The organism is Pseudomonadota bacterium, assembly GCA_027620075.1.
Lineage (GTDB): Bacteria > Pseudomonadota > Alphaproteobacteria > Rickettsiales > UBA6187 > 1-14-0-20-39-49.
Genome location: JAQCEY010000001.1, coordinates 287346 through 402688 on the forward strand (window position 1 = coordinate 287346; position 115343 = coordinate 402688).

The window sequence follows — 115343 nt, forward strand, 5'->3', positions numbered from 1 at the left end:
GAATATAATGACTAATGTTGCAGTTGTTGGTTCGCAATGGGGTGACGAGGGAAAAGGAAAAATAGTTGATTGGCTTTCAAACAGAGCCGATGTTGTGGTTCGTTTTCAAGGCGGACATAATGCGGGTCACACTTTAGTTATAGACGGTGTCGTCTATAAACTTAGTCTTTTGCCGTCCGGAATCGTACGTAAGGGGAAAATATCGGTTATCGGTAACGGAGTTGTAATTGATCCTTATGCTCTCATCAAAGAGATAAATAACGTTTCGGAAAAAGGTGTAGAAGTAACCCCTAAGAATTTGATTATTGCTGAAAACGCAGCTTTAATACTAAGTGTACACAGACAAATTGACAATATCGCCGAGGAAAAACGAGGCTCAGGCAAGATTGGAACTACCGGAAGGGGTATAGGACCGGCATATGAGGATAAGATAGGTCGCAGAGCCATAAGGGTTTGTGATTTAGCCGATAAGGAGCAGTTGTCGAAACGTATTGATTCCCTTTTAGAACACCATAACGCATTGCGTAGAGGGCTGGGTGCCGATGAAGTCAAAAAAGACGACATTATGAAGGAACTGCTAGATATAGCAGATGAGATACTACCTTATGCCAAGCCTGTTTGGAAAGTTCTTGATGAATACAAGAATAAGGGTAAAAAAATACTATTTGAAGGTGCGCAAGGCATCATGCTTGACGTTGATCACGGAACATATCCGTTTGTAACGTCATCATCTACTGCGGCAGGTCGTGCATATGGCGGTTCGGGTTTCGGAATGGGCGGAATCGGATATGTACTGGGAATTGCAAAGGCATACACTACCCGTGTGGGTTCCGGTCCCTTCCCTACCGAGCTTAATAATGAAATAGGTCAGCTAATCGGCGAAAGAGGGCGTGAATTTGGAACTGTTACGGGCAGAAAAAGAAGTTGCGGCTGGTTTGATGCGGTTTTAGTAAGACAGGCTATCAAAATTTCAGGCATAACGGGAATAGCACTGACAAAACTTGATATCTTAGACGGTTTTAAAGAAATAAAGATATGTATCGGCTACAAATACAAAGGTGAACATCTTGATTATCTTCCGGCCGCTCAGAATATTCAGGCACAGGTTGAACCTGTTTATGAAACTATTGAAGGCTGGAGCGAAAGTACGGCAGGAGCTAGATCATTTAAAGAGCTTCCCGCCAATGCCGTAAAATATGTCCGCCGTATCGAAGAGCTTATAGGAACGCCCGTAGCTATTTTATCCACAAGTCCGGAACGTGACGATACTATTTTGATGAAAGATCCTTTCCAGTAGCGATAAAACTTTACATTAATGAATTAATATTCTATTAACGATTGCACTTGGTTAAATAGTTAACCATATTAACTTTGAATTTACTTTTCGCCTCGTGTTATTAAATTCAAATTTACTATATTACTAACCGGAGAATAGTATCTATGCTTGCGTGTAGAACTTTTGCACAAAATGCTGCGAAAATTTTAAAATCACCGCTTTCTAATAGTGAAGCCGTGCGTTATGTTACCGGCACTACAAATGTCAAAGGTATAGATTACACAAACCCTTTAGCCTCCGTACTTGAAGGACCTCCGTTAGATCAACGACTGGAATTAAAAAATAATCAAATAGTCGTTAGCTCCGTAGTAAAGCCGGAAGAGCAATTCGAACAAGGTTTGCCCTATAATTCGCAGGAATTACGGGAAGATTATAATAAATTTTACGAAATTGCCACTCCGCAAATTACATCACTTTTTACGGAAAATAACACGTCAAAGCGCGTTAAAGATACCTTAAATAACTTCCATAGACATGTTATGGAACAAGAAAATAAAGAAAAAAACGGCGAAGGTAAACACGTGGAAAGGTTAAACTCAAAAAATGATGCCTTATCAAGGTGACAATCTGCTTCGACCTTCACAAACTGTCGTCATAGCTTTACACTTTGATAAAAATAGTGTATAAAAAACTAAAAAATAAAGATAAACTAATAAAAAGGAGATATATTATGGGAGCATCAGGTTCAAAAATAATTCAAAAAACTACTGAAAAAGCAGCAAAATCACAAATCAGTGAACAAGCAGTAAAAAAAGGCGTGAAGTACTTCAAAGAAGAGGCCGACGCTATGTGGGAAATATCTAAAAAAGCATCTTTACCTAATCAAGACACTGTTATTGAAAAAATATTACAAGAAAATAAAAAAGACGAAATAGAATTTGCTAAATTGTTCCCTAAAAAAGAAAATGCGTTAGAACGTGCCAATCGTGATTTAAGTGATTTATACGCACCGTTTGCAGATAAAGTTGAAGCGGAAACTCGTGGCAGAGGCGGGAAATAATAAATAAAACATTAAAGGCAGGTGGCTTTTTACTCACCTGCCTTTATAACTAACAGCATGGCATACTTACACCTGAAACTTTTTCTTCAGAACAATCAAAAACTCCGTAATGAACAGAAAAGTCACCTATTAGTTCAAAATGTTCGGCATATCTGGTTTCAGCCAGCATTTTAAAGGTATTTCCGCATATCGGATAAGGAAGCCCTGTTTTAAATTCATGGTGGTCATCTAATACAAAGCTATGCGGCATATCTTTTATAGTACCTTTATAAAAAGCAACCTGTCCGTAATTTTCGCATATATCTTCAAAATCACATTTAAAGGCTCGGACTGTAATTGATGAAAAATTAATATTACCGGCTTTCTCAACAATTTCAGCATCATCAATATTTATCGGTGATTTTCCGACAACCCTAAAATCATGACAATTCACAGATTGCATCATGCGGCGGAAGTCTTCTGTGTATAAAGCCCCTCCCAGACATTCGCCCAGCATCACCTTATCTTCTTTTAGCTCCCGAGGAACTCTCCTATCTGCAAAAACATCGGAAAAATATAACTCTCCACCCGTTTTCAGCACACGGAAAACTTCTTTAAACACCGCTTCTTTATTTGAAGAAAGGTTAATTACACAGTTTGATACTACCACATCTACGGATTCATTATCCAAGAATGACAAATCTTCGATAAAGCCTTTTTTAAATAACACGTTAGGTTCTTCATATCCGAACTTATCCATATGGTATCCCATATGTTTATTGGCAACACTTAACTGCTCATCGGTCATATCAATACCGATTATGCGTCCGTTAGAGCCTACTATCTGCGATAATATATAACAGTCCCTGCCCGTTCCGCACCCTAAGTCCAGAACTATTTTATCTTCAAGTAACGGAGGTATCGGAGAGCCGCAACCATAGAATTTAGATACAACTTCCTCATGTACATTACGTAAATAAGGTAAAAGATTTTTAGGCATAGCATCAATAGGGCAACATGCGTTAGTCTTCAAATCTTTGCTGCTAGCAAGCGTTTGCCCGTAATATTCCTGAACGTCCTCTTTAATTTTATCAATAGCCGCCATAATTATCTCCTGCCTGTTAGCTTACAACAAAAACTTAATCTATTATTTTTGATTAGTCAAAAGAATCGGGGGGAATGTTCGATAAATTGCTTCCCACACAAATTAAACGATAACATTAACAATAGCCCGATTATTTAATCTACTTAATCTTCAAATGATTGCGGATTGCAAGACCGATAAGGAATAGCAAGCCGATGGATAGAAGCGTTTGCAAGCCTGATGAAAGAACGTAAATAATATATAGCATATCCACATTTCCCGTGCCATATGCGGCAAATAAACTTTCCATAACAGAATCATAGTTTTTCTTACTTGACGGCAGGAATAATACCGTATGACGAAGTGATAAATAAATACCTTCTTCTATGTAAAAGCTATCCATAAGGTTTTCCCTTTTGAACTTTCCTGCAAGAAAAGGGTAGAAATATACCATTGATAAAAATAACGCTAACAACCCTTTTAATGGCTTTACGATACTATTTCCACATTCGCATATTGTGTCATATAAATGAATGAACTTATGTGTACGCCAGTCAGAATCAAATGTTTTTTTAGATTTTCTTTTTGCTGCCTCGGCTCTGGATAGCAACTCTTTACGGAAAAAGAAGGTTTCCCAATCATGTAAATGCGAATCATTCATTAATCTTTTTAACTGGCTATAGCTAAGTGTGTCGCCTACGGGGTTTGAACTTCCTTTTATATCAGGCAAGGTAACATCATAAAAATTAAAGACTCCTGTAATACTTACACCGGAAACTTTTGGAACTTTTTCAAATATTGCATTTTGAAAATTACAATCGCTTTCAAAATTAGTTTTATGTATAGATAAAAAGTCAATTTTTGCAGAACTAAAATCAGCATCTGACGAAAAATTCGCAGAACTAAAATCGGCATATGAACAAAAACTCGCAGAACTAAAATAGGCATATGACGGAAAACTCGCAGAACTAAAATCGGCATATGAACAAAAACTCGCAGAACTAAAATCGGCATATGACGAAAAACTCGCATAACTAAAAGAGGCAGCTGACGAAAAACTCGCAGAACTAAAATCGGCATATGACAAAAAACTCGCAGAACGAAAATCACATTTAGCAGGAAATATATATAGTGAAAAATCCGCTTCTTCATTCCAATCGGTTTTTAAAAAATCAATATTGTCATGAACTGACGGAAGTTCCAAATCATCTATGCCCGAAGATGATATCATTTCTTGTTCAATTTCATTTTTTTCCCGAATGGTCAGTACTTTGTATTCTTTAAATTTTTCTAAAGCTTCGATTTTTTCTTCTTGAATGCTAATTAATCCATCTTCTTTATGCAAATGGGAGGATTTCTCAATCTTCGCCAACTTTTCCTTAGCTTCCGCAATCAACTTATCAATCCGCCCGTCATCTTTGCCGTTTTTGTCAAAAAAAGCCTCTCTTGCCCAACGGTTCCATACTTCCCTGCCCTGTTTATATAGCCAATAATGCGGTTTGGTTTGTACCGGAACTAAGTCAGGCTTTTTGCTATCACATACCGCTTCACTTGAACAGCTCATTAAGAATCCCTTTCAAATTTGTTTTTTATAGATAAATTTAGCAGGAAGGAAAGCCATGAAAAGAAGAGAATTTCTTTCTTGAGGTAAACCTAGCTAAATTATTATCTTCAATGCTAAGTAGCTCTTTGAAGGCTTGCTCGGTATCGTTGCAGTAGTCGTCAGGAGCACCGGTCATGGATTCTTTTGTGGCGATATTCGCTATTTTTGTAACGAAGCTACTTAACTTAGACTCGTAAGCATCGCCGTAAATTCTTTTAAAATATGACTTTATTACATTACCGCCTTTAGACAGCTTGTCATTATATTTATTCATGAATTTGTTGTATTCTTTCTGTTTTTCACATGATAATGCCGCCACCATCATGCTGCTTTGAATTGCCTTAAAGTCGAGTGCTTCAATTTCATTATTGTTTGCACAATTAGCGTATGATTGATACGGTAGGCTTGATAAAACAAGTATGGCTACAAATTTTTTCATATAATTAATCAAGAGTTAGTTATTTTTTTGACGACTTATTCTCTACAATTGTATTTGTAATTTCACAGACGGCACTTATTAAACGATACATCAATTCAATATCTTCATCAATAATAGGGTCTTCATCTATCGGATTCGGTTCAAATAAATCATGAGGATGCGGTATAGTCAGCAAAACTTTGTCACCATAAAAACTGCAGGCTATATCATTATTAAGTGATTCCATCTCACTTGTTCCGTACAAAGGATCTTCTTTATATATATCGGATAGCTTAGCTGTCTTAACTTCCGAAACTTCATCTACGGCTTTTTCCCACCATAAAGGCTGATTTTTGTTACCCTGTTCTGCGGACTCGTTCATGAGTTGCTCGTAAAAAAGCTGAAGTTTGTCATCGGAATGTGTTATTTGTGCTTCTAAGCCTACTATATATTCAGACAAGCTTATGAATGACTTTAATAATTTCTCACATATAATCTTGTTAGCTTCTTTTTCATCAGTTGTGTACATCTCGAAACGGTCTTCCATATTTTTTACTGGAGGTTCGAGCCTTTTATAGCCTTTAAATTTTTTCTTAATGTAATCCAGATGCTTTTTATGGTCTGCAAAAAGCACGGTATTGCCTTTAAACGGCCCTCTTAGGACTAAATTAGGGTTGCATACGTCAAGAACGATTACAAGACCTTTAAATACGGCTATATTCTTCTCATCAGAGCGTTTTACAAGGGATATTTCAGCTATGTCTATTTTTGTATTATTAAATACACCGGTTATCCTGTCTTCAGTGGCATATCCTGTATGTTCAGGTATTATCATAGAGTTGTGTAAATACTGAAAAGGCAGTGTGTGGTCTCTTTTAAATTCAAAATCTCCAAAGAATTTTAGTAATTCACTAAATATTTCTTCTTTAGCGTCTTTTTTTCGATCATTTTTGTAATTATTTAAGTCTGAGCTTATAAATGATAGTATTTTATTTAAAATATATTTTTTCTTATGAGAGAGCAGGTTGTGTTTTTCTATAATAGGTCTAACATTAGCCTCAACATGCTCATAGTATTTATGTTTATTTAGCTCCATATTGTCACCTGTTATCCATATTAATAATATAATAATATAATAATATAATAATATAATAATATAATAATATAATAATATAATACTATCCTACATTTTTATAATTCTTTTGTAAAAAGAATTTATCGCTCTATATTTGATAAATATGAAGTTGGTTTTATTATTTATACTATTAATGGTTACCGGTTGCACTTCTGTCGCCTCCTCAACGGCAGCATTGATGGTTGCACTTCATTCGCAAAAGCAAGAGAGAGACACAAGGCGCTATAAGGGGATTGATAGGTGTTTCATCTCCGATAGACCGAGTCCGTTAGAGGTCGGTTATAATTTGTTTAATGGAATTTTTCCAAGTGAAGATTATCAGATAATATTAAACCCTGAGCTAAAGGGAGGTAATAATTATTCTGATAATGATTTATCTTACGCTTATTTTTATATAGCCTATAAGATGATGGATTCAAGAGCATGGGATTATATGGAGCTTGTAAAGCCTCAATTGGCTGAGGGTCGTTCAAAGGAAGTTGAGGATTTTATTGACGGCAAGTACCTGCAATCATACCTGACTAAATGCTTTGATGTTCCTGATAAATATAAAATTAGATTGAAAGACAGGGAGCTTATTAAAAGCAGGTAAATTTACGCAGCTTTGCCGTTTAAGCGTGCCGTGGCTTTTTCATTTCCGATTAAAGGAAGTATCATTTTTAATTCAGGGCCGTTATCACGAGCCGTCAGGGCTTTGCGTATAGGCATGAACAAATCTTTTCCCTTTCTGCCGGTGGCTTCTTTAACCCTTGATGTCCATTCGTTCCATGTATTTTCGTCCCATTTGCCATCAGGTAGCAGCTCGCTTGCTTTTTTTGCAAAGTCGGCATCATCAATTATAGGTGTTAACTGCTTTTTACAGATTTCCCACCATTGTTGAATTTCTGATAACTTATTCAGGTTAGCCTTAACCGATTCAAAGAATTCCTCATCAATGCCGCTCATTTCCACGCGGTCTTTTACATCATTGAAAGAGAATTTATGAATAATCTTTGGATTAAGCCTTTCTAGCTCGATATATTCATATATTGCAGCATTTTTTGTGAATCTTTTAATGTCGAAATTGTCTATTATTTCCTGCATTGATGTTCTTGGCTCAACGGGGTCTGAAGTCCCTAATCTAGCAAGGAAGCTATTTATGGTCAGCACTTCAATACCTTCTTCACGCATAGCTGCTATGTCATATCCGCCTTCACGTTTAGATATCTTACCGTCCTTGGCTTTCATTAACGCACTATGTGCAAATGTAGGGATTTTTCCGCCTATAGCTTCAAAGAGCTGAATTTGAATCGCCGTGTTGCTAACATGGTCTTCGCCACGTACAACATGAGTAATAGCGAAATCCACATCATCAATGGCAGAAGGCAGCATATATGTAGGATTGCCGTTAGCCCTTATCAGAACAGGATCGGAAAGGTTTTTAGCTTCAAAAGTAATAGTGCCTTTTATTTCATCTTCCCATGATATGGTTTTGGTGTCGTCCAGCCTGAAACGCCAATGCGGTTGGATTCCCTGTTTTTCAAAATCCGCTTTTTGCTGATCCGTAAGTTTTAGGGCGGCTCTGTCATAAATCGGAGGCAACCCCCTGTTTATCAACATCTTGCGTTTTATTTCAAGCTCTTCCGCCGATTCATAGCAAGGATATAGCAGGTCGTCTGAAATAAGTTTTTGTTTGATTTCTTCGTATCTTGCAAGCCTGTCTGACTGCCTTGCGAAAATATCCCAATCCAGACCGAGCCATTTTAATTCGCTTTGTATTGCGGTTGCATATTCTTCCTTAGAGCGTTCGGTGTCCGTATCATCAAGCCTTAGCATGAATTTACCGTTATTCTGACGTGCTATCAAATAGCAAAGAAGTGCGGTTCTCACATTTCCGATGTGAATTAAGCCCGTAGGAGAAGGTGCGAATCTTGTAATAACTGTCATAGCAGGGGCTTATATTATATTTTAATAATATTTTCCAGCTTTATTTTCAACTAAATGGTTGCCAAGGATTGATATAAATATTAGTTTTTCTATCTTGAGTTAACTTTTATTAAATTTGTTTTGGTATTTAAGTTAAATAGTAGTATAATAATCAACTGCATTTAAAAAATTATGAGGTGTTACAGTGGGAGCTGAAAAAAAAGAAAAAGTAAATTCGTCTGAAAAAGTTGAACTGCCGAAAGGTTATAAACCTTCGGAGAAAGAGGAATATATGAACCCTTTACAGCTTGAATATTTCAGACAGAAATTATTGTCGTGGAAAGCCGAACTTCTTGATGAATCAAGGGAAACTCTGGATCACCTAAAAGAAGAAAACTGGCAGGAGCCTGATGTAAACGACAGGGCTTCGGTTGAAACCGAAACCTCTCTGGAACTTCGGACACGTGACCGTTACCGCAAGCTTATTGATAAAATTGATGCCGCTATCCGCCGTATTGACCAAGGAGAGTACGGTTACTGTCAGGAAACAGGTGATGAGATAGGCTTAAAGCGTCTCGATGCCCGTCCGATAGCCACTTTAACTATTGAAGCTCAGGAACGCCACGAAAATTATGAGCGCACTCACATCGATGAGAAAGACGACGTTTAGTTTTTTCACATTGTCATATGCCGACTTATTCGGCGTATCCAAAGTGCATATCCGCCGTTAGATTCCGGCGATTTACAACAGTCATACTCAACTATGTAAGCCTCGTGCCGGATTATAACCTTGGATAATATAGTTAATATAGTCAAGCCGTAGAAGTTTTTTAGAAACACAATAAACTGCTTTAAGAGCTATCTTTTTATAACATTTTTAGCCCACCCATGTAAAAATTCCGGATTTTCTCCCAGACCGGTTTCGTTAGCATCAGGTGTGTATAATAAAGATACCGCTTCAATAGCTCCATCGGATGCCCGTATGTTAATCGCTTTTGTATGCAATGTGTTGGGCTTAAAGCGGTCATCCCCCTCTTTTACACTGATAGGAATTAAAAAGTGTCTGGTTTTTGACTCCTGAACTACTTTCAAGGTGAAATCACAGCCTCCTTTCGGACAATAATTGAGTTGATTTGCCTTTTTTCTTTGCTTTATATCCGTAGGGTCAAAAGTGTATAAAAGATTACCTCTATAAGGCCCTATAGGCGGGTAGACCATATTATACCTTTTATCTGCAACCGTAGCCGATACAATGACGCTTATTACGTCGGCATATATTTCCAACGGATATTCAATGCCTATCTCCCCCTTAACCTGCGTTGAATAAATTCCGTCTGCGTTATTCCATTTATAATAATTACCGTCCTCCCCTAAAATAACCAGATTATCCTCAAGATACTTTTGCATCTGATGGACGGAATAATCAGAAAAGTGCCTTAACATAAAACCGTCTTCCTGATCTCCCGAGCCACCTCCCTCCATCGGTTCTCTTTTATAGCGTCCGACTTCTTCCGGTGTCGATTTACCGTATTGCACGGTAGGAGGTATAAATTTCATGCTGGTCAGATCATAACCCCATACAGGTCCCACATGAACCATATCTTTAGCTTTTATAATTTTAGTATTCTGAGCTTCAATACCATACATTTCTCCCCGATATGGAAAGTTTTTTTTATCTTGCCAGTTTAACAGACCAAGCGAATAACCAAGCGAAACAAATAGATTATCATGATCGGCAATTTTTCCGCCCCCCATAAAATCATCTGCGGCATAACCTTTCGGCTCAACACCTATCATGTTCATATACATAACCGACAAATGCTTATTTCCGTTAGCTTCGGCTAATGCCTGAAGCAAATTAATTGCAATTGCATTCCAGTCATCGAAAACTTCACCGGTCTTCTTCCCGTACTCATCAAGTGAGGAAACTTTTATGTGGGGGGTTTTATTTTTTGGTTGTGCAGGTATTACAACGCCCGGAAACCTAACATTTCTAACACGTTCAATGGCTAGAGAGGATATCGGTAATTTTCCCGCTATTTCTACAAACACTCCATCGGCATAATCCTTACTTAGTTCACGTCCTCTATCAAAGAAATGGACATCAAACATTTGTAAGAACAAAGGATTCGGAGCACCTACTTTAATTTTTTTAGTATATACGGCATCACCGGCAGTAACGGTGATTTCCATACCGGGTTGCACCCACTCTTTAGGAAGAATTCCTGTAAAACTATCCTCGTAGCGGTGAAATACTTTGCCCAAAGATGCCGGCAAGCTCTCCGAATGAGGCAACATTCTCGAACCGTTTAATTCAAATTCATTACTCGTACCGTCATTATGAGTAACTTTCGCAATTACCTTAGGTGAGCTAATATTTTGCTCGGAAACGACATGTGCCTTTATAAGTGTCGGACGGTTACTCGTTAATGTAAAATAAGGATATTCAGGCTCACTTATATGAGTTTGCCCCAAATAAACCGCATCTATTCTGACTACCGATGCAAAAGCACCTTCACCACCCGATAACAGCAGAACGCTTAAGGTTAAAAAGCACCGACCCCTTAAAATAAACTTTAAAATCATGATTTATATATCTATTACCTATAAAAAACCTTTCTTTAACTATAACATATGAATTATCAAAAAAGAACTATTTTATTATCCTAATAAACAAGGAGTGTTCGATATAGATATATATTTTGTCATAATGAATTTATTTCAGCATCTTCTTTATCGTGCCGGAGACGCATCAAAAAAGCTCGGCATTACACAAAATTAAAGATTTCAGTGCAGCTTTTACAAAAACCGAGTTCATCGAACTATCTCCGATAAACCTGAGAGGAGTGTTAAAATAAACGGTCTTGATTTTATAAAAAAAATGTTTATTTTAACTTTTGCGGGACCGGGCCCCTCTGGCGATGTATCCATACATCGTGATGTCGGACCGCACCGGGAGAAACCTTGGTGCAGGTTCATGAATTAAAACGCACCTAAATTTTTCTCCCACAGGTTAATAACATTTAACATAAAGGAGAGGAATTATGCCCTTATTAACATCACCCGTTGACGGATCACCAATGCACCAAATCAGGCGTTTCGGTATAGAGCTTGACGTATGCCCGACAAGTGGCGGAGTATGGCTTGACAAAGGAGAGCTGGAAAAGCTTATGGCACTTATTAAAGAGGCTGCCGAAGAAGAAGCCGGAGCGTTTTCTTCCCGTCGCAAACCCGAAGAACGTTATGAAGAGCCGCGTTACCGAGATGAAGAATATCGTAAGCCGCATTATAAAGAACAAGATGATTATCATTATAAAGGCAAACATAAGAAAAAGGGTGCGTTACATCAAATGATGGAAATATTCGATTTCTAATTTCAGGAATATATAAAATGGATTATCTTTTAATCATCGGCGGTTTGGCTCTGCTTTTTGCAGGTGGCGAGGCACTTGTAAGAGGTAGTGTTGCAATCTCGGAGCGGCTTGGCATTTCGGCTATATTAATCGGTGTGGTGGTAGTCGGTTTCGGCACTTCCACACCGGAACTAATGGTATCTATTAAGGCATCTCTTGCCGGTCAGCCTGATATTGCACTCGGTAACGTTGTAGGTAGTAACATTGCCAATGTGCTACTTATTCTGGGAATATCGGCAATTATCTGTCCCGTTATCTGCGATGCTAAGGCTATCAGGCGTGATGCACTGGCGGTTTCGGGCGTTAGTGTCTTACTGTTTGCATTAACATTTACAGGTAGCATTTCTGCCATAACAGGTGCTATTATGATAGCACTTCTGATTATTTATATAATTTACTCCTACAAATCGGAGATGCGAGATAAAAAGGCTTTAAAGGCGACTGCCCCCGATACCGTGCATGAGCATGAAGCACAGGAATTCAGTAATAAATTAGGTCTGGGCGTTTCTTTGCTCATGAGCGTTGTGGGGATTATAATGTTGGTATTGGGTGCGGATTTTCTGGTTGAAGGAGCAAGCAATATTGCCCGTCAGGCAGGCATTCCCGAAGCGGTAATCGGTCTGACACTGGTTGCAGTGGGTACGTCTTTACCTGAACTTGCAACAGCTATCTCTGCCGCCGTCAAGAAAAATTCGGACGTTATTATAGGCAACGTGCTGGGCAGCAACTTATTCAACATACTGAGCATACTCGGAATTACGGCTATAATAAAGCCTGTTCCTCTGGGCGGACAGATAGCAAGCTTTGATGTACCGCTTAATCTTGGAATTGCCCTGCTTGCATTGTTGATTATCTATTTCGTGCGTAGAATTTCAAGACTAACGGGAGCCGTATTCCTTGTGTCCTATGTTATTTATATAGTATGGCTTTATACAAGTTAGTAGTGGTTGTTATTCCACCACATTTCGGTATTGCTGCTGCAACTTCCGATCATGCGGAAGGAAGCATAGCAATTTGATTATATTGCTCCACCGATATAGGGGAAGCCTCTACAACTTTGGTTGCCGCTTCATTAGCTTTTTTCGTGATTTCGGCTATTTTTGCCGGACTATCACCGGCTTGTTGTGCTTCTGCCTGATAGTTTTGTTGAACTGCCACAACTTTTTGCTGTACTTTTACAAATTCTTTCATCAGACCATCAGATACCTTGATTGACTCCGCCTGTTGCTGTCCATAAGCAGGAGGCGGGGTCTGTTGTGAAAATGCCGGTGCTGCAAATGCAAGCGATACGGCGGCAACTGTTGCCGTTAGATAATCGGTTTTACGAGTCATACTCATATCTCCTTTTTAAGTTAAACATGAGTAAGCCATGCAAACATATCAAAACCGCTCCGTCAATACCCAGACCATAAAAATTTAGATATGTTTACCATGCTCGCCGTATCTTTGAAGGTTGACTATTTAAGCACAAGCCCTATGCTTCAACCGCTTTTAAGGTTTTTCCTAACGGCTTATTAACGGTCGAGCGATTAGACTACAAAACTGTCGTTTAGACGAGTCGCACTTAAGGCGAAAGCTAGAAAACAAGCCGGTTCTAGCCAAGCACTAAAAGAGGCTTAAAACGTCCGTGGAACCAATACGGAAAATTTGGTATATATACGCACCCGTAGCTCAGCCGGATAGAGCGCTACCTTCCGACGGTAGAGGTCGCAGGTTCGACTCCTGTCGGGTGCACCATTTGCTATATCTTTCTGCCTTATAGAGAAATAGCCACTATGTGTTTAACTATATAGATATAGCGATTAATTTATGACCCTATTCGGCTTGAAAACAGTAGCATGGTTTGACATTTGGTCAATTGAGCATTTCCTTTCCGGTATTACCGTTTTATTCGCTGCCAGATATATTTCTCATCGTTTTGTATTTTCTAACAAACAAATTGAAGAGGGGTTAGAACTCAAATTTTACATAAGCTATATATTATGTTTATGCTACATGTGGGAAGCGGTAGAGTTTTATCTTGAGGCAGGCTATACAAACATAGACGGGATTACTTATTGGTTTCAAGGTGTAGAGTTTTGGGGAAATAGATTAATAACCGACCCTTTATTATCGGTTGTCGGTGCAATACTTGGATTTCGCTTTCCTATTCTTGCATGGCCTGCTAGAATATTGTGCATATTATGGCTCTTGATACATGTGTTTTATTTTCCACACTCTATGTATTTGCATGAGTTAATGAGTATTAATTAGTTTCTTTCATACGCCGGCTTGACCGGCGTATCCACACGCAATCGCATGGATTCGCCGATTAAATCGGCGAATGACAACAACAAAGAAACCGCTATATACTGCCAATATCTTAACAGGTGGCAAATGTACGATTCCACCAACTAATAATCACTAAAAACACCATCTAACATAAAATTATGTTTTAGCGGTCCTGCCCCTCTGCCTAATCCTTCTGCTGATTTTATAGCCTCCAGTAGATACTCTTTTGCCGATGCTACGCTAAATTTAATTGTTTTGCCTTTCGCAATACCGCATGCAATAGCTGAAGCCAACGTACACCCCGTACCGTGAGTGTTATTTGTATATATTCTCTCTGCAGTGAAAATATGCTTATCTCCGTATTTTGTACGAAAAACATCGGAAATATATCTTGAATTTGAATGCCCGCCTTTTATTAACGCCGATTTAGCACCCATACTTATTATACGTTGAGCTGCAAAGTCCATATCATCGGTGTTATCTATCCTTCTGCCTGTTAGTATTTCCGCCTCAGGTATATTTGGCGTAACTATAGTTGCCTTAGGGATTATCTTTTCTTTCATAATATCGACCGCTTTGCGGCTGTCTAATAACGAATCTCCGCTTGTGGCCACCATAACAGGATCAACAACCAGAGGGATTTGCGGATACAGGCGAGCCACTTCCGCCACAACCTCGGCATTACCTGCACTATAGAGCATTCCGGTTTTTATGGCATCGGCTCCGATATCCGATAAAACTGCGTCTATCTGTTTTTTTACAAACACAGAATCAACACCGACGACACCTAAAACTCCCTGAGTATTTTGAGCCGTTATAGCGGTTATAGCGGTCATAGCGTAGCCACCCAGCATCGTGACAGTTTTTATATCTGCCTGAATTCCCGCTCCTCCGCCCGAATCAGAACCGGCAATTATTAATACACGACCTTGCATATCATTCCCCGACAGCAATTTTTATTGCATCAACAACTTTATCTACTGCCTGATTAACTATAACCCTGTCTTTACCTTCCGCCATTACACGTATCAAAGGCTCAGTACCGGATTTCCTTATCAATATCCTGCCGTCACCATTAATCAACTTTTCCGAATCCTCTATCGACCTTTTCACATCATCATTATCTAACGGGTCTTTATCCTTATAGCGGACGTTTTTGAGCAATTGCGGATACGGCTCGAACACATTACAAACCTGACTAGCCGGCTTATTCTGCTCCACCATGACCGCCAAAACCTGTAGGGCGGCAACCAGACCGTCACCTGTAGTGACATGATCACGCATAATTATATGACCGCTTTGCTCTCCACCTACATTATATCCGTTCTCACGCATGAACTTGGCAACGTAACGGTCACCGACCTGCGTACGCTTTAAATGCAAATCTATTGATTCTAAATATTTTTCAAGCCCCAGATTTGACATTGAGGTAGCCACTATTCCACCCCCGTCTAAGGTTCCCAAGTCCTTTTGATGCTTGGCTATCAATGCCATAATCTGGTCACCGTCGATTATTTTGCCCTTCTCATCACACACCACAAGCCTATCAGCGTCACCGTCCAACGCAATTCCGATATCAGCCTTCTGTTTAACAACCTCACGGCAAAGAGCCTCAGGAGATGTAGAACCGCATTTATCATTAATATTAAAACCGTTAGGGGACACACCTAAAGGTATCACTTCCGCCTCCAACTCCCATAACACCGTAGGAGATATCTTGTATGACGCACCGTTGGCACAATCTACAACGACCTTTAATCCGCTTAAATTATACCTCTTAGGGAAAGTCGCCTTGGCAAACTCAATATAACGCCCCTGTGCATCATCAAGACGCTTAGCTCTTCCCAACAAATCGGGAGCTGCAAGTTTTATATCCGTAATACCCTGCAATCTTTTTTCAATTTCAACCTCTACTTCATCAGATAGCTTTAACCCTATCTTATCAAACAATTTTATTCCGTTATCATGATAAGGATTATGCGAAGCCGATATCATAACCCCAAGGTCAGCCCTCAAAGAACGTGTAAGCATTGCCACGGCAGGAGTAGGAACAGGCCCGACCAAAACAACGTCCATACCTGCCGATACAAATCCCGAAGCCAACGCAGGTTCTATCATATATCCAGACAGCCTTGTATCCTTTCCTATTACCACCTTGTGCCTGTGTTCACCGTCTTTAAAATATGAACCGGCAGCCTGCCCCAATCTGAGAGCAACATCCGGAGTCATAACACCACTATTAGACGTTCCCCTGATACCGTCCGTTCCAAAAAACTTTCTTTCCACTAATCTTATTCTCCACTTTTAAAATAGCATTTAGCTTTATAGCACTTAAACTACTATATATGAAGCACAAAATTACACTGTGGGTGTGGGGTTATGTATAAACTTACTACTGTATAACAAGACATGAAACATTACGGCTACGCAACATACTGCATATATTATCTGCGTTGAACTCATCAAAATAAGGGCCTAACTTTAATTTAACCGCACCGGATTTATTACGCTTATATTGTTTTATACCATCTATACTATACTTGGTACTTTTTAGTATGTCGTCATGGTCTTCTTTTAGAAACATTAGATAGTATTCAGCTTTGTAGCTATTAGAAAACGCTCCCAGATTTACCCAGTAAGGCTTTTGAATATCAGCAGATCGGTCAGTATATAATTTCTTAACCTTTGGCTCTACTGCCTTCCTTGCATAAGCAATATCTTCAGAATGCTCGTTCATGCCATAAGCATCGCCTGAATAATTATCGTCTATTATATATATATTATCCGATTTTTCCATCGGAGAGCCTGACGAGTAACACTGCAAACCGCTAGAAATTATATTATGGCATAGCATATTAGCTTTTGCATAGCTTTCTATAGCTCCTACATTTAGCCTTACCTTTCTGTCATACGGGCTATCTCCGCCCAATAGCTTAACTTGCAGGTTTTTAAGCCCCTCATCATACTTAAACATACGGTCGGCATAGTCATATGCGGTAGCTCTATTAGGAAAAGGGTATATTTCCAACCATATTCCTTTTTTTGAAATATCTTTAGGAGCTATATAATTGTTAGTCTTTTTATCATTTAACCATGGCAAATCGTCACTTTCCCTTACCAGAACCGCCTCTGAAACTTCCTCTTTGTTATTATGGCTTTTTTGCAGGTCGTTATAGAAACTGCTATAATCATGCTGTTTTTCGGCGTTTGAATTTACCGAGTAAGAAAAATCCTCTTTCCTTACCATGTTGTTATTTTTTATCGGCTCAACATTTTTTTCTACAACGCCCCTGTCTGCAACAGCCCTATCTTCCAACCAAGGCAACCGCTCATCTACATTATCAGCATACATATCAATAGGTTCTTGATAATTTTGTTCCACCGCAGGAGGCTGATAGTTTTGCTGCGTCTGCCCTACTTTAGTTTCCCCCGGATTTCTCTCATTTTTCCACAATTGCTTTTGATAATTACTTTCGTAATGACCTGCATATTGCTTTTCTTCGTACTCACCACCAGAAGCATCACTAGCCCCCCCCTGAATATCGGAGTCATTTGATTGCATCACGGATTCCATATTATTTTCTTCATAAGGTGCAACGAACAATTCATTAGTTTGCTCATATTTTTTAACCTTTTTCACGTCATCAGCTTTTGCTACAGGTTTTTGCTCAACAGTAACATTTGAAGCGTGATTTTTATACAAATAAGAATGAGGCGATTGATTGTCATTTAACTCGTAAGGCTCAACATTTTCTTTATTCATGTTAGGCATAGTATCTATAGGAGCGTCAGTACTTACCGATTCAGGTTCATTATTGCCGTCTTTAACACTGCTTTTACCCTCTCCCCCGCTCAAAGAGGTGTTAGTTTGCATATAATCCTGTTTTATAGGAACTATCCTAAAATAATTTGTTTGAATACCGGTATCGGAATCTACGGAGTTATTTTGTTTTTGAACCTGCCTGCTATCAGGCTTAGTTGCTTTCGTCATAGGAGCTTGTTCTCTTGAGCTTCTTACAACAAAACAGTCAATTTTTCTTTGCTGCATTTCACTACATTTTTTTGAAGCCGCCTCCTTCTCCTGAAACGAACCTACCCTTAAACGGAAAAAGCTTTGACCGCTATTATCATTTACACTCAATATAGTCGGCTCAAGATTAGATAGAATATCAATATGTTTGTTTTTCAAGTTTTTCCATATGTAATCCGCCTGTCCTTTTTCCGAAAAAGCACCTATCTGGATAGTATATCTATCCGCAAAATATCCGACAGGGATAATTTGCTTTGAAGCCCCTGAATTTTCAGTAGGTTTGGTTTTAGGTGTGTTTACGGTGTTAGAATATGGTGAGGTGAATATCGGTTGATTTTCAGCTTGTTGCGGCTGCGAAATTATCGTTTCCCTTTCACCTTCCGTTTCCGAATATGGAGAAGCAACCGTTGAAAACGGCGACTCCTTATCACCAAACCCCCAAGCACCATCGTCTTTATCAACTAAAGTCTTCAAATTTTGAACCGGGCTTATATTTTCATCAGTAGCTTTTGTATCATTTTCACTTGTGCTTTGAGTTTGCCGAACTTCGCTTGTATCATACACGTCTTTTTGAGCATCTGTGTTGTAAGCTGTTTTGACTGTTGATTCTCTTTGGAAGTAATCCATTGTAGAAGATATCATTTGAGATGCTTTGCCATACCCTCTTTTTTTAGCTATTGCCACAGAGGCATCTTTTTGCTCTTCGGATATATCGCTGAACTTGTCGCTTGACAAAATGACTTTTAAAACAGACTCATTACCTGAAATTGCAGCTTGTACAATAGATGAGTTGCCCATATTATTCTTAGCATTAAGGTCGGCTCCTTCAGATATCAGTATTTCCGTAGTCTCGGGGCTTTTAGCCATAATAGACCTCATTAAAGGGGTCCATTTCTGATTATCAACCGCATCAATACCGGCATCATAATGCAACAACATTTTCACCATTTTTGCATTACCGCTTCTGCTTGCCATGTGCAAAGCAGTATCCCCGCCGATATCGGCAGCATTAACGTATGCACCGCTTTTTATTAGAAGTTCCGCAACATCTAAGTGTCCCTTAAAGGCAGCCCGCATTAAGGCGGTTACTCCGAAATCACCTTCGCTATCGGGCTTAGCTCCCGAATTTAATAAACGTCTTACTTCTTGAATATCACCGTTGTCTGCGGCATCAACCAGAGAGTTATTAAAACTCGAACTATCGGCTACTGCATTCCAACTAAATGTCAGGAATAATATGATAAACAGAGATAATACTCTCAATACAACTCCCCCCACCAGAGTACTTAGTAATTAAAATCTTTTTAACAACTGATACATTTTAACAATTGTAATAGTAGCAAACAACTAAACAAAAATCAACATATTGTATAAAAAATATTTCACTAATGAAAATAACAAATATCTGTTTATTAACACTTTTTTAACTTTTTTGTAGTATGGAGGCCGGAGTCGGAATCGAACCGACGAATAGAGGATTTGCAGTCCCCGGCATTACCACTTTGCTATCCGGCCAAGGATGCCATGAATTACCCCAAGAGCTTATATTTCACGGCTAGTTTTAAGTCAAGAATAATATAAGGATTTATGATTTGCACGTTAATATCCGACTACAAAGCTGTTAATTTTTTAACCATCAATCTTAGGATTATCAACAGAATCATTATCGCAATAGGTTGAAAGATATTTCACAAGCTTTTTAATTCTTTTATATCTTACATAATAATAGACGGCTCTGCCCTGACGACTTGATGCTATCAATTTAGCATCGGCAAGACTGCTAAGGTGGAACGATAAAGTTGCTCCCGGAATATTAAGAATCTTCCCTATCTCACCGGCAGGCATTCCTTTCTCCCCTTTTTCCATTAAAAGATTGTAAATTGCTAATCTTGAATCATGACCCAATGCTATAAACGACTTTACAATATTCGATGTTTTCATAACTATAATAACGTCCGGCTTGTGTTTAGGATTGAATTGCACTAGTCTAAATGACTAATAAACTTCTATACTATTAGAATACTCACCGCCCATTGTAAAGAAATTTTATAAAATTAATTTTATATTTAAACTTATCACTTGATTATTGAGTTAATTTAAAAGAGAATACTTGTGTTGTGTAAATCTAACTGTACAAGAGGTACTATCGTGTCAAGTAAACTACGGATTCTGTTCTTTATAATAGTCAGTGCAGGATTAATTACGTTCGTTATATCATTTAACTCAAATAATCCGCGTGCGGTAAATTCTGAAAAGGGCGTTAGCGAGGAAGACGTTAACAGGCTAATCGGCGAATATATAAAGAATAACCCTCAGGAAATTCTGGACTCCCTGACTCAATACCAGATAACCAAGCAACGTGAGGAAGAAGAGAATGCGGCTAAAAATGTCATTGATAAGCTTGACGAACTGCAAAACAACCCTCTTGATCCGGTAGTGGGAAATCCCGAAGGTGATGTTACTATAGTTGAGTTTTTTGACTATACTTGCGGCTATTGTAAAAAAATAACGCCTTATATAGCCGAAATAATTAAGGAAGACCCGAATGTAAAAGTGGTATTTAAAGAGATACCTATTTTAGGTCCTAACGCTATAATAGCAGCTAAAGCCTCTATAGCGGTATATCAGCTAGCTCCCGAAAAATATTTCGACTTCCACACAAAACTTATGTCAAAACGCATAACAAGCACGGCTTCCGTACTTGAAGAGGCTACAGCTTTAGGAATTGACGCTAAACAAGTTGAAGAAAGAATGGAAAGCGATGAAGTTATCAATATCATATTAAAAAGCAAGGAACTTGCCGAATCTATCGGTGTAAGAGGAACTCCTGCGATAGTTATCGGAGAAACCTTATTCCCCGGAGCTATTGACCTTGCAACATTTAAAAAACAAATAGCAGAAGAACGTGCTAAAAAGAAATAAGATATAAACAAAACTTTCTAAAAAAGGGTATTGTTTCAATACCCTTTTTTATTTACGCTAGGAAGTTGAGTTCATGTAATTTACTAAAAAATAAAGATTCTACATCAAAGTAGATGCATATGACTGTAGCTTCAGACTAGGCTTCTTCGGTTCAACGACTTTATATTCCAATCCGTTACGCTCTGCGTATTTTATGGCATCTTCTTTTGAATCGAACTTTAACTTCACCTGCCTCTTAGTATCGGCATTACCTGTCCACCCCATAACCGGATCAATATACCTTGTATCCTTGCTTTCATGTTCAAGACACCATTTTTTCAAACTTCCTTTACCCGACTGCATAGCGTTTTTTGCAGGTATATATATTTTTACCGACATATGATTTATCCTGTAATTTATTATGACCGAAACTAATACAATAATATTTCAAAAACATCAACACTAACCGTAAGCAACCGTAAAATTGCACAAACTAACAAAAATAAAACCTATAATAAAAAATATCGCATAGACAATGCTATAAAAAATCTTTATAAATTTACATATAAAATTTATAGATACGGGAGCAAAAATGTCTATAAAAGCATCAGATATTAAAAAAATGGACTTTGAAACTGCGGCTACCGAGTTGGAAAAAATTGTCGATAATTTTGAAAGCGGCAATATAAGTCTGGAAAAATCAATTGAGCAATACGCAACAGCCGCACAGCTAAAAGCCCAGTGCGATAAAAAACTATCCGAAGCAAAGCTGAAAGTGGAAAAAGTAACCTCAAGCGACTCCGATAGTATAAAAACATCGTCATTTGACATAGGTTAGGCGAGCTTACCGCCACACATACAAAAAATCTTTATTTATTACCCCTTTAGCATACATTATTCGTGCTACATTTCACTTATTTTTGACAATGGGTTAGTTATGTCATTACCCGAATTTGCGAAGCAAATTATAGGGTAATCTCATTTAAATTTATTGAACACTCCCTATTACGAGCAGTCCTTTATACAAAAAATATACTTACACCGCTTTTTTTATTGATTAATTTATTAGTATAAAATATCATTACAGTTGGGTCTTGATAACACATTATAAAACAATAACAATTACAACTACGCATCTACAAGAGTGGAAATGTTACAATTTGTTAAATTAAGGAACCTTTAAAGATGGTGGACAAAGATCAAAAGCCGACAGCATCAGGAACAGAAATACCTGAAAAAATAGACCTTTTACAAATAGCGAAAGCAGCCCAAAAAACATTATACAAGCCGGTTTCGGATAGCCTTGATAAATACAAGCCGCAACAGACAGATTCAACAAATCAGCAACAGCAACAATCCAATATAGGCTATGATCTCTTACGTGACTTTCTGGCAATCGGTGTCACTCAACCGGCTATATCTTATATCACACTGGCACGCAATGAATTAAATAACAAGCCGCATAAAAACCCTCAGGAGGTACTAACGGAACGCTACCGACACTGGAGCCGCAACCCTGTACATAACAGCTTTATGTCAACAAACGGTTTTGGGGTTTTTCAAAGAAGGACTACCTCATTTGTAGCTGTAAACGGAGCAATAGACAAAGCTTTACCTCCGAGCGGTGATAGCGACACAAGCACTGCATATGCGGAAGCTTTTAAAAGAAGTGCCGCAAAAGCAGGACTGGAAACCATTGTAAATGTTTATAGCGAGGCATCTAATCTTAAAGATTACTACGGTTCAAAACAAGGCGTGCCTAGCGTAATTAAAAGTATTGCACCGGGTTCTTTAGCAAGAAATCTTACGATTATGGGGGGCTATGAGGGAGCAAAACTGGCTTCTAAACTACAATCATACAATCCGACGGAAGCTGCCGTTGCAGGCGGATTATTCGGACTGGCCACAGGTTTTGCGGCAGGCATAATCGACAACAAAATCACTTTCAAACAGGTTGCCGAAATGGCAAAATCAGAATCTTTAAAAAGCACCGAAACATCAGTATTAAAACCTAACCCACGCAGTGCCTTGGCGGCAGGTTTACTTAGATCCGTTCAAGCAGGACTTACAACGGGAGCCTTAACACTCGGCTATGCGATAATGAATGAGATTAAAAAAACCATGCAGGAAAAAGATGCTAACGGTAATACGATGCAATTTTCACAAAAGGATTTTGAAGCTGTCAAAACAGTCGCACTTGAAACCACGAGCGGCATCAAAAAGAACGTGCAAGGCATGTTGAGCAGAGTCACAGATAGTGATGATAGAATGCATTATCAAATAAAACGAACTGAAAACAACGAAGCAGAACCACAACAACGCAAGTCTTTTGCCGAATCTGCCGCCAAGCCGATATCTACATCACATGCGGATAAGTTTGTAAAATCAAAAATACAGGAAGCACTTGAAAGGGATACACCTCCTAAAGACTCAGGTCTTGGCAGATAGGCAAGTTAAATAAATAATTCTTTAGTATGCCTTGCGATAATCAATTCTTCGTTGGTTGGAATAACATAAACTTTTATGTCGCTATCGTCACAACTTATGCATAGGTCGTTTAAGGCATTACTTTTGTTATTTATTTTTATTCCCAACCACCCTAAATAATTACATATTTTTTCTCTTATTAAGGAGCTATTCTCGCCTACCCCTGCCGTGAATATAACTGCGTCCACCCCTCCTATAACAGGAATTAAACCTGACAGGCTTCTGGCAGCGATTATACAAAACATATCTATTGCGAACTTTGCCCGCTCATCATCGCTTTCAAGCAAATCACGCATATCATTTCCTAAGCCGGAAACCCCTTTTAAACCCGACTCTTTGTATAATAAGCTCTTAATTTGATTTAACTGCATTTTACATTCCTCAGCTAAATAAAGTATTATTCCCGGATCAATATTCCCTGCCCTTGTTCCCATCATAAGCCCGTCTAAAGCGGTAAACCCCATCGTAGTTACCTTGCTAATTTTGTTGCTTACCGCACACATGCTTGCACCATTGCCAAGATGGGCGATAATTATTTTACCATTAGCATTATCTTTCAAATTAACATCTAATGTAGAACATATATATTCATACGAAAGACCATGAAATCCATAGCGAATAATCCCTTCATTAAAATATTTTTCAGGCAGAGGATATGACTTTATTATATCTTCCTGCGTATCATGAAATGCTGTGTCAAAACACGCTATTTGTTTTATATTCGGATATATAGCGGTAAACACCTCTATAGCCTCAATATTATGCGGCTGGTGCAATGGTGCAAGTGGTATTATTTTTTTTAGCTCGCTTATAACGCTATTGTCAATAACTATCGGCTTTAAGAACTTAGTTCCGCCATGTACCACACGGTGTCCGATAGCCACGATATTTATTTTATCCGCTTTACTTTCTATCCATTTTATCAATTGCGATATAGCAAAATGATGCCCATGCTCTTTTAAAGATGATTGCAACACTATATCACCATCACCGTTTTTTATCCTCATATTAGGAACATTCTGCAAATCCTCAATCAATATCGAATATAAAAGCTTCAAGTCACCTAACGTATATATAGCGAATTTAATAGATGAAGAACCTGCATTGATTGTAATTATATTATCGTCCATAACCGCTCCTGATATTAGCAAAAACTACTTATAATTATGATATTACGCAATTAAATATATTTAATCTTATTCTTGCTTGATTTTATAGAAAAAGAGTTTTAGTTTAAGCACCAATTTTAACGGTTTTCAAATATTATGAAGATTTTTTATGTCAAAAAAGACTAACGGTAATGCAAGTAAAAGACCGCTATCACCTCATTTGACTATATATAAGCCGCAGATAACCTCGGTGCTTTCAATAAGTCACCGCTTGACAGGTTTAGGTTTATTCGTAGGTGCTTTATTACTGGCATGGTGGATAGTTTTTAACGTATATGGTACTTGTGACTGTGTTAACCCTATTATTTTCTCTACCGTTGGGCGTGTATTTCTAATTTTATGGACACTAGCGTTATATTATCACCTACTAAACGGTATCCGTCACTTATTCTGGGATATGGGGAAGGGTTTTGAAATAAAAACCGTGAATAAATCAGGAATTTTTGTTTTGCTGGGAGCTTTTGGTCTGACAATAGCTAGCTGGGTATATGTAACATTATAAATTTAAGGTTTTTTAAATGGATTTACGTACTCCTTTAGGAAGGGTTAAGGGTTTGGGTTCTGCAAAAAGCGGCTCACATCACTGGTGGATGCAGCGCGTTACAGCTTTAGCACTAATACCCCTTGTAATATGGTTCATATTGAATGTCATTAAAGCAAGCACCGGTGCAGATAGATTCATTGATATATTTGCCAATCCTTTCAATGCAATAGGAATGGTATTATTTATATGCGTAGCATTATATCACGGAGCTATGGGATTTCGAGTTATCGTGGAGGATTATGTTCATTGCGGTTGCGGCAAGAACTTCCTGATTATCGGAGCTAATTTTTTTACAGCGGTAACGGCAGTGGCGGCAGTTCTTGCAGTTATTACTTTCCATACCGGGGAAGCAAAAACCGTAAAGCCGGCAGGCAAAGAAAACTGCCCTTACGGCAGCCATCAAAAAGCAGATGGCACGAAATATGAAAATTGTGATAAACATAAGCGTTAATAGGGTTAATTATGGCAAATAAAGCCTATGAAATAGTTGAGCATGAATATGATGTAGTGGTAGTCGGTGCAGGCGGTGCAGGGCTTCGTGCAACATTCGGCATGGCACAGGCAGGACTTTCTACGGCATGCCTAAGCAAGGTATTCCCGACTCGCAGCCATACGGTTGCTGCACAAGGCGGAATAAGTGCGGCTCTCGGTAATATGGGTGACGATGACTGGCGTTGGCATATGTATGACACTGTAAAAGGTTCCGACTGGTTAGGCGATCAGGACGCAATCGAATATATGTGTAAAGAAGCTCCGGCAGCTATCTTAGAGCTTGAACAATACGGCGTACCGTTTTCACGTACAAATGAAGGTAAGATTTATCAAAGACCGTTCGGTGGAATGACCACTCATTACGGCGAGGGCAAAGCGGCACAAAGAACATGTGCTGCGGCTGACCGTACAGGTCATGCGATACTTCATACATTATACACACAGGCACTGCGTCATAACGCAAAATTCTTTATTGAATATTTCGCCCTTGATTTGATTATGGACGAAGAAGGCGTTTGCCGTGGTGTTATGGCATGGAACTTAGATGACGGAAAAATACACCGCTTTAGAGCTCAACTGGTTGTTTTGGCTACGGGCGGATATGGACGTGCGTATTTTTCATGCACATCTGCACACACATGCACAGGTGACGGCGGCGGAATGGTTGCACGTGCAGGATTGCCGTTACAAGATATGGAATTCGTACAATTCCACCCTACTGGAATTTACGGTGCAGGCTGTTTAATAACCGAAGGTGTAAGGGGTGAAGGCGGATATCTTGTAAACTCCGAAGGTGAACGCTTCATGGAGCGTTACGCACCATCGGCAAAAGATTTGGCTTCTCGTGACGTTGTGAGCCGTGCAATGACTATTGAAATTCGTGAAAAACGTGGCGTAGGTGACAAAAAAGATCATATATACTTACATCTTGACCATTTAGAAGATGAAGTTATTCATAAGAAACTTCCGGGTATCGCAGAAAGTGCAAGAATATTTGCAGGTGTTGACGTTACAAAACAGCCTATCCCTGTTCTGCCTACGGTTCACTATAATATGGGCGGTATTCCGACCAACTATAAATGTGAGGTGGTAACTACAAGAGGCAAGGATAAAGAGGCTGTGATTCCGGGGCTTATGGCAATCGGTGAGGCAGGCTGTGTATCGGTGCATGGTGCAAACCGCTTGGGTTCTAATTCACTTCTTGATCTGGTAGTGTTCGGTCGTGCGGCGGCACTGCAAGCAAAGGAAATCATAAAACCGGGTCAGTCACATAAGGTTTTACCTGAAAATGCAGGTGATAATGCCATAGCACGCCTTGACAAGATAAGGCATTCAAAAGGCAAAATGTCCACCGCTAAAATACGTGACAACATGCAGGTGACAATGCAGGATCATGCGGCGGTTTTCCGTGAAGAAACCAGCCTGCAAGAAGGTCTTGATAAAATAACGAATGTATATGAAAGCTATAGCGATATAGGTATATCCGACCGTGGCATGACATGGAATAGCGAATTGGTAGAAGCATTGGAGCTTGATAACTTACGCTCACAGGCAGTTGTTACCCTAGCATGTGCGTTAAACAGAAAAGAAAGCCGTGGAGCTCACGCCCGTGAGGATTACCCTGACAGGGACGACAAAAACTGGCATAAACATTCTACTGCATGGATAAGTGACAAGGGTAAAGTAAAAATTGATTACAGACCGGTTCACATGAACACATTAAGTAACGAAGTTCAGGTTGTACCGCTTAAGAAGAGGGTGTATTAGATGGTTGAATTTGCATTGCCGAGAAACTCGAAAATTTCAAAGGGTAAATATGTAAAAGCACCTGAGGGGGCTACTAATATCCGTAAGGTAAAAGTTTATCGTTGGGATCCTGAAAATCTTGATGACAATGGCGAGCCTAAGAACCCTACCATTGATACTTACGAAGTAGACCTTGATAGTTGCGGTCCTATGGTGCTTGACGCACTTCTAAAAATTAAGAACGAAACGGATAGCACCCTGACCTTACGCCGCTCTTGCCGTGAAGGAATTTGCGGTAGTTGTGCAATGAATATTGACGGCACTAATACACTAGCATGTACAAAAGGTTGTGACGAGATAAAGGGCGATATCAATATTTATCCGCTTCCGCATATGCCGGTTATAAAAGACTTGGTTCCCGATCTGACGAATTTTTATGCTCAATATGAATCAATTGAGCCTTGGTTGAAAACCGACTCCCCTGCCCCGTCTAATTCCGAGAGGCTGCAATCACCCGAAGACAGGGATAAGCTTGACGGACTATATGAGTGTATATTATGTGCATGTTGCTCGGCAAGTTGCCCTAGCTATTGGTGGAATTCCGACAAATACTTAGGGCCGGCCGTTCTAATGCAGGCTTACCGCTGGATTATCGACAGCCGTGACGAATATACGGGCGAACGCCTTGATGCACTGGAAGACCCGTTCAAGCTTTATCGCTGCCATACTATCATGAATTGTGCCAATACATGTCCTAAAGGATTAAATCCGGGCAAGGCTATAGCAGAAATTAAGAAAATGATGGTTGAACGACAAGGATAGTCAAAGACTATTGTACCTAAAGATTGAATTGTGAAGTCTGAGTTTTTTCAGGTTTTACTCTCTATTTCTTAGTTTTTGTCTTGCTTTCCCTTGCGTCTATTTGCTCTGCAAGCATAAGGAATTGCGAACCTGCATCTTTATTATCGCCAATATAACTCCACCCAGATGCCTTGAGTTATACCACATTAACACAGAAAGACTGAATACCCCCAAACGTGCCAGCAATGAGGTTGCGTGAACCCACATTTTTTGCTCACGGCTGAGTTTTTCCGTATCTTCTATCACAGGTATAAAACGAGGGATAAACCCGAAAAAGTAAACTACCGATATCGCTTTAACCGTTGCCGTATAAGAAAATGCAACGGCAGAAGTTGCGAATGTAACAAAAGCACTTACGGTTACCAACCCTAAAAGTAAGTGGGCAACAAGTCCGAAACCGCTTATAGCACTCGGCAGGTCATGGCTTATCATTTGCGGGTTATTTGAAAGTATCACAAGTGCGGCAATAAATAATACCGGTAATGCGTAAAGAGGATAACGCCCTTTTGATATCAGAGAATTATGCTTTCTTAAAAACCTCATCGGATTAAATAACACCGTGAATTTTGCAGCCTCAGGCTCTATCTGAATATCTTTGAACTCATCATCACTTTGCATCTCATCGGCAAATTGTTCACTTGCTTTAAAGAAAGCTTTTGCATCAGCTTTAATCCTTGAGTAAATAGAAGTAATTTTTTCCTTAAAATTATAATTACCCGATACCGTTTTTCTAACTCCGGCAGTAAAATTATTATTAGCCGTTTTACCGGCAATATTTTCTATTTTTGCAGTACCGTCATAAAAAGGCTTGGTAAGAGGGTGTTTGGGTGCGTTATCTTTATCAAAAAGTTTTCTCTTTGCTATCCTGTCCAACAACACGTCTATGTCATACCGTGTAAGGCTAAGACCGAACCTGTCATTAGTATTTACAAGTAACGTATCGTATTTATCACCGCCAAATGAAAATAATGCGTTCAAGGCGTGATATTCCCATTCCTTTAATTTGAATATAACATCTTCTCCCAGTTCCAGATGATATTCACCCGAACCTTTAGCTCGCAAAAGCGATAGTTTTTTACCGCCTATATCTTTGACGATAACCGGCGGAATTATAAAAACCTGACGCTCTTCACTTTGTATATCCGATTGGTTTCTCATTATAACCTCTTATCAAAACGCTTTTTTCTTATTTCCGAGGAACACCTCGCACCCGCCACGCGGATTATTTACATAACGCTCTTCTTTAAACGACCATACTTTAGGACCGAACAAATTCCCCGTACCGACAAATAAACCATATGGTGTTGACGCAAAAGTCCTTATTCCTATATTGTAAGGGTTTGACATACCGTTATTTGTTACACGTACCCAGTTTTCTCCATCGAAGCTTCTATATACACCACAACCTGCATTATTCCTAAGGATAAATTCATTCCCCAGATTATTCATTACGTTACAAAATTCCTGCGGCCACCCTTCACGCTTTGCATATGGAAGCGTTACACTCCAGTCAAACGTAGAAAGATACAACCAGCCGTCATGCTCACACATACGCCAGAAATATCCTGCAAACCAGTTATCAAAACCCTCTGCCCAGCCGGACAAAGGTTTTTTGTAGCCGTCGGGGGTATCACGCTCAGTCCCCACTATCAAATCCCAACTGCCATCGGTATTTATCCTTATTAATTCCGATGCCGCAGGCCCTACCTTATTTTGCGTATCAACACCGCCGCCTTGTATTGCACTGCCTACATATAACGCCCCTTTAAAAGGCATCATACTGCAAGCTATCTGATTTTCTTCTCCTCTGTAAGCACCTTTTTCAATTACCTTTTCCCATCTATACGGCTTTTCGCCTTCCATATCGGAACGCCACACCTGAAATCCTTCCAGATTAAAAGTACCTACATACAGATATTCACCAAAAGAAACCATTTCAAAAACGGTTTTATTTTCCGCATCACCAAAACCAAAATCACTGGCAGGAACCCAATTACCGTTGGCAGGGTCTGCACTTTCATACACTATTGAATGTGAAGCAACATTCGGATTACCGCCTCTTGAACCTGAAGGCGTAGTATAAAGCTTGTCTTTATGCTCTACCATCGTCCTGATAGCTGTTACAGGCAACCCCATCAAACCGGGTTCACATGTAACCTCATAATTAATCCCGTCTTCACTCCTTAGTATCAAAGGCCCGGGACCCGCCGCAGGAGACCATGTAGTAACATATAATGCGTCTTTAAACACCACCATGCCGCGATGCCCTAAAGACTCAGGTATTATTTTTCCGTTACTTCCCATGATATCAGGCGATCTATAAACTTTTTTCCAGCTTTTATTCTTCGGGTTATAACGCCATATCTCTGAATTAAGCCCAAGGTCAAAAGGGTCTTTAGGACACTCGATAGGCCATGGATCCATACCGATAGGCAACCTTTTTCTCATCAGGGCAAAATTACCTCTGGTAGTGCCTACATATAGGTTTCCCTTGAACCAAGCCATAGAATGAGCATAGGCATTTGTGCCGTCACCAAAACCCTGCTTGGCGATAAGCTCAAAATCCTCCTCACTTAGTCCCGGCCATACGCCTGCTCTGTTAGCATCTGTGCGTTGACCTATATGTTCCTGCAAAAAATATCTCCAAATTGTTTTATAGCATCTTTGTCATTCCACGAATTTGTTTAGTAAAACAAATTATAGTGGAATCCACATTCTAAAAAGTTAGGAAACTTTTTAGATATTGAAAAGTTTTCCTAAACTTTTCAAATTGGATCTCACGGTAAAAAATTTTACTAAATTTTTTCCGTAGGATGACATAATTAGTAAAAAATCAAAACTCACAAAACCTTTTTCGAGCCGTCTTCCGAGTATGAAATATAGTTTAAGCACTCGTAATTATTAATCAAATCATCTAAACCTTCTTTTTCCCAAAAAGCCTCACAAAGCTCCATAACCATTTTAGGCGATGCCTTCGGGAAGAAATGTCCCGCACCTTTAATTGAAACAAAATCCTTATCCGACCAAAGTGTGTTCAGGTAATTAGCCGTAGCCATTGAATGGGAGTTTTCTCCATAAATCGCTAAAACCGGACATTTTATTTTATATAAATTATTAGCCGATAAATTATCGTTACCTGTCAATTCATCTAATGCTTTTGTGTTTTCCATCAAATCCAGCCATTTTTCGGCGGTTCTAGGACTGTTACCTTCGAATATCCTTTGCACCCACGGATATAATTTTTCAGGTATCGGAGTACCCGTTTTTTTAAATCGGGCAACTTCCGTCATCAAATGATAACCAAAATAATGGTGTTTCGTATCAATATTTATGCCGCTTTCCTTTAAGGCCACCTGCAATGCGTTCGCAGCACTCCAGCCGTTGCTTTTGGCTAAGGCACGTCCTATATTAATCTGGGTATCCATCAAAACCAGCGACGAAACCGTTTGAGGATTCTCATACACATAATTCATAGCGACAACGCCGCCAAAACTATGTGCCACAAAATGTGCTTTATCAATGCCCAAACTATCTAGCAGCTCTTTTAAATCCATTGACAAATTTTGAGCCGTATATCCGCTATCGGTCAAACCTGACCTTCCGTGACCGCGAAGGTCAAATAACGTAACACGAAACTTATCTGAAAACTGTTGTGCATAATCACCCAGCCAGAAAGCCATATTGGACGCAAGCCCATGCACCATTACAATATCTTCCGGCTTCCCCTCGCCCTTATATGCTAGTTGGGTACAATTTATTTTAGTTTCGTTAATATTTAAAACCGGCATAATTCCTTAATGTCTTATAATTAAATCCCCTCTCCCCGTGGGAGAGGGTTAGTGTGAGGGATTAAAAAATAACTACTCCGCATACCCAAGTGCAGATAGCTGTGCCAACAAAGACTGCTTTTCCTCAGGCGACATATCCTTAGTCGCAGAGTTAACAGGAGGCAATGTTTCAGCACCTATCCGGATAGGATTCTCTTTTAAATACTCTTCGGTAAATACCGATGTCGGAACCTGTCCTTCAAAATCAGACGGAACAGGCAAGCCGACGCTATATAATAACGTAGCGGCAACATCAACGATATTACGGTCTTCTATAACAACGCCTTTTTTAATACCCGGTCCATAAGCAATAAACACGCCCTCAGGGTGGTGCGTACCGATAGGTTGGCTAAGTTTTTGTACTACAGGCAACTCATCTCTTGTAGATACGAATCCATGGTCACGCAATGTAAGCAACAGGTCGGGAGCCTCGCCCATGGCAAGCCCCGGAAAAGCCTCTTCCCTAACGGTTATATCGGTAATAATACGCTCACCCGTATCTTTATCTACAAGCTGTTCTAAGTCATAGATAAGTTTTTCACGCACTTCTTTATATTCTTCAGGTTTCACTCCGGTCTCACCTGCCGTACGTGCTATACGTATATTTATACCGTTACTTGAAGAAGTTTTGCAGTAAGCTATACTTTTACTAACATCGACAGTTGAAAGGAAATCGCTCTTGGTCGGGTCCGGGTTATCTTTATATTTTAAGTAACCTTTTTCCTTTAAATATGAGTTAATTCTAACTGCTTCATACTGAGTGGTAAAACCGTGGTCAGATGCCATAAACACCTGAGTATCCTCCCCCGCAGTCTCTATCAGGTCTTTTAGGTAGCCGTCAAGCAGTGAGAAATATTTTAATGAAATCTCACGCATTTCATCATAATAAGCATCAGGCTCGGCAGGCTCTAAGCCCGGAGCGATAAACCTCCATATCTGATGCTGTAATTTATCCGTACCGTCAAACATCACCGCCATAAGGTCGGTATTCTCATTTTGCAATACGTATTTGGCAACGTTAAACCACTGTTCTTCTCTCGGCAGGTGGTAGATTACCCAATTCTTACGCTCTTCGTCAGTCAGGTGTTGCACTGATTTTTCTTCTCTTTCAAAATCCCATGCCAATTCTTTAGGGTCAAATCCCGGAAGATTTTCCTTCAAACTGGTATAAAAATCTTTAGGCTGAGTGTTTCTTCTCAAGTGCTTCCACGGAATAAATCCGGGAAGGATAACACCGTTAATATCTCTTGGAGGAGGTGCGGTAAAAGGAAGGTTAAGTGCCGCAACCCTTTTGCCCTGACGTGATGCTATAGACCATATCATTTCAACCTGACAGTCGGTAGCACTATATAATTCGGTATATAATTCTCCGCCCACTTCCGTAGTTTTCAAAAAGTCGTATAGACCGTGGTTACCCGGACTTCTGCCCGTCATCAAAGACACCCACGCAGGAGGTGTTAGCGGATTAGGGGTAGAAAGCAACTTTCCTCTTGCACCTTGTTTAAATATTTGTGCCATAAATGGCATTACAGGATTATCACCGGACGTTAGTTCATTTAATATTGTGAATGTTGAACCGTCCATTCCTAAAAATAGTGTTTTGGTCATGCTACGTTACTCTCCTGTGTATTTTGTGTATTTGAATTTAATGTTTTCAAAACGAAAACAATTATCTGTCCTAAGCTTAGATCATCTACGAACTTATCGTCCTGAACCACAAGCTCCTGAAATTTGAACTCTACATGGTTATAATGCTCGGCTATTGCCGCAAATAGCTGCATAGTATCCGATGAATCGAAACCGATATCTTCCTTAATCTTTGTATTTTTACTTACCTCCACATCGTCCAGTCCCCAATCATCTACAAATTCCTCGACTAGTCCGATAACCACTTGTTCTACTGTTTTAGTCACAATCGACCTCCTTACTTATTATCCTATATGTTGTTGTAATTCATAATCTTCTTCGCATTCATCAACTGAAACGAAACACTCATCATTACCTGCCTGAATCGTCAATTGCGGTGCATCGATAATGAAATATTCATCGTCTTGACACCACCAACCGTCAACATAATATTGACCGTTTGTATCGGCATACACTTCTATATCGCTTGGATATAACAATTCACCGGTTTGCTGATATATATGATAGCGTACGGCTTCTTTTACACACGCCCTTTGAAATATCCAAGAGCGTTTTGTAGCAATATCTACATTCAAACCGTTCCACTGCTCACGCTCCTGAATGTTCAATATGCAATATGCATATGCACGCAATAATACTCCGCTTGACTGGGTACAAAAACTATTCGGCAGATATTCCAAATGCCAGTTTATACTTGCGTCATCTGACTCAACAGGATTGCCAAGCCACCCCTCAAGAGGACTTGTACGGCATGTATAGAAGTTATAAGGCACATCAAAGAATATATTTTGCAAGCCTTTTACCCTTATGACAGGGTTGCCGCTTGCGTCATTACATTCAATATCCCAAATACCGTCCGCACCCGTTGCGTCCGACTCTTTTCTTATAGCCCCGTTTCTAAGTCCCTCAATATCCTGCGGACACTGTGAATAAAACTCCATACGTTCGACTTTTGAAGGGAAATTATTAAAATCCGGCCCTACTTTATTTGCTACCCAAAATGCCGTTAGCTGGTTTAGTGAATCCATCAAAGCAGGATTCAATACCATCTTAGGGGTTTCTCCGTCCCTGAAAAATCCATTCAGGCTTGCAGTGGAAAGCTCCGCCTCGATTGCGTTATCATTCCACTTGTCAACATAACGTATAGTCTGGAATATAGAACCGTGGAACATTCCGCAACCATACATCTCATATTCACCCGACCATCTGTACGGCTCTTGTTTTGCTTCAAAATCAGGCAATGCCTCACATATATAATCGGCAGTTTCACCAAAGTAATAATTAGCATTCATTACCTTGCTGCCGTTATTATAAAGCTCTGCAAAATATCCGTTTTCTTTTCCTTGCAGCTTATTAACCCTTATCTCAAGATTAACTTCACCGCTATCTAAAGCTATCCAGTTGAATGTACGTATGTCTTCGATAACCCTTAAATCGATACTACCCGCCAAAGCCGAGCAGCCCTGAGCCATAATCTCCAAAGATACCATCAAAGGCACACAAGGAAGTCCGAAAAGGTTAGGATCAACATCAGATACCGCACCTGATAAAGTGTGGTCTTGCAAAAACTTATCTTCAAAAGCTGATAGATAACATGAACCTATAAATTTATCTGCCGTAAGCTCTTTAATCTCGCTTATAAAAGGTCTGTGTTCGGCGTAAATATCTTCACCCGAAGCAATCGGGGCTTGTTGCAAAATTTGATTTACAGGAGTAATTTTTTGGAAAAATTCTCTTAGCTCGTCAGTAGCTTTCAAGCGTGGCAGATTACTATCTAGGAATATACCTTTTAGCTTTTCTTTTTCCAACTTACTAAAGTCTAATAGCTGAACTTCCCTGTCGGCAAAAAGCTTTTCTACGTTGAATTTATCATTAACAAATAACAAGGCTGCCAAATTCAGGAATTGGAACAATCCGGGTTTGCTCTCAATATTACTTGAGGAAATCACACATTCCTTATCCGTCTTATTTTTCCTTAAAATCTGCTCCGCAAATGCGGCAAGTTTGCTAGACGGACCAACCTCAATAAAGTAACGCACTCCGTCTTCATACATTTTTTCAACAGTATCGACAAAACGCACTTTCTTTATCCATTGAGCCGCCGCAAGGCTTTGTGCCTCCTTAGGGTCTTTAGGGAACAAATCGGCAGATGCACATGAATATAGAGGAATTTCAGGGCAAACCAGATTGTTATCCTCATAATATTTATGGAAAGAATCTTTCATCGGAGCAAATGCTTCGGTATGATACCCCCTATCAAACGGAAGCTTTTCACATATAGCACCTTCTTTTATCAGAACTTTTGCAAGCTCGTCTATATCTTCTACACTACCATATACTATAGTTTGCGTAGGGCAGTTTTCCATTGCAATTACAACCTTAGTTCCCTCAAGATGCTTTTGGATTTTCTCCTGACTGATAAGAGCAATTGCCATCAGAACACCACGCTCAATTCCGCCTTCTTCTTCAATTATGCGGTAAAACCTGTTTACCTCCCTTACCAGCTCGGCAAGTTCTTTTCTGTTCCTCCAAGGTATAGCCCTAGATGCTACCAACGCTCCTGATTCACCGCTGCTATGCCCTACCATAACATCAGGCTCTACATCAAAATGCCTGATAAGGTCGAACATCGCCTGACCACCGACAAAAACAGCTTCCGAACCGATATCCATATCATGGATACGCTTTTCTACATATGCTTTACGCTGTTCCGTCAGCTCACTTTGTACAGGGAACACTATATCGGTACGCCTTGAGCCGGGTGTTTCATCATATAAACCGTGCCAAAAACCAAACCACTTCCTTACAGGTTCAAAATGCATCGCCAAATCCGACAACATATTAATATATTGCGAACCTTCACCGGGGAACATGAAACCAACCTTACCCTCTACAGGTCGGTTGCTATACACAACACCATTTTTACCCGCAAAAGGAGCGTCACCCTTATCAAGCTTTTTCTTTGCGTTATCAATTTTTTTGCTAAGCTCGCCCAAGTCACCCGCCATAATAGCAAGGCGGCAACTACCCTTATTATTTAAAGCCTTATCAAGAACTGTAAATGCAACATCTTCAATTAAAACATCATCTCTTTTAGATATAAAATTCTGCACTTCCTCAAGCTGTGTTTGTATCTGCGAGGCATTTTTCCCCTTAAATACAAATAACTCGAATTCCCAAGCTGAACACTTCTTCGGTCGGTTTGAGTTAGCAGGAGCTTCCTCCAAAATCGCATGAGCATTAACACCGCCAAAACCAAATGAGTTAATGGCAGCACGGCAAGGCTCATCATCTTTGCTTATCCAAGGCTTCGCCTCCGTGTTAACATATAAAGCGGTATCACTAATACCAAGCTCAGGATTAACTTCATTACACAAAGTAGGCGGCAATATCTTATGATAAAGTGCAAGGCTAGTTTTTATGAAACTTGCCGCACCCGCCGCAGGGATACAGTGGCTAATCATTGATTTTACAGAACCGACTGCAATATTTCCCTGTTCACCCAAACGCTCACCGAAAATCTGCTTTAACGAACTTATCTCGGTTTTATCACCCAGTGCTATTCCCGTCCCATGTGCCTCAATCAGCCCTATAGTACTTGGGTCTATACCGCTATCTTCATAAGCACGGCTCATGGCAAGAGCCTCACCTTCGGCGCTTGGTGCAAGCAGACCATGCCCCCTGCCGTCACTTGACTGCCCTACCCCATGCACAACAGAATATATGCGGTCGCCATCTTCTAATGCATCAGATAATCTTTTCAAAACAATAACACCGGCTCCCTCACCAAGCAACGTACCGTCACTATCTTTTGAAAACGGGGTTAACATGCCTTTTTTGCTTAACGCATCAAGTAGGGTAAAAATAATATCAACCTCAGCAGGCAATGCGGCATTAATCCCCCCTGCCAGCATCATACGACTTCTTCCGCTTCTAAGCTCCTCAATCGCAGCTCCTATAGATAAAAGCGAAGATGCACAAGCGGCATCTAAAATATAGTTAGGGCCTGTAAAATTAAGCCTGTTTGCAATACGCCCCGTCATGGCGTTGGGAACCATAGCAGGACATGTATCGGCATTAAATCTCGGTAACTGAGCCGATAATAATTTATATAACTGCTTGCTTTGTTCATCTGTCATTGACGGTAGAACAAGCTTTAATATTTCAATTGTCTGGTCTACGGCTACATAATGCTGTGCCCCGTTTACCTGACCACGGTGTAAGTATGTACTATGCCCCAATATGATTCCCGTATCACGGTGGTTATAATCGGGGTGTAAATATTGCTCTCCTGCATCTTCCAAAGCCCTTTTAGCAACCTGTAAGGCTATGAACTGGTCAGGTTCGCCACCATCTACCGCCGTGGGCATAACTCCGAACTCGGCAGGGTTGAACCTATACAAATCTTTTAAATATCCACCCTTAGAAGTTGATATATAACCGTTATCAAGATAGTGGTCGGCATGCCATATATCAAGCGGCTCACCAACGGCGTTTACTTTATTTAAGATATTTTGCCAATAGACTTTCATATTTGGAGCTTTGGGGAAAATACACTCCATACCGATTACTGCTATCAGCTCTTTTGACTCTTTAATTTTATTTGAATTTTTATTCATATATTTTTATATCCTGAATTACTCTCTCAATTCCCTTTATCTCTTGTCATCACCGAATTGTTCAGGGATAACATTTTATTTAAAAAATCAAGCCACCAACTTATCCTTCTTCACGCCTACTTTATGGTTTTTGCTAACTACATGCTGCATCGACTCTATATTGAGCAATAACCTGCCTTCCGAATCGGTAAAATACACATCTACCGTAATCGATTCAGAGTTTTCATTTGTTACTACATAATTCATGGTTACTTTTTCAGGCAATGAATCTGCATAACGAATAATCCGCCCGAACTTCATCGGTAGAGCAAATAAACCACGGCGAACCGCCATCCACAATACGCTCATATGTGCAGCCGCATCAATTACGGCAGGGTCGAATAACCACCCTTTATCCGTAGAGTTACCAAGCAATTTGCTTTGAGATGTAGTACGCACAACGCATTTTGCCCCCTGTTCGGAAAACTCATCAATGGATTCTATAACCTGAAATGTCTTTCCGTGGAACAGCCAGTCTTTATAAGCCTCATCGGTAGAAAAAGACTTGCTGTCACGCCAGATTATTTCAGGCGATTCTTCAACCGACTCCGATAATACGGGCGACAAAACTATAGTAGCTCCATAATGCGGCAAAGACTTGCCTTCGCCTGCTACAATTTTAGCATTCACAATAGAATGACCGTCCATACCGTGAGATTTCATAGTCATTTTCACGATTAGCGGATAATCTTCTTTATTTACGAATACGCCCTTGAACAACTGTGCATCTTTTATTTCAGATATCTGCCAGCCTTCTCCATATGCTTTTTTTACAGCCTCAGCCATTATTTCCATAGCCACCGCCATAGGTAAAACTGGGTCTTCATCGATTATATGATCTTGCAAATATGGCTGATTTTTGTTTAAGATAATTTCGATAGAGCTGTCATCTTGTGATATCTCGTTTACTTCCGCTTTGCCTAATATATCGGCATTATTATCTGCTAACTGAAACTTTCCTATACGTGCCTCGGACTCCTCCCATGGAGCTTCACCGCAAATGATTTCAGGCTCATCGCTTGCCTTAGAATTAGCCACCTGATAGCGAAATAATATACGCCCAAGCTCAGCAGTCACAAGATATACACCGAACTTACGGAACTTTGCTTCTGTCGCCTCAGTTACCATACCGGCACCGAATTTGGTCTTACCCCAAGGTCCCCAGCATAACGCACTGACCTTAACTTTATTGTTCCAGTTTTTTTGCAACTGGCTGCAAATACGGTTCATAAGCTCATTAGCCGTTGCGTAATTACTTTGCCCACTATTTCCATAACGCCCCGCAACCGAGCTAAACACTGTAAAAAACTTCAACTTTGACTCATCAACGAATTTTTGCAAAAGCAACATACCGATAACTTTAGTATTCACTACACGTGACCAGCTATCGGATTCAATATCGGCAAGGAATTTATCTTCAATAATTCCTGCACCGTGGACTATGCCGTCTATTTTGCCGTATTTCTTATAAAGCGATTCAAACATTTGCTGCATAGCCTGCTCATCGGTAACATCTACCGCATAATACTCAACTTCGGCTCCGCTGTTTTTAAAGTCTTCAATATTGTCTATAATTTCCCTTGCAGCTAATACCGAACTTGCTTTTTTGCGTGCCTCACCTAGCCCCAACGACTCGTTTTTCACAAAATGTCTGGCAAGAGACTTCTCATCGGTAAGTGCTGCAACCTGTGCATCATCACGCATTATTTTATCATTACTCGGCAACGGGCTACGCCCTGTCAATATAAGAGTATTTCCGCTTTTTGCCACCTCACGCAATACCTCGGCAGTCACTCCCCTTGCACCACCTGTTGCAAGAACAACCAAACCCGTATCGCTGATTTCATCTGCCAAATCGTCCATCGGGGTATAAACCGTCCTGAAAATAGTCCTTACACCTTTTGGATAACCGACCTCAAGGCGACCGCCGCAAAGTTCAAGCTCGGCAAATATATTATCGGCTATGGCTTTAGCTTTTTGGCTAGAATCAACGTCAACTATCCTACCCCTGATATTCTCACGCTCTTTGCATAAAGACTTAATCATTCCGACAGCTCCGCCTTGCAAGCTCAAACCTTTCTCGCAAGTTTTCTCACGCCCGAACAATCCGCCCAAAGAACTGACCGATAATATATGTGCGTCATTTTTAATTTTTGAGTTAAACTGCTTAACCAATAAGAACAGCGTTTTTTCATTAGCAAATATCTGTTCTTGCCACTGCTCTTTTGAAGAATCAGACTGCAATGTCTTAGAACCTATCGGCAATAAATGTACTATTCCTGCAACCGCATCAATATCAGCATCGTTTTCCGCACACCAGTTCCAAAGCTCCCCCTCATCTTTAAGGGCGATACTCGGAACAATAACAGCCTTAGAGCCTTGCCCCTCTATCAGTTTTGCAAGCTCTTTAGAAACTTTCAGGCTGTCTTGCGTAATTAAAAAAGTACCCGCAGTCAGACCTCTTGCAGCATTTGCAGGGATAGCCTCCCTTTGTGCAGAGACCTTAGCACGGGATTTGTCAAGCCGAGGCGAGTAGCTAGAAACATCAGAAGTTTCAGCTATATTCTCGCTCACCTCGGCAAACTTAAAATTTACGGCAGAAGCTCCTCCTGCTTTTTGCAAGATATCTAGCATATTTTGCAATGTAGTAGCCGTGTTCAGCTTGGTTCTGCCTTCTTCACCAAGACCGTTCTTATAAGCATCAGGTAAAGCGTCCAAAACTCCGCCAACGATATCAACACGCTTAATCGAATCAACACCAAGGTCTGCCTCTAAGTTCTGGTTGAACTCTATCATATCGGCTTCATAACCTGTTTTTTCAGTTACTATATTAAGCATGATATCACTGATAGCATTTGCATCTAAAGCAGCACCTTTGGAAGCTGAAACATTAACCGCTTTGGGGCTGTTATTATTAGCCGCCGCAGAAGTTAGAACTTCCAACATAACATCTAAAGTTGTAGCAGTATTTAACTTTGTACGCCCTTCATCACCAAGAGCATTTTTATATGACTCAGGCAAAGAATCTAAAACTCCGCCCACAATATCAACACGCTTAATCGAATCAACACCAAGGTCTGCCTCTAAGTTCTGATTGAACTCTATCATATCTGCTTCGTAACCTGTTTTTTCAGTTACGATATTTAAGATGATATCTTTTATATTATCATAACCCAACTGTGCAGATTCACTAACAGCCGCTATCGGAGCAGGAGCTGATTTTACCGCAGTTGCTACGGCAGCAGGTCTTGCAGCGGGTGCGGCAAAAGAAGCTACATTCCTAGGAGCCGCATTTTTAATAGGCAATGTTGCCACATTTCTTGCAGAACCTGCATTTATAGGTCTAGGTGCTACAGGACGGCGTTGTTGTTGCGGCAACGATTGAGATTGCTGTCCCGAGCCTATATCCACACCAAGTTCTGCAAGTGCAACGTCACGTGCGTTGTCCAGCTGCTGCGACACAAGGTCAAAATATGCCTGTGTCACGGAACCGTTAAAGTTTTTGTCCCTCATATTAATCCTCTGTTTGGTTTGAGTTTTTATTATATTTTTATGAATAAATTTTCTATTAGGAGTGCCTGTAATTTCCGATACAGAATCGTTTTTCAAGTCTTGCGTCGCTACGGGAGCGGTATAATTTTCTACAGCTTTACGCTGTTTGAATTCTTCTACCGTAATGCCTACCTGCTTAACAGGCTCACCAAATTTTCTAGCCCTGCTTCCGTTTAGCAACCAAGCATGTTTGGGAGTTACAGGAGTACGTTTTGCCGTGGCAATTTTATCAATTGTTATATCAAGACAATCACGCCCTTCAAATAATTTAGCGATATTTACATCAACACCACTTACGATTAACTGCCCTAACGCATGCAGCATTGTGCTTATACCGCCGCCATTATCGTCAATAGCTATAGATGTGTGGTTCTTATCACCCAATATATGTCCTACTAATTTTGAAAGTACGTTTTTAGGACCAAGCTCAAGGAAAACCCTAGCACCGTCATTATACATATTTTCAATCTGGGCAACGAACTCAACAGAACCGGTAAGATGTCCGGTCATTGCCTTTTTAGCATTTGTATGTGGTTTTGCCGTGTTATTTGAATAAACCGCAATATCCGTATTTTCTTTCCAGTTTATCTCATTTATCACTTTTTCCAAAGACAAGCGGGCAGGCTCAACAAAGCTTGAGTGGAACGCAGCAGACACAGGCAAAGCGACGCTTTTACAACCACTTGCAGAAAGTTTTTCACAAGCCAGTTTAATTCCTTCTTTAGAACCTGATATTATTATCTGTTTAGGAGAATTATGATTAGCAACCACAACGCCATCAATATCTTTGATGATAGCCTCAACGTCTTTTCTATCAGCCCTTACCGCTGCCATAGTGCCAAGCTCTAATCCTGCTTCTTTTGCCTTATCAACTATCAGGCGACCTCGTGCTTCCGATATTTTCATCAAATCTGCAAAACTGATCTGCCCTGACGCATATAAAGCAACGAACTCACCATAGCTATGCCCTGCCAGCATATCGGCATTAATACCGAATCCTTTAGCCAATTGCCACAGACCCGACTCAACAGCACCAAGTGCAGGCTGGGCAATATCCGTACCGGTCAAAGCTTTTTCAGCAGCTTTTTTTGCAGCATCATCATAAGTTCCGTGCGGATAAATAAAGTCACTCAGGTTTTTGTCAAAACGCTTTTCAAAAGCCTCATTTAAACATTTATCGGCATCTGATAAAACATCTGTAACCACAGGGAAGTTATACGCTAACTCACGTATCATACCCGTATATTGCGACCCCTGACCGGAAAATAGAACCGCTAATTTCCCCTGCTCTTTGCCTTCCGAATAATAAGCACCCTTGGTCAGCTTATCACCGGTTGCAATATGCGAAATTGCATTTTGCAGGCTCTCACCTAATTTTTCAAAACTATCGGCAACTATAGAAATCACCGCCCCAGAAGTCCCCTCTCCCTCTGGGAGAGGGTTAGGGAGAGGGCTAACAAAAGACTTAGCACAAGCCTTTGCAAAATCCCTCAAATAAATATCAGGGTTTGAATTAATAGCGGCTTGTGCTTTTTCTAAAGCTGAAATTAAAGATTCTTTCGAATCACCGCTAAATACAAACAACTCACTTTCCCATTTATCGCAAACGGCTTTGTTCAGCCAACTGCGATATTCACCCGTATATTCTTCTAAAACAGCGTGGAAATTAGTTCCACCGAACCCGAATGCACTAACGGCGGCACGACGTGGATTTTTGCCGTCATTTACCCAAGGAGTCGCCTCATCTATTAAATAGAACGGCATATCATCTTCTAAAAACGCATGATTAGGCTTGCTCACCCCTCTATGTGGGGGCAGAGTTTTATAATATAAGGCAAGAGCTGCTTTTGCCATACCCGCAACACCTGCGGTAGCTTTTGTATGCCCTATCATAGTCTTTACAGACCCGACAACGGCACTTTTCGGCTTGCCTCCGGCATTTTTAAGCAAAGTGCTTGTACTTTTCAACTCGGAAGTATCTCCGGCCACAGTCCCTGTTCCGTGCGCCTCAAATAATTTTACGGTATTTGGCGAGAATCCTGCTTTTTCATAGGCACGGTTCATAGCCTGCAACTGTCCTTCGGGGAGCGGTGCGCTCAAACCTTTTGCCTTACCGTCACTGCCGCCGCCTATAGCTTTAATTACCGAATATATCCTGTCGCCATCACGCTGTGCATCTTCTAAGCGTTTTAATACCATCATCACTATTCCTTCAGAGATAACGATACCGTCTGAAGACTCATCAAATGTACGGCAACGCCCCGTCGGTGATAATGCTTGAGTCTGGCTAAAGCACATATAACCGAACGCACCCTGCACCGTATCCGAGCCACCAGTTAATGCAACATCACAGTTACCGCTTTGCAGCTCGTTAATAGATTGATAAACGGCACTTAGCGAAGAAGCACAAGCCGCATCTGTAGTAAAATTAACACCACCCAAATTAAGACGGTTAGATATCCTTCCGGCAACAACATTAATCAATATGCCTGCAAAAGTATCCTCCGACCATTGCGGCAAACTTTCATCAAGTTCCTTTGGCAACTCGCCTAAAAATCTAGGCAATTCCGAACGCATGCCATATTGCATACCCACATCACCCGCACCGCCGCTTGCACCGATAATAACCGCAGTACGCTTACGAAGCTCGGCATCTTCTTCATCAAAACCTGCATCAACCAAAGCTGCCTTAGCGACTTCTAAAGTCATAAGCTGCATAGGGTCAACCGACTCTATTGATTTTGGAGTGATACCGTATTTCATGGGGTCAAAAACCATGTCTTCCATGAAACCACCCCACTTGGAGTAAACTTTATCCTTAGCATGGCGGTCTTCATTAAAATAATGGTTATAGTCCCAACGTGTCGTAGGAACCTCAACTATCGAATCCACTTTATTCAGAATATTCTGCCAGTATTCACCGGTATTTTTTGCCCCCGGTAACGCAACCTCTATTCCCACTATCGCAATATCAGATTGTTTTTCTTTAGCTTTTTTCTCCACCTTAGCAGAAACGGTCTTCTTAGATATTAGCTCGGCAGCCCCTTGTGTAACCTGATTATGCAACTTCTCAACTTTAGTAACGCTATTTCTAAGCGGAACGACCTGACCCAGCATATACATGCCCTCTTTTTGCTGGTCTTTAACGCTTACGTCTTCAAGCTCGTCACCCTTACGCACCTTACCTTTAGAAGCGACTCGTAAAGTACCAAGTATCAGCCTATCCAGATTCTCACGAATCTCATCGGCTTTTAGTTCTGCGTTTTGTTTATAATTCTTTTTCTTTTCAAAAAACGATTTTGCAAAAGGGGTATATGCACAACGACTTGCATGACCTGCACCGGATTCAAGATTTACCGTATGCTCACATTCAATTACAGTTTTTTGGAACCGCTCTACAATTCCGCCGCCTGAAACTATTTCTTCGGTGAACAAATAAGCACTACCCATTATTATACCGAGCTTAACACCCCTTTGAGCAAGCGGAGCAAGCATAACCTGCAACATTGCAGACGAAAACTCATCATGAATACCGCCTGCAAACAGGCATTGCACTTCTTCACCTTTGATATTTTGCTCAACCAGAACCGTTTGCAGCCTGTCAATCATGGTACTCCACAAAGTGAAGCTGCTAAGGGGACCAATATGACCACCGCACTCACGCCCCTCGAATATAAACCTTCTTGCACCGCCTTTGAGGAAATTTTCCAATAAGTTCGCAGACGGCAAATGCAAGAATGACGGAATACCCTGTTTTTCCATCTCAACCGCCTGATCGGGACGACCACCTGCAATAATTGCGTAATTAGGCTTGAACGGCAAAGCGGCATTAATCTGCTCTTTTAGCATTTGCGGCTTTACAAAGCCAAGCAGTCCTATTCCCCAAGGTTTATTGCCTAATTTTTCTTTAGTTTCCTGTAGAAGTGCTTTGATTTTTTCAGGACTCATCAAGGCAAATGCCAGCATCGGCAAAGCACCGCCTTCGGCGATTGAATTGGCAAAATCCGCAGTATCAGAAACACGAGTCATCGGTCCTTGAACTATCGGGTATTTAATGCCTAAATCTTGTGCTAAAGGGCTATTTTCCGCTAAAGGAGCGTTATTTTTTATACTATCTGCATATGAAGAAACAGCAAAATTAATAGCTTTAATAAGCTTTGCAACAGTGCCGTATTGTTTTCGGTAGCTTTCGGCAAAACATATATCGTGACCGAAAGGCAAAATACCGTTTAACGGATTTTCGTAATTAATTTCATATTTTTCAACCAGCTCAACAAGCTCTTTATGCGACTTATCCTCACCTTCTTCAATAAATCCCTTAGCCTCTTTTAACTGAGGGCGGTTCAGGATTCTGAAATAACTTCCACACTCACCGTTACCTACCGCTACTGTTTCACTTCCCGATAACGGGGCTATTATTCTTTGTAAATTTTGTTGCACGGGACTATCATTTAGCAAAAGAACCTGATTATCTAACACTCCGCCCGCAACTCCCATAGCGGCACATGCGGCAGCCACATGCGGAGTTACTCCGCCCCTTACAAATATAGGCAGCTTTGTTTTACCGATAAATTTCTGTAAAAGGATAAAACAACTTTCCTCACCGACAAAACCGCCACTTTCATTACCTTTTACAACAATCCCATCGGCATTTTTCTCTACATATGACGACAGTTCAAAAGAAGTATATTCAACAAATATCTTGGTATCTTTATTTAAAGCCCTTATTGCCTTAATATACTTTTCAGCGTCATTACAACCGATGATTACATATTTTAAGCTTGAATCAAGATAAGGTTTTAAGCTTTCAACTACATTTTTATCAAACCTACCCAAGTGTATCCCGCAATAACCTTTAGCACCTATTTCAGGATCATTTATCTTATTAAGGCACGAAAAAATATTATCAATATCTTTATCCAAGCTTGCATCGATTATTCCGACCTCCCCACATCTTGTAGCTGAGATTGCTATTGATGCATCAGTAAATTGCGAAGGAGAGTACACAAAAGTTTTATAACCGGAAGTTGACACGAAAAAACCCATTTTAATTGCACACTTAGAGAAAATCTTCAATTAATATATTAACAATTCAATTGTTAATATATTTAAACTAAAACCCTTTGAACGTGCTTTATAATACACAAAAACACAAATTGCAACAGTAAACAAAAATACTTAACATACTAAAACAACTAGACTTTCTAGGTTAAAAATGCATAAATTTACAATTCTAAATTTAATAAAGATTTGTAATATATGCATAAATCCAAACCAATTACTATTGTCACCAAACCATTAATCTTTTATTTTTTAGTCACTTTTTAACAAATGGCATTTCAGACTCCCCTTGTACACGTACAATTACATTATGTCAATAAAAAGACTTATTTTTATTACAAAATTACAAGTGGCAGAAAGAATTTAGTGACAAAAAACAAACCTATTTTTTGTACCTGTCCACGGCGTGGACGCTAGAATTAGTACGAAGGGCGGTAATTATATTCGATAGATGCTTTGCACCCATTACATTGATATCTACTATCAGTTCAAAGAAATCAGGTCTTCTATCAACAATTTTCAGGTTGTTGATATTACCCCCTTCACTTGCAACAATATTAGTAAGGTTTGCCAGACTACCGGACTTATGTAATAATGTAGCCTTAATACGACCCACATAAGGCTCTTTTTCATCGTTTGTATTACCCCATGAAACATCAACCAACCTTTCGGGAGTAGTTGCAAAATTTGTCAGCATTTCACAATCGGCAGTATGTATAGTCATGCCCTTGCCGGTTGTAACAACGCCCACTATCGTATCACCGGGGATAGGGTGGCAGCATTCGGCAAAATACACCGACATTCCGGGAGTAAGCCCCTTAATAGGAATGGAATCACCTTTTTTCCTTCTTTCCTTAGAAAATGAAAGGTTAAATATGGAAAGGCGGCTATTTTTCTTTTTAGCGATTTTTTTATCGGGGAATATAGCCTGCACAACATCGTATGTGTTAAGGTTGCCGGCTCCTATTGCAGCATAAACATCATCAACTTTTTTCTTCTTTAAGCTCTTAAGGGCAGGCTCAACAACTTTATCGGTGAATTTCTTTTTTGATGCGGTTTTAAAATCCCTCTCAAGTATATTCTTACCCAAACTTATATGCTCTTCCCTTTGTCTTGCTCGGATATAACGCCTGATTTCACTTTTAGCTTTTCCGGTAACTACAAAACTTTCCCATGAAGGTGAAGGCGTTTGCGTTTCAGAAGTTATTATTTCAACCTGATCGCCATTATGCAAAGTAGTCCTAAGCGGAGCTATACGACCGTTTATCTTAGCACCCGAACAATGGTTACCGACCTTTGAATGCACTTCATATGCAAAATCCACAGGCGTAGCACCTTTAGGCAGAGCCACAAGCTCACCTTTTGGCGTAAAACAAAATACCTGATCATAATACATTTCAAGCTTGGTATTTTCCAGAAACTCTTCCGGGTCGGTAGTATGCTCCAAAATATAAAGAAGCTCCCTAACCCACTTATATTGCTTTCCGTCAGTGCTATAATCACGCTGCTGCTTATAAGACCAGTGTGCCGCAACCCCAAGTTCCGCTATTTCATGCATTTGCCCAGTACGTATCTGCACTTCAATGAATTTTTGGCGAGGTCCCATAATAACGGTGTGTAATGACTGATATCCGTTTTCTTTAGGAGTACTTATAAAGTCCTTAAAATTATCAGGTATCATCTTATATTTACAGTGAATTGCACCGAGAGCCTGATAGCAGTCCTTAACATCTTTTGCAATTATCCTGAACGCCATTATATCGGAAAGCTGTTCAAAACTGATATTTTTTCTTTCCATTTTTCGCCATATCGAGCATGGAGTTTTTACTCGCCCTTTTATTTCCGCTTCAACACCATACTCTTTTAAGGTATCTTCCATTTCTTCTAGGATACTATCGACGAAGATATCCCCTCTGTTTTGCAGATATTCAAGACGGCTAGATATGGACTCTCTTATTTCAGGGTGCAGTTCTGCAAAAGCAAGATCCTGCATTTCGTTTTTAATCTGCTGAATACCAATCCTCTCTGCAAGCGGCGAGTATATCTCCATAGTTTCATGTGCTACCCGCAGCCTTTTTTGAGGTGACTTTATATAATGCAAAGTTCGCATATTGTGCAGCCTGTCCGCCAGCTTTACAAGCAAGACTCTTATGTCTTCAGACATTGCAACGAGTAATTTACGGAAATTCTCAGCTTGCCTTTTATGCTCGGATTGAAATTCTATTTTTGCAAGCTTGGTCACGCCGTCCACAAGCTGCATAACCTCCCTGCCGAACTCTTCTTCTATTTTTTCAAGTGTAACGTGTGTGTCCTCAACAGTGTCATGCAAAAGAGCGGTAATTATAGATGCCTGATCAAGTTTAATATCGGCAAGAATATACGCCACTTCCAAAGGGTGGTAGTAATAAGGATCGCCCGAAGCCCTTTTTTGAGTGCCGTGCGACTCCTTTGAAAAGTCACATGCCTTTTCAAGCTCCTTAACGTTCAGATCAGGGAGGTACTTTTTTACTTTCTTTATTAGACCTGTTTTGCTGACTTTTACCATAACCCCAAATTTAACAATTGCATTGATTAAATACAAAAATTAAGCCGGTTAACTTATATAGCAAGAACAAATCTTTAACAATTAAAAGTTTGAAGAAAATCCGATCGGGCGTTGCCCCTAGCAATCCTCTTGGCTACCGGATCTACAGTTAAACTCTTTTATAATTGAGTTTGCCTCACCCGACACTATATCGATTTTCGATTGAGTTTCCTGAGTAATAACCTGCAACTCCTGCTTTAAGCAATCAATATGCTTTGTAGCCGACGAATGGAAAGCCTCTATCTCTGCCTGACATACTTTATAAGCTTCTTTATTCTTGTATATTTCATCATTAGACGAACACACGGGTTTAGACGGTTTATTACACCTTGCAAACGCCTCACTTGTAAAAAACAACAAGCCCACTGATAAAAATACAACTATTTTTCTATTCATAAAACGCCTTAAAAAATAAATTATCCGATTTACTATATTATAAACTATAAATTTTCGATTAGTTCAAGAGAAGTGTTAACCGAATATAAACTTTCCTAATTATCCTTTTATTTTAAAATAACTTCCGTACCATAGGTTGTCATCCCCCGAATTTTCGTAGAAAATTATAGGGGGATCTTATGCCATTGATAGAAGATCCCCGCACGTAGGCGGGGTTTGCGTTGGTTCGGTCATACATGCGTGTTATTATTAGTATCATATTTAAAGGGCTGAATTTGCTCTATTTTGTTTTTAAGTTTGCGTTTGGCTTCCCTTGTATCATATAAGATTTGTAATCGTTGAAAGAAGCCTTCAGACATGCCGAAAAACTTACATAAACGCAAGTCGGTATCTGCCGTAATATCACGAGTTCCGTTAACTATTGCATGGATACGGTTAGCAGGCACTCCGATAGCTTTTGCCAGTGCGTTTTGGCTCATATCCAATTCGTCTAAAAACTCATATTTTAATATATCGCCGGGGTGCGGATTTTTTAATTTTGCCATGTTACAACCTTCCTTTGTTTTGCGTTTTTAGTGATAATCAACAATTTCAACATCTGTTACTTCGCCATCATTCCATACAAAGCATATACGCCATTGATTGTTAATTACATTCTCTTACGGAAATTAGTTTAATTGATTATATATCCTTTTTTATGCACTCGGCAACAGTCTCCACGCCAAGGCAGTAACAAATGTTTTGTAATAAAATATTATTTATGATAAAAAGCTACGGGGTTTTCTTAATCAAAATAAATTAAAGGATAATCGTGGATAGGTTCGCTTTAGCCCGTGAAAATATGATAAAAGGGCAGATATTGCCAAATAAGATTATTAACACGGACATTATCAGGATAATGTCCGACATACAGAGGCAAAATTTTATACCGGAGCATTTTAAGCCTGTTGCATATTGTGATGAACATATTAAGGTGGGTGATGACAGATATGCAATATCTCCTGTCGTTCTTTCCCGAATGATTCAAGCTGCCGATATATCCAAAGAGGATACGGTGCTTGATATAGCATGCGGCACGGGTTATTCTACGGCGATTCTTTCAGCTTTAGCAAAGAAAGTAGTTGCCGTTGAGTCAAGTGAGGAGCTTTCGTCAAAGGCAAACTCCATGATAAAAAATATGGATATCGTAAATGCCATTATATTGAATAATAAACTATCGTATGGCTGCCCTGAAAGCGGTCCTTATGACGTTATATTAATAAATGGAGCTATAGAAGCAACGCCGCATATTCTGATAACTCAATTAAACGAAAGCGGCAAGATAGTAACGGCAATATTGAAAAAAAACGGCATTGCCACTATAACTCTTTTTAAAAAGAATAACGGAATAACCGAAACTATAGAATTATTTGACTCTATGGTTCCCCTGATAAAAGAAATATAAAAAACCAAATAACTACTTATGAATAAAATCAAGACTATAATTAGTTTACTTATATTAATATCGACCTCAAAGGCATCATATGCAATGAGCTTTGAAGACGCACTTTCCATGGCATATGAAAATAATCCGTTTTTAAAAGCCTCACGTGAAGAGTTAAAAGCGACAGATGAAAACATGCCTCAGGCCATATCCGGTTTTTTGCCAAGTATATCGGCAAATACGGAAAGAGGAAGACGTGAAACCACTCAATCAGGCACAGCGATAGACAAGGTAACCGACACAAAAGAGATTGTAATAAGACAGCCTTTGTTTCGTGGCGGTCAGACATATAATAATATAAAATTAGCAAAAAATATTATCGAATCCGGCAGAGAAAGCTTAAAGGAAGTGGAGCAGGAAGTATTGCTTGAAGCCATAACCGCTTATAGCGATATAATCCGAGATCAGGAAGTTCTTGAACTTAGCAAGAATAATGTTGAGGTACTTCAAAAACACCTTGAGGTAACTACGGAAAGATTTGAATTGGGAGAAGTTACTAAAACCGACGTAGCACAAGCTGAAGCCGGTCTTTCGGTAGCAAAATCGGAAATGATAAGTGCCGACGGCATATTGGAATCTTCCAAAGCGAGATTTGAAAGGATAGTAGGTGAAAAACCCGGAATATTAAAAAATATTGAACAACCTGCCCCCTTTACCCACTCTCTTGATGAGTTGATTCAAATAGCAATGGCGGAAAACCCTTCAATATTATCAACCATGTATAGTCAGAAAGCGGCAAATAACAGAGTTTCGGTTGAAAAAGGAAAATTACTTCCGAGCGTTAACTTTCAGGCAAGTAAGGACGAACAAAAAGGTGCGTTATTTACATCATCAGACCTTGAAAACGAACGCTTTTCGATAAATGTTTCCATTCCCCTATATCAATCGGGTGCGGAATATTCAAGCGTCCGTCAGGCTAAGTTTAATCACGGCAGGTTAAAATTAGGTCTTGAAGATCAGCGTAACAAAGTAAGAGAAGCCGTTATTGAGGCATTTAACAATTTTCATGTTGCAAGGGCAGTTATAAAGTCCAATCAAGCGGCAATTGAAGCTTCGCAAATAGCACTAGAAGGAACTCAGGAAGAAGCTAAGTTCGGAGCGAGAACAACTCTTGACGTGCTTGATGCCGAACAGGAATTATTCGAGGCAAAAGCAAATTTAATACGCTCAAAACGAGATGAAATTGTTAGCTCTTATACACTTTTATCATATATAGGTCGCTTGAATCCCAAGGAATTAGGACTTGATACGGAAGTTTACAATCCTAAGGAAAGCTATAATAAAAGAAAATACCAAATTATTGGTTTTTAATTTTTATTTATGATACTATAAAGTAAGCTTGCTAAAAATTTACAAGTTATGTAACTTCTATTTTTAATATTTTTGAATGTCCTATGGCTAAAGAGAAAAAACAGGATATCAACAACGAATCCGAACACTTAGAAAAAGATGAATTAGAAGAAGGTGTTGACAATGCACCTACCATGGAAGATATTTTACAATCTATCAGGGGTGTTATCTCCGGAGAAGAAGAAAACGAATCTGACGACGATGATGAAGATGTATTGGAGCTTACAGAAATGGTAGAAGACGACAGACCGATTAATGAAGTGGAAAACACCGAATCTGACGCTGAAGATTCTGAGGGAACATCGGTTCTAGATGATATTGACAACGCATTAAAAGACGACTCCGAAGAAGAAAATATCGAGGAAGAAGCCCCCAAAGAGGAGACATCTGCCGCCGAAGAAACGGAAGAAAATGACGTTTTTGAAGCAGATGACGTAAAATCCGAACCTGAGGATAACACACCTCAAGAGGAAGACGCTTTTGAGGAAACCGACGCACCTGAAGAAAAAGTAAAATCACCTGCAAAATCATCTGAAAAACTTATAGAAGATGAAGTGGCCTCTCAATCTTCAGAAACATTGAAACGCCTTGTAGATAATATACCCAAAACTCATATCACCTCGCCATACACTACCGGCGGAACTACATTAGAACAATTGACCATTGAGGCAATGAGACCGTTTCTTTCAGAGTGGTTAAATGAAAATCTTCCGACAATTGTTAAACAAATTGTAACAAAAGAAATCAGGAAACTAATCCCTGAGGAAGAGGACAAATAACAATAACGAAATAATGTATATGAAAAATATCGCACTTAAAACATTTTTAGCAATATCCGTAGCCTTTTATACAGGCAATTTTGCTATTGCACAACAATCCCCGATAAAAGGCAATAGCTCTCAGGAACAAGTATCCGAAGGTCAAAAGCCCGAACAGATTAACGGTCTTATAAAAAAAATGATACTTGTTGCATCTGACGTATTGAAAATAAAGGAAGAAGACTATAACAATGATGATTTTTCAAAAGTTTATCAGCTAGCCCAATATGAGGAGAAGGGATTAGTCGGAAAGTATTGGGAAAACAGAGCCGAAAAAAAAGGTTCTCTTGATGACAGCGTTAACCCGCTTTACTGGGAGAAAGTCAGAGAAAATTACGAAAAAGAACGCCAAGAAGCAGAAGAAAAACTAAAACAAAAAAAAGAGCAGATAGTAGAGCAGGAAATATCGGTTAAACATGATGATGACACTGAAGTGGTGGTATCTGAAGAAGGCGTGGAAATACTTCTAAAAAGAAGACCCGAAGAAAATTATAGAAATACGGTTCTCCCCGATCTGGTAAGTAAAAAAAATTATAACAGGGATAATATGCACCTTCCTGTGGCTATTTATGAAGAAGAATTTCAGCAAATATTATTACAAAGCATCATGACTCAGGATATTGATGTCATGCGTGCTGTAATTGAAAGAATGGGTTCAACCGAATACCGTGACAAAGAGGGTAATACACCTCTTTTATATGCGGTTATTTCAGGCAATATGGTTCCCATAAAAGTTCTGGTTGGAATGGGTTCAAGTGTCAATGTCAGGAACAATCAGGGAGTCAGCCCTTTATATATAGCCGTAAAGGACAGGAATTTAGAACTGGCTGAATATCTTGTAAAATCAGGTGCAAATCCGGAAGTGACAACTAATAACGGCAAGACATTGTTAATGGTAGCCGCTGAAAATAATGACGCAAGAATGTTAAACATGCTTATCGATATCGGACTGGACGTTAACGAGAAAATGAATGACGGAAATACCGCATTGCATTTTGCGGCGATGAGAAACAGCTCTTTGGTTTCAGATATCCTTATAACTAAAGGTGCTATCTTTGATGTAAGAAACCGCAACGGTTATACGGCACTGATGATAGGTGCGGCTTACGGCTCTACCGAAACTGTAAATTTACTACTTAATTCCGGTGCCGACATTACCACTACAGACGCAAAAGGTCAGGACGCATATTTACTTGCCAAGAATAACAACCACTATAATATTGTGTCGACTATTGATGCGGAAAAAGCCAATTTCTTATATTATCAACAACCCCAAATCAACATAAGTCCTATTGATGAAAGTATTACTACCGCACCTCTTCCTATTGAAAAACCTGTGAACGAGCAAATTCCTGTCGAGATAATCAACCAAAATGAATATCCTGCCGAATATCCGGCATATGAAGAAAATTCCAACGCTCCGTACGAAATGCCTATGCCGGTATTCACTAAGGAAGAAATGAATCAAATGTAAGTAAAATCTCCATGACAAAGTAATAGTATTTTGTTATCATGCTCTGAAAATTATTACAGGGGTAAAGATGGAGTACAAAATCAACTTACGCAGCGATGAAAGCACAAAAGGTCGTAAAATGGCAGGTGCAAGGAGTCTTTGGCGTGCCAACGGGGCAAAAGAAGAACATTTTGGCAAACCTATCATAGCAATTGCAAATTCATTTACGCAATTTGTACCCGGACACGCTCATTTGCATGAAATAGGTCAGCATGTAAAGAAAATCATAGAAAAACAGGGCTGCTTTGCCGCTGAATTTAACAGCATAGCGGTAGATGACGGCATAGCTATGGGTCACGACGGTATGCTTTATTCGCTTCCGTCAAGAGATCTTATCGCCGATTCATTAGAGTATATGTGTAATGCACATAAAGTTGACGCATTAGTATGCATATCAAATTGCGACAAAATAACTCCCGGAATGTTAATGGCTGCTATGCGTATAAACATACCTACCATATTTGTATCCGGCGGTCCTATGGAAGCGGGGGTAATTGACGATAGAAAGCTTGATCTTGTAGATGCCATGGTTATGGCAGCCGATAAAGATGTAAGCGACGAAGAAATAGCCATGATAGAAAATGAAGCCTGCCCCACTTGCGGTAGCTGCTCAGGCATGTTCACTGCAAACTCCATGAACTGCTTAAATGAAGCTATAGGATTGGCTCTTCCGGGCAACGGAACTATCGTTGCCACTCATGCAAACCGCATAAAACTATTTGAAAAAGCCGCAACACGCATAGTTGAAATGGCAAAAGAATACTACGAAAAAGGTAACGATAATGTATTACCGAGAAAAATCGCAACAAAGGCAGCGTTTAATAACGCAATGTGTTTAGATATCGCTATGGGCGGCTCTACCAATACAATATTACATATTTTAGCGATAGCACATGAGGCTCAGGTAGACTTCACAATGAAAGATATAGATCAACTTTCAAGGAAAGTTCCTTGCCTTAGCAAAGTTGCTCCCAATTCAGATTATCACATTGAAGATGTAAACCGTGCAGGAGGAATATTAGGTATTCTGGCTGAGCTAGACCGTGGCGGATTGCTTGACACATCAGCTCATCGGGCTGACGGACTAACATTAAAAGAAGCTATAGAACAGTATGATATTACAGGTTCTCCATCTAGTGACGCACTGGAAGTATATTATTCCTCCCCTGCCCACTCGGGACGCAATCTGGTTATGGGCTCTCAACGCTCAAAGTTCAAAATACTGGATACCGACCGTGCAAAAGGCTGTATAAGGAACATAGAAAACTGCCACTCCAAAGATGGAGGGCTTGCGGTTCTCTTCGGTAATATAGCTGAAAAAGGCTGCATCGTAAAAACGGCAGGGGTTGATGAGTCAATATTGAAGTTTAACGGACGTGCAAGGGTTTTCCATTCGCAGGACGAGGCATGTGATGCAATACTAGCATTTAAGATAGAAGCCGGTGACGTTGTTGTAATAAGGTATGAAGGGCCAAAAGGAGGGCCGGGTATGCAGGAAATGCTATATCCGACATCTTACCTGAAATCAATACACTTAGGCAAACAATGTGCGTTGCTAACTGACGGACGTTTCTCAGGCGGAACTTCCGGTCTATCTATAGGACATGTTTCACCGGAAGCGGCAAGCGGTGGTAATATAGCCTTGATAAAAGAAGGTGATAAAATAGAAATTGATATTCCTAACCGCACGATTAACGTTAAGGTAACCGATGAGGAAATGAACGCCAGACGCAAAGCTGAAGAACAAAAAGGCAAAAATGCCTTTAGACCGATAGGTCGTAACCGTCAGGTTTCTAATGCATTGAAGATATATGCATCTTTGGCATCTAGTGCCGATTTGGGGGCTATAAGGGTGTTGAAGGAGGAGGAATAAAAATCCTATAACAACCTTAAACTCGGATTTATATTCCTTTTGTTCCTGACCCAGTTTAAAAACTGGCTTGTTGAGTCAACCATGTCATCATTAGGGGTATTGGGAAAACCAAGTATCTGGGTTTCATAGTCAATCAGCCATTCCGAGCTATTTGGCAACCACACCCTGCCCGCCTCTATCAATGCGGTAACCGCTGCAAATCTGGTTATCTTATCATTTTTCGGATTAACGGCTATTATGGGTAGTTTTGTTTCTCTTTTTAAATCTTGTATTAAAGATTGTCCGCTTGCTTTATCTTCAATTAAAATTGTATTGGCATTCCATTTTTGAGCCAGCGATATAACGGTTCTTTTAAGTTCGGGATATTCCATTTTTTTAGCTGTAACATCTGCCAGATAATAGCCGCTTTGAGTTTCAATCCAGCTTGTGGAGGCAGAAACATCATTATTTGCACCCGTCTTTATTGCAGTATCCCAGCTTTGGACGACTTTATTACCTTCGGGCAGAACATTATATCTTTTAAACCAATCTATATTTACCATACCGCTATCCGCATTTACCGGATTTTGTAAATATTGGGCGGCATATGCATAACTCCCCAGCTCCTGCTTTGCTCTTTCAATTTCTCTTTCCCCTTCCCTTTTGGGATTAAGAATCTCACCTTTTTTGAATATAACCCGACTTTTTTTATAGTTACGGATAGTATATGTTTTTCTTCTGTCTGAAACGGCAGGTAAACATAACTGATTCCACCTGACACCTTTTTTAGACAACAAATGTCCGGTCAGGTCATTAACGTGCAAACGCTGCATTACCACTACCACAACTCCTTTTTTCTTATTGTTCAAACGGCTCATAAAAGTCCGGTCGAACCAGTCAAGGGCTGCTTTTCTTTGTACGTCACTTGCTGCCTGCATAGGGTTATGCGGGTCATCGACAATTAATATATCCCCTCCCTCACCTGTTGCCGTGCCGCCGACAGATGTTGCGAATCTAAAGCCTCTTTGGGTTGTAACGAATTTAAATTTTTCATTCTGACCATGTGCTATTTCAACATACGGGAATGTTTCTTTGTACCAGTCGGACGACATCACCAGCTTACAATCCATTGAATGTTTTAAGCTCAATATCTGGCTATAGCTTGCCACCATAAGTTTTGCGGAAGGATTCCTACCCAAAACCCAAGCCGGCCACGCCACACTAACACAAATAGATTTAAGGCTTCTGGGCGGAACATTAATAATAAGCCTTTTTATTTTACCTTCTGCAACTTTTTCCAACCTATCGGCAATCAAATCAATATGCCAGTTTTCCTGAAATTTAGTACCGGGGTCAACAGTATGGAAGGTCTTTTCAATAAAGTTTATAAGCCGCTCTTCCAAAACAAAGGAGGCAGCTTCATTATCAAATACGTGCATAACAATACCTATAGATACAAAAAAAGGCAGGTATAAAACCTGCCTTAAAATTAAAAAATAGAGTGTTTTACCTTTTCAACAATACTGTCATCCCCCGAATTTTCGTAGAAAATTATAGGGGGATCTCATTTAAACTTATACAAATCCCCGAACAAGTCGGGGATGACAACCCCAACTCTTGAAAAGTTAATTAAAAATAATGAAAATATCTTGACGAGAATTAGTCGATTTCGTGTACGCCCCTTCTGATACGCATTTCCATAACATGCTTTCTAAGTACATCTATCAATTTCTGACCGTCTTTTATTGCATACAGCACCACCATAGGTGTTGATTTATCGGACGTATCAAGAACTACGTTGCCACAGCCGAACATACGCAGTGCAAACGGCTCAAGGAACGTAATATCCTTTATCCTGAACAATTCAAGCTCGTCGGTACTTCTTGAAAATACCCCTTCTTTTTCATGAATACGTTCGGTTGTTATTCTATATCGGTGACACCTTATTACCAGCCAAACCCAAAACGCCCAGACAATCGGAACAAAAAAGAAGGCTTTACAGACCAGAATATAATAATCCCTGTATTGTGAGATAGTAGAGTTTGCAAGGAACTTATCCCAAAATGAAGGAGCGAAAATAGCGAATAAGAAGATAATAACACATACGGTATATACATTAAAATTTACTATTTGCGAAGGCCCACCTTCATAAATTAGCTTCTCAGGCGGAAGCGACCTGCCGTCCATACCTTCCCCTGCAACTCCCCTTTCATTTAAAAAAGGTCTATCATCAAAACTCATAAAGCAAAACCCCATTAACCCCATTATTGTAACTATACAAGGTTAGCACATATAAAAAAATTGACAAGTAATTAAGGTTATCCTTTTATATAAATTTACGGGATTTAATAATAATGGTTCAAGTAGTAAAAATGAAACGATTAATATTAAGTATTGCTCTCACAATATTAGCGTCATCATGCGTACCGAAGCCTGTTATTGTCGACGTAAAAGACTACAAGGACAAATATCTTGACTGCAACCAGCTTGAATCTGCCGTAAGAAGTGCCCAAAGGTTTAAAAGTGCGGCAAATGCCGAAGAAGGCTTCAGGTTGGGATATATTTTCCCACCAACGGCAGCACTCGGCATATACCGTTTAAACAGAGCTGAAAGTGCCGCAAACAAAAGAATAGAATACATCGAGCGTCTTGCCGACCAAAAAGAGTGCAATGCCGAGGCAAAGCCGCAAATAATTAACCCGCAAATTCTGGATTATCCGAACGAAAGCCACTTAAAAAAAGACGGTTACAATTTTTACCGATATAACGGACAACCTCAATATAGACCGTCATCGTCTTTTAAAGCGACAACACAATATCTCAATCCGCAGGATTACTATAACGTGCATTTAAACCCTTAATTACCGTCAATTTTATAATTTTTTAAAAAACGTCTTATTATCTCTTTATCATCAGAGTTTATAACTCGCAGCTCGGAAGTTTTATTGTCCGCTTTATCGGAATCCAGCAATTGCTTTTCCAGCGGAACAACTTTAACAAGCAATCCCGTAAGCTTGGTCAACAACGAAACCGCATTATCCTTATCACCCCAGATATAACTATGCCCACCCGTGCAATCACCATCGGCAATTTCTATATCACGTTCAAGCCTTGCTATCAGATTTACAATGATTTTCCTTGTTTTTCCAAGCCCTTCCTTATGTTCACCGATAATTCTACCATAATCATTCATAGTCAGACTTTATATATATTGAACATCATACTACCATTTAAATATACACAAAATAGACCGGCTATGTAAGCCTTGAAGAAAAAAATGTTATCAACATTAAAACAATATGTTACATGAAATATCAAAAAAATTATGATATTTCATAAATTATATTTGCATAACAAAATATTTTCAACCTATAATTGATTTTATATGGGGGATATCAATTCTAATAATGGAGATAATTATGCATAAGAACACATCGGATAAACACCAGTCGAATCAACTCTTAATTGAAGAATTGTTAAGATACTTTGAAATTAACACAAAGGATTTAACAGGTGAAATAGCTTTATGGCAATCGGTTGTTATGCAGGCGGTAATTGACTCAATATCAAAGCCGAAAGATATCAAGGCAAAGATAGAGCGGGCAAAAACAATATCGTGGTTTTCACATAAGAATGAAGATTTTATATTAGTTTGCTCATTTGCAGAATTAAGTCCTGATTTTATAATTCAAGGATTACGGAAAATACTAAAAAAGAACAAAAAACCTTACATCTCAAGATATAATAAAAAACACAGACAACTAAACAAGTTATCCGGCAATGTATCTATTGAGCAAAAATACAAAAAAGCTATCTAGAATATATCACAAACAGAGGATTTTTTACATGGGATTTTCAAGAAAAAGAGGTCGTCCAAAAACACTAAAAGTTGAAAAAGATTACGGCACCCCCCAATTACAAACCAAGAAGAACTTAGGCATTACAACCGAACCGCTTGACCTATGCCTAAAAAAGAAGCTTATTTCACAAGATGAGCATGAAGCAGGAATAAGGCTTAGATGGCTATACACTCTACGCTTCGGCTCACCTAATATAAGTGCCTATAGCTACGAAAAGATTAGCACCGGAAGCTTCAGGAATGACGATGAAAACTGGCTAAAAGAAAGAAGTTTAGAATATGAAAATGCTATGAAAGAGCTTTGCAAAATAAATGCAAAAAGGATAGTTATGAATATCTGTATATTCCACTTAAGAAGTAGCTTTCTACTACCTTATTACGATGGAATTACAATTTCGGAAGCAAACAAAAGAAAGAAGCTATTTACAACCTTCAAAGACGGAATGGAAGTTCTGGCAACAAGTCTGGGGAAAAAAGGATAGCCCCCCCTTAGCTCATCTTTTTATCAGCACGACGCTGCACGGACGAACCTATGCCCATTGCCTCGCGGTATTTCATGACCGTTCTGCGTGCTACATCTACGCCCTTTGCCTTTAAGATTGAGGCTATTTTAGCGTCCGAAAGGACTGATGCATTTTTCTCTCTGTCAATCAGCTCCTTAATCATGAATTTTATTCTTTTACTTGAAATATCTTCAATCCCGTCAGTGCTTCCTACCGATGATGAAAAGAAATATTTAAGCTCGTATATTCCCATATGCGTTGCGATATATTTTCCGTTTATCACACGGCTGACGGTGCTTTCGTGCATTTCTATCTTCTGCGCAATATCGCTAAGTACCAGAGGCTTTAAAAAATGTATCCCTTTTTTAAAGAACCCGTCTTGCTGCATTACCAACTCAGTAGCAACCTTTAAGATAGTATTCGCCCTCTGATCCAACGCTTTAACCAGCCAGTTGGCACTAGTAAACTGCTCGGTCAGGAACTTTTTACTTCCTTTATCATTAACTTTACACTCAACTTCGGAATAATATTTTCTATTTACCAATACCCTCGGTAAAATTTCGTTATTAATTTCAAGTATCCACTTACCTTTATCCGCTCTTTTTAAGAAAACATCAGGATACAGAACCTGAACATTTTCCGATGAAAAACTACTTCCCGGTCTGGGATTAAGGGCTTTTATCTCCTCACACATCTGCAACAGGTCTTCCTCATCAACCTTACAAACCCGCTTCAATCCCTTAATATCCCGCTTTGCGAACATGTCTATATTTTCTACAAAACGCTGCATAGCAGGGTCAAATCGGTCTTTTTCCTTTAATTGCAATGCAAGGCACTCTTGCAGGTTTCTCGCAAAAACACCGGTAGGCTCAAATCCCTGCAGCACCTCTAAAGTTGATTCAATTTCTTTAAAATCGCACTTTAATAGCTGACATAACGAGTTTAAATCACCCGATATATATCCGTTATCATCAAGCATATCCGTAAGATGTAGGGCTATCATCTTTTGCACCGGGTCGATAATGTCTATATTTATCTGGTCAATTATATGGTCTTTTAGTGTAATTTTGGGCGATGCTATCTGCTCTATGCCATATTCATTCTCACTAAAATCAGAACCTCCGGACTTCCCTACTCCTGTATATGTAGGAGAATCGCTGTCATATATCGCCGGAGAAACCTGATCATCGTCCCATGAATAATCTTTTTCACTATCGGGAACCATATCCGGCTCGGATTGTTCATCTTTTTTCGAATCCGTATTTTCAACTTCACTAACACAGTTATCTAAAAAGGGGTTTTCTTCTATCTGCTGTTCTACATATTCTTGCAACTCAATATTGCTCAATTGCAGAATTTTTATCGCCTGCTGCAACTGAGGTGTCATCACCATTGATTGAGACTGTTTAATATGTAAACTTAAGTCAGCCACATTTACCCCTTATTTATAGACTAAGTCTAATCTCAAAATCATCATTTTATACTTTTGGCATAAATTATGCATATAATTTTATATTAACCTAAAAACATGATTATTTCTACGATTAAATAAAAAATCGTTTTTTCAATTTTTGATTGACTTTAATGCGTTTTTATAAGAATATAAGAAATATACTATATGTTGTGTTTTTAAGGTTAAAAAAACACCTAGTCTAGTAAATGGCAGGATTATTCGCCAACCCAAAAAGCAGGAGGCTTGTTCAATGACTTCCACTAAAAAACCAAAAAGAACGTATCAATCATTATTCAAAGTTCTGGAAAACAAAAAACCCAAAAGCGTCGCCAAGAAAGCAGCTTCATTTACAAAATCCCTCCCTTTTTCAACTAAATCACAAAAACTCAAAGAAGAGCTTGATTTACTTACATCATATTCATCGGATACTATATATCGTCTTCGATATAACAGCATGACATATGATTATATCAGCCCTGCGATAGTAAAACTGCTTGGTTTTACTCCTGAAGAAATGAAAAAGATAAATTTCCGCTCATTAATTATTGAAACAAAAATAATAAGCAACGGAATGAAATCAATTAAATCATTTGATGAACTGGAAAAAACCCGTAAGAACGGCGATGTCAACAAATGGCAGGCAGATTATCTTGTAAGAACACGTGACGGAAGAAAAATATGGTTAACCGATGTATCTTACCCGTGGTTTGATGATGAAGGCAACATTATCGGCTCCATAGGCTCCTTAAGAGATATTAGTGACCGTGTGGAGGCGGAAGAAAAAAATAGCCGTGAACTGGTGAAAATGGCTAACACCGACCCGTTGACAGGCACAGCTAACCGCAGGGTCTTCTTTGAAAGCATTGACACGGAAATAAAACGTTCACAACGTACGGACAACCCATTTGCCATTTTAATTGCCGATATTGATTTCTTTAAAAAGATAAATGACGATTACGGTCATTCAACGGGGGATAAAATATTAAAAGAAATCAGCGAGATTATGTTAACATGTGTCCGTGATACGGATCTTCTGGCTCGCATAGGCGGCGAAGAGTTCGGTATATTCTTGCCCGACACCTCCGAGGAAGGAGCATATTGGGTAGCCGACAGGATATGCAAAACGGTTGCAAAGCATAATTTCTTTGTAAAAGGCTCAATAATGCCTATAAAATGCACGGTTTCTATCGGAATTGCGTGTAATGAGGAAAATAACGAATTAAACTCAAGTGAACTTTATAAACAAGCCGATACAAGGCTTTATATTGCAAAAAACACCGGTAGAAATCAGGTATCTAACGACGAGATTGTTAAACTACATTAATGTCATAAACAAAAAAACAGCCCTTTTTAAGGGGCTGTTTTTCACATTTAAAAGTAGTATGACTACTCACCTTTCGAAGGCTCCAAAGAACCGCCTGCAAGACGCTCACAAAGACCTTTCGGCAATGATATAAACGCAGCAGTAGAACCGTCAACAGTAGAATGACCGGCACAAGAATGGTCGGCAAATTTTGAACCACAGTCATTTGCACCGGCTTTAGCAACGCCGTAGCATTTTTCTTTTTCTTCAGCTTTTGCATCAACAGCAATAGCAGCACCACTAACAGCCAACAAACCGGTTGCAGCGGCAGTAAGGAAAGTTTTTTTCAATTTTGTATTCATTTTTAGTTCTCCAAAATATTTTAAAATTAATTGATTGGTCGCTAACATATTCGACTCAATCCAGCATATAGTTACAGATTATTTTTTAAAATCTACAAAATCTTTTATAGTTATTACAAATAAATTCGCCTATGACAAATTTATCGAACACCACATAAAATCATACTCCTAAGATTGACCTGTTGATAATAAACCTTTATACCGTTAACATTGCTCAAGTAAACTTACTGATTTATGGCAGAAAACTTAATATCCCTTGAAGAATTGATGCACCGTTCCCAGCAAGGGGACAAGCAGGCATATGCGTCACTTTTGGGTGAGTGTAACCGCATTTTAAAAGGTTATCTCATGAAAAAGATATCAAATTCCGAGGACGTTGAGGACATAATACAAGAAATACTGATATCCCTGCATAACGCAAGGCATACTTACGATAAATCACGCCCTTTTAAGCCGTGGCTATTTTCTATCGCAAAATTCCGTTTATACGACCATTTTAGGAAGATATATAAAAAATCCGAGAATGAATCCGATTATTTAAACGAAATATCACATGAATTTGATATAAATGTAACCGAATCAGATGATGAATACGAAGAACTATATGGGGCAATAGATGAATTACCTGAAAAACAACGAAAAATTATCGAATTAATGAAGGTTGAGGGCTACACGGCAAAAGAAGTTGCGAAAAAATTAAATATGAGCGAATCGGCGGTAAAGACCTCCGCTCACAGAATATATAAAACATTAAAACAAAAAATGACTAAAAAATGAGTAAGATAGACGACTTAACAAAAAAATTAGTTGACGAACTGGAACCGGTCAAAAAGATGAAAGCACCTGAAATCATGGCTTTAAAGTGGTTTTTGTCAGGCTTTTCCTATGTTGCTATATTACCTCTTTTCCTACAGTTTCGTTACGATATTTCAGACAAAATGAATGAGCCTGTTTTTATTATAGAACTTATAGTAGCAGCTATAGGTTCTGTTTTGTCATGTTTAACGGCGGCTTATTTCGCCGCCCCCGATAGCCATCAGAAAAAGAATCTCAAATTGCTAGCAACAACCCCTTTCATAGCATTAACGGTGATATTGATAATACGATTAATAGACCAAGGCGGTTCAAATATCCCGATTAACACCACTACCGCCACCTATCAGTGTTTTGCCGATATGTTCGCATTTGCAGCATTCCCTATTTTAGTTATGGTGTTTTTAGCCAAAAAGGGTGCAAGCACCAACCAAAGCTGGTCGGGTGCTATGATTAGCCTTTCTGCGGTCAACTTTTCATATATAGCTTTAAGGCTGATTGAACCTAACGATGAAGCCAAGCATATCCTTACTTGGCATTACGCACCGATGCTGTTGATGGTTATAATCGGCATGAATATCGGACGAAAGCTCCTTAAATGGTAGATTAGTCTTCAAAAACTATCGCAAGAAACTGCTCGGTAGTAAGGAAATCCTTTCCGTATTCGGCATCATATTTTTGTATTTCCGCCATTTTCAGGATTTCATCTTTAGATTTACCGGCTTTTTTAGCTGTGGCTACGGTTGCCGTAAAATCTTTAAGCATATCAAGGTTTTTCTGCATTGTTTTCTTATCGGATAATGAGCCGTGTCCGGGAATTATTTTCGTATCATCGTCCACCTTTGACAGTATATCCTCCATGGCGTTTATCATAGCTTCAACGCTTCCGCCGTTTGAAGTATCAATAAACGGATATCTGCCGTTAAAATATAAGTCTCCCGTATGCACCACATTTGATTTTTTGAAGAAAACCGCACTATCACCGCCCGTATGCCCCTGATAGGCAACTACATCAATATCCTCATCGCCTTCATGCAGATGAAGCCCTTTAGTGTGCGTTATAAACGGCAGTGCCTCCTGTGGGGCAGGCTCCATAGTTTTATTGAAAGCTTTGATAACCGTTCCGTTTTTTAGCTTATCATATACGAACTCGTGAGCGATTATATGCACGCCGTCTTTACCGAAATTCTCATTGCCGCCCGTATGGTCAAAATGGAAGTGTGTATTTAGTAAGAATTTTATAGGCTTTTCCGATATTTTCGATATCTCTTTTTTCAGATCGTCAGATATATCGGCAAACTGGCTGTCGATTATCAATGTTTTATTTTCACCTTTGAGTACACCGATATTACCGCCTTTTGCCTCTATCATATATATATTCTCGGCAGCTTTGAAACTTTTTATCTCAACTTTTTCATCGCCGTGTTTACCGGCAAAAGAGCCGCTTGTTATCAAAGATGAACTTAATAATACTACGCTTAGTAATTTTTTCATATTGCTTCCCCCTATCATGGTTTTTTAGTTTTAGTAAAATAGCACTACAATATAGGGAAAAGCAATATGAATATGGATTACCTTATGGTCATTTAATCATCACTCTTTACCTTTAGTTTCTTAACCTTGTTTTCAGGCAATTCCTTTTTAGGGATAGTAATAGTCAGAACGCCTTTTTTGAACTTGGCATCTGCCTTATTGCCGTCAACATTTTCAGGTAAAGTAAAACTTCGACTGAACGAACCGTAGGAAGATTCCTTAATTATATAGCTATCGCCTTTTTCCTGATGTTCGTCTTTCTTTTCGCCCTTGATAGAAAGTGATTTTTCAGTTACTTCAATATCTATATCATCTTCAGCCAATCCCGCAAGCTCTGCCTTTACGATAATTTGCTTATCGTTTTCCACAACGTCAATATTGGGAATTAAACTGCTATATTCTTTTGCCGAAGTCGGCATGAAATCTTCATTAAACAGCCTGTTTATCTCGCTTTGCAGAGAAAAAAACGGGTCATATCCGCGTTTTTTAACCTGCAATGCACTCGGCTTGTTAAAACTGATTAAATTATTTAAACTCATGGCAAAACCTCCTTAAATCTTAATTACTTATAAAATCAAACAAGGCTGTACATCCTATATTATAGATATGGAAATTGAGTTGATTTTTGTCAAGATGTCGGGAGAAAATTTTAAGCCGCAAGAATTCTATAGTAAATTTTAATTAAAAACTCACCTACTTAAGCAATCAAAAAGGGTGAAATGTCAACTTAACTTTACATCATAGACAACTTATGCTAAATTAACAAAAAGTTAATTTATTAAATATATGTGGTATAATATGTCATTTGATAAGGCAATCTCCGACCTAACTTGTGGAATTTTAACGGATATGAGTTCGTTTGTTGATAGTTTTAGCACGTTTTTCGATTACAATAATGAAAATTCAAACACCCCTAATACGGCATATAAGACTAACAAAACAGAATATTATAAAGACTCCGTTCCAATAGCAAAATACTCGGAATCCCCTGAACAAGTAAGAGGTATATACAGTGCCGCCGGTCAATTAGGGCTTTTAGGCTCTACACATACAAGTGAACGAATTGAGTACGGCAAAAAAAGTAGGTTTGAAAAATTGCTAAAAGCATCTGCTAAAAATGAAAAAATACCTAAAACACGTCGAGCATCAGAACATATCCGTAGTGAAATGATTGAGAAAAAGACTCCTTTCGAGCCAAAGCTTGATACTATCACCGAAGAACTAACGCTTTTCGATAAAGATTCCAAAATCAGTAAAAAAGAAGACAGCTCTATAAAACAAGATGAACAAAAGAATTCTAGTCGCAAAGTTGGAAATAATAAAAATAGTAGCTTTTTTATGAAGTTAGAAAAGCTAAATAAAATAAGGAAAAAGGCTAATAAAGAGCTTGATAAAATAATCTCTAATGATGAATTGCCATATGATGAGGCGATGTTTGAAGTTGAACAAAAATATCAGCCGCAAGCAGCAGAAATCTTTCCTGATATATTTAAAAAAGAAGACAAAACTTCCGATAAGGATATCAATATCAACAAAAAAAGGGACGGATCTATAAAAAAAGTCACAGCCACACAAAGGGATAGAATTTTTGACGATATCGAACATGACGAGCTAAAAGAACACCTTGTTAACGATGCAAAAGAACAAATAAAACAAGATGAGCAAAAGAAGCAAACGGAATTTAGCCGCGAAGTTAGAAATAAGATATTTGACGATTTCAATAAAGAAGATGAAATAGAATCTACTTTATCTAAAAACCAAAAGGCTGTAGACAAAGGAACCGATAAAAACGGTCATTCTTGGGTTTCATACGTAGATAAGAAGACCAACAAGAAGGGTACTTTATTCGAAATTTAATATAACCGTCATTGTCAAACTTGGATACTATGGTCAAGCCATAGTATGACGAATTTTGTTTATACTCGTCATTCCGTACTTGATACGGGATTTAAGGAATTAGTAAGAATTTTTAAGCCTTCTTTTTATCTCTTTTTTCAATTCCCTCTTTTACACTTTGAGGCAATTTTTCCTCATATATTTTGTTAAGCCTTTTTGGCTTACTTATCATTTCTTGTACTATTTCGTTAACTAGAACAAACAAAGTATGAGAAACATCTAAATTATCCGATAAATCAATCTGACCGGGATGTACAGAATCATTACCAACAAACCTTACAACATCTAAAGCTTTTTGAACTCGATTATCCATTCCTCTATAAACTAAATCACCAATTTTTCCATTTAAAGTTTGACCCTTAGCATCAAGATCATCACACAACATTTCACAGCATAGACGCAATAATGCAGCAGATGCTCTAGGTGAACAATTATGAATTTCACGGGCTTCATTATAAATTACTTTTATCTTATCTGGCATGTCATCATTTGGAGGTTCTTCAACACACGAAGCAGGAATAATTAACCTATCATGAACCCATAAAGCTGCCTTTTTACAGCTCAATTCCTGACAAACACTAAAAAATATGTTTTCAAAACTATAATTACACCGCCGCGAGTTTTTACTATCTAGACTTCTAAAACAAAAGTCTTCACCTTCAGCATTAATTGCTTTTTCCCTCAAATGCTTCAAGTCATCTTCTTCAAAAATTATCCCTCCATTATCTGAACTTTTAAAATCCTCAATCATTTTTTCCGTTTTCTTTAATGTAATAACATATGGAAGTCCATCATCAGTAGGTACTTCTTCACCATAGCAATCAAGCCATAATTGAGGTGCTTTAGTACCACAATGAGGGCAATGAAAAGATGTTTTGTCTACATTTGGAGCTGTATAATTTTTTTCCATTTTTTAACCCACCTTCTGATAAATCTCACCACCCTCTGCCTTAAACTTATCTGCCATTTCTTTCATGCCTTCCTTTTTTTCACGCTCGGCTTTGGCAAAGTCGCGGACATCTTGCGATATTTTCATTGAGCAGAATTTAGGGCCGCACATAGAGCAAAAGTGAGCCACTTTAGCACCTGCGGCAGGCAGGGTTTCATCATGGAAATCCCTTGCCCTGTATGGGTCAAGGGCAAGATTGAACTGGTCTTCCCATCTAAAATCAAACCTAGCTCTGGACAACGCATCATCACGCAATTGCGCCCCCGGATGTCCCTTTGCCAAATCGGCAGCGTGAGCCGCAATCTTATATGTTATCACACCCTCCCTAACATCATCTTTGTTAGGCAAGCCCAAATGCTCTTTTGGCGTTACATAACATAACATAGCCGTACCATACCAGCCAATCATAGCCGCACCTATAGCACTTGTTATGTGGTCATACCCCGGTGCTATATCCTGCGTAAGTGGCCCTAGAGTATAAAAAGGTGCTTCATGGCATTCCTTCAACTGCTTATCCATATTTTCTTTTATTAAGTGCATAGGAACATGCCCCGGCCCTTCAATCATCACCTGAACATCATGCTCCCAAGCTACTTTAGTAAGCTCGCCCAATGTTTCAAGCTCGGCAAACTGCGCCTCGTCATTAGCATCGGCAATAGAACCCGGACGCAATCCGTCACCAAGCGAAAATGAAACATCATACGCTTTCATAATTTCGCAAATATCTTCAAAATGCGTATATAAGAAACTTTCAGCATGATGTGCCATACACCATTTAGCCATTATCGAACCGCCACGAGAAACAATACCGGTCACACGCTTTTCGGTCATCGGAATATATGGTAAGCGAACACCTGCATGGATAGTAAAGTAATCAACCCCCTGCTCTGCCTGCTCTATCAAAGTATCCTTGAAAACCTGCCATGTCAGGTCTTCGGCAACTCCGCCTACTTTTTCCAACGCCTGATAGATAGGCACTGTACCCACGGGAACAGGACAGTTTCTTATTATCCATTCCCTTGTATTATGTATGTTATCGCCTGTGGATAAATCCATCAAAGTATCACCGCCCCAACGGCACGACCACACCATTTTCTCAACCTCTTCTTCAATCGAAGAAGTAACGGCAGAATTACCAATATTAGTATTTATTTTCACTAAGAAATTACGCCCGATAATCATAGGCTCTGATTCGGGGTGATTAATATTGGCAGGAATAATCGCACGCCCTTGTGCAACTTCCTTGCGTACAAATTCAGGTGTAATAAAATCAGGGATATTCGCCCCCATAGGGTCGCCACCTTTAGAATTTGCCTCGGCAGCTTTTTTCCTGCCTAAATTCTCACGAATGGCGATATATTCCATTTCAGGCGTTATTATGCCTTTTTTAGCATAATGCATCTGGCTAACATTCTTACCCGCCTTTGCCCTGAGCGGAGTTATGTTAGGGAATTTGAACTCCTCAACTTTAGAGGCTTTTTGCCCGTTATCTTCCGGTTTTACTTCTCTGCCCTGATAACGCTCTACATCACCACGAGCTTCAATCCACTGAAGTCTGGTTTTAGCAAGCCCTTTGCGAATATCGACTTCCACATTCCGATCGGTATATGCACCTGACGTATCATAGACTACAACATCATCTTCACCCGCGCTTTCATGCAATTTAATCTTACGCAGCGGCACTTTTATTTCAGGGAACAAATCCCCACTTATGAACATTTTTTCTGAAGACGGAAACGGCTCGGTTGAGATTTCGATTTTTTTGTTCTGTGGCATCAATATTAACCTTATACTATTTTAATTAAAAGCATAAAACCAAATACCACACTAAAGTGCTAAAGTAAACGCCATCTAAACAAAAAGGGCAAAAGGTGTTCACTAACTATAGAATTTGTCATACTGAATTCTTTTTCGTCATCGCCCGAGTTTTCTTTAGAAAACTATAGGGCGATCTTATGAAGATTACCCTATAATTGCCTTTGGCAATTCGGGTAATGACGTTGTTCTTATAGTACGATTAATTGAGTAATAACTTTTCTCATTAATACAAACGAACCGCATCACCGCTTTTATTTTCTTTATAAATTTCGGCTTTAGAAACATCTATAGTTTGACCTGTTTTTTCAGATACTATCTTGGCGGCAAGTTCTTTTGTCAAACCTTCTTTATCAACGTTTATAGGTTGCATTTTATCTACATCAAGAGAGCTTCGGTCGGAACCCGGAACGTAAATAGTACCGTTGCTAAAATCAACCGCAAATGCTATTACACCCGGTATTAAAAAGAACAGAAGCCCGATACCGTCAAGAACAACTACTCCCGCATCAAGCCGCCCTCCTTTTTGCCCCTTCCTTTCAGGATATAAAATAGTACCGCACGCCGTTAGATTAAGTAAAATAGCTGTTGCCAGCGATAATGATATAATTTTTTTCATGATAGAATATCCTTTGTTATATTTAGATATAACCGTTGATACTCCATATAAAGAAAGCTGTAAAGAACATACACATTTGCCATAAAATAAAATTAGCCTGAGCCGCTGCAAACTCAAGCTAATTCTACTTTATAAAAATTGCCTTTAACTTACTAATAAAACTAACATTTATTCCTTAATAAAAGGTTAACTAGACAATTTATCTTACATCACTTATATTAAGTTTTTGTTTAACTTCAAGAACGGTGTTTTAGTTATGGGTAAGTTATTAGACGAACTAAACAAACAGGCAAAAGAAGCCAAAAAGGAAAATAACGAAATAAAGAAAGAACTCGAAAAAATAAAACAATACCGTGATGATTTAAATAAAGAGATAGAGGAAAAACTATCTTTGAATTTACAATCCGTTTCCGATAAAATCGAAGCAAAAAAAGAAGAGCTACAAAAAGATTTAAAAGATTTGGAAAATAAAACAAAACACTAAAGAAGGTATTTTATAATGACATATGAAATCGTTGAAAAATCTACAGAATTCAGTCGTGATTTTGAAGTTGACCCTAAACTTGCCGAGGGCATTGACGAAAAAACACTTCTTGGAAAAACGCTAGACTTCTTAAACGAAGAAGTTGAAGAAACAAAGAAAGCGGTAAGTGAGCATGACCTACCTGAAATAATTGACGGATTTGGCGATGTTGCGTTCATAGCCCTTAACGGTATTTATAAAACCTTCCGTTTTGAAGGTGACAATCATGAGTTAGCCAAAGAAAAGACCGTTGAAGTTATGAAAAGGATATGCGAGGCTAACCTTGGTAAAAAACAGCCTGACGGTACTATTAAATATGTAAACGGCAAAGTTCAAAAGCCACAAAGCTGGACTGCTCCATCATATGAGGATATGATAGCAGCATGAAGATGTATGGAATAAAAAATTGCGATACCATAAAAAAAGCCTGCAAATGGCTTGACAATAACGGTGTGAGCTTTGAGTTTCACGATTATAAAAAGCAGCCTCCGGCCGAAGAATTGCTTAGGCAATGGTGTAAGGATATAGGAATAGATTTTCTTATAAACAAACGTGGAACTACATATAAGAAACTTTCCGAAGAACAAAAACAGAGCGTTAATAATGAAAGCTCGGCAATTAAAATAATGATTGAAAATCCTTCTATTATAAAAAGACCTATATTATATACAGGAAACAAATATATTGTAGGATTCAATGAAGAAGATTATAAAGAACTTACAAATAACCGCATCTTAGCATAGTTTCAAAACCTGCAAAGTAAGTAATAAAAAATGCTTTCAGTCAAACAAGTTTTTAAATGTTTTTATAATGCAGCATACGATACGGTTAGACATGACGGCATTGAACATGCCGGCTATCTGGCATTTTTGGCATTATTGGCGCTATTTCCTTTTCTGGTTTTTTTTGTTGCTATTGCCGGATATATCGGTCAGTCGGATGTCGGTATAAAAATGATAGATCTAATACTGCAAAATGATTTGATTCCCGAAGAAATAATACCCGCACTAAAACCACGGATACAGGAAATTGCGTCCGGCCCTCCGCAGGGGCTACTGACAATCGCGATAGTAGGCTCAATATGGACGGCATCATCAATGGTGGACGGATTGCGTACAATACTTAACCGTGCTTATAGGGTAAGCACACCTCCTGCATATATATGGCGTAGATTAATGAGCATCGGAGAATTCATAATACTAACGGCAGCACTTATGATAGTTACTCTGCTTTTAATAATAGCTCCTAATATATGGTCTAACCTTCAAGAATCATTCCAGTTGAAGGAAATTACCGAGTTCCTTCATCTAAAAGGCTTCTCGGCAAGTCCTGCATGGGGGTATATCAGATATATCATAACTACTCTAACATTATTTTTAGTGGTAATAGCAGCTTATATAATACTACCCAATACCAAGCAGGGAGTTTTGTCTGTTTCATATGGAGCCGCTATCGTTATAATTTTCTGGTTTATAGCGGGAGCACTTTTCTCCAAGTATTTGAGTAATTTTGATCAGGTAAACATTATATATGGCAGCTTGGGAGGAATAATAGCGTTCTTATTATTCTTCTATATAACGGCTATGATATTTATATTCGGAGCTGAATTTAATTATCGTCTGCAAAAGGCAAGAGGTCATAAGATAGAAGAAAAAGAACATGCGTAAACTATTTAGCCCTGTCCGTTTTTTCTCCGTTTGTCGAATCTCTGTTTAATACATCAAGAGCCGCAGGCTGTCTTGGGCTGACACCTTCTGTTGATGAACTACGCAACCCCACCAATATTTGAGCGGCACTCCTAGCCTTTATAATGTCGGAAACAATTCTTGAACCGACGTTAGCCTCCGAATCTGCCGTTGACGCTGTTCCGGTTCCCTTGCCGTTGCTTGAAGAATTACTCCCTAAACGGCTTCGTCCTGATACGGACTGAATATTATCACCCAAAAAGGTAACATCACTAATTTCTTCTGCTCCTCTTTTTCTACCACGCCCCTCTTCTTGTGTTTCAACTATTTCTTCCGATTTTCCCTCTGCAATCTGCCTTGCTCCTCTCTGTGTAAGAAATAGCTTTAGTTCTTCAAGGTCTTTTTGGGTTTGCTCCGAAAGACTTTCCGATTTCTTACCGTAAACTATCTTGTCTATCTCCATTCTCAATCTTTGACCGCGTGACGGCTTCATAAACCCTGTGTTGTCAGCACCGATTAATTCATCTAAATGCTCATAATCTCCCTTAATATGTCCTTCTAGCCTCTTTTTTATTCTTAATGCGTTATCCGAACCGGCAATATTTTCACCCACATCAGAATTTAACTCTCTATCATTAACCGTTTTTAAAATAATACTTTCCAGCTTGGAGAACAAAACATCCGTATGTTTTTTATGTATTTCATCGGCTATTTCCGTACTGCCGGTTTCTCTAAAAACTTCTTCCGCTGTTTTTCCGTCTTGATTCTTTTTTGTGAAGATTTTTTCGTGATGTGACCCTACATGCTTCAAAAGCAATCCTATCATTTCCATTTTCAAATAATCTTTTTGTTGATTATCGGCTGAAACTTTAGAATCAGGCTCTTCTGCCGTTTCAAGTTCTTGTGATATTTTTACTATATGAAGTGCCGTATTACCCTCGTTATCACATTTATTTAAAGCCGCTCTTTTAGTTTTTTGATTACTAACCAACTCTTCTTTAGTTTTAGCTTTATCAAAAAAACTCAAAAATTCCTCAACAGCCTCCGATGAAGCACCTTCTACCCCTAAAGACAAAGGAGTATCATCATGACTTACTTCTTTTTGTATAGGATTTACTCCCGATTCCATAAGAAATTTTACAGATTCGGGAGAATTACTTTTCATAGCATAATGAAGAAAGTTTTCATTATTACTATCTACACAATTAATAAGATTTTTTTTCTCACTATCCGTTAACACAGCCAACGTGATGCCCAGCTCTTCTTGCATATTGTACATAACCAAAGCAGTGGCAATTACAGGTCTACCGAATGCATCAAACTCAGCCGTTAATAATTGTTTTTGGTAGTTTTCATCCAATTGCAAAAATTCGTTCAATTTAGCAAAGATTTGTTTAGCCATTTTGGTTTTATCTTCCGAGTTATAATCGCTGTCATTATAAAGCTCTTCTAAATTATTCAGAAACTCATCTTCATTAAAAAATCCTTGCACCGGCAATTTACTCTCTTCATTTTCCGACTCATAATTCATACGCACCACACAATAGTTAGTTTATTAACAATTACAAGTCGTTTCATATATCAACTTTAAAGTAAATTGGCTAGTAAAAACAATTTTATATTTACGTGCGTTTGAGAATGATTTACAAGCTGTTATTTGTTATAATGAATGTGTTTTGCACATGTTTATTATTTTCTTGGATTCCGTATCAAGTACAAAATGACGTAATTATAAGTATAGTATTTCTAAATTTTATTGATAACCACTCTTGAATTTGTCATCCCCGACTTGTTCGGAGATCTTTTTGCCTTACAATAAGATCCCCTTATAATTTTCTACGAAAATTCAGGGGATGACAATTATCAATAAATTTTGGAAATACTATATTTTAAAGCGGTCTTTCGCTATATACGGCTACTTTATTACGACCGGTGTTTTTGACATGATATAAAGCCTTATCCGCTCTTTCAACCACCTGTTCAACCTTATCATCGGGCGTTGACACGGCAAGACCTACACTGATGGTTTTTTTAATCTCTCCCGGCTCAACCGGTATTGAAAACGGGTAAGCCTCTATGACTTTTCTTATTCTTTCGCCCACAATAGAAGAGTTCTTCAAGTTCGTGCTTGGCATTACCACAACAAACTCTTCACCTCCGTATCTTGCCACCAAGTCCGAAGGTCTTACGCTTTTCATAATTCTGTCTGATAACTGCTTTAGAATCTCATCACCGCTTTGGTGACCGTATGTGTCGTTAACATGCTTAAAATGATCCATATCCAGTATCATTAATGATAACGGTTTTCCGTTTTCCTTAGACGATTCAAGCATTCTTTCAACATGCGTATCAAAATATCTTCTGTTATAAAGACCCGTTAAGCCGTCACGCACAGCCATTTCAAGGCTTTGCTGCTGGTTTGCCTGCAATGCATCTTGATATTTTTTACGCCTTACCTGAATCTTCACCCTTGCTATAACCTCATTAGAATCAATGGGGGTAACAAGATAGTCATTTACACCAAGGTCAAGTGCTTTCACCAACAATTCGGGTTTATCGTCTTCAATAATGATAAGTAAAGGTGTATTTCGTGTTTTATCCTGACTTCTAAGGTGTGTACATAAATTTATGCCGTCATCGCTGGAAAGCTGTGCACTAACCATAATAAGGTCAAAACTTTGTTCTTCAGACCTTCTTACCGCATCCGGCGGATTACCTATTACAATGGCATTAACATTAATTTCAGACAATTTTGTACTTATCTGCTGAGCCTGAGCCGCATCATCATCAATTATTAAAACATTAGAGCCGGCTAAGTTATTCTCAATATCTCTTCTTGGATCTTCAGCACCAAGCTTTTCGCCCGTCTGGTCACGCAGCTTTAGCTCATCGGTCATGCTTTTGAGCCTTACCAACGAACGTATCCTTGCAAATAAAGCCAGATCGTTAATAGGTTTTGTCAAAAAGTCGTCCGCACCCGAATTAAGCCCCTGCACACGATCTTCAACGTCACTTAAAGCTGTTACCATCACAACCGGTACATCGGAAGTTATAGGGTTTTTTTTCAGAATTCTACATGCCTCAAAACCGTCCATTTCAGGCATCATCACATCAAGCAATATAACATCCGGAGGGTTTGCGATAGCTTTATCAATTGCCTCCTGACCGCTTTCGGCAGTATCTACATTATAGTAGCCGCCCTTTAACTTAGCTTCAAGAAGCCTTCGATTGGGTAACAAATCGTCAACAACTAAAATTTTTGCCGCCATTAATCTTCCTGAAAATTAATTTGTTTCCACTATACTATTAGCATACTTGCTAATAGTATCAAGGAACGGGTTAATTGATATAGGCTTTGCTATATACGCCTCACAACCCGAATCCATAATTTTTTTCTTATCATCTTTCATCGCAAAAGCAGTAACAACAATTATCGGAATATGTTTAATTTCATCATCGGACTTGATTTCTTTTATAATATCAAAACCTGAAATTCCATGTAACTGTATATCCATTAATATGGTGTCCGGCTTATGCTTTTTTATAAGGGAAAAAGCCTCAAATCCATCTTGAGTGTACGATGTATCGAAACCGTTAGCATTAAGAATATCTTTGAAAAGCTTTAAATTAAGCTCGTTATCTTCAACGATAAATATATTTTTCTTCTTATTTTCTTTAGCCATTAACTTTCCCCTATAGAAGACTAATCTATATATTACTAAAATTTAGTAAACAATTGGTTAATTTTTATTTATTAAGCCTGTTTTCAATAAGTCCGTCAATAATTTCCGGATTAGTTAAGGTTTTAGTGTCCCCTAAATTAGAATAATCATTTTCAGCGATTTTCCGAAGTATCCGTCTCATTATCTTACCTGAACGAGTTTTAGGCAAACCTGTTACAAATTGCAACAGATCGGGCTTTGCTATAGCCCCAATCTCTTTCCTTACCGTTTTTTCAAGTTCTTTTGCCAGTTCTTCACTTGCATTTACACCTTTATTAAGTATCACAAAAGCATATACACCCTGCCCTTTTATATCATGCGGATAACCGACAACAGCAGCCTCGGCAACGTCTTTATGAGCAACTAACGCACTTTCTATCTCCGCAGTTCCAAGCCTGTGTCCCGATACGTTCAAAACATCGTCAACACGCCCTGTTATCCGATAATATCCGTCCTTGTCACGCCTGACCCCGTCACCGGAGAAATACTTACCGGGAAATTGCGAGAAATATGTTTCCTTAAAACGCTTATGGTCGCCATAAACCGTCCTCATCTGCCCCGGCCATGAATCTAGGATACACAAGTTTCCTTCTGCCTCTCCTTCGAGAACATTACCTTCATTATCCACTATAGCAGGCTTAACACCGAAGAAAGGACGTGTTGCCGAACCGGGTTTTAAGTCGGTAGCACCGGGTAACGGGGTTATCATTATTCCTCCTGTTTCAGTTTGCCACCAAGTATCTACTACCGGACATCTTTTGTCACCCACCACCCTGTAATACCAGTTCCACGCCTCAGGATTAATAGGCTCGCCGACCGTACCTAAAATACGCAATGATTCCCTTGAGGTTTTCTTAACGTAATCATCACCTTCACGCATAATAGCCCTTATGGCAGTCGGAGCGGTATAAAAGATATTTACTTTATGTTTATCCACCACCTGCCAACATCTATCCCAGCTCGGATAATTAGGCACGCCTTCAAACATCAACGTGGTAGCACCGTTTGCAAGAGGACCATACACAATATAGCTATGTCCCGTTATCCAACCGACATCTGCCGTACACCAATAGATATCTCCGTCTTTATAATCAAAAACATATTTATGGGTTATGGACGCATATAGCAGATATCCTGCCGATGTATGCAAAACCCCTTTAGGCTTACCCGTTGAACCTGAGGTATAAAGGATAAATAACGGGTCTTCGGCTTTCATGACTTCAGGATTGCAATGCTCATCAACCTCTTTGACCAAATCATCGTACCGGAAATCCCTTTCAAAGTTCCACGCAATATCGGCATTAGTCCTTTTAAACACAAGTGCTTTATGAGGAACCGAACAGCTATCCAAGGCTTCATCTACATTAGCCTTTAGAGGAATTGTTTTCCCGCCCCTTATTCCTTCATCGGCCGTTATGATAAGTTTTGAACGGCAATCTTCCATACGCCCCCTGATAGCCTCGGCAGAAAACCCTCCGAATATAACGGAATGGACGGCTCCTATCCTCGCACATGCAAGCATTGCATAAGCAGCTTCAGGTATCATTGGCATATATATCATTACCCTATCGCCCTTAACAACACCCATATTCTTTATAACATTGGCAAGCTTACAAACTTCCCTGTAAAGCTCCATATAGGTAATGTTTTTTGAATCCTCAGGGTTATCACCCTCCCAGATTATGGCTGTCTGATTAGCACGTTTTGCCAAATGCCTGTCGACGCAATTAACACAAACATTAAGCTCGCCGTCTTCAAACCATTTTATATCTATATCCCCGTCATATGAGGTGTTCTTTACCTTTGTGAATTTATCTATCCAGTCTAACGACTCTGCCTGCTGCGCCCAAAATTGTTCAGGATTTTCAATAGAATTAGCATACATTTTTAGATATGTATCATTATCTGCGTATGCAGATTTTTTTATTTCTTCCTTAACCGTAATAACAACATCATCATGATGTATTATCTCATCATTTTTCAAACTACCGTCAGCCATAAAAATTTCCCCTATCACCCTGCGGTTAATAATATAGCAAGATAGAATAACCGAAGGTCGGCAAGTGTCAATTGCTTACTTAAAGCAAATCCCTACTCTACAGTTAAAGGACGGCTTAAAAGGCTCATGACAACCTTGTCAATATCAGCATTGTTAAAAATAATATCGTTTACGGCATAGCAAATAGGCATATCTACGCCCAAAGACCTCGCAAGCTCCGATACGGACTTGGCGGTTGCAACACCTTCTGCCAATTTTGCTTTCCCGTCTGTCAGCTCTTTAACGGAAACTCCTTTACCCAACTCATAACCGAACGACATATTCCTTGATGTACGGCTTCCGCAGGTAAGCATTATATCGCCTATACCGCTTAACCCCATTAAAGTCTCTGCCTTGCCGCCCTTAGCAACACAAAGACGGGTTATCTCCGCCATTCCTCTTGTCACTATGGCAGCACGTGCGTTTTCCCCTAAACCTTTACCTGTAGCTATGCCGCACGCAATTGCCAGAACGTTCTTAACCGCTCCTCCTATCTGCGCACCGATAATGTCATTGGTATAGTAAGTCCTGAAAACATGGCAGCCCAAAGCTTCTACTAGTCTCATACCCGACTCTTGTTCCTCGCATGCTAGAGTAGTACATGTCGGCAAACCGTTTGCCACTTCATTAGCAAAATTAGGACCGGATAAAATCGCTATAGGGTTTTCCGGTAGCACCTCCTTTACCACTTCCGACATTAACTTTTCCGTACCTATCTCTATGCCTTTACAACATATAACTAAAGGCACATTTTTCCCTATCCCTGCATTTTTTAAAGCTTCACAATTTTCTCTTATTGTCTGGGCAGGTATAACTATTAACAACACATCACACTTAATAACGTCATTAATGTTATTTGTAGAAGATACCCCTTCAGGAATAATCATATCGGGAAGGTAGTTATTACAACGCTCGTTGTTTATTGAACTTGTAACAGCCTCGGAACGTGACCATATCAGAACTTCTTTTTTTGTACGCAGCATAGAAACTGCCAGAGCCGTACCCCAACTTCCGGCTCCCAGAACACCTATTTTTGTTATGTTGATTTCAGTCATATTTTAATGAATTTTATTTTATGCAGATGTTATCTGGTAGTCGCTTTATCGGTTATATATATTTCAATATCCCTTGTATCGATTTGCTTATCCTTATAAAGCTCCAAAATATTGCCTTTCATCTCGATAGGCAATACAACAACCTTTTTCCGATCGGGCTGGAAATATATATTTGTCCTTGCCTTGGTATCAAAGCTAAAAAGACTTATATTAGCATCTATTTCGCCCTTTGCATTATCACTGCTATACTTAAAATCTTTCACTCCCAATATTCCGTTTTTAAACAGCAGATCCCCTTCCATCCAATCGAATGTTGTTTCACCTGACACTAATGCTTTTTCAATAACTTTCTGCATATCTATGAACGAGAATAATCTCTTAGCTCCGTTAATTATAGCGTCCAAATCAAATCCTTTGAACTTAACTTGTTGTAAACTAAGTTTGGCATCTGTTCCGTCCCTAACGCTCAACTCCTTAATCCATTCGGCAAAACTATAACCTTTCGAGGAAAATGAAGCCCTAAAAAATAATTGTCCGGTAGTTTCAATATCCTCTTTAAAAACCTTTAACAAAGGATTAAGCTCGACTCCTTCCAAGAAAACGTTCACTGCAACCGTAGGAGCTTTAATACTCACCCCCATTTGACCTTGAATTGTTCCTCTCCCTTGGTAAATATCAAACTGGAACTTATCAAATGTCAAGACTTCCGGTCGCATTTTATTGATACTTTTTGCCTCAATATTGACATTTGACATCTCCAGATTCTTATGCTTGAGATTATTTATAGCTATTTTATATTCACCATAAAGATTGGCAAGCCCCAAGAAGTTAATAGGTTTATTTGACCATGTATATTTTTTCTCACTATTGTAAATTTCTTTCGGGATAAATAACTTTGTATCCAGATCTTTTGCCAGAAAATTAAATTTTATTTCCGGGGTATCTCTTGATTCTATATCGGCATACATATTTAACTTAAGCTTTGCCACCTCCGAATCAATAAAGAACCGCTGTAAATTAAAATTATTTCTGGTTATTATGCCGGCAGTTGAAAAGTTGGTTATATAGTGGTCGTTAAAAACAATATCTTTAGCGTCAATAGTAATATTTAATCTGTTTTGTAATTTAGCAAGCCACGTTCTTTCCAAAAGAACCTCATCAGCACCATCTACGAACCCGCCTATTTCTTCAAATATCTTTTTATCAATATTATATTTGTCCAGATCCATCCTATCAATATTAATTGACGCACTTATTATAGGTATGGTTTTTAAAGGTCTTAAAGAGATCCCGCCACTGAACAAAGATTGATCGAAAGAAAATGACAAATCCGTAACGTCAATATGCTGCGGAGTAACCCTAAGCTTAGCCGTAAATAAAAATTCTTTCATAAGGTCTTCAGGAACAAAACTGTAATAATCATCTATCCAGTTCATAAAATCTCTAAAGTTGCTTCCTCCGAATTCTAACTCACCTTCAAACAACGGCCTTGTGCCGTTATGTTTTATCTTCCCCCTCAATACGGCTCTGGAATTACCGGGCAGATCTGCAGAAAGACTGTTAACCTCCGCATGACCGTTAACTATATCCATAACAGCTCTTACGTTACTTATTTTCTGGTTATATATTATATCATCGACGGTAACATCCATTGATAAAGTAAGACTTTGCGGGATATCAAACTTAAAATCGGCAAGACTGGCGGTATTCACCGAGTATGCATAATAGTCTATTGACAAATCATCTTGAGCCTGTTCTGATTTTTTCTGTTTAAACAGGTTATCTATATCGATTTTATCTATATCTGCCAGAACTCTCCAGTTGACGCTCTTTGATTTATCCTCTATATTAAAATCCACACCCATATTCATGGTTCCCTTGATACTATCCGAATCTATCAAAACATCTTGTATTTCAAAGGTATCTTTTGAAAAAACAAACCGACCCGATACTTTTAATTCCTCTTTTGAGGTTATTTTTGTAAAATGTGATTTATTTTGAAAAAACACCCCCATAATGTGACCGATGTTATTTGATGAAAGGTTAATACCGCCTTCCATCCTCGGAACATCACCGTCTTTGAACACCCCGTCTAAGTTAACTTGTGCGGCATCTGTTTTTATAAGAAGACCTACTTTGGCTCCTTCCGTAAAAGAATCCACCCCCCCTTCAAACGTAACCGTATTGTTGCTACTTAAAAAACCTCCTTTTAGACTAAAAGGCCCTTTAAACGAGTCCGCCGTAATTTCTACGTTAAAATAATCTATAGATTTCTTATTTAAATCTTTACTATACGAGAATGTGGCATTTGTAATAGAAACCCTGTCCGGAAACTTTTCGGAATCGGATACCGTACGATTCTTAAAGCCGTCTATCAAAAATGACCAGTTATTTTTATTTATTGTTGCACCTGTTTCATTATTTTGTTCAACACCCAAGTTTTCAAATTCAAACACAGGTCGTATGAATTGAATATCACGCACCTTAAAATTTCCGGCAAGAATATCGGTAAAATATATCTTACTGACTATAGACTCTATTTGTATTATATAATTATTTGATGCCTCTTTGGCATTTTCAATATATAACTGTTTGGCAGTAACAGTTGGAACGGGAAAAAAAGTTACTTCGAAAGAACCTTTTATTTTAGGTCTTACCCCCAGTGACTTTTCTATATATACTAATAATTTTTCCTGATATTTATCATTATCTATAAACAACGGAGCTGCTACAAGCAGCGATGTGATAATCATTGCAACAAGAAATATGTACATCATTAGACGTTGCACGGTAACTCCAAATCTTTAAACTTACAAAAAATTTACCTAATTAACTATAGTAATATATAAAGATGATTAATACAATATGAACAATCACAAATTTTATTGAGAAAATTAACGTGCAGAACTTGAAAATTATGAATAAACAAGATACGTCCGATACATTATCTAAAGACCTGAACGAAGAGCAATTTGAGGCTGTTACACAAATAGACGGTCCTTTACTGGTGCTGGCAGGTGCAGGTACGGGAAAGACAAAAGTCCTGACATACCGTATCGCAAATATTTTAATGAACGGAACCTTCCCTAGCCGGATTCTTGCCGTTACTTTTACAAATAAAGCCGCAAAAGAGATGTCTAACAGGATTTTATCATTAGTAGGAGAGCGGTCGGAAGGGTTATGGCTCGGGACATTTCATTCAATCGGTGCAAAGATTCTACGCCGCCATGCGGAGGCAGTAGGGCTAAAATCAAACTTCACTATCATAGATACAAGCGACCAGTTACGCTTGATTAAACAAATTTTCGCCGACCATAAAATAGATGAAAAACGCTGGGACCCAAAACAGCAGATGCATATAATAAATAGCTGGAAAGACCGTGGACTGACACCGGATAAAGTAACGGCAAATGACATAATAGATTTTGCAGGCGGAAAATCCCTAGAAATTTACAAAGATTATCAATCCCGCCTTAGAGGATTGAACGCTGCCGATTTTGGTGACTTACTCCTGCATAACGTTACTATTTTCAATGAAAATCCTGATATTTTAGCCGATTACCAAAGACAGTTTAAGTATATACTGGTGGACGAATATCAGGATACGAATATAGGGCAATATTTATGGCTAAGACTTCTGGCACAGAAGAATAAAAACATATGCTGTGTAGGCGATGACGACCAGTCCATATATGGCTGGCGTGGTGCTGAAGTCGGTAATATATTACGCTTTGAAAGGGATTTTGCAGGTGCAAAAGTTGTAAGGCTGGAGAGGAATTACCGCTCTACATCGCATATATTGTCTGCCGCATCTCACCTTATCTCCAAAAATTCCGACAGGCTCGGCAAAACTTTATGGACGCAGGATAATGAGGGCGAGCCTATAAAACTGCTTCTGACATGGGACGATAAGGAAGAGGCAAAGCAGGTGGCTGAGGAAATAGAGGCATTGCAGCAGATAAAACGCCACGGTTTAAATCAAATGGCTATTTTGGTAAGGGCAGGTTTTCAGACGAGGGCATTTGAAGAATGCTTCATGAACAGAGGCATACCCTATAAGGTAATAGGCGGTTTGCGTTTCTACGAACGCATGGAAATAAAGGATTTGATATCTTATATAAGAGTTACAGCCCAGCCTGATGACAGCCTTGCACTAGAGCGAGTTATAAACATTCCCAAAAGGGGGATAGGCTCTAGTACCTTGCAATCCATATATGAAACCTCTCGTCTTTATGGAATTTCAATGTTTGAATCTATCAAACTTATGTTGTCTGAGGATAGCTTTAAACCGAAAATTTCCAAAACACTATCTGACTTGACAAATGACTTTGTCAGATGGGGAAATTTAGCAAAAGAAATGACCGTTGCCGAGTTTGCGGAAGTTATAGCTAAAGAGTCCGGCTATATATCAATGTGGAAACAGGACGCAAGCCTTGAAGCACAGGGGCGGCTTGATAATATAAAAGAGCTTTTACGTGCTTTAGAAGAATTTGAATCTATTGAAGAATTTCTTGAACATGTAAGCCTTGTATCGGATATAGATAATCTGAACCATGATAATATGGTAAGCATAATGACCCTTCATGCGGCTAAAGGACTGGAATTTGACACGGTATTCTTACCCGGTTGGGAGGAAGGAACCTTCCCGCATCAACGTGCTATTGACGATAAAGCAAAAAGCGGCTTAGAAGAAGAACGTAGACTAGCTTACGTAGGAATTACAAGAGCCAGAAAGAACCTATATATATTATCGGCTGCAAATAGAAGAATTTACGGACAATATCAAAGCAGCATACCTTCACGTTTTATTGAAGAGCTGCCACAGGAAAATATTGAGAAGATAAACCTTAATAACGGCTTTAACTTCCCTGCCCCTTCGTCTAATTTTGAAGACGGAGCGTCTTACTCTCCGAAACCTTCACCTTACGCACCTGCAAAAAAAACAAGCACAGGCACAGCCAAAACCAGTCCCGAAGGCTTTAGCGTCGGGAAAAAAGTATCTCACCCTAAATTCGGTAACGGCATAGTTTTAAACGTCAATGGCGACCAGCTTGAAATAGCCTTCGAAGGCATGGGAATCAAGAAGGTTATTGATAGGTATGTTACTGCTAATTAAAATCAATGCCTATAGAGCAAAAACATTTTTTTATGCTCAGGAGAGATTACTAATGCCCCATATTCTCCGTAACCGTAATAACTACCGGAGGACATTATAATTTTATCAATTAGTTTTATATAATCCGAACTAATCTCATCAATAAAATTGATATCCTCTAGACTCTTATTTTTTTCCTTAAAATAATATGGTACGGATTTAAAATCACCGTAAAAACTACAAACCGATACATCTACACAATTTGTATCACTAACCCTTTTTTTATATTTTGCCCAAGCTTCCTCAGGCGACATACCTTTTATTTCTTTTCTATAGTGCCTATACCTAGTCTTATTCCACATATCATCAGCTTCAGTCACAGGAGATGCACGCCAGTCTTTAAACAGCCCTCTAACATTATCCCAATAAGCAAAACGCAATTTTCTTTCTTCTTTGGAGGTCATTTTTTCATTTTTTCGGTTATTTTCATAATTATCGTGTAGTTTTTTATAATCTTTAGTAGAAGACATGTTCTCAAGATATAACAAACCTTCTTTTTGAATCTTATCAACAACTTCATCAGACAATTTATAAACTATAAAAGCATCATTAATCCCACCGGGACCGAAAAAATGCGTTCCATCAACTTCATATATTACTTTTGTCGGTTTTAACTCCTGTGGAATATGTTTTATCCAACCCGAGCTAAATATATTAAAAAAACCTGAACAAAAAAATAGTGCAACAGATAAAATTACAACTCTTTTATATGTATTGTTTTTCATAATAAAGCTCCCTTAGTCAATTTATTGTACACCGTTTAATTAAATCGGTCAATTGTTAAATTGATGACAAACAAAGAGCGTTGTGTATATTAATAAAAAACCAATAATGAACCAAGCTATGACCATAAAACTACACAACACCCTCACCAAGAAGAAAACCGATTTCAAACCGATAGACAAGAAAAACGTACGCATGTATGTATGCGGTCCTACGGTTTATGACAGAGCGCATATAGGTAACGCAAGGGCTGTAGTGGTTTTTGACGCTTTATACAGGGTTCTTATGAACGAATACGGAAAAGAGCATGTTACTTACGCCCGTAATATAACTGATGTTGACGACAAGATAAATGCCGCATCTAAAGAGCGTGGCATTGATATTTCGGAACTTACCGTCCGGACAACGAAAATGTTCCATGATGACATGGCAGCACTTAATTGTATTGCACCGAACATTGAACCTAGAGCTACCGAACATATACCTCAAATGATAGAGATGTGTAATATTCTTATAAATAACGGCAATGCATATGAAGCTGACGGACATATATTGTTCAGCGTACAAAGCGACCCGCATTACGGTCACTTATCACGACGTAGCCGTGAGGAAATGGTAGCCGGTGCAAGGGTGGAGATAGCGCCATATAAAAAAGACCCTGCTGATTTTGTGTTATGGAAACCGTCTAAAACAGATGAACCGGGCTGGGATAGCCCATGGGGACGAGGTCGCCCCGGCTGGCATATTGAATGCTCGGTAATGAGTACAAAATATTTAGGCGAAACATTTGATATTCACGGTGGAGGTGCAGACCTACAATTCCCCCATCACGAAAATGAGATAGCCCAAAGCTGCTGTGCGTATCCGGGTAGTGAATTTGCGAAATATTGGGTTCATAACGGCTTTTTAAGCGTTGAAGGCGAAAAGATGAGTAAGAGCCTAGGCAATTTTATAACTGTAAATGATTTATTAGAAAAAGGCGTAGATGGTATAGCAATTCGTTACGCCCTGCTAGCTACACATTATAGAAAGCCGCTGGATTGGAATAAGAAAGCTTTATATGACGCATATACATCATTGAATAGATTTTTCAGTGTCCTAAAAAAACATAACGGAGAAGACTTAAAAGTCCCTAATGAATTTATTGAAGCACTAAAAGAAGATTTAAATACACCTAAAGCATTAGCAATAATGCATAAATATTCAAACGAAGGGGAAGCGTCAAAACTTAAAGCATGTGCTAAATTTATTGATATACTACCTGATGAAAAGTACGCTAATAAATTAAATAATTCATCTCACAAAACTCTTGAATATATCGGCTTTATTGGAGGTACTGAAATTGATTACACGTCTCCATATGGAAGTAATCATATTCATGATGAAAAGCAGGCACTATATGAAATTTCCGACTCTGAAATAAACGACTTGATAGAGAAAAGGAAAGTAGCTAGAGAGCAAAAGGACTGGGCAGAATCCGATCGTATTCGTGATGAACTTTCTAGCAAAGGCATTGTACTGAAAGACAATCCAGATGGCACTACAGAGTGGAACAAAAAAACAATTATATAAAGTATAAAGTATAAAAAATGAGCAACTTAAAGCAATATATTAACTCAGTACCTGACTTTCCCAAACAAGGTATACTATTTCGTGATATCTCACCCTTGCTCAGAGATAAATATACCCGAACAGTTGATGAATTAAGCGACCTGTTCACCGCCGACGAATGGAATAATATTGATGTAATTGCAGGAATAGAATCAAGAGGCTTTATTTTTGCATCAGGTCTTGCATATAAGAACAACAAAGGAATGGTCAAGATTCGCAAATCAGGCAAACTACCTAACGTTCATTCTAAAATCAATTACGGTCTAGAATACGGTAATGATGCCCTTGAGATGCAAAAAGGCGGAGGCAATATATTAATTGTTGATGATGTTCTTGCAACAGGCGGAACATTAACGGCTGCCGTAAAACTATGTGAGCAAACAAACCACAATGTGGTAGGTATTGCAGTTCTTATAAACCTTACCGAACTCAATGACTTCCGGTGGAACGATATAAACGTCCGAAGTGTAATTGAATATTAACCATCCACCATATCAAGAATAACATCAAGCAATTTCGGTGACGAACCAAGATACGGTGCTAGTGTGATTTTGATGTGCGGATATTTTGCCTTCACTGACTCCACATCTGCCGGAACATCTAAAACAACATGCCTTCCCGCCGATAAAAAATAAGGCATAACAACAACTTCCGTAGCCCCTTTATCAATGGCTCTGATTATACCGTCAGGTATAAGAGGCTCGGCAAGTTCCAAAAATGCCGCACCCACTTCATCAAACCCATGCTGCATATCATTTAGCTTTTTGGCAAGCTGCCTAACTTCATCGTTGGACTCCTCCCGTCTGCTGCCATGTGCTACTAATAAAAGGTACTTCATTGGAATCCAATAAAAATTAGGCTATATAGATCTAACAAACCAATAATATTTTAATTTTAATTTTAATTTTAATTTTAATTTTAATTTTAACTAAAACTAAAACTAAAACTAAAACTAAAACTAAAACTCATACCCTACACCGACTGACGTAAAGCTATCGGTGTGCTGCACTCCAACCGGAACATCATCTGTATGCTGCAGATTATAATTAAACTTTAAGTATAAATTATCAGTCAGGCTTTTCTTAATATTGGTATCCCATGTAGTGATAACGGCATCAGAACTAAATGATGAGTTAATATCCTGATTTAATGTAATATCTTTAGTTATCTTCCACTCAGCTTTAGCCCCTAACTTTCCTAGCATCGACCTTTCGGTTGAGCCATCAGACAGCTCACCTTGCCTTCCGCCCATGCTTGATTCGCCGGAAAGCTTAAAATTATCGGTATCATAAAATTTATATCCCATACCCAAAAGCTCAGATATACGGTAATTATAACCACTGAACCTGTCATTTACGTATTCAAGCTCCAAAAATGAATATGACCTTTCAGTAATATCATATTTTGTTTGGTTATTAATATTATATTCTTCATTAGTTCTAACATTCCCCTCTTCGCTACCTCTTGCTGAGAGGCTCAAAGTATTTGACCAACCATCACCTTTGTAATTTATTTTAGCAGAGCCGTTCAAATCCTGTTTTTTGGTATTGCCGTTAGCTACTTGCAATCCCACATCAACATTACCTGAAACTTTCTTCTCTTTTTTATCATCGGCATTTGCAACCTTAGCTTTTTCTTTTACCTCATCGCTTTTTAATGAGGTCATGTAGCTTTGTATCTTGTCTTCATACGTAGGATAGCGGTCTTTTGTATATTTTATTACCGCTTCAATTACGTAATTATTCTTCGTAGCATACGCATCTTTTAACGCACCTTTTATTTCAGAAGGAAAGCCATCAAATATACCTGCAAATGATAGACTTGGCGAAGAAAGTAAAACAAAAACCGTAAGTAATAAACGTTTCATAATATAAAAAACCTAATGACTATTTTAAGAATTTTGCATATTACTAACCAATATAATTTATTATTACAAGATAAAATGCTATCGGGACAAACATATAATTTCAAATCAAGATTATGGCTTTATAAAGGCGTAAAATCTTCTTGGCATTTTTTCACAGTACCGGAGGAACAATCTGCTGAAATAAAGTTCCTAAGTGACGGACTAACGGCAGGCTGGGGTTCTATCCCTGTAAAAGTAACCATCGGCAACATCACATGGAAAACTTCTATTTTTCCTGATAAAAAATCCGGCACTTACCTACTGCCTGTAAAAGCCGAGATTAGGAAAAAAGAAGATTTAAAAATTGATGATGAAATAAACTTAATTATCAAAGTGATATAGAAGCCGCAAATCCATTATGCCACACTATAATTAATCAAAAATTGCACAAGCGATACCTTTATGTTACACTGTAAATATGTAACAATATAGATGCTAGAATTATGAATAAAGAATTAACCAAGGATCAAATTACGATGGCAAGCAAGACACTCAAGAATCTGTCTGGTAATGTAGAAAATGCAAGTAACAAATTACATAAACTCACTAAAAATGTAACCTCAACACTACAAAGCTTTAATGTTAGTAACGAAAGTACTAAAAAATTACAAAAGACAAATGATAGTATTGGGATTGTTAATAACATAGCTAAATTCTTTAATAATGGTCAGGAAAAAAAATTTTATCAGGACGCAATACCTTTTATTTTGGAACAATCAGGCTTTGACGAACAAAGTACGGTACATAAAATTGTTACATCAGAAATAGCCGGCAAAGCTGCACCTTTTCTAAAACCGGTGGCGTTATCAATATTATCATATTATGTCCGTAAGAATATTGATAAAATACCGGAAAACAATCCTTTCCAAGTAGAACAATACCCTTCGCTTTTAGATAATGACTCCTCCTCTAATTCCGATAACAATTCTTTAGACAGGAAGGTAAGCACTGACGACCGGTACCAATCCTGCATTACAGATTCTTTAGGATGCATAGGTTCCATCGAAACTGATTGCGATAAATTGACATCTAGGATAACTGAGCCTATTGAAGATACTTGCGTACAAATGAGCAACTCAACAATCCAAAAATATACAATGACTAATGATGAATATAGCAATCTAAGAAATGTACTGAAAAATGGAGGTCTTAAGAAGCTTTATATAGAAATATTCCCAAACCAAAGTAAGCAATCTAAAATTGATTTAGAGGACTTAAAGTCAGAATCAGAGGTGGAAAAATTTGTAAAAAAACACTTCAAAGATGAAAAAGATGTCATCTTAACACATAGAATCGACCATGATAGTGATAACAAAAGAGGGTGTTGCATAATACAATAATATTAAGCAGCTTCATATTCATTAAGTTTATTTCTTAATGTCCGGATAGAAATGCCCAAAATACTTGCCGCCTGTGTACGGTTTCCCAAACAATGGTCAAGCGTATTTAATATCAGGTCTTTTTCAACCGCCCCTATTGTTTTGCCTACCAGATTATTTACCGAGCCGGACGCTGCATTATTATCATTTCCCGAACCGTCACCGAGCATAATATCGCTTTCCTCAATCACCTTATGCGAAGAAATAAGCACTGCCCTGTGTATAGTATTTTCCATTTCACGCACATTCCCCGGCCATGCATATGAATTAAGTTTTTTCATTGCGGAGTCTGTTATTGCTTTTTTAGGATATCCGTTCTCCTCGCAATATTTTTTTACAAAATAATCGGCAAATATCCCTATATCCACCCCCCTGCTTTTTAATGGTGGCAATTGCAGACGAATTACATTAAGCCTGAAGAACAAATCTTCCCTAAAATTTCCTTTTTTTATCTCTTCGGTCAAATCCCTGTTACTGGTCGCAAGAACCCTGATATTTACCTTAACGGGCTGATTGCCCCCTACCCTATCAATCTCACGTTCTTGCAACGCACGCAATAATTTCGCCTGAAGACGCAAATCCATTTCACTTATCTCGTCAAGAAGAAGCGTCGAATCGTTTGCCTCCTCAAACTTCCCTATTCTTCTGGCTAAGGCACCTGTAAAAGCACCTTTTTCATGACCGAATAATTCGGACTCCAATAGATTCTCAGGGATTGCGGCACAATTAACCGATACCATTCTTTTGCCGCTTCTCTTACTTTTATTATGAATATATTTAGCGACAACTTCCTTACCCGTACCCGATTCCCCCGTTATCAAAACACTAGCATCGGAAGCTGCAACTTTGTCACACATGTTAATCACTTGTTTTATAGCCTGTGACTCTCCGATAAAGTCGGTCTTATCACTTGAAATTGCCTCAAGAACCGATGATATCAATTCTTCGTCGGGAGGTAACGGTATATACTCCTTAGCACCCGCCTTAATTGCTGCAACGGCAGCTTTGCTATCATTGGTAAGTCCGCACGCTATAACGGGAATTGTAATTCTTTCCGCTGCAAGGGAGGCTATGAACCCTGCGATGTCCATGCTAACATCTACCATTACCAGATCGGCTCCTTTGCCGTTCCTTACAAAATCCAGAGCCGTTTCAACATCATTTACCTGAGAAACACTAGCTCCTTTATCCTTTGCTATTTTTGATGCGGCAGACACTTGAGTATTATGTCTGCTTAATATTAATAACCTCATAACTTACTTTCATTTTTTTAAATTTTTTATCCTGTCTTACTCGACATATTACGGCGGGAAGAAAAATAATTAATACGCTTGGTAGGAGGTATAATACTATTTAAGAATAGTTCAAGCTTTCTGGGGCTTTCCCTGTTTGCGATAGATTTTACCGCATGGATATATATTTTAGCTATAAGCAGTTCGTCTTTTGTATTCCTCTCCAGCTTAGAGGCTATAGGCGAGAAAAACATATATGATATTATCGCGCCGTAAAAAGTGGTCAAAAGTGCAACCGCCATTGAAGGGCCTATAGTTGACGTATCTTCAAGGTTGCCTAACATCTGCACCAGTCCTATCAAAGTACCTATCAATCCCATAGCAGGCGATACCTCGGCAGCCTTCCTTAATACGGCAACACTTTTTGCGTGTCTGTATGCAAGTGCTTCAACCTCATTATTCATAACGCCTTCAATCTCAGAAATATTGATATGATCCACTATCATATTTACCCCGTCTTTTAAGAACGGATTATGCCTTGTAAGATGTGAGTAGCTATCCAGTTCAAGCGAGCCTTTAACACGCGATATCTCGGCTATCTCAACAGCATTCATAGCGGCTTTTGACACGTCCTCACTCGGATAGAATATCGTACGTATCATAGCAAGCTGTGCCTGTATTATTTCAGGAAACGAAAAACACGCCATAGTCACAAAGAACGTTCCTAAAATAACGATAAGCACCGATCGTACATCGAAAAACCCTTCAGGATTACCGCCGATATATATTGCAGTGCTTACCAGCGAGAAAGCGACCAATATCCCGACAATCGTGGAAGCATCAACAAGCTTGTGTTTTATGGATCGTTGCATTTGTAATAACCCGATTATCTAATCTTTTTCCGACCTTATGATTTCCGTCATGGTAACACCTATCTTATTTTCAACAATAACCACCTCACCTTTTGCAACAAGGCGGTTATTCACGAATATTTCAATCGGCTCACCGACTTTTCTATTGAGAGTTACAACAGCACCCCTCCCTAACTTTAAAAGCTGGCTTACAGCCATAGTGCAACTACCCAGAACCGCCGATATTTCAACAGGTATATCCGATATCGAATCTATATCAACATCATCTGACGCATCGGCTACCGCAACACCTTCGCCTTCGGGACTATCCTTTAATTCTTCATCTGACATAACACTCTCTAAAAAATATTAACTAAAAGTATATAAACAATAGTATTTTTATAACTTATTGTAAAATACTATTGCAACATTGCCTCAATGTCTTTCCATACTGCTTCACGGTCGGTTATCAAACCGCCGCCTTGCCATTGTATCTTGCAATCACCTACCCCTATATTATCACTTGCCACAACTTCAACATTAGCACTAAACCCTTCGGACTTAACAAGGTTGTCTATTTTTTTCTTCATATCCGCCAGTATCTTGCTATTGACGCATATTAACAGCCTCGGTTCGTCAAACAGAATTTCAAAACTTTTTACGATTACATTTTCTACTAACCGGCAAGCGTTATCCGATATGGAGTTGTCGGAAACCTTACGGGCAACTTTAAGTGCAAGATCAATAACATCTTCGGACTTCTTCAAGTCTTCGAATTTTCTTACTTCCAATATATCCTTAAGCTTCAGGTCAATATTCTTAACCGTTTCATTTATTTGATTATTTATATCATCAGCAGCCGTTTTAGCATCTTTGTATCCTTTGGAATATCCTTCTTCATAGCCCTTCTTATGACTTGCGGTCACCTCGGCTTCAGTAATTTTAGGCTCGTCCTTTACAACGGTACTCGGGATATTGTGAACGGTATTATTGGCTTCCGACCTTTGATTATCAGGTTGCTTGGGCTTATTTGCAACCGCAGGAGTACCGCCGGAAAAAGAACCGAAAACCTTATCAAAACCCGACTGAAAATTACTGTCGGCATTTGAAATATTATTTTTCACATCTTTTTTAAATGTATTTAACTTAAACTCTTCCATTTTTCCTTAACAATAAATAACCAAAATTAGTAAATTAACTTTATAATTACATATATCGGTAACGTCATACTATGGCTTGACCATAGTATCCGAGCAATATAATAATGCATGCATTTTATGCATACTTATTTTTCTTTCTTGGATTCCAAATCAAGTTTGGAATGACGTAATTATAAAAGCTAATTTAATATACAAGCTCATCTTCATCACCCTCACCCTGAGCCAGATTCATTTCACCGCTATTGATTAAATCCTTCGCCTGAATAATTATCTCGCTTTGGGCTTCATCAACATCACGCAGCCTTACAGGTCCCATAGATTCCATCTCGTCCAGCATAATCTTAGAAGCACGAGCCGACATATTCTTCACAAATAAATCCCGCACTTCTTCACTCGCACCCTTAAGAGCAATCGTAAGCTTGGTTTTATCGGCAACCCGTAATAACGACTGTATTCCCTGTGCATCGGTTTTAATGAGATCTTCAAAAGTAAACATAAGGTTCTTGATTTTCTCCGCTGACTCGGGGCTGTTATCTTCCAACATTCCCATAAATTTAGCTTCGCTTGTCCTATCGAAATTGTTAAATATCTCTGCCATCATCTCATCATTATCAAGTTTCTGAGTTTTAGAAACCGTACTGATAAACTCGGCTCGCAACGCTTTTTCAACATTATCAAGAACTTCTTTTTTAACGTTATCCATCTCAAGCATTCTAAGCATTACCTCAAAAGTGAAATCCTCAGGAAGCATAGCAAGAACTCTTGCAGAATGTGCCGGTTTTAACTTAGATACTATAAGAGCAACCGTTTGCGGATACTCGGTTTTAAGGTATGATGCCAGTATCTCTTCACTGACATTCCCTAACTTATCCCATGTATTACGTCCCGCCGGCCCTCTGATATCTTCCATAATTCCGTCAACTCGCTCTTTTCCAAGAGCCTTCGCAAGGAGTTTTTCCGTATTATCAAGGTTACCTACAAATGACAGCGTTTCAGAAACAGAGTTAGAAAAATCAAAGAACAACTGCTCAACCACATCGGCACTTACCGTACCCAAACCTGACATACAATGAGATATTTCCTTTATCTCATCATCATGCATTATGCTAAATATTTTTGTGGCATTACTCTCGTTAACCGACATAAGAACAATTGAAGCTTTCTCAAGACCGCTTAACTTTGCATAGTTATCAATATTTGCCATAATTTTTCTCTATAAACTATTTTTTACTATCAGCTTCCATCCAGTTTCTTAGTATAGTCACGGTTTCCTCGGGGTGACGCTCAACCAGATCATTTATTGCCGCTAATGATGTCTTGTTCATCTTGGATTCAATACTATCGAGATCTATTAACGATTCCCTTTCGCTCACCTTCTCATGCTGACCGGTTATTTGTGCCAGTTCTTCCAAGTCCTGACCGGCTAAGGCAGCCTCAAGCTCTTCTTCTACCGTATCGGATTTTGTAATTTCAAACGCACGCCTTACCATCGGTTTGACAACAAGCAATATCACAAGAGTAAGAACCAGCCCTATAACTATTGTTTGTATAATATTTCCTATATCATGCTTTATCCACGCAAAAGGATCTTCTTTAATTTTACTTGTAACCTCTGTAGAGAACTTCATATTGATAACTTCAACCTTATCACCTCTGATCTCGTCATATCCAACAGCTGATTTTACAAGTTTTGTGAGTTTGTCCAGCTCTTCGGGAGGTCTTTCGCTATATATATATTCTTCGGTTTCCTCATCATATTCATAAGTACCGTCTACTAAAACGGCAATAGAAAGCCTTCTTACCTCACCTGTTTCCTTTATCTGCTTTTTAATGGTCTTTGAAACTTCATAATTAGTTATCTCGTTAACCCTTGCCACATTACTTTCAGAAGATGCCGCACCCGTATCGGCAATTTGTCCGGGAATATTATTTCCTGCCGTTACCTGACCGTTAACCCCGTCAGATGAAGACTCCGTTTCCTCTATAGTCTGAACGGATCTTGCTACCTGACCGTCGGGATCATAAATCTCCGAATCTATAACTTCCCTGTCAAAATCAACTTCGGCAGATACTTCCGCCTCAACCTTCCCGACACCTACCGAACGTGATAGCAAATCTTCTATTACATTTTTCAAGCGGTTTTCATATTGAATCCTGAACTCTTCATTCGTTGAAGCGGTCATTCCCGCATCGTTAGCACCGCTAGCACCTTTTTTGAAAGGTCTTCCCTTAGTATCTACTATGGTTATCTTGTTTACATCTAAATTAGGAACAGCCGTAGCCACCAGATGGCTTATTGCGGCTATTTCCGATGACCCCAGCCCCTCATTGCCTCTCAGGCTTAAAATTATTGAGGCGGTAGGTTCGGATTTTTTTTTCGCAAATAAATCCTGCTTGGGTATTACCAAATGCACCCTTGCACTTTGCACCTGATTGAACGCAGTTATGGTTCTGCCTAACTCCCCCTCTAAAGCCCTTATGAGATTTACGTTATTTACGAAATTTGAGACTCCGATTCCCTCTTTCTTATCAAAAAGCTCGTAACCTACATTGGCACGCCCCGAAGGTAGCCCTTGCTCGGCAAGATTCATACGGATACTTAAAACCTTATCACGGGGAACCATAATCTGTGAACCGCCGGACAGAACCTCATAATACACCCCCATACCTTCAAGCTTTGCAGCAATCTTGCTACTATCTCCCGAATCAAGACCGCTAAACAACTGAACGACAGCCGGAGTAGAAAGCCTGAACGACATATATATAAAAGCACCAAGTATAATGACGGCAACAACACCCATCATACCTAATTTGGAAGGTCCCATATCTTTAAACAGCTGTGCCGTATCGCTCATACGATAAATTACCTAAAAACTTAAACTAGAAATAGGGCAAACACTCCGGTTATCATGCCCCCTACCTGAGACTTGCTATAAAACAACCGGAAATTGGCATATCTTGCCAATTTATTATCATATGGTAACAATATATGGTAATTTGTAAAGAACTTCCACTAAAAACATGTGGATAAAAACCGATAAATAATTTCAACTCACATCAAAAGTATCAATTATTAGATTAAAAAGTATAGCTTTAATTAGATTATTTATAAATCTTGAACTTACCTTCTTTTAGCTTTTTAGTATAATCGGCAAGTTCCTTTTTCACCATTCCGCTTAATATATAAAGCCCTATAATATTAGGTATCGCCATTGATAAAAGCAGCAAGTCGGAAAAATCCACTACCAGTGAAATATTATCCAGAACACCACCCAAAAACACAACGAAACAGAATATTATGTGATAAACGGAAAGGTATTTATAACCGAACAAATACCCCCAAGCCCTCTCACCATAATAGCTCCATGTTATCATTGTAGAGAACGCAAATAAAGCAACCGCTACCGCAAGCACCTTTGGAAACCAGTCGATCACGGTTGAAAATGCAGCACTGGTCAAAAGCACTCCGTTACCCGCATCGCCATCTTTATAAACCCCTGTTATTGTTATTACCAAACCGGTAACAAAACATATAACCATAGTGTCGATAAACGGCTCTAACAACGCAACCACTCCCGCCCTTACAGGCTCTTTTGTTTTAGCTGCCGAGTGAGCTATCGGTGCAGAACCAAGCCCTGCCTCATTTGAGAATGCGGCACGTTTGAACCCATTAATAATAACCCCCAATATTCCGCCGCCAACTGCAATTCCGCTCAATGCATCTTGCAACATAAATGACACGGCACTACCGATTTTATCGGAATTTACTATTATAACTATTATTGATGCCGTCATATATATTAAGGCCATAACGGGTACTATTTTTTCCGCCACCTGTGCAATTCTTTTAATACCGCCGATAAGAACAAAACCGACACTAACAGCCAGCACCAGTGATATTGCCCAATCAAGGTTGCCGAACGTTTCAAAAGAGTCGGTCATAATTGAAACGGTCTGGTTGGATTGGAACATATTCCCTCCTCCCAGCGAACCGCCAATACAAAAAATAGCGAAGATAACAGCTAATATTTTTCCAAGCATAGGCAAATTCTTTTCCGCCAGTCCTTCTGTCAAATAGTGGAACGCTCCACCGGAAACCTTACCGTTTTCATCAATCTTTCTGTATTTTAAACCGAGGGTAACTTCCGCAAATTTGGCAGACATTCCGAAAAACCCTGCTATCATCATCCATATGACGGCACCCGGCCCTCCAACTGTAACCGCAACGGCAACACCTGCGATATTACCTAAGCCCACCGTCGCCGATACGGCAGCCGTCAATGCCTGAAGATGTGTAACTTCACCGGGGTCATTATCTGAAGAATATTTTCCACGCACAACATCTATGGCATGGCGGAACATTGTTATATTTACAAATCCCAATCTAAGGGTAAAAAACAATCCGCCTGCAACAAGCCACAATACAAGGACAGGGAATCCCGCAATTTTATAAAACAATACCGTTGCCATACCTCCGACAACGGTCTCTAACGCACTCTTTGAAATTCTTATTAAAGCTAAGGATTCTTCAGGTCTTTTTTCTTTTATCGCATCAGCTTCGACGGGTTGCTCTACAATTTGCATTACATTTTCCTGCACTTGTTCTTCCGCACGAACATCAAAAGCAGTACCCGAAAAAATTACAAGTGATAACAACACTAACGATAAGATTCTATACATTAATCTTTCTCCATTATTATATACAAAATTCGTATAACAAAATTATCTTTTCGATTTTTTATCCGACAACAGGCTAATCCTTATATTCTCGAATTTCAACCGGCAATTTTTTTGAGTTCGTTTTTTCCCACTACAAAACGCCACGGCAAATCCTTGCCCTGACTTATTCCGATTCTGGTAGTCGTATCAAATTTCAGGTCATAACCTTTATCTGCCACATAAAAATTATTATTATCCGTTATATCAACACCGCTATGTTCACGTGTTATATTCATAACTTTGCATAACTTGCCGGGACCATTTGTTTTTTTATAATCAACCTGCGGGATATAAATTCCCCTTATCAGCACTGCGGCAGGGAACCCTTCTTCTTCGGTTACAAAATTCAAACAATGATACATACCGTAGATAAAATAAACGTATGAAACTCCGGCTTTACCGAACATAACCTCATTACGCTTGGTCATACCTTTGGCAGCATGGCAAGCAGGGTCATCTTTTCCCACATAAGCTTCAGTTTCGGTGATAACACCCTGAAAAGAATTAAACAAAAAAACCTTGCCGATTAAATCCTTCGCAACATTTAAGGTAGGTCTGTTATAAAAATTGCGTTCTAATTTTATCATTTTATTCCGTTATAAAATTTAATCATACACAATACGACACATAATTATTTACCTTGCAAATAAACATAAAAACCAGTAAAAGACTAGTCAGATTGTTCATAATTATGAACCGTTGTTTGAAAAAATTTATTAACCATAGAATTTAGGACAGGAAAATACTCTATGACACAACCAACTTTAAAACCGGGAAACCCTTGTTTCTCGTCAGGACCTTGTGCCAAAAGGCCGGGCTGGAATTTAGAGGCTTTAAAAAATGCGGCACTGGGTCGCTCTCACAGGGCTAAAATCGGTAAAGCAAAATTAGCTGAAGTAATTGACCGCACAAGGTCGATATTATCAATACCGGAGGATTACAAAATAGGAATAGTGCCGGCATCTGACACAGGTGCTTTTGAAATGGCTATGTGGTCATTGCTCGGCGAACGTGGCGTTGACCTGTTTGCATGGGAAAGCTTTGGCTCAGGCTGGGTATCCGATGTTGTAAAACAATTAAAATTACAAGACGTAAATAAATACGAAGCAGATTACGGAAAGCTTCCAGATTTATCAAAGGCCGATTTTTCCCGTGATGTAGTGTTCACATATAACGGCACTACGTCAGGTGTAAAAGTACCGGGAACCGACTGGATAGATGACGGCAGGGAAGGATTAACTTTATGTGATGCAACCAGTGCGGTTTTCGCAATGGATGTTGATTTTAGCAAACTTGACGTTACCACATGGTCATGGCAAAAAGTTATGGGCGGTGAAGCTGCACACGGAATGATTGTTCTTTCCCCACGGGCTGTAAAAAGACTTGAAAGCTACACACCTTCATGGCCTATGCCTAAAATTTTCTGCCTTACAAAAGGCGGTAAGTTAATTGACGGCATTTTTAAAGGTGAAACTATCAACACACCTTCAATGCTTGCGGTAGAAGATGCGATTGACGGCTTGAAATGGGCGGAATCAATAGGCGGACTACCTAAGCTGATTGAACGTTCCGACGAAAATCTGAAAGTTGTAAAAGACTGGGTTGCTAAAACCGACTGGGTTGATTTTTTAGCCCAAAGCGATGAGATAACCTCCAACACGTCAATTTGCCTAAGGATTGTTGACCCTGATTACACATCATTGCCTGCCGATGAACAGGAATCACGTGCGAAAAAAATCGTATCTATTCTGGATAATGAAGGCATAGCATATGATATCGGCTCTTACCGTGACGCACCTGCCGGAATCCGCATATGGGGAGGAGCTACGATTGAAAAAGCAGATATGGAAGATTTGCTTCCATGGCTTGACTGGGCTTACGCTGAAGTTAAAGGCAAAGCACAGGCTGCTTAATTAATAGTGATTAGAGCCTAAAAAATTCTTTAACAAACAAAATCAAACAAAAACCGCAGAAAAAATTAACTAGACTCTAAACTCTAGACTCTGCGAACTAACTATATAGGAGTTTAAAATGCCAAAAGTATTAATATCAGATAAAATGAGTCCGAAAGCGGCAGAGATTTTCAAGAATAATAAGATTGAAGTTGATGTAAAAACAGGCTTATCCGAAGACGAACTATGCAAAATAATAGGCGATTATGATGGGCTTGCAATACGTTCTTCAACAACTGCTACAGAAAAAGTAATTAAGGCAGCTAAAAACCTTAAGGTTATCGGACGTGCCGGAATCGGTGTTGACAATGTTGACCAAAAAGCCGCCACTGCAAACGGAGTTGTAGTAATGAATACCCCTTTCGGTAATTCTATCACTACTGCCGAACATGCAATTGCTATGATGATGTCGCTTGCACGCCAGATTCCTGTTGCCAACGAGTCTACGCACGCAGGCAAATGGGAAAAATCTCGTTTTATGGGTGTTGAAGTAGCCTCAAAAACTCTAGGGCTTATCGGCTGCGGCAACATCGGTTCGATAGTAGCGGACAGGGCTCAAGGGCTAAAAATGAAAGTTATCGGTTTTGACCCTTATCTTTCCCCTGAGCGTGCTAAAGAGCTTAACATTGAAAAAGTTGAACTTGACGAGCTTTTAAAACGAAGCGATTTCATATCCTTACACACACCTCTTAACGATTCCACAAGGGGGATTTTAGGTAAAGAAAATCTGGCACAAACTAAAAAAGGCGTTTATATAATCAACTGTGCCCGTGGTGGTCTGATAGTAGAAAAAGACTTAAAAGACGCTATTGAATCAGGGCATGTTGCCGGAGCCGCACTGGACGTTTTTGAAGAGGAACCTGCAAAGGAAAATGTCCTTTTCGGTATGGAGCAGATTATCTGCACCCCTCACCTTGGTGCTTCCACTTCAGAAGCTCAGGAAAACGTTGCTATACAGGTTGCCGAGCAGCTTTCGGACTACCTGAATAACGGCACTGTTACCAACGCACTTAACATAACTTCGGTATCATCGGAAGATGCGGCTAAATTAAAACCATACCTTCAGCTTGGCGAACAACTGGGAAGCTTCTCAGGACAGCTACTACAAAGCGGCATCAAAAAGGTAGAGATAGAGTTTGAAGGTGCTGTCGCAAAAATGAATGTGAAGCCTATTACTTCGGTTATACTTACGGGGCTTTTAAAGCCTGTTTCAGAATCGGTTAACATGGTAAATGCTCCGATTGTAGCAAAGGACAGAGGAATTAGTGTCAGCGAAGTAAAACACGAACGTGAAAGTGACTATCAGAACCTTATAAAGGTAACGGTTACAACCGAGAAAGGAAATCAGTATGTTGCCGGAACTTTATTCGGCGGCACTAAACCCCGTATTGTTGAAGTAGGTCAGGTTAAACTTGAGGCAAGCTTAGGTTCAAAAATGCTATACATCAATAATGAGGACAAACCGGGTCTTATCGGTGACTTGGGTAAACTTTTGGGTGACTCTAATATCAATATTGCCAACTTCCATCTGGGGCGTGGTGCTAATGAGAAAAGTGCTATAGCTTTGGTTGAAATTGATGAGGAACCAAAAGGCGATCTTCTTGAAAAGATAAGCAAATTAAACAGCGTTATTAACGCAAAACTACTAAGTTTCTAAAATACGTTGCAAGTTTCAGGTTATAAGCTATAAATATAACCTGAAACTTTGCATATAAAATATTAAATTATGACAATAGCAACTAAAATACACACTAAACTTCGGGGTAAATTGATAGGAACTGACGAGTTCGGCAATAGGTACTTTGAAGACAAGAAAACCGATTACAGCGGTAAGAAAAAAAGGTGGGTTTTATATAAAGGAATGGCTGAGCCTTCAAAAGTTCCTCCGTCTTGGCATGGCTGGCTGCATTATACCACCGATAATATACCTGATGAACAATATAAGTGGCAAAAACCTCATACACCAAACCTAACAGGTACAAAAAATGCATATTTTCCTGCCGGACACGAGTCTAAAGGTGGGGTACGAAATAAAGTAGCAAGCGATTATGAAGCTTGGAAACCTGAATAAAATAATAATAGGTATTTTACTATGGGCAGAAATGTAATTGAAACATTGATGGGAGCTGTAGTTCTTATTATAGCAGCCTCTTTTATTTTCATATCATATAAAAGCGGTAATATATCTTCTGATTCGGGTCGCTATACCGTAACGGCAAAGTTCCGTGAGATAGGAAGCCTTTCAATCGGCAGTGATGTCAGGGTCGGCGGTATCAAGGTAGGCAGTATTTCAAACCAGTATCTTGACCAGAAAAACTTTAAGGCCGTAGTGGAAATGGGTATTAATCAAGATATAAAAATACCTCGTGACAGCTCGGCATCAGTGATCGGCGATGGTCTTCTGGGTGGAAAATATATTTCCATTGAACCGGGTGGCGAAGAAGAATATATAAGCTCAGGTGGCGAGATAAGATACACTCAGGACTCGGTAAGCCTTGAAGAACTTATAGGAAAATTTGCCTTCGGAAGCTTAGATGATAAAGAAGGTTCATCAAGCGAAGACGATGATTTGACAGGCGGTTTATTAGATGAATAAAAAAATCTCTATTATTTTATATTCGTTTTTTTTATCTGCTATAAGTGCTAATTCTTATAGTAACACTTCTGAAAATAAAATAACTTATCACGAAAAAGATTTTACAAATTCCGTATCCCTACAGGGAATAAATAAAATAACCGCACGGGTTTCTTCATTTGATGTTCAAAAAGATAATAAAATGAATTTCGGCAACCTCGAGGTGCAGCTTATAAAATGCTGGAAAGCCCCACCGGAAGAAGAGCCTGAAAACAAGGCTTTACTTAGAATCTGGGAACAAATTCCCGGAGAAGATAAAAAAGAAATATTCTTCGGTTGGATGTTTTCATCAAGTCCGGCTCTATCAGCACTTGAACACCCGGTATATGATATCGTTGTTAAAGGTTGCATGGATAAAGATAATGAAGCCGGCACTTCTGATACTGATATAAAGCCGACATCTTAAGATTACTTAACATCAAATAATTCGTAAAATCTTGATATTTCGAACATCTTCTTTACTTGCCCCTGAGGTGATTTAAGCACTATTGTCTTGTTTGTTTTTTTAGCTTCATCACGCACAAGCAAAAACAACCCTAAAGCCGCCGAATCAACAAATTCGACCTGATCTAAATTTATTTCTATTTGCTTCAATCCACTATCATTAAAAACACCTATAACATCTTTAAAATTACCATGGTCTGCGAATGTAAATTTGCCCTGCATCTTTATATCACATGTAGCCCCATTGATGGTTTTTACGTACTCCATAAATATCTCTCTTATAATTAAAATAACTCAATATCATCATCGCTTTCTGATGAACTATTTGCGGCCTTCTGACCAATCTCGTCCGCTGAACAAATATATTTTTCTTTAATTAAGAATTCTATAAAATCATTCTTTAATTGGCTAAGAGTCATCCCTGATACTATCTCAGCGGCTCTGTTTTTATCTATGTCTGAATTGGTCATACTGATGCACAAACTTCTCTCTCCTTCTTTTTGGCTATCAGCATTATCGTTTTTGACACACTCCAACACAGAAGTTATATTATTTATATATTGTGATGCCCTGTCTGAAAACTGCATGTCCATGGTCATACCCGATATGTTACTAGATGTCTGCTTGGTAAACTCCACATTACTCAACAGTATCTTTTCCAGATTATCGCTTTGACTCAAGATACTCTTCATTATCAGGTCGACTTTTTCTTTTACAAGTATATTATCCGACATATCAACCGTTGCAACTTCATTTAAGGTTCCAAAACTGTCATTTACGCTTTGAACCACCTCCCCTATCTTGGAATTCATCTCTTCTGATAAGCCCGATATCTCTTTCGATAAAGACCGAACCTCATCGGCAACAACTTCAAACCCTTTTCCGGCATCACCGGCTCTTTTTGCCTCAATAGTGGCGTTTAAAGACAGCAGGTTAGTTTGCTTGGTAATTTTTTGCACCCTTCCTATGAAAGATTCGATAGCAGATAAATTATTTTGGGCTGCCTCCAAGGCATAAACCATAGACATCGCTTTTTTTGATACATACAAAATCTTGTCCGTAGCATCATCAATTGCGTTATTAATAAGACCAATAGAATCAACAAGAGAGTATCGCTCCCCCCCCACATCAAGCGAGTTAAGCATTGTAGCCACTTCCTCTATTCTATCACCCTGTTCCATTGAAGATTCGGCAAGGCTTTTAAACTTCACATTTAAACCTTGAGTACCCTGCTCAATTGAAACTGCCGTTTTTCTAAGCTCTTGGTTAACTATATCTATAATACCCGTTTGTAACCGAGCCTCCTTTAACCAATCCTTCAATACGTCCTGAGGTCTTTTATATCCCATATTACTTGAAAAATCCTCAATATTGACAACCTTATTCTTTTGTTGCACATCATTAGCAGGAACCGGATCAACTTTAGACTCTTCAACACTCATCTGTTTTTCCACTTTTTTAACAGTTATAGATCCATTTTCTTTCGATACACCTATAGACCCTGCTATTTTAAATATCCTGCTTAACTTGCTTTCCGGCTTGGGTTCAGGTTCAGGCTCCGGCTCTACATTCTGACAATCGCCTGTTTCACTATCTACATTGTTTGCAACATTATCGTTACCGATATAGACTTCAGGCTCATCATCTTCAGATTTTATAAGATCTTCTATTCTATTGCTTTCAATATTCCGACTGATATTAGCTACAGGCTCTTCAATCGGTTGAGGGTTTTGTTGTAGTGAATCATTATTTTGAGGTTGAGGGATATCAACACTGCCTTGCACATCAACCGGCTGATTGCTCGGTATGGTATCTGCTTCCTGTCGCTCCCGAGCGACTTCGGGTTGGGGGGGATTAATTTCCACACTTACGCTTTCCTGAGCAGTAAATGCCTCTTGGGCAGGAATCGCTTGTGCTTCGGTAATATTATTATCAACAACACTTTCAGCAGAGGCAACTGCGGGAGTTTCTACAACTTCATTACTTGCAAGCTGCTCCTCTTGTTTCTCTTCAACCGGAATTTCTTGCTGCATCAAGGTAGGCTGCGGTTCAATCACAGGCTCGGCAACATTTAAGCTTTCAACTACGTATTCAGGAACAGAGACCGTTTCTTGAACAGAAATCGCTTGTTCTTCTATAATATTATTATCAACAACACTTTCAGCAGAGGCAACTACTGGAGTTTCTACAAATGCATTACCTGCAACCGATTCTTCTTTTTGCTCTTCAACTAAAATTTCCTGCTGCATTGAGGCAGGCTGAGGTTCAACCACAGGCTCGACAGGTTTATAAAACTGATTAACACTCTCTTGAACCGGAATTGCGTTAGCGGTATAAGTTACATCTTCTTCCTTATCAGCATGCAACGATTCAGATGCAGTCTGTTCAACCGCATTTTCCTGAACTAACCGAGCTTCATTTTCTTGTACAACCTGTCGGGTCTGCATTTCGGGTTCTGTGACAGGCTCACTATTATTTTGCAAAACCGTTTCAGGCTCTTGAGATTGCATTGTTTCTAGAACTTGCGGTTCTGATATATTTTTAATTTCTTCCGGCTGTTGATGCGGCATCTTAATCAATGACGAAAGTAAAACTTTATGCTCTCCTTCTGATGAATTGACCTTATTATATACGGGGCTTTCAACATTAGCCTCAACTTTTTTTGCCTGTATAAGTGAATCCATCATATTTTGGGCAGAACTATTTTGTACGGCTTTAGAGTCGGCTCGATAGCTTGACTCCCCTACATTCTCTTTTTGTTCAGAACCGATTTCATTAGTCGCATTATTACCTATATCGGGAATATCAGAATTTTTTATACCGGCATTAAGCAGGTCTTTTAGACGAATCCTCCCTTCTTCTATAGGATCATTATCTTTTTCTATTTTATTGTTTAGCTGCCTCATGATAAATCTCCGCTCACATACATTGCTTTATTATTTCTTCAGCCATTTTTGTAATCGAAACTTCTGTATTAACAGCTCCGATTTGCCTTGCCTCTTTGGGCATTCCATATACAACACAACTACCCTCATCTTGTCCTATAGTATAGCCTCCTGCATTTTTTATTTTTAACATTCCGTTTGCACCGTCTTTTCCCATACCTGTCAATATAACGCCTAATGTTTTGTTACCGATGGCGGAAACAACAGAATCAAACAATACGTCCACTGACGGACAATGTCCCGAAACTTTATCATGACCTCCCAAGTCACACAAGATATCAGTACCTTTTTTCTTAATTCTAAAATGACACCCTCCATGAGCAATGTAAACATTTCCCGAAGACACCTTTTGTCCGTCTACAGCTTCCTGCACATTCAATTTACATAAGCCGTTTAATCTTAAAGCAAACTGCTTAGTAAATTTTTCAGGCATATGCTGCACCACAACAATAGGTGGCATGTTAGAAGGCAATTTTACCAAAACCTCTCTTAAAGCCTCAACTCCTCCGGTAGAGGAGCCTATTGCTATAATTTTTTTAGATAACTCTTTATTTGCTGATAATTCAAGAACTTTTACATTATTCGTCTTTTTACGGAATGTCCTTACATTAGCTCTTGCAGCTATTTTAACTTTATTAATTAACTCTTCCTTCAAAAATATTAAGTTATCCCTGCTATTATTATCGGTAGGCTTTGCTACATAATCAACCGCCCCTATCTCAAGGGCTTTTATCGTAGTATCCGCTCCTTTCTGGGTAAGAGTAGATGCCATAACTACAGGCATAGGGCGTAAGGTCATTATTTTTTCTAAAAAAGCAATACCGTCCATTTTCGGCATTTCAACATCTAGCGTTACCACATCAGGATTCAAGGCTTTTATCTTTTCTCTTGCATCATACGCATCTACTGCCGTCCCTACGACGTTTATCTCAGGGTCTGAAGATAACATTTCCTCAAAAATGCTTCTTATAAGTCTGGAATCGTCAACTATAAGAACCTTGATAGGCATACTAAAAACCTCTAAAATAATTCAACACCACTTCCACTTTTATCACGGTCATTCTCATGTGAAACCGTATCCTTGATTTTCTTAATATACCGCTTCTCTTCTTGCTTGACTTGTGCAACCTCCCTATCTCCACGTATCTTTTTCATCATGACTCTACCCGTGTCAGGAAAATAATGAATCCTTCTTGGAGAATTTCCGCCTAAATCCTGCCCGTTTATTTTTATTCCTTCATTTAGCAGATATTCTTTTATAAATTTTACGTTCTTATCACCTATCATTGCAGAGCTTTCTATTACGTTACCTCCACCGAATATTTTCACCTCCAACCGTTCTTTTTTTCCACCGAGCTTTAATATATCGTTAATTAGTTTTTCCATAGAATAAGCACCGTATCTAAGAGGAGCATCTGCTGCGTTTGTACCGTCTGGCAGTAAAAAATGGTTCATTCCTCCCACTTTTACAAACGGATCCCTTATACAAGCCGATATACAAGACCCTAAAACCGTTACCATAACCTGATTACGTTTGTCAGTTACATAACAGTCGCCTGAAAAAACTTTGACTACCTCTCCGGCAATCTCGGATTCAGTTTCTTTATCCTCGTAAACAGAACCGACAACTTTTTTATTAATATCCACTATTATATTTTCCTGTATATTGTTCTGCCTATAAGTTCAAAATCATCGCTAACTTTAAATAGATTTTCCGAATGACCTATATACAAAATCGCTCCCGACGGCATTAAAGATGATATTTTTTTAAACAATTCTATTTGGGTCGGCTTATCAAAATATATGACTACGTTCCTACAAAAAACATAATCCATCGGTCCCTTCATAGGCAATTGATGCATCAGGTTTAGCTGTTTAAAAGTAATAAGCTCCTTCAAATTTTCAGCCATTACGCCTTTATTATCTTTTCTGCTAGATTTAACCACATACTTACTTCTATATCCGACGGGGATTTTTTGAAGCAGGCTATCATCATATACGCCGTTCTTAGCCGTCTCTAGCATGTTGGTATCAATATCAGTTGCCAGTATCTTTATGTCCCACGCCTTATAATTCTTTAACCCTTCACAAACGGTCATTGCTATACTATACGGCTCAGGGCCTGACGAGCTTGCTGCCGACCATATCCTAATTCTCTTATCGGCCTTAGGCTGCAAACTTCTTTGATTTAATGATTCTTTCAAATGGTCAAAATGGTGATGCTCACGAAAAAAACTTGTAAGGTTAGTAGTTACGGCATTTACAAAATTACCCACCTCCCCTTCACCTTCAGGGCTATCTATAAACTTGCAATATTGCTCAAATGATTTTAAATTCAGCTCCCTCAGCCTTCTTGCTAACCTCCCATATACCATATCACGCTTATGATCGGCTAACTTTATGCCAGATTTTTCGTAAATCTTTGCAGCTACAAATTTAAAATCATCGTCTGTGAACTGAAATTCTCTACTAACCGCCACAACAAAAACCCTCTACTATTACGCTTCCTCTTTCATATCCGACTTACGATTTCCATCAATTTTAATATCTTGACTGTCAAATAGGCTATTTATATCAAGAACCACAACCATTTTATCATCAAGTGAAATTAGACCTTTTACGAACTTGTCATCAACCTTCATTTCCATCTGCGGTGCCTGCTTAATATCATTTTGTGCAACCTCTATAATATCCGATACCGCATCAACCAATATGCCTATCAACCTTTGACCTACGGCAATTATTATCACTACATGTTTTTCCGTTGCTTTAGTCTCGCCCATATCAAACCTTCCTTTCAGGTCAAATATAGGAATAACCGCACCACGCAGATTTATAACTCCCTTCATAAACGGGGGGCTATTCGGCAATCTGGTAGTTTCCGTCCAGCCCTTTATTTCCCTTATACTTAGCAGATCAACGCCATATAGTTCATTATCAACTTTAAATGTCAAAAACTGGGCTATATCCTGATGTTCCTGTATAATATTACGGACATCATTTTGGGAAAGCTCTTGGCTTTTCCCCTCGCTTTGACTTCCCTCAATTTCATCTATTTGTTCTTTTACCATATGTTACCGCCTGTTTTAAGCTACATTTTCCTGTTCCACTTCCTCAACGACAGAAGTAAGTTCCTGCAATTTTGATATATCCAATATTAGTGCAACCTTACCGTCACCAAGTATAGTTGCCGCCGATATCCCCGGAACGGCATCTGAATTTTCTTCCAGACTTTTTATAACAACCTGCTGCTGTCCGATTAACTCATCGACCACAAGCCCGAACTTGTCCATGCCGTTTTCAACCAGTACCACAAGTGCTTTACTCGGATTTTTTTCAGCACCTGCAATACGGAAAACCTTATGCAGATAAAGTATCGATATAAAATCACCCCTAACATTAATCAGGTCGTTAGCATCTGCTATTTTTCTGACCTCATCATTTTTAGGACGCATAGTTTCAATGATACTACCGATAGGTATAATATATTTTTCTCTGCCTACCCTAACTATCATTCCGTCAAGTATCGCAAGGGTTAGCGGCAGACTTACCAAAAACGTAGACCCCTCCCCCGGCTTATTTATTATATTTATAGTACCGCCCAAACTCTCTATATTTCGCTTTACCACGTCCATACCAACGCCACGCCCTGAAATATTAGACACAACCTCCGCCGTGGAAAATCCGGGCATAAATATCAGATTGTCTATTTCATGATCGGAAAGCTCTGCTTCGCTCGACACCAGCCCTTTATCTTTAGCTTTTTGTAAGACTCTTTCCCTGTTAACCCCACGTCCGTCGTCAGATATTTTCAGTAATATTTTGCCTCCGGCATGTTCGGCAGAAAGCTTTATAACCCCTTGGGCAGGCTTACCGGCGGCAATGCGGTTTTCAGGAGTATCAATACCATGATCCACTGAATTTCTAATCATATGAGTAAGAGGGTCGGAAAGCTGCTCTATAACGGTACGATCAAGCTCGGTTGCCTCTCCTATCATCTCAAGCCTTATGTCTTTTTTCAGCTGCGTTGAAAGGTCTCTTACTATTCTTGGCATTCTTGAAAAAACAGATTTTACAGGCTGCATACGCACGGCCATAACCGCCTCTTGCAATTCCCTTGTATGCTGTGATAAAGTAGTTATCCCCTGCACAAGCTTAGGGTGTTCTTCAAACGATATATCGGCAGATTGTGCCGCTATCATTGCCTGCGTTATAACAAGCTCCCCCACCATATTAACCAAGCGGTCAACCTTATCGATATCAACCCTTATGGAAGTAACTACCGGAGCGGCTTTTGCCGCATCATCAGTATTATTTTCCTTCACCAATTGCGGCTTAGGTAATTCTTTTTGTACTTCAGCCTGTTTAGACCCATTTTCAATAGCTTTGGGTCTTTCTTTGGCAAAACCTGCTATCTTCTCGATTATAAGCTCACACTCATCTTCAACAAACTCAAAAACTTCCCTGATATCATCAATTGTTTTTTCGGTCTCTAGGCTAAAACTCCATGACACATAGCACTTTTCCGGATTAAGCTTGTTAATATCAGGTAAATTATCCGTGTTTATCTCACACTGCAAGTCACCCAATGACTTTAGCTCATTAATGATAAGTAACGGCTCATTTCCCGATATTAGCATATCCTCTTTGGGCTTAAACTCTATACTGAATATACTAATCTCGTCATCATCACTCTTGTCAGACTCGCTCTTTTGTTCACAAACATTAGACTCACTGCCAAGCACACTCCTTAGATGTTCGGAAACCTCATCTTCAATACCCGCCTCCGCCTCAACCCCGGATTGTGCCGCAACAACCATCTGTCTTACAATATCTACCGAAGACAGAAGGGCATCGGTCACCTCTCTTGTAGGAGCGAGATCTCCTTCCCTCATAGCATCAAGAAGTTCTTCTAAGATATGAGTGAACGATGTGATGCGATTAAAGCCAAAAGCACCGGAACCACCCTTTATAGAGTGTGCACAACGGAATATTGCGTTTAACTCTTCATTGTTAGGATTATCTTGGTCAAGCCCTAGAAGCCTTTCCTCCATATCCTCAAGAAGCTCAAAACATTCCGTTATGTATGTTTCTTTAAATCGCTGCAAATCATCCATCGATAAACCATTTAAATTAAAATTACGCCGCAGCTACTTTATTTACTACCTGAATAAGCTTTTCAGGATTGAACGGCTTAACTATCCAGCCTGTCGCACCGGCATCTTTGCCTTGCTGCTTCTTATTTGCATCACCTTCTGTGGTAAGCATCAATATCGGAGTAAATTTATAGGTCGGATTAGAACGAAGGTTCCTTATCAATTCCAGACCGTCCATATTAGGCATGTTCAGGTCGGTTATTATAAGGCTAACCTCCTGATTACCCAGAACACTTATAGCATGCTGTCCGTCTTCCGCCTCAATTACATCAAACCCCTCTTTTTTCAGGGTAAATGACACCATTTCCCTTATTGTTTTTGAATCATCTACAGTTAAAGCTATTTTTGGCATTTGTTATTTCCATTTATTAAATTGCGACTCTAAACCCAACACTAAAAAAGCATTCGTCATTTCTGATGAAGGATTTTCTATTTTAAAACTACCCTTTTTTTTACAAACTGCCAAAGCCGATGCTAACAATATCTGAATTGCCGGAGTGGTGATTTTCTCCACTTCTTTTGCATTCACTTTCAAGTTTGTACCGGCTTCGGATAAGGGCTTGATTTCATCATAAAATGACGATGCCGACCTGATATCAAGAACCGACGGAAGTGATAATGATTTTGAATTTTTACTATCTTTTTTTGTTGCACTCATACGCTCTACCTGATGTCACAAAACAACTTAAAATAAATATACCATAATATTATGTGATTATTAGTTGAGTATCAACATAAAAGATTACTATTTTTTGGGAGTGTTCAATAAATATAGAATTTGTATGTTTTTCAAAGCAATCTAAGGCGCCCTAGAAGTAAACTTATTATTTTTATTTCGTATTTTCGGGTAATGACGAGTTTTATTTGCATTATGCAGAGGTCTTATCTGTAATTTTTGTCATGCTGAACTTGTTTCAGCATCTCTAACATGACAAAGTATATGCTGAAACAAGTTCAGCATGACAAAGTCTGTCTACAATGAACACTTCGTAGTTTTTAACAAGATTTTTAAATTTAATTTGCCAGCATGAACAAAAATGCCAGATGAGCAAGCACCTTTGAATAGCTATCGTAAACTTCTCTTTGCACCTCATACATATAATGCCCCACACCATCTAGGATAAGAGTTTCAAAATAAGCACCGGAATCCTCCAGTATGACCTCTGCCTCCTGCACCGAATTATACTTTATGCCCTTAGTACCGTCATTGCCGTCGGGCTTTATGAACGCATCACTTGCACCATGTATTGCGTAAACGGATAAGCTACTATTATCAAGGCACGAATCCCCCATCAACGCACCCGAAACCACAACAAGCGACTTGACTATTCCGGGCTTTTCACAAACAAACTTATATCCCAGCATACCTCCGTTGGAATGACCCAGAATATATACCTTATTATCGTCAATATTATAACTTTGTGTAAAATCGGCAATCAACTGCATTAAAAATGCCACGTCATCAACTTTATCGTACGCTGCCTTGCCGCAGCATTCTCCGGCATTCCATGTTCTTTTATTGCTCCCGCTAGCCTCTTCCGTACCTTGAGGATAAACAACAACGAACTTATAAGCATTTGCCACCTGATTCCAGAAAGTACCGTTCATAGTTAATTCGGCATTTCCATAAGCACCATGCAACACCATGACCAGAGGAACCTTACCGCCTGAAGGTAATCCGCTTGGTATATATGATAAATAATCTCTTTGTTGAATGTCGGCAGAATAAACCATATTTGGAATAATAGACATAAGTATAATCAGCCGGATTTTATTTAGCACCTTCATCTTACATCTCCATATTTTGATTAGAAACTTACGGAATTATACAAAAAAACTGACGTATTACGCAGATATCTCTAGATATGCATTATAACTATAAGAATATAGTATAAATATTAACGAATGATTAATTTGAAATATTTGTGATACAAACAAGACTAGGCAAGCCACTTACCGATATATGATATCTGCTCATCATTCATAAGCATCGGGGCATGCCCTACACCTTTGATTACCGCCCCTTGGGTCTGACTTTTTGAAGCAAGCATTTTATTATAGGTTTCATCGGACAAGATATCGGACACTTCGCCCCTTAATACAAAAACCGGACAATTAATTTTATTCCAGAATTTTTCAAGATTCACGTCAGGACATTTCCCTATCCTGCGGGGACTTTTGATGTTGCCCAAAATTCTGGTAATAATTGGAATTTTCTGCACTATTTCAGCA

The 115343-nt window shown here is 39.1% G+C and carries 102 protein-coding genes, 2 tRNA genes and 1 pseudogene (1 of these 105 only partly in view); 42 read left to right on the forward strand and 63 right to left on the reverse strand.

Features of this window, described 5'->3' with window-relative positions:
* The first annotated feature begins 7 nt into the window (after positions 1–7).
* From O2942_01575 to O2942_01585, 3 genes are all read left to right on the forward strand, one after another.
* On the forward strand, positions 8–1297 hold the full coding sequence (locus O2942_01575) for an adenylosuccinate synthase (GenBank protein MDA0780937.1): 1290 nt from the start codon (positions 8–10) through the stop codon (positions 1295–1297).
* Positions 1298–1440: 143 nt separating this feature from the next.
* Positions 1441–1899 carry a hypothetical protein gene (locus O2942_01580; protein ID MDA0780938.1) on the forward strand — a complete coding sequence of 153 codons (459 nt, stop codon included), beginning with the start codon at positions 1441–1443 and terminating at the stop codon, positions 1897–1899.
* Positions 1900–2006: 107 nt separating this feature from the next.
* On the forward strand, positions 2007–2336 hold the full coding sequence (locus tag O2942_01585) for a hypothetical protein (GenBank protein MDA0780939.1): 330 nt from the start codon (positions 2007–2009) through the stop codon (positions 2334–2336).
* Between the two features lie 49 nt (positions 2337–2385).
* Here O2942_01585 and O2942_01590 read toward each other — a convergent pair whose 3' ends face one another.
* From O2942_01590 to O2942_01605, 4 genes are all read right to left on the reverse strand, one after another.
* Complete coding sequence (locus tag O2942_01590; protein MDA0780940.1) at positions 2386–3420, reverse strand: methyltransferase domain-containing protein; 1035 nt, start codon at positions 3418–3420, stop codon at positions 2386–2388.
* A 139-nt stretch (positions 3421–3559) separates the two neighbouring features.
* The gene (locus O2942_01595) at positions 3560–4963 is read right to left on the reverse strand and encodes a hypothetical protein (GenBank protein ID MDA0780941.1); all 1404 of its coding nucleotides are present in this window, start codon (positions 4961–4963) and stop codon (positions 3560–3562) included.
* Positions 4964–5000: 37 nt separating this feature from the next.
* Positions 5001–5441, reverse strand: coding sequence for a hypothetical protein (locus O2942_01600; protein MDA0780942.1), 441 nt, complete (start codon positions 5439–5441; stop codon positions 5001–5003).
* Positions 5442–5460: 19 nt separating this feature from the next.
* Positions 5461–6516: a hypothetical protein gene (locus tag O2942_01605; protein MDA0780943.1), complete on the reverse strand. Its 1056-nt coding sequence runs from the start codon at positions 6514–6516 to the stop codon at positions 5461–5463.
* 172 nt (positions 6517–6688) lie between these two features.
* Between O2942_01605 and O2942_01610 the strand changes: the two genes are divergently transcribed.
* Positions 6689–7147, forward strand: coding sequence for a hypothetical protein (locus tag O2942_01610; protein MDA0780944.1), 459 nt, complete (start codon positions 6689–6691; stop codon positions 7145–7147).
* 2 nt (positions 7148–7149) lie between these two features.
* On the opposite strand, the gene gltX is transcribed toward O2942_01610, so the two are convergent.
* Positions 7150–8481 carry a glutamate--tRNA ligase gene (gene gltX / locus O2942_01615; protein MDA0780945.1) on the reverse strand — a complete coding sequence of 444 codons (1332 nt, stop codon included), beginning with the start codon at positions 8479–8481 and terminating at the stop codon, positions 7150–7152.
* 271 nt (positions 8482–8752) lie between these two features.
* Here gltX and dksA point away from each other — a divergent pair, with 271 nt between their 5' ends.
* A complete protein-coding gene (gene dksA / locus O2942_01620; GenBank protein ID MDA0780946.1) occupies positions 8753–9130 on the forward strand; it encodes an RNA polymerase-binding protein DksA in 378 nt (125 codons plus the stop codon).
* Positions 9131–9318: 188 nt separating this feature from the next.
* On the opposite strand, the gene O2942_01625 is transcribed toward dksA, so the two are convergent.
* A complete protein-coding gene (locus O2942_01625; GenBank protein ID MDA0780947.1) occupies positions 9319–11046 on the reverse strand; it encodes a M66 family metalloprotease in 1728 nt (575 codons plus the stop codon).
* Between the two features lie 458 nt (positions 11047–11504).
* Between O2942_01625 and O2942_01630 the strand changes: the two genes are divergently transcribed.
* Entirely contained in the window at positions 11505–11834 is a 330-nt protein-coding gene (locus O2942_01630) for a zf-TFIIB domain-containing protein (protein MDA0780948.1), read from the forward strand.
* 17 nt (positions 11835–11851) lie between these two features.
* Entirely contained in the window at positions 11852–12814 is a 963-nt protein-coding gene (locus O2942_01635; GenBank protein MDA0780949.1) for a calcium/sodium antiporter, read from the forward strand.
* Between the two features lie 49 nt (positions 12815–12863).
* Here the strand turns inward: O2942_01635 and O2942_01640 are convergent, their stop codons facing one another.
* On the reverse strand, positions 12864–13205 hold the full coding sequence (locus O2942_01640) for a DUF4168 domain-containing protein (protein MDA0780950.1): 342 nt from the start codon (positions 13203–13205) through the stop codon (positions 12864–12866).
* Between the two features lie 328 nt (positions 13206–13533).
* Here O2942_01640 and O2942_01645 point away from each other — a divergent pair.
* Both O2942_01645 and O2942_01650 read left to right on the forward strand, forming a co-directional pair.
* Positions 13534–13610 (forward strand) — tRNA-Arg (locus tag O2942_01645).
* A gap of 72 nt (positions 13611–13682) precedes the next feature.
* Positions 13683–14126 (forward strand): hypothetical protein, encoded by a 444-nt coding sequence (locus tag O2942_01650; protein MDA0780951.1) that lies wholly within the window; start codon positions 13683–13685, stop codon positions 14124–14126.
* Between the two features lie 140 nt (positions 14127–14266).
* On the opposite strand, the gene thiD is transcribed toward O2942_01650, so the two are convergent.
* The 5 genes from thiD to O2942_01675 form a co-directional block, all read right to left on the reverse strand.
* Positions 14267–15079 carry a bifunctional hydroxymethylpyrimidine kinase/phosphomethylpyrimidine kinase gene (gene thiD / locus O2942_01655; protein ID MDA0780952.1) on the reverse strand — a complete coding sequence of 271 codons (813 nt, stop codon included), beginning with the start codon at positions 15077–15079 and terminating at the stop codon, positions 14267–14269.
* Position 15080: 1 nt separating this feature from the next.
* On the reverse strand, positions 15081–16430 hold the full coding sequence (gene glmM / locus O2942_01660) for a phosphoglucosamine mutase (protein ID MDA0780953.1): 1350 nt from the start codon (positions 16428–16430) through the stop codon (positions 15081–15083).
* A 106-nt stretch (positions 16431–16536) separates the two neighbouring features.
* Positions 16537–19437, reverse strand: coding sequence for an ankyrin repeat domain-containing protein (locus O2942_01665; protein ID MDA0780954.1), 2901 nt, complete (start codon positions 19435–19437; stop codon positions 16537–16539).
* A gap of 177 nt (positions 19438–19614) precedes the next feature.
* Positions 19615–19689 (reverse strand) — tRNA-Cys (locus tag O2942_01670).
* A gap of 114 nt (positions 19690–19803) precedes the next feature.
* A complete protein-coding gene (locus O2942_01675) occupies positions 19804–20115 on the reverse strand; it encodes a metalloregulator ArsR/SmtB family transcription factor (protein ID MDA0780955.1) in 312 nt (103 codons plus the stop codon).
* A 207-nt stretch (positions 20116–20322) separates the two neighbouring features.
* Between O2942_01675 and O2942_01680 the strand changes: the two genes are divergently transcribed.
* Positions 20323–21096 (forward strand): DsbA family protein, encoded by a 774-nt coding sequence (locus O2942_01680; protein ID MDA0780956.1) that lies wholly within the window; start codon positions 20323–20325, stop codon positions 21094–21096.
* A gap of 99 nt (positions 21097–21195) precedes the next feature.
* Here O2942_01680 and O2942_01685 read toward each other — a convergent pair whose 3' ends face one another.
* The gene (locus O2942_01685; protein ID MDA0780957.1) at positions 21196–21474 is read right to left on the reverse strand and encodes an ETC complex I subunit; all 279 of its coding nucleotides are present in this window, start codon (positions 21472–21474) and stop codon (positions 21196–21198) included.
* Between the two features lie 193 nt (positions 21475–21667).
* Between O2942_01685 and O2942_01690 the strand changes: the two genes are divergently transcribed.
* Together O2942_01690 and O2942_01695 are read left to right on the forward strand one after the other, a co-directional pair.
* Entirely contained in the window at positions 21668–21913 is a 246-nt protein-coding gene (locus O2942_01690; GenBank protein ID MDA0780958.1) for an exodeoxyribonuclease VII small subunit, read from the forward strand.
* Positions 21914–22260: 347 nt separating this feature from the next.
* The gene (locus tag O2942_01695; GenBank protein ID MDA0780959.1) at positions 22261–23523 is read left to right on the forward strand and encodes a hypothetical protein; all 1263 of its coding nucleotides are present in this window, start codon (positions 22261–22263) and stop codon (positions 23521–23523) included.
* A gap of 5 nt (positions 23524–23528) precedes the next feature.
* Here O2942_01695 and O2942_01700 read toward each other — a convergent pair whose 3' ends face one another.
* A complete protein-coding gene (locus O2942_01700; GenBank protein ID MDA0780960.1) occupies positions 23529–24692 on the reverse strand; it encodes an acetate/propionate family kinase in 1164 nt (387 codons plus the stop codon).
* Between the two features lie 148 nt (positions 24693–24840).
* Here O2942_01700 and sdhC point away from each other — a divergent pair, with 148 nt between their 5' ends.
* Genes sdhC through O2942_01720 form a run of 4 tightly spaced genes read left to right on the forward strand, consistent with a single transcriptional unit; the run spans position 24841 to position 28335 of the window.
* On the forward strand, positions 24841–25233 hold the full coding sequence (gene sdhC / locus O2942_01705) for a succinate dehydrogenase, cytochrome b556 subunit (protein ID MDA0780961.1): 393 nt from the start codon (positions 24841–24843) through the stop codon (positions 25231–25233).
* Between the two features lie 16 nt (positions 25234–25249).
* Positions 25250–25726, forward strand: coding sequence for a succinate dehydrogenase, hydrophobic membrane anchor protein (gene sdhD, locus O2942_01710; GenBank protein MDA0780962.1), 477 nt, complete (start codon positions 25250–25252; stop codon positions 25724–25726).
* 11 nt (positions 25727–25737) lie between these two features.
* Complete coding sequence (gene sdhA, locus O2942_01715; GenBank protein MDA0780963.1) at positions 25738–27534, forward strand: succinate dehydrogenase flavoprotein subunit; 1797 nt, start codon at positions 25738–25740, stop codon at positions 27532–27534.
* Positions 27535–28335 carry a succinate dehydrogenase iron-sulfur subunit gene (locus O2942_01720; GenBank protein MDA0780964.1) on the forward strand — a complete coding sequence of 267 codons (801 nt, stop codon included), beginning with the start codon at positions 27535–27537 and terminating at the stop codon, positions 28333–28335. It abuts the gene before it with no gap.
* Positions 28336–28431: 96 nt separating this feature from the next.
* Here O2942_01720 and O2942_01725 read toward each other — a convergent pair whose 3' ends face one another.
* From O2942_01725 to O2942_01775, 11 genes and pseudogenes are all read right to left on the reverse strand, one after another.
* A complete protein-coding gene (locus O2942_01725; protein MDA0780965.1) occupies positions 28432–29532 on the reverse strand; it encodes a hypothetical protein in 1101 nt (366 codons plus the stop codon).
* 12 nt (positions 29533–29544) lie between these two features.
* Positions 29545–31008 (reverse strand): hypothetical protein, encoded by a 1464-nt coding sequence (locus tag O2942_01730; protein MDA0780966.1) that lies wholly within the window; start codon positions 31006–31008, stop codon positions 29545–29547.
* Between the two features lie 206 nt (positions 31009–31214).
* Positions 31215–32162: an alpha/beta hydrolase gene (locus O2942_01735; protein ID MDA0780967.1), complete on the reverse strand. Its 948-nt coding sequence runs from the start codon at positions 32160–32162 to the stop codon at positions 31215–31217.
* Between the two features lie 72 nt (positions 32163–32234).
* A complete protein-coding gene (locus O2942_01740) occupies positions 32235–33809 on the reverse strand; it encodes an alkaline phosphatase family protein (protein ID MDA0780968.1) in 1575 nt (524 codons plus the stop codon).
* Complete coding sequence (locus tag O2942_01745; GenBank protein ID MDA0780969.1) at positions 33806–34114, reverse strand: hypothetical protein; 309 nt, start codon at positions 34112–34114, stop codon at positions 33806–33808. Before O2942_01745 ends, O2942_01740 begins: the two co-directional genes overlap by 4 nt.
* Before the next feature lie 18 nt (positions 34115–34132).
* Positions 34133–38467, reverse strand: a complete 4335-nt coding sequence (locus O2942_01750) for a beta-ketoacyl synthase N-terminal-like domain-containing protein (protein ID MDA0780970.1) — start codon at positions 38465–38467, stop codon at positions 34133–34135.
* An 87-nt stretch (positions 38468–38554) separates the two neighbouring features.
* A complete protein-coding gene (locus O2942_01755) occupies positions 38555–47104 on the reverse strand; it encodes an SDR family NAD(P)-dependent oxidoreductase (protein ID MDA0780971.1) in 8550 nt (2849 codons plus the stop codon).
* A gap of 397 nt (positions 47105–47501) precedes the next feature.
* On the reverse strand, positions 47502–49664 hold the full coding sequence (locus tag O2942_01760; GenBank protein ID MDA0780972.1) for a bifunctional (p)ppGpp synthetase/guanosine-3',5'-bis(diphosphate) 3'-pyrophosphohydrolase: 2163 nt from the start codon (positions 49662–49664) through the stop codon (positions 47502–47504).
* A 117-nt stretch (positions 49665–49781) separates the two neighbouring features.
* Positions 49782–50099 (reverse strand): hypothetical protein, encoded by a 318-nt coding sequence (locus O2942_01765; protein ID MDA0780973.1) that lies wholly within the window; start codon positions 50097–50099, stop codon positions 49782–49784.
* A gap of 230 nt (positions 50100–50329) precedes the next feature.
* Positions 50330–50644 carry a HigA family addiction module antitoxin gene (locus O2942_01770; GenBank protein MDA0780974.1) on the reverse strand — a complete coding sequence of 105 codons (315 nt, stop codon included), beginning with the start codon at positions 50642–50644 and terminating at the stop codon, positions 50330–50332.
* Between the two features lie 27 nt (positions 50645–50671).
* Positions 50672–50749, reverse strand: a pseudogene (locus tag O2942_01775) (type II toxin-antitoxin system RelE/ParE family toxin).
* A gap of 161 nt (positions 50750–50910) precedes the next feature.
* Here O2942_01775 and O2942_01780 point away from each other — a divergent pair.
* The 5 genes from O2942_01780 (at position 50911) to ilvD (ending at position 57136) form a co-directional block, all read left to right on the forward strand.
* The gene (locus tag O2942_01780; GenBank protein MDA0780975.1) at positions 50911–51543 is read left to right on the forward strand and encodes a methyltransferase domain-containing protein; all 633 of its coding nucleotides are present in this window, start codon (positions 50911–50913) and stop codon (positions 51541–51543) included.
* A gap of 18 nt (positions 51544–51561) precedes the next feature.
* On the forward strand, positions 51562–52893 hold the full coding sequence (locus O2942_01785; protein ID MDA0780976.1) for a TolC family outer membrane protein: 1332 nt from the start codon (positions 51562–51564) through the stop codon (positions 52891–52893).
* An 83-nt stretch (positions 52894–52976) separates the two neighbouring features.
* Positions 52977–53711, forward strand: a complete 735-nt coding sequence (locus tag O2942_01790) for a DUF2497 domain-containing protein (GenBank protein MDA0780977.1) — start codon at positions 52977–52979, stop codon at positions 53709–53711.
* Between the two features lie 19 nt (positions 53712–53730).
* The gene (locus tag O2942_01795; protein ID MDA0780978.1) at positions 53731–55224 is read left to right on the forward strand and encodes an ankyrin repeat domain-containing protein; all 1494 of its coding nucleotides are present in this window, start codon (positions 53731–53733) and stop codon (positions 55222–55224) included.
* A 67-nt stretch (positions 55225–55291) separates the two neighbouring features.
* A complete protein-coding gene (gene ilvD, locus O2942_01800; GenBank protein ID MDA0780979.1) occupies positions 55292–57136 on the forward strand; it encodes a dihydroxy-acid dehydratase in 1845 nt (614 codons plus the stop codon).
* Positions 57137–57141: 5 nt separating this feature from the next.
* Here the strand turns inward: ilvD and terL are convergent, their stop codons facing one another.
* On the reverse strand, positions 57142–58554 hold the full coding sequence (terL, locus tag O2942_01805; protein MDA0780980.1) for a phage terminase large subunit: 1413 nt from the start codon (positions 58552–58554) through the stop codon (positions 57142–57144).
* Between the two features lie 220 nt (positions 58555–58774).
* Positions 58775–59356, reverse strand: coding sequence for a PH domain-containing protein (locus tag O2942_01810; GenBank protein ID MDA0780981.1), 582 nt, complete (start codon positions 59354–59356; stop codon positions 58775–58777).
* Between the two features lie 131 nt (positions 59357–59487).
* Here O2942_01810 and O2942_01815 point away from each other — a divergent pair, with 131 nt between their 5' ends.
* The gene (locus O2942_01815; protein MDA0780982.1) at positions 59488–59976 is read left to right on the forward strand and encodes a hypothetical protein; all 489 of its coding nucleotides are present in this window, start codon (positions 59488–59490) and stop codon (positions 59974–59976) included.
* Here the strand turns inward: O2942_01815 and O2942_01820 are convergent.
* Positions 59973–60308 carry a hypothetical protein gene (locus O2942_01820; protein ID MDA0780983.1) on the reverse strand — a complete coding sequence of 112 codons (336 nt, stop codon included), beginning with the start codon at positions 60306–60308 and terminating at the stop codon, positions 59973–59975. The two genes, O2942_01815 and O2942_01820, sit on opposite strands and share 4 nt — an antisense overlap.
* A 226-nt stretch (positions 60309–60534) precedes the next feature.
* Here O2942_01820 and O2942_01825 point away from each other — a divergent pair, with 226 nt between their 5' ends.
* Complete coding sequence (locus tag O2942_01825; GenBank protein MDA0780984.1) at positions 60535–60933, forward strand: hypothetical protein; 399 nt, start codon at positions 60535–60537, stop codon at positions 60931–60933.
* 28 nt (positions 60934–60961) lie between these two features.
* Positions 60962–61456, forward strand: a complete 495-nt coding sequence (locus tag O2942_01830) for a hypothetical protein (protein ID MDA0780985.1) — start codon at positions 60962–60964, stop codon at positions 61454–61456.
* A 7-nt stretch (positions 61457–61463) separates the two neighbouring features.
* Here the strand turns inward: O2942_01830 and rpoN are convergent, their stop codons facing one another.
* Positions 61464–62909, reverse strand: a complete 1446-nt coding sequence (gene rpoN, locus O2942_01835) for an RNA polymerase factor sigma-54 (GenBank protein ID MDA0780986.1) — start codon at positions 62907–62909, stop codon at positions 61464–61466.
* A 271-nt stretch (positions 62910–63180) separates the two neighbouring features.
* Here rpoN and O2942_01840 point away from each other — a divergent pair, with 271 nt between their 5' ends.
* Positions 63181–64254 (forward strand): sensor domain-containing diguanylate cyclase, encoded by a 1074-nt coding sequence (locus tag O2942_01840; protein MDA0780987.1) that lies wholly within the window; start codon positions 63181–63183, stop codon positions 64252–64254.
* 62 nt (positions 64255–64316) lie between these two features.
* Here O2942_01840 and O2942_01845 read toward each other — a convergent pair whose 3' ends face one another.
* Positions 64317–64595: a DUF2282 domain-containing protein gene (locus O2942_01845; protein ID MDA0780988.1), complete on the reverse strand. Its 279-nt coding sequence runs from the start codon at positions 64593–64595 to the stop codon at positions 64317–64319.
* 234 nt (positions 64596–64829) lie between these two features.
* Here O2942_01845 and O2942_01850 point away from each other — a divergent pair, with 234 nt between their 5' ends.
* Together O2942_01850 and O2942_01855 are read left to right on the forward strand one after the other, a co-directional pair.
* Complete coding sequence (locus tag O2942_01850) at positions 64830–65372, forward strand: sigma-70 family RNA polymerase sigma factor (GenBank protein MDA0780989.1); 543 nt, start codon at positions 64830–64832, stop codon at positions 65370–65372.
* Entirely contained in the window at positions 65369–66013 is a 645-nt protein-coding gene (locus tag O2942_01855; protein ID MDA0780990.1) for an NrsF family protein, read from the forward strand. Before O2942_01850 ends, O2942_01855 begins: the two co-directional genes overlap by 4 nt.
* Position 66014: 1 nt before the next feature.
* On the opposite strand, the gene O2942_01860 is transcribed toward O2942_01855, so the two are convergent.
* Positions 66015–66902 carry an MBL fold metallo-hydrolase gene (locus O2942_01860; protein ID MDA0780991.1) on the reverse strand — a complete coding sequence of 296 codons (888 nt, stop codon included), beginning with the start codon at positions 66900–66902 and terminating at the stop codon, positions 66015–66017.
* 92 nt (positions 66903–66994) lie between these two features.
* Positions 66995–67480, reverse strand: a complete 486-nt coding sequence (locus O2942_01865; protein ID MDA0780992.1) for an Hsp20/alpha crystallin family protein — start codon at positions 67478–67480, stop codon at positions 66995–66997.
* Between the two features lie 259 nt (positions 67481–67739).
* Between O2942_01865 and O2942_01870 the strand changes: the two genes are divergently transcribed.
* Positions 67740–68798, forward strand: coding sequence for a hypothetical protein (locus O2942_01870; protein MDA0780993.1), 1059 nt, complete (start codon positions 67740–67742; stop codon positions 68796–68798).
* Positions 68799–68910: 112 nt separating this feature from the next.
* Here O2942_01870 and O2942_01875 read toward each other — a convergent pair whose 3' ends face one another.
* The 3 genes from O2942_01875 to O2942_01885 all read right to left on the reverse strand — a co-directional run bounded on the left by O2942_01875 (position 68911) and on the right by O2942_01885 (position 72220).
* The gene (locus O2942_01875) at positions 68911–69747 is read right to left on the reverse strand and encodes a DUF4145 domain-containing protein (protein MDA0780994.1); all 837 of its coding nucleotides are present in this window, start codon (positions 69745–69747) and stop codon (positions 68911–68913) included.
* 3 nt (positions 69748–69750) lie between these two features.
* The gene (thiC, locus tag O2942_01880) at positions 69751–71562 is read right to left on the reverse strand and encodes a phosphomethylpyrimidine synthase ThiC (protein ID MDA0780995.1); all 1812 of its coding nucleotides are present in this window, start codon (positions 71560–71562) and stop codon (positions 69751–69753) included.
* 265 nt (positions 71563–71827) lie between these two features.
* Positions 71828–72220, reverse strand: a complete 393-nt coding sequence (locus tag O2942_01885; protein ID MDA0780996.1) for a hypothetical protein — start codon at positions 72218–72220, stop codon at positions 71828–71830.
* A 256-nt stretch (positions 72221–72476) separates the two neighbouring features.
* Between O2942_01885 and O2942_01890 the strand changes: the two genes are divergently transcribed.
* From O2942_01890 to O2942_01905, 4 genes are read left to right on the forward strand one after another with little or no spacing between them, the layout of a single operon-like run.
* Positions 72477–72704 (forward strand): hypothetical protein, encoded by a 228-nt coding sequence (locus tag O2942_01890; GenBank protein ID MDA0780997.1) that lies wholly within the window; start codon positions 72477–72479, stop codon positions 72702–72704.
* Positions 72705–72719: 15 nt separating this feature from the next.
* Positions 72720–73130, forward strand: coding sequence for a hypothetical protein (locus tag O2942_01895; GenBank protein ID MDA0780998.1), 411 nt, complete (start codon positions 72720–72722; stop codon positions 73128–73130).
* 2 nt (positions 73131–73132) lie between these two features.
* Positions 73133–73486, forward strand: a complete 354-nt coding sequence (locus O2942_01900; protein MDA0780999.1) for an ArsC family reductase — start codon at positions 73133–73135, stop codon at positions 73484–73486.
* A gap of 30 nt (positions 73487–73516) precedes the next feature.
* Positions 73517–74410 carry a YihY/virulence factor BrkB family protein gene (locus O2942_01905; protein MDA0781000.1) on the forward strand — a complete coding sequence of 298 codons (894 nt, stop codon included), beginning with the start codon at positions 73517–73519 and terminating at the stop codon, positions 74408–74410.
* A 1-nt stretch (position 74411) separates the two neighbouring features.
* Here the strand turns inward: O2942_01905 and O2942_01910 are convergent, their stop codons facing one another.
* The 6 genes from O2942_01910 to O2942_01935 all read right to left on the reverse strand — a co-directional run bounded on the left by O2942_01910 (position 74412) and on the right by O2942_01935 (position 84020).
* Entirely contained in the window at positions 74412–75959 is a 1548-nt protein-coding gene (locus O2942_01910) for a hypothetical protein (protein MDA0781001.1), read from the reverse strand.
* 358 nt (positions 75960–76317) lie between these two features.
* The gene (locus O2942_01915; GenBank protein ID MDA0781002.1) at positions 76318–77697 is read right to left on the reverse strand and encodes a PleD family two-component system response regulator; all 1380 of its coding nucleotides are present in this window, start codon (positions 77695–77697) and stop codon (positions 76318–76320) included.
* Between the two features lie 15 nt (positions 77698–77712).
* Complete coding sequence (locus O2942_01920; GenBank protein ID MDA0781003.1) at positions 77713–78111, reverse strand: response regulator; 399 nt, start codon at positions 78109–78111, stop codon at positions 77713–77715.
* 64 nt (positions 78112–78175) lie between these two features.
* Positions 78176–80149 carry an acetate--CoA ligase gene (gene acs / locus O2942_01925; protein MDA0781004.1) on the reverse strand — a complete coding sequence of 658 codons (1974 nt, stop codon included), beginning with the start codon at positions 80147–80149 and terminating at the stop codon, positions 78176–78178.
* Positions 80150–80241: 92 nt separating this feature from the next.
* Positions 80242–81243 carry an NAD(P)H-dependent glycerol-3-phosphate dehydrogenase gene (locus O2942_01930; protein ID MDA0781005.1) on the reverse strand — a complete coding sequence of 334 codons (1002 nt, stop codon included), beginning with the start codon at positions 81241–81243 and terminating at the stop codon, positions 80242–80244.
* Between the two features lie 29 nt (positions 81244–81272).
* Positions 81273–84020, reverse strand: coding sequence for an AsmA family protein (locus O2942_01935; GenBank protein ID MDA0781006.1), 2748 nt, complete (start codon positions 84018–84020; stop codon positions 81273–81275).
* Between the two features lie 140 nt (positions 84021–84160).
* On the opposite strand from O2942_01935, the gene O2942_01940 reads away from it, so the two are divergent.
* Positions 84161–86359 carry a UvrD-helicase domain-containing protein gene (locus O2942_01940; protein MDA0781007.1) on the forward strand — a complete coding sequence of 733 codons (2199 nt, stop codon included), beginning with the start codon at positions 84161–84163 and terminating at the stop codon, positions 86357–86359.
* A gap of 2 nt (positions 86360–86361) precedes the next feature.
* Here O2942_01940 and O2942_01945 read toward each other — a convergent pair whose 3' ends face one another.
* Entirely contained in the window at positions 86362–87123 is a 762-nt protein-coding gene (locus tag O2942_01945; protein ID MDA0781008.1) for a hypothetical protein, read from the reverse strand.
* Positions 87124–87241: 118 nt separating this feature from the next.
* Between O2942_01945 and cysS the strand changes: the two genes are divergently transcribed.
* Both cysS and O2942_01955 read left to right on the forward strand, forming a co-directional pair.
* Complete coding sequence (gene cysS / locus O2942_01950) at positions 87242–88693, forward strand: cysteine--tRNA ligase (protein ID MDA0781009.1); 1452 nt, start codon at positions 87242–87244, stop codon at positions 88691–88693.
* Between the two features lie 17 nt (positions 88694–88710).
* Positions 88711–89214, forward strand: a complete 504-nt coding sequence (locus O2942_01955; protein MDA0781010.1) for an adenine phosphoribosyltransferase — start codon at positions 88711–88713, stop codon at positions 89212–89214.
* Here O2942_01955 and O2942_01960 read toward each other — a convergent pair.
* Both O2942_01960 and O2942_01965 read right to left on the reverse strand, forming a co-directional pair.
* Entirely contained in the window at positions 89211–89570 is a 360-nt protein-coding gene (locus O2942_01960) for a CbiX/SirB N-terminal domain-containing protein (GenBank protein ID MDA0781011.1), read from the reverse strand. The genes O2942_01955 and O2942_01960 overlap by 4 nt on opposite strands.
* A 120-nt stretch (positions 89571–89690) precedes the next feature.
* The gene (locus O2942_01965) at positions 89691–90599 is read right to left on the reverse strand and encodes a DUF481 domain-containing protein (protein MDA0781012.1); all 909 of its coding nucleotides are present in this window, start codon (positions 90597–90599) and stop codon (positions 89691–89693) included.
* 15 nt (positions 90600–90614) lie between these two features.
* On the opposite strand from O2942_01965, the gene O2942_01970 reads away from it, so the two are divergent.
* Together O2942_01970 and O2942_01975 are read left to right on the forward strand one after the other, a co-directional pair.
* Complete coding sequence (locus tag O2942_01970; protein MDA0781013.1) at positions 90615–90980, forward strand: DUF1905 domain-containing protein; 366 nt, start codon at positions 90615–90617, stop codon at positions 90978–90980.
* A gap of 101 nt (positions 90981–91081) precedes the next feature.
* Positions 91082–91978, forward strand: a complete 897-nt coding sequence (locus O2942_01975) for a hypothetical protein (GenBank protein MDA0781014.1) — start codon at positions 91082–91084, stop codon at positions 91976–91978.
* Positions 91979–91980: 2 nt separating this feature from the next.
* On the opposite strand, the gene O2942_01980 is transcribed toward O2942_01975, so the two are convergent.
* From O2942_01980 to O2942_02015, 8 genes are all read right to left on the reverse strand, one after another.
* On the reverse strand, positions 91981–93270 hold the full coding sequence (locus tag O2942_01980) for a sigma-54 dependent transcriptional regulator (GenBank protein MDA0781015.1): 1290 nt from the start codon (positions 93268–93270) through the stop codon (positions 91981–91983).
* Between the two features lie 26 nt (positions 93271–93296).
* A complete protein-coding gene (locus O2942_01985; GenBank protein ID MDA0781016.1) occupies positions 93297–94121 on the reverse strand; it encodes a MotA/TolQ/ExbB proton channel family protein in 825 nt (274 codons plus the stop codon).
* 18 nt (positions 94122–94139) lie between these two features.
* Complete coding sequence (gene fliN / locus O2942_01990; protein ID MDA0781017.1) at positions 94140–94451, reverse strand: flagellar motor switch protein FliN; 312 nt, start codon at positions 94449–94451, stop codon at positions 94140–94142.
* 68 nt (positions 94452–94519) lie between these two features.
* On the reverse strand, positions 94520–95260 hold the full coding sequence (locus O2942_01995) for a FliH/SctL family protein (GenBank protein ID MDA0781018.1): 741 nt from the start codon (positions 95258–95260) through the stop codon (positions 94520–94522).
* Positions 95261–95444: 184 nt separating this feature from the next.
* Positions 95445–96464 (reverse strand): flagellar motor switch protein FliG, encoded by a 1020-nt coding sequence (gene fliG, locus O2942_02000; GenBank protein MDA0781019.1) that lies wholly within the window; start codon positions 96462–96464, stop codon positions 95445–95447.
* A gap of 16 nt (positions 96465–96480) precedes the next feature.
* Positions 96481–98115, reverse strand: coding sequence for a flagellar basal-body MS-ring/collar protein FliF (gene fliF / locus O2942_02005; protein ID MDA0781020.1), 1635 nt, complete (start codon positions 98113–98115; stop codon positions 96481–96483).
* 247 nt (positions 98116–98362) lie between these two features.
* Complete coding sequence (locus O2942_02010) at positions 98363–99940, reverse strand: sodium:alanine symporter family protein (GenBank protein ID MDA0781021.1); 1578 nt, start codon at positions 99938–99940, stop codon at positions 98363–98365.
* A gap of 95 nt (positions 99941–100035) precedes the next feature.
* Complete coding sequence (locus tag O2942_02015; protein MDA0781022.1) at positions 100036–100566, reverse strand: DNA-3-methyladenine glycosylase; 531 nt, start codon at positions 100564–100566, stop codon at positions 100036–100038.
* A 162-nt stretch (positions 100567–100728) separates the two neighbouring features.
* Between O2942_02015 and O2942_02020 the strand changes: the two genes are divergently transcribed.
* The 5 genes from O2942_02020 (at position 100729) to O2942_02040 (ending at position 104972) form a co-directional block, all read left to right on the forward strand.
* On the forward strand, positions 100729–101892 hold the full coding sequence (locus O2942_02020) for a phosphoserine transaminase (GenBank protein MDA0781023.1): 1164 nt from the start codon (positions 100729–100731) through the stop codon (positions 101890–101892).
* 118 nt (positions 101893–102010) lie between these two features.
* Positions 102011–103588 (forward strand): phosphoglycerate dehydrogenase, encoded by a 1578-nt coding sequence (gene serA / locus O2942_02025; protein ID MDA0781024.1) that lies wholly within the window; start codon positions 102011–102013, stop codon positions 103586–103588.
* A 69-nt stretch (positions 103589–103657) separates the two neighbouring features.
* Positions 103658–104002: an NADH:ubiquinone oxidoreductase subunit NDUFA12 gene (locus O2942_02030; protein MDA0781025.1), complete on the forward strand. Its 345-nt coding sequence runs from the start codon at positions 103658–103660 to the stop codon at positions 104000–104002.
* Between the two features lie 21 nt (positions 104003–104023).
* Positions 104024–104527 (forward strand): outer membrane lipid asymmetry maintenance protein MlaD, encoded by a 504-nt coding sequence (mlaD, locus tag O2942_02035; protein ID MDA0781026.1) that lies wholly within the window; start codon positions 104024–104026, stop codon positions 104525–104527.
* Complete coding sequence (locus O2942_02040) at positions 104520–104972, forward strand: DUF2155 domain-containing protein (protein ID MDA0781027.1); 453 nt, start codon at positions 104520–104522, stop codon at positions 104970–104972. Before mlaD ends, O2942_02040 begins: the two co-directional genes overlap by 8 nt.
* Before the next feature lie 2 nt (positions 104973–104974).
* On the opposite strand, the gene O2942_02045 is transcribed toward O2942_02040, so the two are convergent.
* The 11 genes from O2942_02045 to O2942_02095 all read right to left on the reverse strand — a co-directional run.
* Complete coding sequence (locus O2942_02045) at positions 104975–105277, reverse strand: STAS domain-containing protein (GenBank protein MDA0781028.1); 303 nt, start codon at positions 105275–105277, stop codon at positions 104975–104977.
* Between the two features lie 17 nt (positions 105278–105294).
* Positions 105295–107916, reverse strand: a complete 2622-nt coding sequence (locus O2942_02050; protein ID MDA0781029.1) for a methyl-accepting chemotaxis protein — start codon at positions 107914–107916, stop codon at positions 105295–105297.
* Between the two features lie 13 nt (positions 107917–107929).
* Positions 107930–108964, reverse strand: coding sequence for a chemotaxis response regulator protein-glutamate methylesterase (locus O2942_02055; GenBank protein ID MDA0781030.1), 1035 nt, complete (start codon positions 108962–108964; stop codon positions 107930–107932).
* A gap of 11 nt (positions 108965–108975) precedes the next feature.
* Positions 108976–109602: a chemoreceptor glutamine deamidase CheD gene (locus O2942_02060; protein ID MDA0781031.1), complete on the reverse strand. Its 627-nt coding sequence runs from the start codon at positions 109600–109602 to the stop codon at positions 108976–108978.
* Positions 109603–109604: 2 nt separating this feature from the next.
* Entirely contained in the window at positions 109605–110435 is an 831-nt protein-coding gene (locus O2942_02065; protein ID MDA0781032.1) for a protein-glutamate O-methyltransferase, read from the reverse strand.
* 18 nt (positions 110436–110453) lie between these two features.
* Positions 110454–111026 (reverse strand): chemotaxis protein CheW, encoded by a 573-nt coding sequence (locus tag O2942_02070; GenBank protein MDA0781033.1) that lies wholly within the window; start codon positions 111024–111026, stop codon positions 110454–110456.
* A 15-nt stretch (positions 111027–111041) separates the two neighbouring features.
* Positions 111042–113072 carry a chemotaxis protein CheA gene (locus tag O2942_02075; protein MDA0781034.1) on the reverse strand — a complete coding sequence of 677 codons (2031 nt, stop codon included), beginning with the start codon at positions 113070–113072 and terminating at the stop codon, positions 111042–111044.
* A gap of 22 nt (positions 113073–113094) precedes the next feature.
* Positions 113095–113463 carry a response regulator gene (locus O2942_02080; GenBank protein ID MDA0781035.1) on the reverse strand — a complete coding sequence of 123 codons (369 nt, stop codon included), beginning with the start codon at positions 113461–113463 and terminating at the stop codon, positions 113095–113097.
* A gap of 3 nt (positions 113464–113466) precedes the next feature.
* Positions 113467–113769: an STAS domain-containing protein gene (locus O2942_02085; GenBank protein MDA0781036.1), complete on the reverse strand. Its 303-nt coding sequence runs from the start codon at positions 113767–113769 to the stop codon at positions 113467–113469.
* Positions 113770–114125: 356 nt separating this feature from the next.
* Positions 114126–114899, reverse strand: a complete 774-nt coding sequence (locus tag O2942_02090) for an alpha/beta hydrolase-fold protein (GenBank protein MDA0781037.1) — start codon at positions 114897–114899, stop codon at positions 114126–114128.
* 152 nt (positions 114900–115051) lie between these two features.
* Positions 115052–115343, reverse strand: the final stretch of a protein-coding gene (locus tag O2942_02095; protein ID MDA0781038.1) for an alpha/beta hydrolase. The gene runs 593 nt beyond the window's last position; 292 of the gene's 885 nt are visible here — the last part of the coding sequence; its start codon lies beyond the right edge, outside the window; it ends in the stop codon at positions 115052–115054.

What these genes read in the sequence shown, in the direction of transcription:
- O2942_01940 (MDA0781007.1), top strand. Translation starts at nt 84,161, where the DNA reads ATGAATAAACAAGATACGTCCGATACATTATCTAAAGACCTGAACGAA.
- cysS (MDA0781009.1), top strand. Translation starts at nt 87,242, where the DNA reads ATGACCATAAAACTACACAACACCCTCACCAAGAAGAAAACCGATTTC.
- O2942_01720 (MDA0780964.1), top strand. Translation starts at nt 27,535, where the DNA reads ATGGTTGAATTTGCATTGCCGAGAAACTCGAAAATTTCAAAGGGTAAA.
- O2942_01590 (MDA0780940.1), bottom strand. Translation starts at nt 3,420, where the DNA reads ATGGCGGCTATTGATAAAATTAAAGAGGACGTTCAGGAATATTACGGG.
- O2942_01900 (MDA0780999.1), top strand. Translation starts at nt 73,133, where the DNA reads ATGTATGGAATAAAAAATTGCGATACCATAAAAAAAGCCTGCAAATGG.
- O2942_01790 (MDA0780977.1), top strand. Translation starts at nt 52,977, where the DNA reads ATGGCTAAAGAGAAAAAACAGGATATCAACAACGAATCCGAACACTTA.
- O2942_02080 (MDA0781035.1), bottom strand. Translation starts at nt 113,463, where the DNA reads ATGCCAAAAATAGCTTTAACTGTAGATGATTCAAAAACAATAAGGGAA.
- O2942_01825 (MDA0780984.1), top strand. Translation starts at nt 60,535, where the DNA reads ATGCATAAGAACACATCGGATAAACACCAGTCGAATCAACTCTTAATT.
- O2942_01625 (MDA0780947.1), bottom strand. Translation starts at nt 11,046, where the DNA reads ATGATTTTAAAGTTTATTTTAAGGGGTCGGTGCTTTTTAACCTTAAGC.
- ilvD (MDA0780979.1), top strand. Translation starts at nt 55,292, where the DNA reads ATGGAGTACAAAATCAACTTACGCAGCGATGAAAGCACAAAAGGTCGT.
- O2942_01885 (MDA0780996.1), bottom strand. Translation starts at nt 72,220, where the DNA reads ATGAAAAAAATTATATCATTATCGCTGGCAACAGCTATTTTACTTAAT.
- O2942_02070 (MDA0781033.1), bottom strand. Translation starts at nt 111,026, where the DNA reads ATGGTAAAAGAACAAATAGATGAAATTGAGGGAAGTCAAAGCGAGGGG.
- O2942_02045 (MDA0781028.1), bottom strand. Translation starts at nt 105,277, where the DNA reads ATGGAGTACGTAAAAACCATCAATGGGGCTACATGTGATATAAAGATG.
- O2942_01785 (MDA0780976.1), top strand. Translation starts at nt 51,562, where the DNA reads ATGAATAAAATCAAGACTATAATTAGTTTACTTATATTAATATCGACC.
- O2942_01595 (MDA0780941.1), bottom strand. Translation starts at nt 4,963, where the DNA reads ATGAGCTGTTCAAGTGAAGCGGTATGTGATAGCAAAAAGCCTGACTTA.
- O2942_01685 (MDA0780957.1), bottom strand. Translation starts at nt 21,474, where the DNA reads ATGTCGGTAAAAATATATATACCTGCAAAAAACGCTATGCAGTCGGGT.
- gltX (MDA0780945.1), bottom strand. Translation starts at nt 8,481, where the DNA reads ATGACAGTTATTACAAGATTCGCACCTTCTCCTACGGGCTTAATTCAC.
- O2942_01935 (MDA0781006.1), bottom strand. Translation starts at nt 84,020, where the DNA reads ATGATGTACATATTTCTTGTTGCAATGATTATCACATCGCTGCTTGTA.
- fliF (MDA0781020.1), bottom strand. Translation starts at nt 98,115, where the DNA reads ATGAGCGATACGGCACAGCTGTTTAAAGATATGGGACCTTCCAAATTA.
- sdhC (MDA0780961.1), top strand. Translation starts at nt 24,841, where the DNA reads ATGTCAAAAAAGACTAACGGTAATGCAAGTAAAAGACCGCTATCACCT.
- O2942_01965 (MDA0781012.1), bottom strand. Translation starts at nt 90,599, where the DNA reads ATGAAACGTTTATTACTTACGGTTTTTGTTTTACTTTCTTCGCCAAGT.
- O2942_01675 (MDA0780955.1), bottom strand. Translation starts at nt 20,115, where the DNA reads ATGAAAACATCGAATATTGTAAAGTCGTTTATAGCATTGGGTCATGAT.
- O2942_01995 (MDA0781018.1), bottom strand. Translation starts at nt 95,260, where the DNA reads ATGGAAGAGTTTAAGTTAAATACATTTAAAAAAGATGTGAAAAATAAT.
- O2942_01725 (MDA0780965.1), bottom strand. Translation starts at nt 29,532, where the DNA reads ATGAGAAACCAATCGGATATACAAAGTGAAGAGCGTCAGGTTTTTATA.
- O2942_01955 (MDA0781010.1), top strand. Translation starts at nt 88,711, where the DNA reads ATGAGCAACTTAAAGCAATATATTAACTCAGTACCTGACTTTCCCAAA.
- terL (MDA0780980.1), bottom strand. Translation starts at nt 58,554, where the DNA reads ATGCACGTATTTGATAATGAAGCTGCCTCCTTTGTTTTGGAAGAGCGG.
- O2942_01585 (MDA0780939.1), top strand. Translation starts at nt 2,007, where the DNA reads ATGGGAGCATCAGGTTCAAAAATAATTCAAAAAACTACTGAAAAAGCA.
- O2942_01820 (MDA0780983.1), bottom strand. Translation starts at nt 60,308, where the DNA reads ATGAATGATTATGGTAGAATTATCGGTGAACATAAGGAAGGGCTTGGA.
- O2942_01875 (MDA0780994.1), bottom strand. Translation starts at nt 69,747, where the DNA reads ATGGAAAAAAATTATACAGCTCCAAATGTAGACAAAACATCTTTTCAT.
- O2942_01915 (MDA0781002.1), bottom strand. Translation starts at nt 77,697, where the DNA reads ATGGCGGCAAAAATTTTAGTTGTTGACGATTTGTTACCCAATCGAAGG.
- O2942_01860 (MDA0780991.1), bottom strand. Translation starts at nt 66,902, where the DNA reads ATGAAAAAATTACTAAGCGTAGTATTATTAAGTTCATCTTTGATAACA.
- O2942_02030 (MDA0781025.1), top strand. Translation starts at nt 103,658, where the DNA reads ATGACAATAGCAACTAAAATACACACTAAACTTCGGGGTAAATTGATA.
- O2942_01960 (MDA0781011.1), bottom strand. Translation starts at nt 89,570, where the DNA reads ATGAAGTACCTTTTATTAGTAGCACATGGCAGCAGACGGGAGGAGTCC.
- mlaD (MDA0781026.1), top strand. Translation starts at nt 104,024, where the DNA reads ATGGGCAGAAATGTAATTGAAACATTGATGGGAGCTGTAGTTCTTATT.
- O2942_01810 (MDA0780981.1), bottom strand. Translation starts at nt 59,356, where the DNA reads ATGAGTTTTGATGATAGACCTTTTTTAAATGAAAGGGGAGTTGCAGGG.
- O2942_01755 (MDA0780971.1), bottom strand. Translation starts at nt 47,104, where the DNA reads ATGGGTTTTTTCGTGTCAACTTCCGGTTATAAAACTTTTGTGTACTCT.
- O2942_01975 (MDA0781014.1), top strand. Translation starts at nt 91,082, where the DNA reads ATGAATAAAGAATTAACCAAGGATCAAATTACGATGGCAAGCAAGACA.
- O2942_01970 (MDA0781013.1), top strand. Translation starts at nt 90,615, where the DNA reads ATGACTATTTTAAGAATTTTGCATATTACTAACCAATATAATTTATTA.
- O2942_01695 (MDA0780959.1), top strand. Translation starts at nt 22,261, where the DNA reads ATGGTGGACAAAGATCAAAAGCCGACAGCATCAGGAACAGAAATACCT.
- O2942_01765 (MDA0780973.1), bottom strand. Translation starts at nt 50,099, where the DNA reads ATGAATAGAAAAATAGTTGTATTTTTATCAGTGGGCTTGTTGTTTTTT.
- O2942_01895 (MDA0780998.1), top strand. Translation starts at nt 72,720, where the DNA reads ATGACATATGAAATCGTTGAAAAATCTACAGAATTCAGTCGTGATTTT.
- fliN (MDA0781017.1), bottom strand. Translation starts at nt 94,451, where the DNA reads ATGTCAGATGAAGAATTAAAGGATAGTCCCGAAGGCGAAGGTGTTGCG.
- acs (MDA0781004.1), bottom strand. Translation starts at nt 80,149, where the DNA reads ATGGCTGACGGTAGTTTGAAAAATGATGAGATAATACATCATGATGAT.
- serA (MDA0781024.1), top strand. Translation starts at nt 102,011, where the DNA reads ATGCCAAAAGTATTAATATCAGATAAAATGAGTCCGAAAGCGGCAGAG.
- O2942_02010 (MDA0781021.1), bottom strand. Translation starts at nt 99,940, where the DNA reads ATGTATAGAATCTTATCGTTAGTGTTGTTATCACTTGTAATTTTTTCG.
- O2942_01920 (MDA0781003.1), bottom strand. Translation starts at nt 78,111, where the DNA reads ATGGCTAAAGAAAATAAGAAGAAAAATATATTTATCGTTGAAGATAAC.
- O2942_01700 (MDA0780960.1), bottom strand. Translation starts at nt 24,692, where the DNA reads ATGGACGATAATATAATTACAATCAATGCAGGTTCTTCATCTATTAAA.
- O2942_02075 (MDA0781034.1), bottom strand. Translation starts at nt 113,072, where the DNA reads ATGGATGATTTGCAGCGATTTAAAGAAACATACATAACGGAATGTTTT.
- O2942_01840 (MDA0780987.1), top strand. Translation starts at nt 63,181, where the DNA reads ATGACTTCCACTAAAAAACCAAAAAGAACGTATCAATCATTATTCAAA.
- O2942_01650 (MDA0780951.1), top strand. Translation starts at nt 13,683, where the DNA reads ATGACCCTATTCGGCTTGAAAACAGTAGCATGGTTTGACATTTGGTCA.
- O2942_01635 (MDA0780949.1), top strand. Translation starts at nt 11,852, where the DNA reads ATGGATTATCTTTTAATCATCGGCGGTTTGGCTCTGCTTTTTGCAGGT.
- O2942_01795 (MDA0780978.1), top strand. Translation starts at nt 53,731, where the DNA reads ATGAAAAATATCGCACTTAAAACATTTTTAGCAATATCCGTAGCCTTT.
- O2942_01610 (MDA0780944.1), top strand. Translation starts at nt 6,689, where the DNA reads ATGGTTACCGGTTGCACTTCTGTCGCCTCCTCAACGGCAGCATTGATG.
- O2942_01930 (MDA0781005.1), bottom strand. Translation starts at nt 81,243, where the DNA reads ATGACTGAAATCAACATAACAAAAATAGGTGTTCTGGGAGCCGGAAGT.
- O2942_01600 (MDA0780942.1), bottom strand. Translation starts at nt 5,441, where the DNA reads ATGAAAAAATTTGTAGCCATACTTGTTTTATCAAGCCTACCGTATCAA.
- O2942_01640 (MDA0780950.1), bottom strand. Translation starts at nt 13,205, where the DNA reads ATGACTCGTAAAACCGATTATCTAACGGCAACAGTTGCCGCCGTATCG.
- dksA (MDA0780946.1), top strand. Translation starts at nt 8,753, where the DNA reads ATGAACCCTTTACAGCTTGAATATTTCAGACAGAAATTATTGTCGTGG.
- O2942_01905 (MDA0781000.1), top strand. Translation starts at nt 73,517, where the DNA reads ATGCTTTCAGTCAAACAAGTTTTTAAATGTTTTTATAATGCAGCATAC.
- O2942_02020 (MDA0781023.1), top strand. Translation starts at nt 100,729, where the DNA reads ATGACACAACCAACTTTAAAACCGGGAAACCCTTGTTTCTCGTCAGGA.
- O2942_01750 (MDA0780970.1), bottom strand. Translation starts at nt 38,467, where the DNA reads ATGAATAAAAATTCAAATAAAATTAAAGAGTCAAAAGAGCTGATAGCA.
- O2942_01855 (MDA0780990.1), top strand. Translation starts at nt 65,369, where the DNA reads ATGAGTAAGATAGACGACTTAACAAAAAAATTAGTTGACGAACTGGAA.
- O2942_01605 (MDA0780943.1), bottom strand. Translation starts at nt 6,516, where the DNA reads ATGGAGCTAAATAAACATAAATACTATGAGCATGTTGAGGCTAATGTT.
- thiC (MDA0780995.1), bottom strand. Translation starts at nt 71,562, where the DNA reads ATGCCACAGAACAAAAAAATCGAAATCTCAACCGAGCCGTTTCCGTCT.
- O2942_01945 (MDA0781008.1), bottom strand. Translation starts at nt 87,123, where the DNA reads ATGAAAAACAATACATATAAAAGAGTTGTAATTTTATCTGTTGCACTA.
- O2942_01890 (MDA0780997.1), top strand. Translation starts at nt 72,477, where the DNA reads ATGGGTAAGTTATTAGACGAACTAAACAAACAGGCAAAAGAAGCCAAA.
- O2942_02040 (MDA0781027.1), top strand. Translation starts at nt 104,520, where the DNA reads ATGAATAAAAAAATCTCTATTATTTTATATTCGTTTTTTTTATCTGCT.
- O2942_02090 (MDA0781037.1), bottom strand. Translation starts at nt 114,899, where the DNA reads ATGAAGGTGCTAAATAAAATCCGGCTGATTATACTTATGTCTATTATT.
- fliG (MDA0781019.1), bottom strand. Translation starts at nt 96,464, where the DNA reads ATGGCAAATATTGATAACTATGCAAAGTTAAGCGGTCTTGAGAAAGCT.
- O2942_01865 (MDA0780992.1), bottom strand. Translation starts at nt 67,480, where the DNA reads ATGAGTTTAAATAATTTAATCAGTTTTAACAAGCCGAGTGCATTGCAG.
- sdhA (MDA0780963.1), top strand. Translation starts at nt 25,738, where the DNA reads ATGGCAAATAAAGCCTATGAAATAGTTGAGCATGAATATGATGTAGTG.
- O2942_01850 (MDA0780989.1), top strand. Translation starts at nt 64,830, where the DNA reads ATGGCAGAAAACTTAATATCCCTTGAAGAATTGATGCACCGTTCCCAG.
- O2942_01740 (MDA0780968.1), bottom strand. Translation starts at nt 33,809, where the DNA reads ATGACCAAAACACTATTTTTAGGAATGGACGGTTCAACATTCACAATA.
- O2942_02055 (MDA0781030.1), bottom strand. Translation starts at nt 108,964, where the DNA reads ATGCCTATCAAGGTTCTTATAGTTGACGATTCCAGACTTATAAGAAGC.
- O2942_01760 (MDA0780972.1), bottom strand. Translation starts at nt 49,664, where the DNA reads ATGGTAAAAGTCAGCAAAACAGGTCTAATAAAGAAAGTAAAAAAGTAC.
- O2942_01845 (MDA0780988.1), bottom strand. Translation starts at nt 64,595, where the DNA reads ATGAATACAAAATTGAAAAAAACTTTCCTTACTGCCGCTGCAACCGGT.
- O2942_01985 (MDA0781016.1), bottom strand. Translation starts at nt 94,121, where the DNA reads ATGCAACGATCCATAAAACACAAGCTTGTTGATGCTTCCACGATTGTC.
- O2942_02085 (MDA0781036.1), bottom strand. Translation starts at nt 113,769, where the DNA reads ATGAGTGCAACAAAAAAAGATAGTAAAAATTCAAAATCATTATCACTT.
- O2942_01770 (MDA0780974.1), bottom strand. Translation starts at nt 50,644, where the DNA reads ATGGCAAAATTAAAAAATCCGCACCCCGGCGATATATTAAAATATGAG.
- O2942_01830 (MDA0780985.1), top strand. Translation starts at nt 60,962, where the DNA reads ATGGGATTTTCAAGAAAAAGAGGTCGTCCAAAAACACTAAAAGTTGAA.
- O2942_01980 (MDA0781015.1), bottom strand. Translation starts at nt 93,270, where the DNA reads ATGAGGTTATTAATATTAAGCAGACATAATACTCAAGTGTCTGCCGCA.
- O2942_01870 (MDA0780993.1), top strand. Translation starts at nt 67,740, where the DNA reads ATGTCATTTGATAAGGCAATCTCCGACCTAACTTGTGGAATTTTAACG.
- O2942_02050 (MDA0781029.1), bottom strand. Translation starts at nt 107,916, where the DNA reads ATGAGGCAGCTAAACAATAAAATAGAAAAAGATAATGATCCTATAGAA.
- O2942_01690 (MDA0780958.1), top strand. Translation starts at nt 21,668, where the DNA reads ATGTCTATAAAAGCATCAGATATTAAAAAAATGGACTTTGAAACTGCG.
- O2942_01735 (MDA0780967.1), bottom strand. Translation starts at nt 32,162, where the DNA reads ATGCCGGTTTTAAATATTAACGAAACTAAAATAAATTGTACCCAACTA.
- O2942_02015 (MDA0781022.1), bottom strand. Translation starts at nt 100,566, where the DNA reads ATGATAAAATTAGAACGCAATTTTTATAACAGACCTACCTTAAATGTT.
- O2942_01580 (MDA0780938.1), top strand. Translation starts at nt 1,441, where the DNA reads ATGCTTGCGTGTAGAACTTTTGCACAAAATGCTGCGAAAATTTTAAAA.
- sdhD (MDA0780962.1), top strand. Translation starts at nt 25,250, where the DNA reads ATGGATTTACGTACTCCTTTAGGAAGGGTTAAGGGTTTGGGTTCTGCA.
- O2942_01575 (MDA0780937.1), top strand. Translation starts at nt 8, where the DNA reads ATGACTAATGTTGCAGTTGTTGGTTCGCAATGGGGTGACGAGGGAAAA.
- O2942_01910 (MDA0781001.1), bottom strand. Translation starts at nt 75,959, where the DNA reads ATGAATTATGAGTCGGAAAATGAAGAGAGTAAATTGCCGGTGCAAGGA.
- O2942_01815 (MDA0780982.1), top strand. Translation starts at nt 59,488, where the DNA reads ATGAAACGATTAATATTAAGTATTGCTCTCACAATATTAGCGTCATCA.
- thiD (MDA0780952.1), bottom strand. Translation starts at nt 15,079, where the DNA reads ATGCAAGGTCGTGTATTAATAATTGCCGGTTCTGATTCGGGCGGAGGA.
- O2942_01630 (MDA0780948.1), top strand. Translation starts at nt 11,505, where the DNA reads ATGCCCTTATTAACATCACCCGTTGACGGATCACCAATGCACCAAATC.